104 protein-coding genes, 2 pseudogenes and 2 riboswitches (1 of these 108 only partly in view) are annotated in these 112568 nt (G+C 63.0%); of the genes and pseudogenes, 54 read left to right on the forward strand and 52 right to left on the reverse strand.

Annotated elements, in window-relative coordinates; genetic code table 11:
• The first annotated feature begins 109 nt into the window (after positions 1-109).
• Positions 110-919 carry a helix-turn-helix domain-containing protein gene (locus SAZ10_RS01565; protein ID WP_318607401.1) on the forward strand — a complete coding sequence of 270 codons (810 nt, stop codon included), beginning with the start codon at positions 110-112 and terminating at the stop codon, positions 917-919.
• Between the two features lie 98 nt (positions 920-1017).
• Here SAZ10_RS01565 and SAZ10_RS01570 read toward each other — a convergent pair whose 3' ends face one another.
• Together SAZ10_RS01570 and SAZ10_RS01575 are read right to left on the reverse strand one after the other, a co-directional pair.
• A complete protein-coding gene (locus SAZ10_RS01570; protein WP_318607402.1) occupies positions 1018-4053 on the reverse strand; it encodes an adenylate/guanylate cyclase domain-containing protein in 3036 nt (1011 codons plus the stop codon).
• Between the two features lie 75 nt (positions 4054-4128).
• Positions 4129-5301 carry an ABC transporter substrate-binding protein gene (locus SAZ10_RS01575; RefSeq protein WP_318607403.1) on the reverse strand — a complete coding sequence of 391 codons (1173 nt, stop codon included), beginning with the start codon at positions 5299-5301 and terminating at the stop codon, positions 4129-4131.
• A gap of 344 nt (positions 5302-5645) precedes the next feature.
• On the opposite strand from SAZ10_RS01575, the gene SAZ10_RS01580 reads away from it, so the two are divergent.
• On the forward strand, positions 5646-6071 hold the full coding sequence (locus SAZ10_RS01580; RefSeq protein WP_318607404.1) for a VOC family protein: 426 nt from the start codon (positions 5646-5648) through the stop codon (positions 6069-6071).
• Positions 6072-6073: 2 nt separating this feature from the next.
• On the opposite strand, the gene SAZ10_RS01585 is transcribed toward SAZ10_RS01580, so the two are convergent.
• Complete coding sequence (locus tag SAZ10_RS01585) at positions 6074-6676, reverse strand: dimethylsulfonioproprionate lyase family protein (protein WP_318607405.1); 603 nt, start codon at positions 6674-6676, stop codon at positions 6074-6076.
• 104 nt (positions 6677-6780) lie between these two features.
• On the opposite strand from SAZ10_RS01585, the gene SAZ10_RS01590 reads away from it, so the two are divergent.
• Both SAZ10_RS01590 and mmsB read left to right on the forward strand, forming a co-directional pair.
• On the forward strand, positions 6781-7950 hold the full coding sequence (locus SAZ10_RS01590) for an isobutyryl-CoA dehydrogenase (RefSeq protein WP_318607406.1): 1170 nt from the start codon (positions 6781-6783) through the stop codon (positions 7948-7950).
• Positions 7951-8084: 134 nt separating this feature from the next.
• Entirely contained in the window at positions 8085-8969 is an 885-nt protein-coding gene (gene mmsB / locus SAZ10_RS01595) for a 3-hydroxyisobutyrate dehydrogenase (RefSeq protein ID WP_318607407.1), read from the forward strand.
• 328 nt (positions 8970-9297) lie between these two features.
• On the opposite strand, the gene SAZ10_RS01600 is transcribed toward mmsB, so the two are convergent.
• From SAZ10_RS01600 to solA, 3 genes are all read right to left on the reverse strand, one after another.
• Positions 9298-10686, reverse strand: a complete 1389-nt coding sequence (locus SAZ10_RS01600) for an aspartate aminotransferase family protein (RefSeq protein ID WP_318607408.1) — start codon at positions 10684-10686, stop codon at positions 9298-9300.
• Between the two features lie 200 nt (positions 10687-10886).
• Entirely contained in the window at positions 10887-12062 is a 1176-nt protein-coding gene (locus SAZ10_RS01605; protein ID WP_318607409.1) for an MFS transporter, read from the reverse strand.
• Between the two features lie 30 nt (positions 12063-12092).
• On the reverse strand, positions 12093-13277 hold the full coding sequence (gene solA, locus SAZ10_RS01610; protein ID WP_318607410.1) for an N-methyl-L-tryptophan oxidase: 1185 nt from the start codon (positions 13275-13277) through the stop codon (positions 12093-12095).
• Positions 13278-13397: 120 nt separating this feature from the next.
• Here solA and SAZ10_RS01615 point away from each other — a divergent pair, with 120 nt between their 5' ends.
• The 4 genes from SAZ10_RS01615 (at position 13398) to SAZ10_RS01630 (ending at position 19811) form a co-directional block, all read left to right on the forward strand.
• Positions 13398-14975 (forward strand): trimethylamine methyltransferase family protein, encoded by a 1578-nt coding sequence (locus tag SAZ10_RS01615; RefSeq protein ID WP_318607411.1) that lies wholly within the window; start codon positions 13398-13400, stop codon positions 14973-14975.
• Positions 14976-15223: 248 nt separating this feature from the next.
• A complete protein-coding gene (locus SAZ10_RS33550) occupies positions 15224-15625 on the forward strand; it encodes an endonuclease domain-containing protein (protein ID WP_412535137.1) in 402 nt (133 codons plus the stop codon).
• Entirely contained in the window at positions 15622-18195 is a 2574-nt protein-coding gene (locus SAZ10_RS01625) for an FAD-dependent oxidoreductase (protein ID WP_318607413.1), read from the forward strand. Before SAZ10_RS33550 ends, SAZ10_RS01625 begins: the two co-directional genes overlap by 4 nt.
• A gap of 248 nt (positions 18196-18443) precedes the next feature.
• Complete coding sequence (locus SAZ10_RS01630) at positions 18444-19811, forward strand: Xaa-Pro peptidase family protein (RefSeq protein ID WP_318607414.1); 1368 nt, start codon at positions 18444-18446, stop codon at positions 19809-19811.
• On the opposite strand, the gene SAZ10_RS01635 is transcribed toward SAZ10_RS01630, so the two are convergent.
• Both SAZ10_RS01635 and SAZ10_RS01640 read right to left on the reverse strand, forming a co-directional pair.
• Positions 19747-20811 carry a phosphate/phosphite/phosphonate ABC transporter substrate-binding protein gene (locus tag SAZ10_RS01635; RefSeq protein ID WP_318607415.1) on the reverse strand — a complete coding sequence of 355 codons (1065 nt, stop codon included), beginning with the start codon at positions 20809-20811 and terminating at the stop codon, positions 19747-19749. The two genes, SAZ10_RS01630 and SAZ10_RS01635, sit on opposite strands and share 65 nt — an antisense overlap.
• Before the next feature lie 40 nt (positions 20812-20851).
• Positions 20852-21862, reverse strand: coding sequence for a fatty acid desaturase (locus tag SAZ10_RS01640; RefSeq protein ID WP_318607416.1), 1011 nt, complete (start codon positions 21860-21862; stop codon positions 20852-20854).
• 214 nt (positions 21863-22076) lie between these two features.
• Between SAZ10_RS01640 and SAZ10_RS01645 the strand changes: the two genes are divergently transcribed.
• A complete protein-coding gene (locus SAZ10_RS01645) occupies positions 22077-22934 on the forward strand; it encodes a helix-turn-helix transcriptional regulator (protein ID WP_318607417.1) in 858 nt (285 codons plus the stop codon).
• An 84-nt stretch (positions 22935-23018) separates the two neighbouring features.
• Positions 23019-24029, forward strand: a complete 1011-nt coding sequence (gene bmt, locus SAZ10_RS01650) for a betaine--homocysteine S-methyltransferase (protein ID WP_318607418.1) — start codon at positions 23019-23021, stop codon at positions 24027-24029.
• A gap of 2 nt (positions 24030-24031) precedes the next feature.
• On the opposite strand, the gene SAZ10_RS01655 is transcribed toward bmt, so the two are convergent.
• From SAZ10_RS01655 to SAZ10_RS01670, 4 genes and pseudogenes are all read right to left on the reverse strand, one after another.
• A complete protein-coding gene (locus SAZ10_RS01655) occupies positions 24032-24412 on the reverse strand; it encodes an XRE family transcriptional regulator (RefSeq protein ID WP_318607419.1) in 381 nt (126 codons plus the stop codon).
• Positions 24412-24708: pseudogene (locus tag SAZ10_RS01660) on the reverse strand (type II toxin-antitoxin system HigB family toxin). Before SAZ10_RS01660 ends, SAZ10_RS01655 begins: the two are co-directional and overlap by 1 nt.
• Before the next feature lie 165 nt (positions 24709-24873).
• Positions 24874-26946 (reverse strand): VWA domain-containing protein, encoded by a 2073-nt coding sequence (locus SAZ10_RS01665; RefSeq protein WP_318607420.1) that lies wholly within the window; start codon positions 26944-26946, stop codon positions 24874-24876.
• Between the two features lie 2 nt (positions 26947-26948).
• Positions 26949-27518 (reverse strand): RNA polymerase sigma factor, encoded by a 570-nt coding sequence (locus SAZ10_RS01670; protein ID WP_318607421.1) that lies wholly within the window; start codon positions 27516-27518, stop codon positions 26949-26951.
• A gap of 184 nt (positions 27519-27702) precedes the next feature.
• Between SAZ10_RS01670 and SAZ10_RS01675 the strand changes: the two genes are divergently transcribed.
• Positions 27703-28077 carry a hypothetical protein gene (locus SAZ10_RS01675; protein ID WP_318607422.1) on the forward strand — a complete coding sequence of 125 codons (375 nt, stop codon included), beginning with the start codon at positions 27703-27705 and terminating at the stop codon, positions 28075-28077.
• Between the two features lie 82 nt (positions 28078-28159).
• Here the strand turns inward: SAZ10_RS01675 and SAZ10_RS01680 are convergent, their stop codons facing one another.
• From SAZ10_RS01680 to SAZ10_RS01695, 4 genes are all read right to left on the reverse strand, one after another.
• Positions 28160-28567, reverse strand: a complete 408-nt coding sequence (locus SAZ10_RS01680) for a hypothetical protein (protein ID WP_318607423.1) — start codon at positions 28565-28567, stop codon at positions 28160-28162.
• Positions 28568-28726: 159 nt separating this feature from the next.
• Positions 28727-29452, reverse strand: a complete 726-nt coding sequence (locus tag SAZ10_RS01685) for a dienelactone hydrolase family protein (protein WP_318607424.1) — start codon at positions 29450-29452, stop codon at positions 28727-28729.
• A 108-nt stretch (positions 29453-29560) separates the two neighbouring features.
• Positions 29561-30235, reverse strand: a complete 675-nt coding sequence (locus tag SAZ10_RS01690; RefSeq protein ID WP_318607769.1) for a hypothetical protein — start codon at positions 30233-30235, stop codon at positions 29561-29563.
• 89 nt (positions 30236-30324) lie between these two features.
• Positions 30325-31899: a trimethylamine methyltransferase family protein gene (locus SAZ10_RS01695; protein ID WP_412535138.1), complete on the reverse strand. Its 1575-nt coding sequence runs from the start codon at positions 31897-31899 to the stop codon at positions 30325-30327.
• Between the two features lie 341 nt (positions 31900-32240).
• Here SAZ10_RS01695 and SAZ10_RS01700 point away from each other — a divergent pair, with 341 nt between their 5' ends.
• Positions 32241-32939, forward strand: coding sequence for a B12-binding domain-containing protein (locus tag SAZ10_RS01700; RefSeq protein WP_318607426.1), 699 nt, complete (start codon positions 32241-32243; stop codon positions 32937-32939).
• 41 nt (positions 32940-32980) lie between these two features.
• Here SAZ10_RS01700 and SAZ10_RS01705 read toward each other — a convergent pair whose 3' ends face one another.
• Positions 32981-33136, reverse strand: a complete 156-nt coding sequence (locus SAZ10_RS01705; protein ID WP_318607427.1) for an entericidin — start codon at positions 33134-33136, stop codon at positions 32981-32983.
• A 70-nt stretch (positions 33137-33206) separates the two neighbouring features.
• On the opposite strand from SAZ10_RS01705, the gene SAZ10_RS01710 reads away from it, so the two are divergent.
• Positions 33207-33836 (forward strand): DUF1638 domain-containing protein, encoded by a 630-nt coding sequence (locus SAZ10_RS01710; RefSeq protein WP_318607428.1) that lies wholly within the window; start codon positions 33207-33209, stop codon positions 33834-33836.
• A gap of 120 nt (positions 33837-33956) precedes the next feature.
• On the forward strand, positions 33957-34853 hold the full coding sequence (locus SAZ10_RS01715) for a ketopantoate reductase family protein (RefSeq protein ID WP_318607429.1): 897 nt from the start codon (positions 33957-33959) through the stop codon (positions 34851-34853).
• A gap of 23 nt (positions 34854-34876) precedes the next feature.
• Here the strand turns inward: SAZ10_RS01715 and SAZ10_RS01720 are convergent, their stop codons facing one another.
• Both SAZ10_RS01720 and SAZ10_RS01725 read right to left on the reverse strand, forming a co-directional pair.
• Entirely contained in the window at positions 34877-35362 is a 486-nt protein-coding gene (locus SAZ10_RS01720) for a hypothetical protein (protein ID WP_318607430.1), read from the reverse strand.
• Positions 35363-35516: 154 nt separating this feature from the next.
• A pseudogene (locus SAZ10_RS01725) lies at positions 35517-35798 on the reverse strand (NAD-dependent epimerase/dehydratase family protein); the annotation flags it as partial.
• A gap of 99 nt (positions 35799-35897) precedes the next feature.
• Between SAZ10_RS01725 and SAZ10_RS01730 the strand changes: the two are divergent.
• The 8 genes from SAZ10_RS01730 to SAZ10_RS01765 all read left to right on the forward strand — a co-directional run bounded on the left by SAZ10_RS01730 (position 35898) and on the right by SAZ10_RS01765 (position 43373).
• A complete protein-coding gene (locus tag SAZ10_RS01730; RefSeq protein WP_318607431.1) occupies positions 35898-36479 on the forward strand; it encodes a DUF4893 domain-containing protein in 582 nt (193 codons plus the stop codon).
• Positions 36480-36811: 332 nt separating this feature from the next.
• Positions 36812-37114, forward strand: a complete 303-nt coding sequence (locus SAZ10_RS01735) for a virulence factor (RefSeq protein ID WP_318607432.1) — start codon at positions 36812-36814, stop codon at positions 37112-37114.
• A complete protein-coding gene (locus SAZ10_RS01740; protein WP_318607433.1) occupies positions 37107-37691 on the forward strand; it encodes a methylenetetrahydrofolate reductase C-terminal domain-containing protein in 585 nt (194 codons plus the stop codon). The genes SAZ10_RS01735 and SAZ10_RS01740 overlap by 8 nt, the downstream gene beginning before the upstream one ends.
• The gene (locus tag SAZ10_RS01745; protein ID WP_412535139.1) at positions 37688-38788 is read left to right on the forward strand and encodes a methylenetetrahydrofolate reductase; all 1101 of its coding nucleotides are present in this window, start codon (positions 37688-37690) and stop codon (positions 38786-38788) included. The genes SAZ10_RS01740 and SAZ10_RS01745 overlap by 4 nt, the downstream gene beginning before the upstream one ends.
• Positions 38789-38861: 73 nt before the next feature.
• Positions 38862-39848, forward strand: coding sequence for a methyltetrahydrofolate cobalamin methyltransferase (locus tag SAZ10_RS01750; protein WP_318607434.1), 987 nt, complete (start codon positions 38862-38864; stop codon positions 39846-39848).
• Positions 39849-39901: 53 nt separating this feature from the next.
• The gene (locus SAZ10_RS01755) at positions 39902-41959 is read left to right on the forward strand and encodes an ASKHA domain-containing protein (protein WP_318607771.1); all 2058 of its coding nucleotides are present in this window, start codon (positions 39902-39904) and stop codon (positions 41957-41959) included.
• Between the two features lie 162 nt (positions 41960-42121).
• Entirely contained in the window at positions 42122-42268 is a 147-nt protein-coding gene (locus tag SAZ10_RS01760; RefSeq protein ID WP_318607435.1) for a hypothetical protein, read from the forward strand.
• 97 nt (positions 42269-42365) lie between these two features.
• Complete coding sequence (locus tag SAZ10_RS01765; protein WP_318607436.1) at positions 42366-43373, forward strand: alpha/beta hydrolase; 1008 nt, start codon at positions 42366-42368, stop codon at positions 43371-43373.
• Between the two features lie 110 nt (positions 43374-43483).
• Here the strand turns inward: SAZ10_RS01765 and SAZ10_RS01770 are convergent, their stop codons facing one another.
• Complete coding sequence (locus tag SAZ10_RS01770) at positions 43484-44383, reverse strand: LysR substrate-binding domain-containing protein (RefSeq protein ID WP_318607437.1); 900 nt, start codon at positions 44381-44383, stop codon at positions 43484-43486.
• A gap of 207 nt (positions 44384-44590) precedes the next feature.
• Here SAZ10_RS01770 and SAZ10_RS01775 point away from each other — a divergent pair, with 207 nt between their 5' ends.
• The 5 genes from SAZ10_RS01775 (at position 44591) to SAZ10_RS01795 (ending at position 49323) form a co-directional block, all read left to right on the forward strand.
• The gene (locus SAZ10_RS01775) at positions 44591-44776 is read left to right on the forward strand and encodes a hypothetical protein (protein ID WP_318607438.1); all 186 of its coding nucleotides are present in this window, start codon (positions 44591-44593) and stop codon (positions 44774-44776) included.
• A gap of 339 nt (positions 44777-45115) precedes the next feature.
• Positions 45116-45256, forward strand: a complete 141-nt coding sequence (locus SAZ10_RS01780; protein WP_318607439.1) for a hypothetical protein — start codon at positions 45116-45118, stop codon at positions 45254-45256.
• A 667-nt stretch (positions 45257-45923) separates the two neighbouring features.
• Entirely contained in the window at positions 45924-46382 is a 459-nt protein-coding gene (locus SAZ10_RS01785; RefSeq protein WP_318607440.1) for a MarR family winged helix-turn-helix transcriptional regulator, read from the forward strand.
• A gap of 15 nt (positions 46383-46397) precedes the next feature.
• Positions 46398-48245: an MFS transporter gene (locus SAZ10_RS01790; protein WP_318607441.1), complete on the forward strand. Its 1848-nt coding sequence runs from the start codon at positions 46398-46400 to the stop codon at positions 48243-48245.
• Positions 48246-48255: 10 nt separating this feature from the next.
• Positions 48256-49323, forward strand: a complete 1068-nt coding sequence (locus SAZ10_RS01795; RefSeq protein ID WP_318607442.1) for an HlyD family secretion protein — start codon at positions 48256-48258, stop codon at positions 49321-49323.
• 104 nt (positions 49324-49427) lie between these two features.
• Here the strand turns inward: SAZ10_RS01795 and SAZ10_RS01800 are convergent, their stop codons facing one another.
• Entirely contained in the window at positions 49428-50969 is a 1542-nt protein-coding gene (locus SAZ10_RS01800; RefSeq protein ID WP_318607443.1) for a flavin-containing monooxygenase, read from the reverse strand.
• A 132-nt stretch (positions 50970-51101) separates the two neighbouring features.
• On the opposite strand from SAZ10_RS01800, the gene SAZ10_RS01805 reads away from it, so the two are divergent.
• The 3 genes from SAZ10_RS01805 (at position 51102) to SAZ10_RS01815 (ending at position 53393) form a co-directional block, all read left to right on the forward strand.
• Positions 51102-51569 carry a pyridoxamine 5'-phosphate oxidase family protein gene (locus tag SAZ10_RS01805; protein ID WP_318607444.1) on the forward strand — a complete coding sequence of 156 codons (468 nt, stop codon included), beginning with the start codon at positions 51102-51104 and terminating at the stop codon, positions 51567-51569.
• Positions 51566-52903, forward strand: coding sequence for a GAF domain-containing protein (locus tag SAZ10_RS01810; protein ID WP_318607445.1), 1338 nt, complete (start codon positions 51566-51568; stop codon positions 52901-52903). Before SAZ10_RS01805 ends, SAZ10_RS01810 begins: the two co-directional genes overlap by 4 nt.
• Positions 52904-53003: 100 nt before the next feature.
• Complete coding sequence (locus SAZ10_RS01815; RefSeq protein ID WP_318607446.1) at positions 53004-53393, forward strand: GFA family protein; 390 nt, start codon at positions 53004-53006, stop codon at positions 53391-53393.
• Here SAZ10_RS01815 and SAZ10_RS01820 read toward each other — a convergent pair.
• Complete coding sequence (locus tag SAZ10_RS01820; RefSeq protein WP_318607447.1) at positions 53390-54784, reverse strand: FAD-binding oxidoreductase; 1395 nt, start codon at positions 54782-54784, stop codon at positions 53390-53392. The genes SAZ10_RS01815 and SAZ10_RS01820 overlap by 4 nt on opposite strands.
• A gap of 107 nt (positions 54785-54891) precedes the next feature.
• On the opposite strand from SAZ10_RS01820, the gene SAZ10_RS01825 reads away from it, so the two are divergent.
• From SAZ10_RS01825 to SAZ10_RS01835, 3 genes are all read left to right on the forward strand, one after another.
• Positions 54892-55797 (forward strand): LysR substrate-binding domain-containing protein, encoded by a 906-nt coding sequence (locus SAZ10_RS01825; protein ID WP_318607448.1) that lies wholly within the window; start codon positions 54892-54894, stop codon positions 55795-55797.
• Positions 55798-56033: 236 nt separating this feature from the next.
• Complete coding sequence (locus SAZ10_RS01830) at positions 56034-56972, forward strand: GlxA family transcriptional regulator (RefSeq protein ID WP_412535151.1); 939 nt, start codon at positions 56034-56036, stop codon at positions 56970-56972.
• A gap of 311 nt (positions 56973-57283) precedes the next feature.
• Positions 57284-58447 carry a Gfo/Idh/MocA family oxidoreductase gene (locus tag SAZ10_RS01835; RefSeq protein ID WP_318607772.1) on the forward strand — a complete coding sequence of 388 codons (1164 nt, stop codon included), beginning with the start codon at positions 57284-57286 and terminating at the stop codon, positions 58445-58447.
• Here SAZ10_RS01835 and SAZ10_RS01840 read toward each other — a convergent pair.
• The 3 genes from SAZ10_RS01840 to SAZ10_RS01850 form a co-directional block, all read right to left on the reverse strand.
• Entirely contained in the window at positions 58368-59432 is a 1065-nt protein-coding gene (locus SAZ10_RS01840) for a Gfo/Idh/MocA family oxidoreductase (RefSeq protein WP_318607450.1), read from the reverse strand. The genes SAZ10_RS01835 and SAZ10_RS01840 overlap by 80 nt on opposite strands.
• A gap of 270 nt (positions 59433-59702) precedes the next feature.
• Positions 59703-60491, reverse strand: a complete 789-nt coding sequence (locus tag SAZ10_RS01845; protein WP_318607451.1) for a DUF1194 domain-containing protein — start codon at positions 60489-60491, stop codon at positions 59703-59705.
• A gap of 203 nt (positions 60492-60694) precedes the next feature.
• Positions 60695-63256: an FAD-dependent oxidoreductase gene (locus tag SAZ10_RS01850; protein ID WP_318607452.1), complete on the reverse strand. Its 2562-nt coding sequence runs from the start codon at positions 63254-63256 to the stop codon at positions 60695-60697.
• Between the two features lie 230 nt (positions 63257-63486).
• Here SAZ10_RS01850 and SAZ10_RS01855 point away from each other — a divergent pair, with 230 nt between their 5' ends.
• From SAZ10_RS01855 to SAZ10_RS01865, 3 genes are read left to right on the forward strand one after another with little or no spacing between them, the layout of a single operon-like run.
• Positions 63487-65226 (forward strand): hypothetical protein, encoded by a 1740-nt coding sequence (locus tag SAZ10_RS01855; RefSeq protein ID WP_318607453.1) that lies wholly within the window; start codon positions 63487-63489, stop codon positions 65224-65226.
• 58 nt (positions 65227-65284) lie between these two features.
• Positions 65285-65551: an AbrB/MazE/SpoVT family DNA-binding domain-containing protein gene (locus SAZ10_RS01860; protein WP_318607454.1), complete on the forward strand. Its 267-nt coding sequence runs from the start codon at positions 65285-65287 to the stop codon at positions 65549-65551.
• Positions 65551-65913: a type II toxin-antitoxin system PemK/MazF family toxin gene (locus tag SAZ10_RS01865; RefSeq protein WP_318607455.1), complete on the forward strand. Its 363-nt coding sequence runs from the start codon at positions 65551-65553 to the stop codon at positions 65911-65913. The genes SAZ10_RS01860 and SAZ10_RS01865 overlap by 1 nt, the downstream gene beginning before the upstream one ends.
• A gap of 25 nt (positions 65914-65938) precedes the next feature.
• On the opposite strand, the gene SAZ10_RS01870 is transcribed toward SAZ10_RS01865, so the two are convergent.
• From SAZ10_RS01870 to SAZ10_RS01915, 10 genes are all read right to left on the reverse strand, one after another.
• Entirely contained in the window at positions 65939-66736 is a 798-nt protein-coding gene (locus tag SAZ10_RS01870) for a class I SAM-dependent methyltransferase (RefSeq protein ID WP_318607456.1), read from the reverse strand.
• Between the two features lie 122 nt (positions 66737-66858).
• Complete coding sequence (locus SAZ10_RS01875) at positions 66859-67263, reverse strand: type II toxin-antitoxin system VapC family toxin (RefSeq protein WP_318607457.1); 405 nt, start codon at positions 67261-67263, stop codon at positions 66859-66861.
• Positions 67263-67505 (reverse strand): type II toxin-antitoxin system VapB family antitoxin, encoded by a 243-nt coding sequence (locus SAZ10_RS01880; protein WP_318607458.1) that lies wholly within the window; start codon positions 67503-67505, stop codon positions 67263-67265. Before SAZ10_RS01880 ends, SAZ10_RS01875 begins: the two co-directional genes overlap by 1 nt.
• A 113-nt stretch (positions 67506-67618) precedes the next feature.
• Positions 67619-69091 (reverse strand): aspartate aminotransferase family protein, encoded by a 1473-nt coding sequence (locus SAZ10_RS01885; RefSeq protein WP_318607459.1) that lies wholly within the window; start codon positions 69089-69091, stop codon positions 67619-67621.
• 12 nt (positions 69092-69103) lie between these two features.
• Positions 69104-70114 carry an NAD(P)-dependent oxidoreductase gene (locus tag SAZ10_RS01890; protein WP_318607460.1) on the reverse strand — a complete coding sequence of 337 codons (1011 nt, stop codon included), beginning with the start codon at positions 70112-70114 and terminating at the stop codon, positions 69104-69106.
• Positions 70111-70566: a transporter gene (locus SAZ10_RS01895; RefSeq protein WP_318607773.1), complete on the reverse strand. Its 456-nt coding sequence runs from the start codon at positions 70564-70566 to the stop codon at positions 70111-70113. Before SAZ10_RS01895 ends, SAZ10_RS01890 begins: the two co-directional genes overlap by 4 nt.
• A gap of 124 nt (positions 70567-70690) precedes the next feature.
• Positions 70691-72049 (reverse strand): FAD-binding oxidoreductase, encoded by a 1359-nt coding sequence (locus SAZ10_RS01900; protein WP_318607461.1) that lies wholly within the window; start codon positions 72047-72049, stop codon positions 70691-70693.
• Positions 72049-73485 (reverse strand): UbiA family prenyltransferase, encoded by a 1437-nt coding sequence (locus SAZ10_RS01905; protein ID WP_318607462.1) that lies wholly within the window; start codon positions 73483-73485, stop codon positions 72049-72051. The genes SAZ10_RS01900 and SAZ10_RS01905 overlap by 1 nt, the downstream gene beginning before the upstream one ends.
• Positions 73486-73690: 205 nt before the next feature.
• Positions 73691-73954, reverse strand: coding sequence for a hypothetical protein (locus SAZ10_RS01910; protein WP_318607463.1), 264 nt, complete (start codon positions 73952-73954; stop codon positions 73691-73693).
• 247 nt (positions 73955-74201) lie between these two features.
• Positions 74202-76736 (reverse strand): mechanosensitive ion channel family protein, encoded by a 2535-nt coding sequence (locus tag SAZ10_RS01915; protein WP_318607464.1) that lies wholly within the window; start codon positions 76734-76736, stop codon positions 74202-74204.
• A 292-nt stretch (positions 76737-77028) separates the two neighbouring features.
• Here SAZ10_RS01915 and SAZ10_RS01920 point away from each other — a divergent pair, with 292 nt between their 5' ends.
• From SAZ10_RS01920 to SAZ10_RS01940, 5 genes are all read left to right on the forward strand, one after another.
• Entirely contained in the window at positions 77029-78288 is a 1260-nt protein-coding gene (locus tag SAZ10_RS01920; RefSeq protein WP_318607465.1) for a sarcosine oxidase subunit beta family protein, read from the forward strand.
• A 16-nt stretch (positions 78289-78304) separates the two neighbouring features.
• Positions 78305-78601: a sarcosine oxidase subunit delta family protein gene (locus tag SAZ10_RS01925; RefSeq protein WP_318607466.1), complete on the forward strand. Its 297-nt coding sequence runs from the start codon at positions 78305-78307 to the stop codon at positions 78599-78601.
• Positions 78598-81591: a sarcosine oxidase subunit alpha family protein gene (locus tag SAZ10_RS01930; protein ID WP_318607467.1), complete on the forward strand. Its 2994-nt coding sequence runs from the start codon at positions 78598-78600 to the stop codon at positions 81589-81591. Before SAZ10_RS01925 ends, SAZ10_RS01930 begins: the two co-directional genes overlap by 4 nt.
• Complete coding sequence (gene soxG, locus SAZ10_RS01935; protein WP_318607468.1) at positions 81584-82171, forward strand: sarcosine oxidase subunit gamma family protein; 588 nt, start codon at positions 81584-81586, stop codon at positions 82169-82171. The genes SAZ10_RS01930 and soxG overlap by 8 nt, the downstream gene beginning before the upstream one ends.
• A 103-nt stretch (positions 82172-82274) precedes the next feature.
• The gene (locus SAZ10_RS01940) at positions 82275-82796 is read left to right on the forward strand and encodes a ferritin-like domain-containing protein (protein ID WP_318607469.1); all 522 of its coding nucleotides are present in this window, start codon (positions 82275-82277) and stop codon (positions 82794-82796) included.
• 39 nt (positions 82797-82835) lie between these two features.
• Here SAZ10_RS01940 and SAZ10_RS01945 read toward each other — a convergent pair whose 3' ends face one another.
• Positions 82836-83171, reverse strand: coding sequence for a hypothetical protein (locus tag SAZ10_RS01945; RefSeq protein ID WP_318607470.1), 336 nt, complete (start codon positions 83169-83171; stop codon positions 82836-82838).
• Between the two features lie 136 nt (positions 83172-83307).
• Positions 83308-84048 (reverse strand): 3-oxoacyl-ACP reductase family protein, encoded by a 741-nt coding sequence (locus SAZ10_RS01950; RefSeq protein WP_318607471.1) that lies wholly within the window; start codon positions 84046-84048, stop codon positions 83308-83310.
• A 103-nt stretch (positions 84049-84151) separates the two neighbouring features.
• Here SAZ10_RS01950 and SAZ10_RS01955 point away from each other — a divergent pair, with 103 nt between their 5' ends.
• The 3 genes from SAZ10_RS01955 to map all read left to right on the forward strand — a co-directional run bounded on the left by SAZ10_RS01955 (position 84152) and on the right by map (position 85829).
• Positions 84152-84754: a TetR/AcrR family transcriptional regulator gene (locus SAZ10_RS01955; RefSeq protein ID WP_318607472.1), complete on the forward strand. Its 603-nt coding sequence runs from the start codon at positions 84152-84154 to the stop codon at positions 84752-84754.
• 87 nt (positions 84755-84841) lie between these two features.
• Positions 84842-85048, forward strand: a complete 207-nt coding sequence (locus SAZ10_RS01960) for a ParD-like family protein (RefSeq protein WP_318607473.1) — start codon at positions 84842-84844, stop codon at positions 85046-85048.
• A 1-nt stretch (position 85049) separates the two neighbouring features.
• Positions 85050-85829 carry a type I methionyl aminopeptidase gene (map, locus tag SAZ10_RS01965; RefSeq protein ID WP_318607474.1) on the forward strand — a complete coding sequence of 260 codons (780 nt, stop codon included), beginning with the start codon at positions 85050-85052 and terminating at the stop codon, positions 85827-85829.
• 12 nt (positions 85830-85841) lie between these two features.
• Here map and SAZ10_RS01970 read toward each other — a convergent pair whose 3' ends face one another.
• On the reverse strand, positions 85842-86552 hold the full coding sequence (locus SAZ10_RS01970) for a nitroreductase (protein WP_318607475.1): 711 nt from the start codon (positions 86550-86552) through the stop codon (positions 85842-85844).
• A 195-nt stretch (positions 86553-86747) separates the two neighbouring features.
• On the opposite strand from SAZ10_RS01970, the gene SAZ10_RS01975 reads away from it, so the two are divergent.
• From SAZ10_RS01975 to SAZ10_RS01990, 4 genes are read left to right on the forward strand one after another with little or no spacing between them, the layout of a single operon-like run.
• Positions 86748-87290, forward strand: coding sequence for an XRE family transcriptional regulator (locus SAZ10_RS01975; RefSeq protein WP_318607774.1), 543 nt, complete (start codon positions 86748-86750; stop codon positions 87288-87290).
• 15 nt (positions 87291-87305) lie between these two features.
• Positions 87306-89759 (forward strand): FAD-dependent oxidoreductase, encoded by a 2454-nt coding sequence (locus SAZ10_RS01980; protein WP_318607476.1) that lies wholly within the window; start codon positions 87306-87308, stop codon positions 89757-89759.
• A gap of 46 nt (positions 89760-89805) precedes the next feature.
• Positions 89806-90987 carry a pyridoxal phosphate-dependent aminotransferase gene (locus SAZ10_RS01985; RefSeq protein WP_318607477.1) on the forward strand — a complete coding sequence of 394 codons (1182 nt, stop codon included), beginning with the start codon at positions 89806-89808 and terminating at the stop codon, positions 90985-90987.
• Complete coding sequence (locus tag SAZ10_RS01990) at positions 90984-93428, forward strand: FAD-dependent oxidoreductase (RefSeq protein ID WP_318607478.1); 2445 nt, start codon at positions 90984-90986, stop codon at positions 93426-93428. Before SAZ10_RS01985 ends, SAZ10_RS01990 begins: the two co-directional genes overlap by 4 nt.
• Positions 93429-93576: 148 nt before the next feature.
• On the opposite strand, the gene SAZ10_RS01995 is transcribed toward SAZ10_RS01990, so the two are convergent.
• The 7 genes from SAZ10_RS01995 to SAZ10_RS02025 form a co-directional block, all read right to left on the reverse strand.
• Entirely contained in the window at positions 93577-94161 is a 585-nt protein-coding gene (locus SAZ10_RS01995) for an NAD(P)H-dependent oxidoreductase (RefSeq protein ID WP_318607479.1), read from the reverse strand.
• Positions 94161-94742 (reverse strand): NAD(P)H-dependent oxidoreductase, encoded by a 582-nt coding sequence (locus SAZ10_RS02000; RefSeq protein ID WP_318607480.1) that lies wholly within the window; start codon positions 94740-94742, stop codon positions 94161-94163. The genes SAZ10_RS01995 and SAZ10_RS02000 overlap by 1 nt, the downstream gene beginning before the upstream one ends.
• Before the next feature lie 52 nt (positions 94743-94794).
• On the reverse strand, positions 94795-96192 hold the full coding sequence (locus SAZ10_RS02005) for an FAD-binding oxidoreductase (RefSeq protein WP_318607775.1): 1398 nt from the start codon (positions 96190-96192) through the stop codon (positions 94795-94797).
• Positions 96193-96194: 2 nt separating this feature from the next.
• A complete protein-coding gene (locus tag SAZ10_RS02010) occupies positions 96195-97505 on the reverse strand; it encodes a cytosine deaminase (protein ID WP_318607481.1) in 1311 nt (436 codons plus the stop codon).
• Positions 97506-97746: 241 nt separating this feature from the next.
• A complete protein-coding gene (locus tag SAZ10_RS02015; protein ID WP_318607482.1) occupies positions 97747-98604 on the reverse strand; it encodes an ABC transporter permease in 858 nt (285 codons plus the stop codon).
• Positions 98591-99391, reverse strand: a complete 801-nt coding sequence (locus SAZ10_RS02020; protein WP_318607776.1) for an ABC transporter ATP-binding protein — start codon at positions 99389-99391, stop codon at positions 98591-98593. Before SAZ10_RS02020 ends, SAZ10_RS02015 begins: the two co-directional genes overlap by 14 nt.
• A gap of 36 nt (positions 99392-99427) precedes the next feature.
• The gene (locus SAZ10_RS02025) at positions 99428-100432 is read right to left on the reverse strand and encodes an ABC transporter substrate-binding protein (protein ID WP_318607483.1); all 1005 of its coding nucleotides are present in this window, start codon (positions 100430-100432) and stop codon (positions 99428-99430) included.
• Between the two features lie 370 nt (positions 100433-100802).
• Between SAZ10_RS02025 and SAZ10_RS02030 the strand changes: the two genes are divergently transcribed.
• Together SAZ10_RS02030 and SAZ10_RS02035 are read left to right on the forward strand one after the other, a co-directional pair.
• On the forward strand, positions 100803-101195 hold the full coding sequence (locus SAZ10_RS02030; protein WP_318607484.1) for a RidA family protein: 393 nt from the start codon (positions 100803-100805) through the stop codon (positions 101193-101195).
• Positions 101192-101989 carry a creatininase family protein gene (locus tag SAZ10_RS02035; protein ID WP_318607485.1) on the forward strand — a complete coding sequence of 266 codons (798 nt, stop codon included), beginning with the start codon at positions 101192-101194 and terminating at the stop codon, positions 101987-101989. The genes SAZ10_RS02030 and SAZ10_RS02035 overlap by 4 nt, the downstream gene beginning before the upstream one ends.
• A gap of 9 nt (positions 101990-101998) precedes the next feature.
• On the opposite strand, the gene SAZ10_RS02040 is transcribed toward SAZ10_RS02035, so the two are convergent.
• A complete protein-coding gene (locus SAZ10_RS02040) occupies positions 101999-102508 on the reverse strand; it encodes a tyrosine phosphatase family protein (RefSeq protein ID WP_318607486.1) in 510 nt (169 codons plus the stop codon).
• Positions 102505-103566 carry a threonine-phosphate decarboxylase CobD gene (gene cobD, locus SAZ10_RS02045; protein WP_318607487.1) on the reverse strand — a complete coding sequence of 354 codons (1062 nt, stop codon included), beginning with the start codon at positions 103564-103566 and terminating at the stop codon, positions 102505-102507. Before cobD ends, SAZ10_RS02040 begins: the two co-directional genes overlap by 4 nt.
• Between cobD and cbiB the strand changes: the two genes are divergently transcribed.
• Positions 103565-104539 (forward strand): adenosylcobinamide-phosphate synthase CbiB, encoded by a 975-nt coding sequence (gene cbiB / locus SAZ10_RS02050; RefSeq protein ID WP_318607488.1) that lies wholly within the window; start codon positions 103565-103567, stop codon positions 104537-104539. The two genes, cobD and cbiB, sit on opposite strands and share 2 nt — an antisense overlap.
• On the opposite strand, the gene SAZ10_RS02055 is transcribed toward cbiB, so the two are convergent.
• From SAZ10_RS02055 to SAZ10_RS02075, 5 genes are all read right to left on the reverse strand, one after another.
• Positions 104520-105983, reverse strand: coding sequence for a cobyric acid synthase (locus SAZ10_RS02055; protein ID WP_318607489.1), 1464 nt, complete (start codon positions 105981-105983; stop codon positions 104520-104522). The two genes, cbiB and SAZ10_RS02055, sit on opposite strands and share 20 nt — an antisense overlap.
• Positions 105984-106211: 228 nt before the next feature.
• The gene (cobO, locus tag SAZ10_RS02060) at positions 106212-106826 is read right to left on the reverse strand and encodes a cob(I)yrinic acid a,c-diamide adenosyltransferase (protein ID WP_318607490.1); all 615 of its coding nucleotides are present in this window, start codon (positions 106824-106826) and stop codon (positions 106212-106214) included.
• Position 106827: 1 nt separating this feature from the next.
• The gene (cobU, locus tag SAZ10_RS02065; protein ID WP_318607491.1) at positions 106828-107340 is read right to left on the reverse strand and encodes a bifunctional adenosylcobinamide kinase/adenosylcobinamide-phosphate guanylyltransferase; all 513 of its coding nucleotides are present in this window, start codon (positions 107338-107340) and stop codon (positions 106828-106830) included.
• Complete coding sequence (locus SAZ10_RS02070; RefSeq protein ID WP_318607492.1) at positions 107333-108115, reverse strand: CbtA family protein; 783 nt, start codon at positions 108113-108115, stop codon at positions 107333-107335. Before SAZ10_RS02070 ends, cobU begins: the two co-directional genes overlap by 8 nt.
• A 15-nt stretch (positions 108116-108130) precedes the next feature.
• Positions 108131-108310, reverse strand: a complete 180-nt coding sequence (locus tag SAZ10_RS02075; RefSeq protein WP_318607493.1) for a CbtB domain-containing protein — start codon at positions 108308-108310, stop codon at positions 108131-108133.
• Positions 108311-108345: 35 nt separating this feature from the next.
• Positions 108346-108542: riboswitch (cobalamin riboswitch) on the reverse strand.
• A 93-nt stretch (positions 108543-108635) separates the two neighbouring features.
• Positions 108636-108845: riboswitch (cobalamin riboswitch) on the forward strand.
• Positions 108846-108900: 55 nt separating this feature from the next.
• Here SAZ10_RS02075 and SAZ10_RS02080 point away from each other — a divergent pair.
• The 3 genes in view from SAZ10_RS02080 to cobN are tightly spaced (at most 2 nt apart) and all read left to right on the forward strand, a layout consistent with a single transcriptional unit that may run on beyond the window.
• Positions 108901-109320, forward strand: a complete 420-nt coding sequence (locus SAZ10_RS02080) for a DUF1636 family protein (RefSeq protein ID WP_318607777.1) — start codon at positions 108901-108903, stop codon at positions 109318-109320.
• Positions 109317-110354 carry a cobalamin biosynthesis protein CobW gene (gene cobW / locus SAZ10_RS02085; protein WP_318607494.1) on the forward strand — a complete coding sequence of 346 codons (1038 nt, stop codon included), beginning with the start codon at positions 109317-109319 and terminating at the stop codon, positions 110352-110354. The genes SAZ10_RS02080 and cobW overlap by 4 nt, the downstream gene beginning before the upstream one ends.
• Positions 110355-110356: 2 nt before the next feature.
• A protein-coding gene (cobN, locus tag SAZ10_RS02090) for a cobaltochelatase subunit CobN (protein WP_318607495.1) crosses the window boundary here: on the forward strand, positions 110357-112568 show its 5' portion. 1349 nt of this gene lie beyond the right edge of the window; only the first 2212 of its 3561 coding nucleotides appear in the window; its start codon is at positions 110357-110359; its stop codon lies beyond the right edge, outside the window.

Below are 112568 nucleotides of genomic sequence, written 5' to 3' on the forward strand. Positions count from 1 at the left end.
CTCAAGCCTAGCGAGAAAAGCGGCTCGCGCAAGCTGCTCCTCGTGCTTTCGGAGAAAGGCGTTTCGTCCTATCGTTGCACGACGCATCTGGATGACTGTGTAGCCGGCCATGAAATCGCCGATGGAACAAGGCAAGCCTTTCTGGCTGCAGCGGGCGCCGCGTCGCGAGCTGTCCGGCCTCGTCTCCCGCCTCAACGGCTATTGCGAGAACGGCTGGCGACTGAGCGAGGCGGTCGAGATGGCTGCGCTGGTCGTGCCGCTGGTGATCAGCTTTGGCGCGCCTTTCTCGATTGCGCTCGGGCGCAAGCCGCAATCGGCCGACGGTTTCGCAAGCTTCGCGGCCGGTCTCCACGCCGGGCATGTCGTCATGAATTCCGGCGGTGATAGTGCCTGCGTGCAGATCGACTTCACGCCGCTCGGCGCCTATCGCTTTTTCAGCCTGCCGATGCGCGAACTGTCGTCCTGCATGGTGACCCTCGACGATCTTGCCGATGGCGAGATCGATCTCTTGCGCCGCAAGCTGGAAGACATGAACGATTGGAGCGCGCGCCTCGATCTCGCCGAGGCCTTTGTCCTCGATCGAATTCGGCGCGGACCGGTCCTGAACCCGGCGATCGCTGCGGCCTATCGCGAGCTTGCCTTCTGCCACGGCAATGTGCGCATCGGCGCGATCGCCAGCAAGCTGGAGTGGAGCCGCAAGCATCTGGCGCAGCGCTTCCAGGATGAAATCGGTCTGCCGCCGAAGGCGGTGGCGCGGATGCTGCGTTTCAACCGCTTGCTCGACCTTGCGAAGCGTGAGGAAGCGCCGGACTGGGCCGGCCTTGCCGCCGAATGCGGCTATGCGGATCAGGCGCATCTGACCCGCGAATTCGCGGAGTTCGCCGGCACGAGCCCCGCACGCTGGCAGGCTGCCGCCTGAGCAGGTTCCGCAAACCTGTTCCGCGCTTTTCGCGCTAACTAAGCAAGTGGGCCCCCCCAGGCTTGCGACCTCCAAGACAAGCCTCGACGCGGGCGCGACTACTTTGCCTCGTGCGGCCCCGCCGTGGCTCGGTCGAGCGCAGATAGCCGATTCAAGGCCTCGCGCAACACCGCAGCCGCCTGGCCCCGATCCTGCGTGGACATCGCCACGAGGTTGAGGTCTAGTTTCAGGTTGGGGCGCTCCTCGTGAATAACCAGTTTGTCCGTGACGAGATTCTCGTAGGTGTCGACGACCTGATACGTCGCGACGGGATAGGCGATGCCCTTGACGGAGATGTGCCCGCGCTCCTCGCAGCCGATCCGGTCGCGAACATTCGCGAAGGTTTCATAGGAGATGAGGATCTCGCCCGGCGTGGCCGCAGCCTCCAGCCGCGACGCCAGATTCACTCCGCCGCCAATGATGGTGTAATCCATCCGATCCTCGCTCCCGAAGTTTCCAACGGTGCAAAAACCGGTGTTGATTCCAATCCGGCACTGAAGGGGCCTTTCGATGCCCGACGCTCGCCACACGTCCTGCAGCTCATGCATTTTCTTGCGCATCGCCAGGGCCATCTCGACGCAGGCGATGGCGTCTTCCTTCACACCACGCGTCTCCGGATCGCCGAAGAAGATGACGATGGCGTCGCCCACGTACTTGTCGATCGTCGCTCCGTATGAGAGCGCGATTTGAGACATCTCCGTCAGATAGTGATTGAGCAGCCGGGTCAGGTCTTCCGACTGCAGCCTCTCCGCCGTCTCGGTGAAACCCGCGATGTCCGAGAAGAAGACGGTCAGCTTCTTGCGGCGGCTCGCGATCTTGACCTCCTGCCGGCCGCTGAAAATGGACTCGTACACCTGAGGCGAGAGGTATTTCGCAAGTTGGTTCGAGAGTTGCTCCAAGGCCCTGGATTTGTCCGCCAGTTGGTTCTCACGCAGCTTCAGCTCCGTAATGTCCGAGTAGACGGCCACCGTACCGCCATCGTCGGTCTTGCGCTCGCTGACCAGGATCCAGCGGCCATCGCCGCGCTGCTGGATGTGCGGATCGGAAGGATTCCGATGTCGGGCGATCCGCTCCCGGACCCACTCGTCCACGCGGCCCTCGGCATCCTTGACGTAGCCGCGCTCCGCCGCACGTCGTACGATACTCTCAAACGCCATGCCTGGAGAGATCTCTGCGGCCATGTCGCCGGGATAGAGGAGCGTTCGATATTTGCTGTTGCACACGACCAGCCGATCTTCCGCATCATACAGCGACAACGCCTCGGAGATGCTCTCCATCGCGACCGCCAACCGCCTCCGGCCCTCGCGAATTTCCCGCTGATTCGACTTCTGGACCTCGATCGCCGTGTCCCGGAAGACGCCGAGCGCATCGGCCATGCGGCCGATTTCATCGCTGCGACCGCGACCCGGTACGTCGATCGAGGTGTCACCTGCGGCGAGGCCGCTCATAGCAGATGTGATGCTCTCGATCGGTCTTACAACCCCGGGCACCACATATAGAATGGCGATCACGACCGCTCCCGCCACGCTCAGAGCGGTAATCAGGAAAAGTAGGAGCCGGCCATTGGCGATCGCCCCGGCGCCGCGGATCGCCGCTGCATCACTGTTGTTCTGGGCGGTCACGACGAGGTCCGATACCTCTTTGCCGAGACTGAGCACGAGCGAGTTGTTGGCCTGCAAAGATGTTTGGGCAAGTTCGGCCTGGTGTAGCTCCTCGCTGCGCGCGTCGAATATGTTATCTGCGGCCGTGCCGAATGCGATCAGCTTCTCTGTGAGGCCCTTAAGCGCACTGCTGTCGACGGAGGAAGGAAGCTGCGAGAGCAGCTTCTCCGCGTGGCTTGCCGCCGCGACGAAGCGCTCGCGCAGAGGCTTCAGAGAAGCGGGATCGGTAATCCCGGCCGCCTGGTTCAGCAGCCCCGCTGCTAAGTTGCCCTCGGCGCGCAATGTGAGCAGGACCTGCAAGGCGTTGACCCCGCCCTCTACCAGGTTGGTGATCGCCTCCGTGCTCTTGGCCGCCACGCCTTCGCTGGCGGTCACAAGTTCGAAACCGGCGTCGTCCACCATCGGCGCAAGAGTGTCGAGCAGAGTACGGTGCGCCGCCTCCACCGCCGCTGCCATCCTCTGCCGCTTCGCCTGGACCGGCTGTCGCGTCTCCAAGGGGACACGGAGTTCTTGCAAGCGGACCTCGAAGACATTGTCCGCGCTGCCGCCGAGCACAACCAGCGCGTCGCTTGCCTCTCGCAATCGTCCGTTCTCGGACGACTGAGGCAACGCCTCGAGACTCTTCTGCATGGCCGCCACCGCCGCCGCGAATCTCTCGCGGAGAGGCTGGATCAAGGCCGGATCGTCGACGTGCGCCGCTTCCCCGAGCAGGCCCGCGGCCAGATTTCCTTCGGAACGCAGCGTCAGCAACGCCTGCAAGGTGTTGACGCCGCCCTCAACCAGCCCGGTGATGGCGTCCTTGCTCTTGGCAGTCACGTCCTGGCTGGTGATTACAAGGTTGAACCCGGCATCGTCCACCAGGGGCTCCAGGGCGTCTTGGAAGCTGGTCTGCACGACGGCAAGATCGGAGACCGCGGCCTCCCTTTGCGCGCTCAAACGCAGGCGCTTCGAGACAGCGCCGTTGAGCCTTTTGAGCTCGTCCGCGATCTTGCCCTCGATCTCTTTCAGATTGCTGACCCTTGCCAGGGCCATTCCCGTGGGCTTCAGCTCGTCGGTCACTGCGGAGATTTCATTCAGCCTCAGAACGAGCCTCTGCTGTTCCTGGAGCCGCTCCTCTTCGCTGCGGCTCGCGATGAGGGCTGGAGCCGTGGCCGTGATCTCGGCGCTCCGTTCTGCGAGGCGGAGCGAAGTTGCCATGCCGACCACGCTCTCCGCGGTGATCCGCGTCACTGACCTCTCGATGTCAGTGAAGGCGTACCAGGCAATCGCACTGGCGCCGACGGTCAGCATGGCCATCCCGCCGAGCGCCATGAACAATTTGGTCTTGATGCCAAAAGCCGCCTTGTCGTCCGGCTTACGGCCGAGACTAGACGGTTTCGAAGTGTGCGCTTCGACCGAAGTCGCCCTGCCAGGCTTTTGATCCCCCCCATTCATGACGACGCGCACGCGAGCGAAGCGAGCCTGCGTTGCTCGGGAGAAAGACGGCGCCCGGTCCGCCTTTTGACCACGTCAACGCTCCAGCCGGTCAACCGGTTTGAAGCTGCCATCCGCCTGGATCACGGTGAGGAACACCTTGTCCATGCCCTGATTGTGGTCCGGGCCGTACGACAGCGTGATGCCGCCCAGGTCAAACGTGCCGACCTCCTTGATGGTCGAAAGCAGCGCCGCCCGCGTCACCGGCCCCTTCAGCTTGCCCAATGCTTCGGTCAGCACCCGGCCGACCATATATCCTTCGAGCGAAACGAAACCGATCTGCGCGTCCGGATTGGTTGCTCTGAGCGCCTTTTGGTACCTCGCTACGAGCGGGAGGCTCGCGTCTCGGGGGAACGGTACGACCTGCGTTACCACCACTCCTTTCCCATCCTCGCCGAGTTCCTTTGCAAGTGCGTCGGGACCGACGAACGAGATGTTGACGAACACCACGTCCAGCTTGAGCCGGCGTGCCAGCTTGATGAATTCCGCGCAGGGCTTGTAGGCACCGACCATGACGACAGCCTGGGGATCCGCCTTGCGAATCGCCAGCAAGGCCATTTTCACGGCGGTCGTGTTGCGCTCGTAAGTGCCCTCGGCAACCAGCTTCATGCCGCGCTTTTCCATTGCCTTGGTCACTCCCGAAAGCCCGGCGCGACCGAAGCTATCATCCTGATACATGATGGCTATTCGCGAGAAGCCGAGGTCAGTGGTGAGGTGCTCGATCCAGGCCTCTGTCTCTTCATCATATGAGGCCCGAATATTGACCACGTTGCTGAGTGACGGGTCGCGCAAGAAGGCGGCACCCGTGAACGGGCCGACAAACGGCACCCCTGCTTCCATGGCGATCGGCTCCACCGCGTTCGAAGTAGGCGTGCCCACCTCGCCGACGAGTGCAAATACTCGGTTCTCATCGATCAGACGCTTGGTGTTGGCGATCGCCTTTTCGGGCTCGTACGCGTCGTCATAGGAGATCAGCTCAAGGCGGTGACCATTAACTCCGCCGGCGGCATTGGCCTCATTGAAAGCGGCGAGAATTCCCTCCCGCATGCCGAGACCCAGCGCCGCTGCGGGTCCCTCAAAGGCTGCCGATTGCCCGAACACAATCCGGTCGTCGAACACTCCCGGCTCGGCGCGGGCTGCGACGTTTCCAAGCGAGATCGCGCCGAAGCCCAACAAGGCCGCGACGGTAAATCCTCTGGGCCAGGACATGAGGTCACCCTCCCTCGGCGAGGGCGCGTTCCGAAGCGACACGGCTATCAGAAACTAGGGCCGGGCCACCCGCTGGGCGCCCACTATTGTGAACTCTACCACATTTGCGTCACCGGGTAACGCTCCAAACCGCCGTGCAATCGACGCAGCTAGTAGGACGCTAGACTGGATGTGTCTGAAAAGACCAAGCGCCGCTCGAGCTCGGCCGGGCTAGAACCTCGACAACGAAGGGATCCCGGCAGGCGTTCGTGTCCAGAATGCCAGCCCAGGTAACATTCCTTCAAGACGTCTGCGTGCGTTCAAACGAGTATGGCGCGACTGCAATCCCCACCTAGGAGGAAACCATGACTGCGACGACTGTGAATGAGGCTCCGCGCATCTACGCCACGTTCCGCTACCGCGATGCGGCGAAAATGATCGACTGGCTCTGTGAGGCCTTCGGCTTCACCGTGCGGGTGCGCTATGGCGAGGGTAACGACGTCCACCACGCCGAGCTTGCGCTCGGATCGTCGATGATCATGATCGGCCATACGCGCGACGACGCCTACGGCCGTATGGTGGGCGCCGCAGGAATCCCCGGCGGCAAGTCGACCTACGTCGCCGTCGACGATGCCGACGCCGCCTTCGCCCGGGCCAAGGCGGCCGGCGCGAAGATCCTGGAGGAGCCGGTCGACCGCGACTACGGCAGCCGCGATTTCATCTGCGCCGACCCGGAAGGCAATGTCTGGTCGTTCGGCACCTACTGGCCCAAGGTGGTTGATGAAACCTAGCTTCAGATGGCGGAGCCGGTGATCGTCGACTTCTGCGCAAGCGGGCCGCCGCGCCAGAGGTAGAACGCGACCAGCGGCTCCGCGCCTGTGCGCATGGCGTGGCTGATGTTCGACGGGTGATGTATCACCTCGCCGGCCGCGCGGAGGACGAAGGCGCCCTCGCCTTTGCGCCATTCCGTGCCGCCGGTGAATGGGACGTAGAGCTCCTCGGCAATGTGGTGGTGGTCGGGATAGACGATATCCGGTCCAAGCACGAGGACGCCGGCCGCGAGGCTGTCGTTCGCGAAGTGGCCGCGCGTGCCGATGAGCTCGACCCAGCCGTAGTTCTCGATGAAGCGCTCGCCGAAATCGGCAGCCGTATAGGTCTGGCCCCAGCGAAGCGCGTGGCCATGCTCGGCAAGGAGCGCCAGCGGCGGGCGCTCTGCCGGCCGGGCTATTTCAACGGCGCGATAGAGATGACGAACGCAGGCAAGGCTGTTGGGTTCAACCGCACGTTCCGGCATCTCCCAATCGATACCAGCGATGAAGCCTTGCACAATCTCGTCATCGATCGACTGAAGATAGGCGCGGAAAGCCGACAACAGCTGGGCGGGTGGCGCGGTCATGTGCCTCGACTTTCTTTGCAGAGCAAGTTCGACAAGTCCGATTTGCGCGAGTTCCGCGATGGTCTAGACTGCGGAATGGAACAAGAAAAGCGCTGGAGGACGCCATGGATGCGACGGTCGATGCCGATTCCGGCCAGTTCGAGCTGACGCAAGACCAGCGCGCCGTTCGAGATGTTGCCGAAACCTTCGCAAGAGAGCGGGTCGCGCCGGATGCCCTCGACTGGGACAAGCGACGTCATTTCCCCGTCGATGTTTTTCGCGAGGCTGGCCCGCTTGGCCTCGGCGGCATTTACGTGCGCGAGGATGTCGGCGGCTCGGCACTTGGCCGGCTGGAAGCCGCACTCGTTTTCGAGGCGCTGGCGAAGGCCTGTCCCGGATTCTCGGCCTTCCTGTCGATCCACAACATGGCGGCCTGGATGATCGACCGCTACGGTGACGAGGCCCAGCGGCAGCGGTTCCTGCCGAAGTTGACCTCGACGGAGTGGCTGGCGAGTTATTGCCTCACCGAGCCGGGCTCCGGGTCGGACGCAGCCGCATTGAAGACGCGGGCCGAACGCGACGGCCATCACTACGTGCTGAACGGCTCCAAGCAGTTCATCTCCGGCGCCGGCGCCACCGACATCTATATCGTGATGGTGCGCACCGGAGGAGAAGGGCCGAAAGGCATCTCGGCCCTGATTGTGCCCAAGGATGCGCCTGGCCTCTCCTTCGGAGCCGAGGAGCACAAGATGGGTTGGCACATGCAGCCGACGCGCCAGCTCATCCTCACCGATTGCCGCGTGCCTGTCGAAAACCGGCTGGCCGAAGAAGGTGCCGGGTTCTCCATCGCCATGGCCGGGCTCGACGGCGGCAGGCTGAACATCGCCGCCTGCTCCCTCGGCGGCGCCCAGGCTGCACTCGACAAGGCGGTTGCCTATACCGCCGATCGCAAGGCCTTCGGCCAGCCGATCAACCGCTTCCAGGCGCTGCAGTTCCGGCTAGCCGACATGGAGACCGAGCTCCAGGCGGCGCGCGTGCTCCTATATACCGCCGCCGCAAAACTCGACCGCAAGGCGCACGACGCAAGCAAGTGGTCGGCAATGGCGAAGCGCTTCGTGACCGACACCGGCTTCGAGGTTGCCAACGGCGCCCTGCAGCTCTTCGGCGGCTACGGCTATCTGCACGATTACGGCATGGAGAAGCTGGTACGCGACCTGCGGGTCCACCAGATCCTCGAAGGCACCAACGAGATCATGCGCGTGATCATCGCGAGGAATATGATCGGAAGGGATTAGGGGAGTAGGGGAACAAGGGAGTAGGGCAGTAGGTTACAAATCGGAAGGTCTCGGCGTGCACGAGCCGACCTTCTCATCCCCTATTCACTTACTCCCCTATTCCCCTAATCCCGTCATTAACGGGAGCAACCACCATGACCACCATCGCCTTCATCGGCCTCGGCAATATGGGCAACCCCATGGCCGCCAATCTCGTGAAGGCCGGACATCGCGTGCGGGGCTTCGATCTCGTGGCCGAGAACCTGACGAAGGCGCACAGCAACGGCGTCGAGATAGCCGCGGACGCCAGTACGGCCGTCGAGGCGGCCGAGGCGATCATCACCATGCTGCCGGCGGGCACGCATGTGCTTTCGGTCTATAATGACATCCTGCCGAACGTGGCTGAAGGGGCGCTGCTGATCGATTGTTCTACCATCGACGTGGACTCGGCACGCAAGGCGCATCAGCTTGCCGCAGAACGCGGCCTTCCCTCGATCGACGCGCCGGTATCCGGCGGCACGGCGGGTGCCGCCGCAGCCACCCTCACCTTTATGGCCGGCGGCAGCGCGGATGCCTTCGCCAGGGCCGAGCCGCTGCTCAAGCCCATGGCCGGCCGCATCGTCCATTGCGGCGAAGCGGGCGCCGGCCAAGCGGCGAAGATCTGTAACAACATGATCCTCGGCGTCTCGATGATCGCAGTCGGCGAGGCCTTCGTGCTTGCCGAGAAGCTCGGCCTTTCGCACCAGGCGCTGTTCGACGTGGCCTCGACCTCGTCCGGCCAATGCTGGTCGTTGACGACTTACTGCCCCGTTCCCGGGCCGGTGCCGACGTCACCGGCCAACCGCGACTACCAGCCCGGCTTCGCCTCAGCCTTGATGCTCAAGGATCTCAGGCTGTCGCAGGAAGCCGCGCAGGCCGCAGGCGCGGTCACGCCGCTTGGAGCGGAGGCTACCCAGCTCTATGCGCTTTTCAGCGCGCTGGGCAATGGCGGCAAGGATTTTTCCGGGATCATCGAGTTTCTGAGAGGGCGCTCCAACTGATCGCCGGCGGCGGGTTTATTAAAGACAAGTTAAATAAAAAAATTCTCGAATTTAGACTTGCTTAAGTTCTCGATAACCGTGCGGTAACGATGTCGACGTATAACGGTTCGCGTGACGGTCATTGAAATGCACCTCACCGCTCCGGATCAGGTCTCGCGTACCGGAGCCGTATTCTTCCAGGATGTATTGCGTCTCGGACGGCAAGCCGTGTTCCCTGCGGAGCACGGTGCTGCCGTTTCAGGCGTTTGCGGCGTCGCGGAACTGGCCATCGACGATGGCGCCGGTTTTGAGCTTCAGCTCGTCGAACTGCGCTTGCCAATCAGCGCAGCTATTGCTCCTGGCCATGTCGCAACTCCCGCTCGGCCATATCAAGCGCCATGACGATCCGCTCGCATGCGAGGTCGATCGTCTCGCGCGTCCAGATGAGCGGCGGCGAGAGGATCATGGTGTTGCCGGTTGCACGCATCATCAGGCCTTCGGCGACCGAATGGTCGCGCACGACGACAGCGGCCGTACCGTCCGAATCGAAGCGCTCCTTGGTCTCCTTGTCCCTGACGATCTCTATGGCAGCCAGGAGCCCGAACGATCTCACCTCGCCGACCAGTGCATGGCCGCTGACGCGCTCCCGCAATGCTTGCGCGAAATATGGGCCCGTATCGTCCCGAACGCGCTCGATCAGGCCTTCGCCTTCGATGATCTCCAGGTTCTTCAACGCTACCGCGCAGGCCACCGGATGGCCGGAATAGGTATAGCCGTGGAAGAATTCGCCGCCCTTCTCGACCAGCGTGGACGAGATGCGGTCACCCACGAGCAGCGCCGACAGCGGCTGGTAGCCAGAGGTCAGCGCCTTGGCGGTGGTGATCGTGTCGGCTTCGATGCCCATGGACTGCGCGGCGAACCATTCGCCGGTTCGGCCATAACCGGTAATCACCTCGTCGAGCATCAGGAGAATGTCGTATTTTCTGCAGATGCGCTGGATTTCCGGCCAGTAGCTCGGAGGCGGGATCTTGACGCCCCCGGCGCCCTGGATCGGTTCACCGATGAATGCGGCGACCGTCTCCGGTCCAGCTTCGACAATCGCATCCTCTACGGCCTTGGCGGCGCGCAGCCCGAATTCGTGATCGCTTTCGCCGGGCAGCGACAGCTCGAACGAATAGGGGGGCATGACATGAACGATGTTCGGCACCGCGCCGTTAAGTTGCCCATGCATCTGCGACATCCCGCCGAGCGAAGCTCCGGCGATCGTCGAGCCGTGATAGGCATAATTGCGTGAGATGATGCGGTTTTTCTCGGGCCTGCCTTCGAGGGCCCAATAGTGACGTACGAGGCGGAGCGCCGTGTCGTTCGCCTCTGAGCCCGACGAGCCGTAGAAGACCTGGCTGATATTGTCAGGCGCGATCTCGGCGATCTTCTGTGCAAGCAGCACCGGAGTCGGAGTCGAACAGCGGAAGAACGAATTGTAATAGGACAACTCTTTCATCTGCTTGTAAGCGGTCTCGGCGAGTTCGTCGCGGCCGTAGCCGATATTGACGCACCAGAGCCCCGCCATGCCGTCGAGGATCTCGTTGCCCCCGCTATCATAGATGAACGGTCCCTTCGCATGCGTGATGATGCGTGAGCCGGCCTCCCGCAATTCCTTGTGATCGGTGAAGGGATGAAGATGGTGCGCGGCATCGATCTGCTGAAGCTGCGCCAGCGAATAGTTCAGATAAGTCATGGGTTTGGCCTCTCGCGTTGAATCATTCCGGCAACAGCCGGGGCGGATTCAGCAAGCGGCTGGTGGCGAATAGCCGATGCGCGCGCAGAGCCTCAGCAGCTCGGCGTGCAGTGTGCGCCGCGACGGAGTCACGGCTATGTTGCGCGATGACATTGGGCCAGCATAGCGGAGACGCTGCACTGCCTTCAAGCTTCAGGCAATCACGGGCCTGCCGGTCTGCCGTCCCGACGCGCCACATGGAGGACGAACAGCAGCAAGGTGAGCATGCCCATCACCAGAGGCAGGCCCTGAACGCCGACGACATCCATGACCGCACCGGTGACCGGTGGCCCGATGATGCCGCCGACGCCCCAGACCAGCGCAAAGGCGGCGTTGCCCGCCACCAGCATGGCGCCCGAGAAGCGATCGCCGAGTTGGACCAGCGCCATGGTGTAGATGCCGAACGAGGCCGCGCCCCAGACGAATGCAAGCGGCCAGGCAGATGGCGTGCCAAAGCTGACAGGCAGGAGCATTGATCCCAGCATGAGCACAATCGCACAGGCGATCAGAACCTTGCGCGATCCGATCCGCTCGGCGATCAGCCCGAGCGGTATCTGCAGCACGACGTTGCCCAAGATGAACGTCGTGAGAAAGGCCGAGACGGCCTCGTCGCTACTGCCATAGGCGCGACCGTATACGGTGGTGAGCGAGAGCAGAGCATGCTCGAAGGCGGCAACGACGGCCACTGCAAACAGGAGCAGCGGCGCGACAGACAGAAAGCGCAGCACCGAAGGCTCGTCCTTGCCGTTATGGAGTTCCGGCAGTCGCGGCAGCACCGCGACCAGGACGCCGGCGCAGCCGATGAAAGCGATGATGCCGACCATGAATGGCGGCCAGCCTTCGCTGCCTGTCACGCTTAGGGCGAGCGGGCCGGCGCCAAATCCAGCCGAGATCAGCGATGTATAAGTACCCATGACCCTGCCGCGCCGGGCAGGCGGCGTCAGCGTCAGCATCCAGGTTTCGCTTAGTACATAAAGCGGGTTCACGACAAAGCCGAGAAGAAAGCGCAACGGGAACCATGGCCAGAGATTCTGCGTCCAGCCGATCAGGGCGAGCAACAGCGCCGCAAGCCCGGCACAGGTGAGAGCAGTCGTGCCGGCGCCGAAGCGGCGTGCGGAGATCGGTATGAAGGCTGACGAGGCGATGAAGCCGAGCGGCGTCATCGCCGCCGAGAGCCCGATAAGGCTGGAGGGCGTGCCTTGCCGCTGGAGAATGAAGGAAAGCAGCGGATAGGTGAGTCCTTGCGCAACCGAGAACACGGTCACCGTGGCGATGACGCCGCCGATCGCGGCCCATTGCGGGCTACCTGCGGCAGCTTCGGTTCCCTCGATCGCCATGCTTCCCCCTCCCTGAGCCGTGAGGGAGAGCTAGCCTCCTTCCCCGCGTGCGCCTAGAGCCGGCTGGCCGGAACCGCCTGCGCCAGAACCATCGAAGCGGCTCACGCGGAACCGGCTGATATCGTGGCGTGTCGCCCCCCCGGTCGAGAGGTCGGCCAGTATCTCGCCGATCACACTGGCGAACTTGAAGCCGTGGCCCGAACATGGCGACGCCACCACAATACGCGGATCGGATGGCAACAGATCGATGACGAAATCCTCGTCGGGAGTCATCGTATAGATGCAGGTTTTCATCGCCTTGAGCCGACCCGCCCCCTCCGGCAGATGCCGTTCAAGGAAGCGGCGCGTACGTGCCTCGTCCGTCGGGCCGGCGTCCTGGCGTGCGGCATCGGCTCTCGGGAGCCGGCCGCTGCTGTAGTGTGAAGCGCATTTGAGGCCGGTGCCGGCAAAATCCGGGAAACCGTAGACGAGGTCGTCCTCATCCTCGATGGCGAACACCGGCAGCCTGTCGAGCCCAAACAATTCCGGCCGCTTCGGTTCGTACCAGGTGAGCACCATCCTGTTCAGGGTGATGTAGCGCATCAAATCCGGCACCAATTCGGTGATCCACGGGCCAGCCGAGACGACGACTCTGCCGGCTTCGATCGTGCCGTCACCGGTGGCGATCCGAACGCCTTCGCGCTGGGGCTCGACCGCTGCGACCTTGGTATTCGTGAGAATGGTCGCGCCTGCTTGCCTCGCAAGCCGCAGATGCAGCGAATTGGCGAGATCGGCTCTTACAAATCCGCCCTGTGGCTGGAACATTGCGGAATAATCGTCCGGAAGCTCGATGGCAGGGAAGCGCCGCCTCACTTCGGCTGGACTGAGCAGCTCATGCTCGAGGCCGTGCAGCAGGCAGGCTTCGAGCGAGCCTGCAACCAGTTGGCTGCCCGGCCTTCCGGCTTCGACGATGCCGGTCGTGGTGAGCACCGTCTCGCCGGTCAGTTGCTCGACTTCGCGCCAGTTCTCGTAGGCGCTCCTTACCAGGGGCACATAAGACGGGTGCTCGAAATAGCCGAGCCGGATCGCCCGGCTCTCGCCATGCGAGGAGCCGCGGTCGTGGCCAGGCGTGAATTGCTCGATGCCGATCGCCTTCACACCGCGCCGCGCGAGATGGAAGAGCGCTGCGCTGCCCATTGCGCCAAGGCCGATGACCGCTACTTCAAAACTACTCAACTTTCGCCTCCGAAATCCATGTCGCTTCCCTCGCTCTAGTGGTCGTCACATCCGCACTGACCGCATTGACCGCGGTCCATTATGCCGCCCTATCGTCCGCCGCTACCGGGAATCTCTTACATGAACGCAGTATTGCAGCCCGCCGAACCAATGATCGCGACCGAACGGGCGCGCCGCGGCGGCCGTGCCGGAAAGCGCGCAAGCGGCGCAGCTGCCTTCGAGCAGCCTCCGTTCCGCCAGCTCAGGATTCCCTTCCCTCCCACCAGGCTGATCTCTGATGACGAATTGGAATCGATCCATCTCGCTTCGCTCAAGGTGCTGAAGGAGATCGGTGTCGATGTGCTGCATGACGGCGCGCGCAGGATCATGAAGGAACATGGCGCCGACATGCGCGCAGGCTCGGAGCGCGTCCGCTTCGACGCCGACATGATCCTCGAACTGATCGCTCACGCGCCGCCGGAATTCACCATCCACGCCCGCAATCCCGCGCACAACGTCCGCTTCGGCGGCGACAATCTCGTGATCTCGCAGATGGCCTCCGCGCCGAACTGCTCCGATATCGACAATGGCCGGCGAGCCGGCAATCAGGCCGATTACCGCAATTTCCTGCGGCTCGCGCAGATGCACAACATCCTTATGACGACCGGCGGCTATCCGGTCGAACCAGTCGACATCCATCCATCGATCCGCCATCTCGAATGCATACGTGATCTCGCGACGCTCACCGACAAGGTGTTCCACATCTATTCGCTGGGGCGGGAGCGCAATGTCGACGGCATAGAGATCGCCCGCATCGCCCGCGGCGTCAGCCATGAGCAGCTGCTCGAAGAGCCCTCCGTCTATACGATCATCAACACCAACTCGCCGCTGAAACTCGACATCCCGATGATGGAGGGCATCATCCAGATGTCCTCGCACGGCCAGGTGGTGATCGTCACGCCGTTTACGCTCTCGGGCGCAATGGCGCCGGTGACGATCGCCGGCGCGCTGGTCCAGCAGAATGCGGAGGCGTTGGCCGGCATCTCCTTCACCCAGATGGTGCGAAAGGGTGCACCCGTCGGCTATGGCGGCTTCACCTCCAATGTCGACATGAAGTCGGGCGCGCCTGCCTTCGGCACGCCTGAATACATGAAGGCGCAGCTCGTCGGCGGACAGCTCGCGCGGCGCTACAACATCCCCTATCGCACCTCCAATGTCTGCGCAGCCAATACAGTGGATGCGCAGGCGGCCTACGAAAGCGTGTTCTCTCTGTGGGGTGCGATCACCGGCGGCGGCAACTTCATACTGCACGGCGCCGGCTGGCTGGAAGGCGGACTGCGCTGCTCCTACGAGAAGATGATCCTCGACATCGACCTCCTGCAGATGGTGGCCGAGTTCCTGACGCCGCTCGACCTTTCGGAGGACGCGCTGGCCGTGGATGCGATCCGCGACGTCGGCCCGGGCGGCCATTTCTTCGGCACCCCGCACACGCAGTCGCGCTACAAGACGGCCTTCTACGCGCCAATCATCTCCGACTGGCGCAATTTCGAGACCTGGGCCGAGGCGGGTTCGCCGACCGCGATCGAGCGCGCGAACAAAGTCTGGAAACAGCGGCTGGCAAGCTACGAAGAACCCCATATGGATCCAGCCATCCGCGAGGAGCTCAACGCCTTCGTCGACAAGCGCAAGGCCGAAGGCGGCGCGCCTACTGACTTTTAATCCGTTGCTCCATGTTCAAAGCCCCCTCTCCGTCTCGGGCTAAAGCCCTCGACACCTCCCCCCCTAAGGGTGGGGAGGAAGGGCGCGAACTTGTCTCGGAAGGCGCCCTTCCTCGCCCCCTTCAGGGGGAGAGGTGCCGAGCGAAGCGAGGCGGAGAGGGGGAAGCCAAGAAGCGACCCGAGCATCGAAAGGCTGGAGCCACTGAAGGGGCACGTTCTCTCAGGCGGGCTGGCAACCAAGCTGAAGCCTTGCTTTGGCTGGAAGTTAAGGCCAAGCGGCTAGGCGGCTATCACTTCGTCCGCCAGCAGCCAATCGGCCCTTACTTCGCCGACTTCGCCTGTCGCGCCAAACGCCTCGTCGTCGAAATCGACGGCAGCCAACACGCAGACAGCGCCTATGACCGCCGACGCGACGAGTTCATGCGCTCCCAAGGCTACTCAGTCCTGCGTTTCTGGAACGTGGATGTCCTGAAAGAGCGGACCTCCGTCTGCGAAACAATTCTGGCCGCACTCGAAGGGCAGCTGGCTGAAGACACCGTCGCGACAGACCTTCGGTTCGTCTATGCGAAGCCGCGCATTAGCCCGACTGTCATTCAGCCTTCTTCCGATCGATCGAACTCATTTTCTGAAATCAAGAGACCAACTCAATGAAATCCCACGTCAAAGCGGTTGTCATCGGCGGCGGTGTCGTCGGCTGCTCGGTGCTCTACCATCTAGCCAAGGCGGGCTGGACCGACATCATGCTGATCGAGCGCGCGGAGCTCACCTCCGGCTCGTCCTGGCATGCAGCGGGCGGCTTCCATACGCTGAACGGCGACCCGAACGTCGCCAAGCTGCAGGCCTATACGGTGCAGCTCTACAAGGAGCTGGAGGAGATTTCCGGCCAGTCCTGCTCGCTGCACCTGACGGGCGGCGTGATGCTTGCCGACACCCAGGAGCGCATGGATTTCCTGCGGCTCGCCCATGCCAAGGGCCGTTACCTCGGCATGGATACCGAGCTCATCACACCGTCGGAAGCCAAGGCCATGTTCCCGCTGATGGACGAGAGCCATTTCGTCGGCGCCATGTGGGATCCGGTCGAAGGCCATCTCGACCCGTCCGGCACGACGCATGCCTATGCCAAGGCCGCCCGCAAGCTCGGCGCCGACATCGTGCTGCGCAACCGCGTTGTCGAGCTGACGCAGGATCCGGACGGCACCTGGAACGTCGTCACCGAGCAAGGCACGGTGAAGGCCGAGCACGTGGTGAATTGCGGCGGGCTGTGGGCGCGCGAGGTCGGCCGCATGGTCGGCGTCGAACTGCCGGTGCTTGCCATGGAACATATGTATCTTCTCACCGAGCCCATGCCGGAGGTCGAGGCATTCAACAAGGAGACCGGCCGCGAGATGATCGGCGTGCTCGACTTCAAGGGCGAGATCTACACGCGCCAGGAACGCAACGGCATCCTGCTCGGCACTTATGAGAAGGCCTGCAAGCCGTGGTCGCCGGTGAACACCCCATGGAATTTCGGCCATGAGCTGCTGCAGCCTGATCTGGACCGCATCGCGCCTTCGCTGGAGGTCGGCTTCAGGCATTTCCCCGGCATCGCCAATGCCGGCATCAAGCAGGTGATCAACGGTCCCTTCACCTTCGCGCCGGATGGGAACCCGCTGGTCGGCCCGGTGCAGGGCCTGACCAATTTCTGGTGCGCCTGCGCCGTCATGGCCGGCTTCAGCCAGGGCGGGGGTGTGGGGCTCGCGCTTTCCAACTGGATGGTGAACGGCGATCCTGGCTTCGATGTCTGGGGCATGGATGTCGCCCGCTTCGGCGAGTGGGCGACGCTGCGCTACACCAACGCCAAGGTGCGCGAGAACTATTCGCGCCGCTTCTCGATCCGCTTCCCGAACGAAGAGCTCCCGGCAGCCAGGCCGGCACAGACGACCCCGCTCTACGACACCATGGTCGCTGAGAACGCCGTGATGGGCGACAGCTGGGGGCTGGAGACGCCGCTCTGGTTCGCCCCGAAGGGCACCGAGCCGAAGGACATCGTCTCCTTCCACCGCTCCAATGACTTCGAGCATGTCGGCAACGAGGTGCGCGCGGTGCGCGAGAGCGTCGGCGTGACCGAGATCGCCAACTTCGCCAAATACGAGGTGACTGGTCCAGGAGCCGAGGATTTCCTAAACCGGCTGATGACCAACCGCATGCCGAAGACGGGTCGCATCGTCTTGACGCCGATGCTCAACGAATTCGGCAAGCTGATCGGCGACTTCACCATCGCCCATGCAGGCGACGAGCGCTTCATGATCTGGGGCTCGTCGGCCGCCCAGAAATATCACATGCGCTGGTTCGAGAAGCATCTGCCGAAGGACGGTTCCGTCCGCGTCCACCGCTTCGACATGACGCTCGTCGGCTTCTCGATCGCCGGGCCGAACAGCCAGGTGCTGCTGCAGAAGCTGGTCGACGAGGACGTGTCGACGAAGGCTTTCCGCTTCATGGATTTCCGCGAGATCGCGGTCGGCGGCGCGCCCTGCATGGTCAACCGCATCACCTACACCGGCGATCTCGGCTACGAGATCTGGATGCAGCCGGCTTATCAGCGCCTCGTCTACAAGGCGATCAAGGAAGCGGGCGAGGAATTCGGCATCGTCGATTTCGGCATGCGCGCGCTGCTCTCGATGCGGCTGGAGAAGAACTTCCCGACCTGGTTCCGCGAACTGCGTCCGATCTACGGTCCGTTCGAAGGCTCGATGGATCGCTTCATCCGGATGGAGAAGAACGACTTCATCGGCCGCGAGGCGGCAGCCAGGGAGCAGCAGGCCGGGCCGAAGCTCCGCCGCGTGTCTCTGGTGGTCGATGCGCTCGATGCAGATGTCATGGGCGACGAGCCGATCTGGGCGAGGGTCAACGGCCAGGACTACGGCACGGTCGAGAAGCCGCATGGCTATGGCGCACCGCGCTTCGACACGAGCGGCAAGGCGGTGCGCGGCTCCACGGCAGCCGAGGGCGCCTCGGCCGTGCGCGGCATCCACGACGGCGAATGGTCGGTGGTCGGCTGGGTGACGTCCGGGGGCTATGCCCATCATGTCGGCAGATCCCTGGCGCAAGGCTACGTGCCTGCCGCCCTTGCCGCGAATGAGGGTGAAGGCCTGTTCGAGATCGAGATCCTCGGCCACCGCCGCCCGGCGCGCATCAATGTCGAGCCGCTGTTCGATCCGAAGGGCGAAAGGATGCGGGGGTAGCGCGTCTGCTCCGCCGAGATATTGCTGCAGCGATGACGCTCTACGGCGCCCCCCTCAGTCCTGCCGGACATCTCCCCCGCGAGGGGGGAGATTGGACGGCCGTTTTGTTTTCGCCAATCGTCAGCGTTGCAGAACAGGCACCTTCAAAAATGAAGGCCAATCTCCCCCCTTGCGGGGGAGATGTCCGGCAGGACAGAGGGGGGCGCGAAGGGGCGCCGACCTCCCATCGTTATCTCTAGGATTGACGAATGGACGGCGTTTCCAGGGGACACTTCGGCCGCCACCGCAAGATCATGCCCTTCGAGCCCGACGCCGCGCCGACCTCGATCGACGAACTGCGCAACGCGGCCCGCGAGAAGGCCGCCTCCCTTAACCAGCATGTGCTGGGCTACGGCGCGACGGCCGAGCGCGAATGGGCGGCGGCCGGCATTTCCGCGCCCGACCTGCCGGCCATGCGGAAATATCGGCTGGAGCGCATCCGCGCCGAGCTGAAGCGTCGCGACTATGCCGGCGCCCTGCTCTATGATCCTGTCAACATCCGCTACGCGACCGACAGCACCAACATGCAGCTCTGGGTCGCGCATAATGCGACCCGCCATTGCTTCGTTGCGACCGAAGGCCCGGTCGTGCTGTTCGATTATTTCTCCTGCGAGCACCTGTCCGACCACTCCGGCGTCGTCGACGAAGTGCGTCCTGCTGTATCCTGGATATATCTCTATGGTGGAGAGTTGAGCGGAAAGCGGGTCGAGCGCTGGGCTGTCGGCATTGCCGACCTCGTCAGGGCACATGGCGGCGGCAATCGCCGCATCGCGGTCGACCATCTCGACCCGGAAGGCGTAGCCGCGCTCGGCCGCCTCGGCATCTCGGTCGACAATGGCGAAGCGGTGATGGAAAACGCCCGCCTCATCAAGTCGCCCGACGAAATCCTTGCCATGCGCCGCGCGATCGTTGCCTGCGAGGCAGCAATGGCAGAGATGGAGGCAAAGCTCACACCGGGGATTTCCGAGAACGAGCTCTGGGCCGAGCTGCACCGAAGCAATATCGCCCGAGGCGGCGAGTGGATCGAGACGCGGCTGCTCTCCTCCGGACCGCGAACGAACCCTTGGTTCCAGGAATCTTCAGCACGCATCATCGAGGCGGGCGACCTCGTTGCCTTCGATACTGATCTGATCGGTCCGTACAGCTTCTGCGCGGACCTGTCGCGCACATGGCTCTGCGGCGACGACAATCCGAGCGATGAGCAGCGCGACCTTTTCCGCATTGCCGCAGACCAGATCGGCGTGAACATCGAGCTGCTCAGGCCCGGCATCTCCTTCCGCGATCTCGTCGAGCGGGCAAAGAACCCGCCGCCGGATTGCTTTCCGGCGCGCTACGGCGTGCTCTACCACGGCGTTGGGCTCGCCGACGAATATCCGACGCTGCCGCATGCCTCGGACTGGACCGACGACACGCCGGACGGCGTGCTCACGCCCGGCATGGTGCTTTGTGCGGAGAGCTATATTGGCCGGCTTGGCGGCCGCGGGGGCGTGAAGCTCGAGGAACAGATCCTGATCACCGAGACGGGCTGCGAGAAGCTGTCGAGCTATCCGCTCGATGCCCGGCTGCTTGCGCGCTGATCTCCTGCAGGCTCCAAATGTCACGCAGCTTCTCGACGATTTCCGGCGGCGTGTGGCGCGAGGTGATCATCGGCAGGCCTTTGCGCATGCCGGTCCAGCCAACGACTTGAACCTCGGCCGCCTTGGGTTCGTGGCGCTTGGCCATGTGCCAGGACCGGCAGTCGATCGCGCACACATCCGCCTTGCCCTCGGTGACAGCGACGATCGAGGCACGGTGCGCACCGCTTTCGATGCGCTCGCTGAAGATGTCCAGCATTTGGCCCATGCCTTCGAGGTCGCGCGTGAGCGCCAGGATGCCGGACATGGAGTCGAGGCTGTTGTAGGCGAAGCGCCTGCCGCGCAGCAGGTCGAGAGGGATGATCGGGACGCCGTCCCGTGAGGGGGAGGCATCATTGCCACGATGACGTTCTACGTTGCCCCCCTCTGTCCTGCCGGACATCTCCCCCACAAGGGGGGAGATCGGACTGCCGCCTCGATTTCGCCAATCGTCAACGTTGGAGACTAGCGAAATCGTAGATGAAGGCCCAATCTCCCCGCTTGTGGGGGAGATGTCCGGCAGGACAGAGGGGGGCGCGACAGGGCTGCGGCCTACGTCATCTCGCTTCATTGCTCGCATCAATATCGCGCTCGAATAGAGACTCCCCTTCCCGCCCTCGAACCCGTCATAGCTCGGCTGGCCGACCACCTGGACGTGTTCCGCCAGCCCGAGTTCCATCGGCCCCCAGCAGGCTTGCGCGAGCAGAAGCATCGGATGGCGCCACAGCGTCTCGCGATAGAGCTCGTCGGGCGGCAGCGTCGCAGGATCGGGCGCGATGACTGCGCCGCCTTGATCGCGAATGCCTCCTGGCACCGCGGGCATGTCGGCGTTCCGCCGCACGATCATCTCGGGCGCATCAATTCCCGCGCGACGCAAGAGAGCGCGAAGACGCCGCCACTCCATATCGATTTCGGCCTGCGTTTCCGGCCAGTCATACATGGGCAAGGCGGCGATAAAGCTCATGCCGCCCTACTGATGTGAAAGTTGAGTGATTGACAAGAAGCTACTTCTTCGGCGGCTCCGCCGGCACCGGCGCGGTGCCAAGACCGCTGACGTTCCTCGCCCGCACGCGCGGGCGGAAGGAAGCGCCCAGTTCCGGAGCACGGCGCCATGAAGGGTGCACGACAGGTTCCTTGGCCTTGAAGGCATATTCCTTCAAAAGCGCGAAATAATTGGGAAAGACATAGCCATCGTTCATCTTTACCCATTCGTCGCGACGCTCGCGGAACATGCGCGGCAGCCTGTACCAGGCGGCCGCAGGGTTGCGATGGTGCACGAAATGCAGATTGTTGTTGAGGAAAAGGAAAGCGAGCGGCGACCGCTCGACAATGATCGTGCGCCCTTCCGGTTGTTCCGACCATTGATGCTCCGCGAATGTGCGGATCGAAATCAATCCGAGGCCCAGCCAGGTCGGGCCCAGAAGATAGATCCAGAGCGGAATGCAGAAGCCGTAAGTGATGATCGGCAGCACGATCGCAAGGGCGGCGAGATGCAGCGCCCAGGCAAGCCGCACCGCTCGATCGCCCTCCCGCACCAGCCTCCAGTCGTCCAGGAAGAAGCCGATTGCAGAGAGCCACGGTCCCAGGATCAAGCGGCCGACCATCGTATTGTTGAGCCGAAGCAGCGCCTTCATCGCCTCCGGAAGCTCCTCGTGCTTCCAAAGCGCCTGATAATAGCTCTCGGGATCGTCGAACGGGTCGGTCAGCCGCTCGTCCGCATGATGCCTCAGATGCAGGGCCTTGAAGCGTCGATAGGGCCACACGAGCCCGATCGGCAGAAAGACGAAGGCTTCATTGACAAGCGCGTTGCGTGTCGGATGGCCGTGCAGCACTTCGTGCACCAGCGAAGATTGCAGCGCGACCACGAAACCCAAAACGAGAAGTCCTATGCTTGGATAGCTGGGCCAGATCAGCAGGCCAGCAGCGCCCCAAAGTGCATAGCACCCGATTATCAGCCCAACCGTCGGCCACTCCACCGACGACAACCCGCGCCGTCTGACCTGCCTCTCTGCCATGCCTTGCCCCAGTCAGGAATCCCCTCAGTTCCTGACAATATGCTGTCAGTAGAATCGGCCTTCTTCAATGCGACAATGCGCAGAAAGCGTTTACATTGCGCATCTTGGGACGCATCTGTTGCACATTGTAAACGATCGGCGAGATTCATATACGCATTGAACGCCATGTTTGAATGAGTAGCGCAAAATCATTCCCCAGCGCCAGGAGCCACAAATGGATAAGCGCGACCTGTCAAGCGTCTTTCGCGAGCGGCTGAAAATGGTCATACGCCGTTCGGATCTGAACCAGTCGGCGTTCGCCCAGGCTGTCGGCATCGACCGTTCGGCGCTGTCGCAACTCCTCTCCGGGGCCACCACGCGGCTTCCCCGTGCGGAGACGCTGCTCAACATTGCCTCTGAGAACAAGGTGTCGCTCGATTGGCTTCTGGGCCTCAGCCAGGATGAAGGGCTGACAGGCGAGATCCGCGCAAGCTTTGAACTGGAGGAGGCGGTCGGCGGCTTCGATCGCACGCTGCTCGCCCGCTGGCACGCTGAAGCGGGAGGCACCAAGATCCGCTACGTACCGGCCGGCATTCCCGACCTGCTCAGGACCGACGAACTGATCGAGTACGAGGCCGGCATCACCAACAAGAGCCCCGAATCGCAGGCGGACGAGACACGCTACCGCATCGACTATTCGCGCCGGCCGGAGACCGACATGGAAGTGTGCATGCCGCTTCACGTGCTCGAGATTTTCGCACGCGGGCTCGGTATCTGGAGCGATTTCCCCGCAGCGGCGCGCGTCGAGCAGCTCACTCACATGGCACGCTTGCTCGACGATCTCTATCCGACGTTCCGTCTCTACCTATATGACGGCCGACTGCGCTATTCCCTGCCCTATACGATCTTCGGCTCTATCCGCGCAGCGATCTATGCCGGCGACATGTATCTGGTGCTGAACGCGACGCAGCCCGTCAGGGCCCTCACCCGCCATTTCGACAATTTGATCCGCGCAGCGGTCGTCAACGCGCATGAAAGCGCTGCCTTTGCGAGAGACCTCGTGACACTGCCGATCAGGAATAACGATAGCTAGAGGCCCCGCAACCCATCCCGCTCATTGACAGATATAAAGACTTCTTTATATCCTTATTCGATTGAACCCACGAGAGCCGTTGTCATGACCAATCCGATCGATGCCCTGATTGCTGAAAAGGGCGTGCTGCTTGCCGACGGTGCGACCGGGACAAACCTGTTTGCTATGGGACTTCCGGCCGGCGAAGCGCCGGAACTGCTCAACGAGACCGCGCCCGACACCATCCGTGAATTGCACCAACGCTTCGTTGATGCAGGCGCCGACATCATCCTGACAAACTCCTTCGGCGGCACCAGACACCGGCTGAAGCTGCACCATGCGCAGGACCGGGTTTTCGAGCTCAACAAGAAGGCCGCCGAGATCGGCCGCTCGGTTGCCGACAAGTCGGGCCGCAAGGTGATCGTCGCGGGCTCGGTCGGCCCGACCGGCGAGCTTCTAGTGCCGCTCGGCGCCCTCACCTACGAGGATGCGGTCGACGCCTTCGCCGAGCAGATCGAAGGACTGAAAGCCGGCGGCGCGGAGGTTGCCTGGATCGAGACCATGTCGGCGCCGGAGGAGATCCGTGCCGCCGCGGAAGCCGCGATCCGAGTCGGTCTCCCCTACACCTATACCGGCTCCTTCGACACGGCTGGCCGCACCATGATGGGGCTGTTGCCGAAGGACATACACGCCGTCGCCGACGGCTTGGCCGAGAAGCCGCTCGGCGTTGGCGCCAATTGTGGTGTCGGCGCATCCGACATCCTCGCCTCTCTGCTCGACATGACCGCGGCAAAGCCGGACGCGACCGTGATCGTCAAGGGCAATTGCGGCATCCCGGAATTCCGGGGCTCGGAGATCCACTATTCGGGCACGCCCGAGCTGATGGCGGACTATGTGCGACTGGCAGTCGACGCCGGAGCCAAGATCGTGGGCGGCTGCTGCGGCACGAGTTTCGGCCACTTAGCCGCCATGCGTAAGGCACTGGACGCGCACACCAAGGCTGAGCGGCCGACGGTCGAGACCATCGTCGAGCGTATCGGGCCGATGCGGAACAAGCTCGCCAGCCAGGGCGGAACGGAAGCTGAAGGCGGCAGGCGTCGGCGTGCCAGGGCATAAAGTCAGCGCGCAGCCAGACGATACGGCTGAATCAGCAACTCGGCGGGAATGCCCCATTTGCGGTTGAGCTTGTAGGCCATATCCAGAGTGATCGCACGCCTGCGTCGCAGGACTTCCGATGCCCGGGGCGACGATCCTAGAACCTCTGCAAGGTCCCTGCGTGTCAGACCCTTCATTTGCATGTGGGCAGCGATCGTCTCGACCGGATCGGGATCCGAGATCGGGTAGTGTGCGTCTTCGTAGGCTTCTATGAGTGTGGCAAGAACATCGAAACGGTCGCCCTCGGGTGTTCCCGGCTCCGGCTGATCTTCAAAATAAGCCGTGATTTCCTCGATTGCCCATTCATAGTCCGCCTCGGTTTTGATCGGTCGAATATTTTCCATCACACCGTCTCCGGATCTATTTTGTCGTAGTCCCTGTGGGTGCCGACAAATTTGATGAGCACGCGCTTGAAAGCATAGGCGACGTGAACCACGAGGCGGTACTTGTTGCCTCCGATGTCGAAGATCAGCCGATTGTCACCGACGAAGTCGACAGTTGGCCCAAACATTGCCTTCACATCAGCCGGTCAGTTCCAGTCTGCCTCGCTGACCAACACGTACCAGACGGACAGGGGTGTCTGGGCTTGGTTGTGTCTCTCCCAGAATTCCCTCAGTGCCCGCTTCGCAATGATCTGCATTCCTCGATATAGGCAATTCCCAAATTGGGAACAAGTGGTTTCAATTTTATGCAGATCAAGACTGGCAGACGAAGGACTGTCGCCTTCGCCGATGCCTCACTTCCCAGAACATTCGCCGTTTTGCTTACCGTGGAGGTAACGGCCGACCGCGCCCCGCAATCGCCATTACCGGTTCCTGCTATCCAGCGCGGCGGCGAGGCGTACCAGCGAAACGAACTCCGCCCTGTACCCGAACGGGTCGGAGCCCCGCGCAGCATTGGCGATCCCGATGATCCTGTCGTAGCCCAATGACGCGGTCTGACCTTCGTCGCGCAGCTTCTGGCCGAAGGCAGCAACCGCGACCGAGAAACGCTGATCGACGCTCGCCTGGTCGAAGGAGGACACCTCGTTCGCCTTCGTCACCGGCGTGGTGATCAGTTTCGACGTATCGCCGTCCGGCGCCTTGTAGCGGATCTTCACGAATGCATATTCTTCCGGGTTCTGCACGCCGCCATTGCCGGTCGAGGCCTGGCCGTAGCGCAGGCCATCGATCATTTGAGGAGCCCCCTTGGGCGTGATCTCGTAGATGGCAGTGACCGCATGGCCCGAGCCGATCTCGCCGGCGTCGGCACGGTCGTTGTTGAAGTCCTCGCGGTTGAGTGCCCGGGTTTCGTAGCCGATCAGCCGATATTCGGCGACCTTGGTCGGATTGAACTCGACCTGGATCTTCACGTCCTTGGCGATCGGGAAGAGTGTCGAGGAGGCATCCTCGACCAGCACCTTCTCGGCCTCGGCAAGCGTGTCGATATAGGCAGCCGTGCCGTTGCCGTTCTGGGCGATGGTCTGCATCATATGGTCGTTGAGATTGCCGCGACCGAAGCCAAGCACCGAGAGGAACACGCCCGAATTGCGGTTCTGTTCGATGAGCCGCTTGAGATCCTCGTCGTCGGTCTGGCCGACATTGAAATCGCCATCGGTGGCGAGCATAACGCGGTTCACGCCCCCCTGTACGAACGACTGTCCGGCGAGCTTGTAGGCTTCTCGGATGCTGGCCGCGCCGGCCGTCGAACCGCCGGGCGCCAGATTGTCTATTGCCGAAAGGATCTTCGCCTTTTCCGAGACTTTGGTGGGCATCAGGACGGTGCCGGCCTCGCCGGCATAGGTGACGATCGACACCGTGTCGTTCGGGCCCAGCCTGTCGACAAGCAGCTTGAAGGCGGATTTCAAGAGCGGCAGCTTGTCCGGCTCGTCCATGGACCCCGAGACATCGATGAGGAATACCAGGTTGACCTTCGGCTTCTCGGTGGGCGCGATGTCATAACCCTTGATCGCGACATGCATCAGCCTGGTCTCAGCGTTCCACGGCGTCGGCATGACGGTGACGGTTGCGTTGAACGGTGTGGCTGCCGAATCCGGCCCCTTCCAGTCATAGGGGAAGTAGTTGATCATCTCCTCGACGCGCACCGTGTCGGCTTGCGGCAGCAGCCCCTCTTTCAGCGAACGGCGCACGAAGGAGTAGGATGCGGTATCAACGTCGATCGAAAAGGTCGAAACGGGGTCGGTTGCAACGGACCTGACCGGATTGGCCTTGAATTCCTGAAGCCGGTCGCGATTCTCTGGCTGCTGCACCTCTTGATCGGCAGGCACCTGAACTGCCGATAATTGATCCTGCGCCGCAGGCCTCGGCGCCGCCGCTCCACCTGCGGCGCGACCGTCCTGTGGCTGGCTTGCAATCACGCGCGGCGCCATCGGCTCTGGGGGAAGAGGCGCGATTTGCTCGGAAGCGACGGTAGTTTGTGCGTCGGGCTTCGCTCCCCTCTCCAACGGGAGACCTGTGTCGACACCACGACCAAGCGGGCTCGGCGCGGCTTCGTTCTTCTTCGCCGCGTGAAGCGTCATCGGCTTTGCGACAGTCGTCTTTTCGGCGTGCCCCGGCTTCGCAGTCTCTCCGACCGTGTCCTGGGGCATGAAGCGGAACGGCTGCTCCAGCATCAGGTGATAGGCCGTGTAGCCCGCGATCGGCAGCGCCAGCAGTCCGGCGATCGCCGGCGTCGCATACATCTTCCTGTTCATCGTCTCTCTCCAGAGCTTCCTTGCCCGATCGATGAGACGAGTGCCCGCTTCCCTTCCTTGGGCGGCCGCGGAAGTATTTTCGAGATCATAGGCGGCGAAAGCCGCGTCAAGCGCGCGCGAGCGGGCCTCGTCCTGCGGAGCAGGCACGGCGCTGTTGCGCAGGATGTCGAGTTCGTCCTTTTCCATGGTCAGACTTCCCCGGCCGAAGCGATCATCCGCTTCAGCCGCTTCTTGGCTTCATGGACGTGCCAGGAGACAGTGGCTTCTGCCGAACCCATCACGTCGGCTGCGTCCGCATGGCTCAGGCCTTCGCCATAGACGAGCAGCACGGCTTCCCGCTGCTTGTCGGGAAGGGTCCTGACTGCCGCCCACAGCTCCTCGACCGGATCGTCGGCCAAAGGCTCATGGGCCTCGCCGCCCGATACCAGCGCGTGAATGCCGAACGCCTCCATCTTCGCGCTCTCCCGTGCGGACTTGCGCTTCAGGTCACGCGCGGCGTTTAGCGTCATGGCGTAGAGCCAGGTCGTGAAGGCGCTGCCACCCCGGTATGAGCGGATCGCCTTGCCGAGCCTCACGCAGACCTCCTGCGCGATGTCCTCGGCGTCGGCTCGGTTGCCGGCCCAGCGCCAGGCGACTCGATGGATGAAGTCGTAGTGCCTTTCGACCAGACGGCCGAAGGCCTCGCGATCCCCCTCGCGCGCCCGCCCGGCCAGCGCCAGATCGGAAGTTGCCTCTGTCTCCAGCACCATCACCGTCATTTGCGTGTGAGACGAACGCTTTGCGGCCTTCCTTGGGTAAGCGCAAAGAAAATTTTCAAAGGGCGGGGCTGAGGGCAGCAAATGCATATGAAACGAAACCTGTTCGTGGAATATTTGGCGCCGCCCAGCGTTCCTATGGCGGTATGGCAGACGCCGACGCGCCCGGCCAATGGGAGACACGCTCATGAAATCGATAGCTATTGGATTAGCCGCGCTGCTCGCGACGGCGGCGGCAGCTTACACGATGGAGCCCGCGAAACTTGTGCAGGGCAAGAGCGGCAAGGTCTGGACCGATGAGAAGGGCATGACCCTTTACACTTTCGACAAGGACAAGAAAGGCGAGTCCAGCTGCGACGACAAATGCGCGAAAGCGTGGCCGCCGCTAGCCGCCGGCGCGGATGCCAAGGCCACGGGCCAGTGGACTGTCGTCAATCGCAAGGACGGCACCAAGATGTGGGCCTATGAGGGCCATCCGCTCTACACTTACGCAGACGACAAGGCGCCCGGCGACATGAAGGGCGAAGGCAAAGGCGGCGTCTGGCACGTCGCTAAGCAATAGCGGCGAGCGCCTGGGAGCGCGCTACGGCATTCAGATCAGACAGCGCCGCCGGCCACCATTGCGAGCCGGCGGCGCCTGTGCGTCAGGCAAACCAGGCGCGGAGACCGCCCTGAGCAATGCGGCGCAGCCGCTGTGCCAGGCCAGCTCCGGTCATGCTGCCGTAGTAGTGGCAATCGCAGAATAGCCGATGCGCATCGCGACCGGAGAGCTCGAAGAACGCCATCGCGTCTCCGAGACGATCGCCCGCCAGCCCCTCTTCGCGAAGAACAGGGTCCTTGTAGGCGACCTCCAGCGGCGAATTGTCGGCCCGTGCCTCCAGGCGCTCCGCGAGCGGGAGATACTCGATGCGAGTAAGCGCGTTGAGCTTGCCGGGGTTCCTGTCAAGCAGGTCGGCCCAGCGCTCGAGCCGTTCACGGCGGCTCATTCTGCGGGTTGCGAAGGGTACGATTTCGGCGACGCCGCCGAGTTCGTCGATCTTCTGGTGTTTCATGCGAAGCTCCTATGACAAGCCCCCGCAGCAACACCCCTCCAACGGCATCATACCAGCTATCGTTCCCGATGCTATTGTCATTTGCTCCAAACCGACCGGTTTGGACGTCAATTGAGGTAAGGTGAGCAGCTTCGCTCGAAGGAATTGGGCCGATCGCAATCAGCCGAGCGTTTCGGAAAAGAACGTCGTGAGCCGCCGCCAATGGCGCTCGGCACCCGCGAAATCGAAAACGCCGTGATCCGGCACGCACCAGCCGTGCTGCATGCCGACATAATTCTCGATGATATGGTCGACTTCGGCTGTCCGCAGTGCCTCCGCGAGCTTGGCGGATTGATCCGGCGGGAAGCTGCGGTCGACGCCGGCGGTTCCGACATAGACCTTGGCCTTGATCTTGGCTGCCTGCCAGTGCGGGCTATCCGGCGCATCGCCCGCCAGGTTGCCGCCGTGGAAGCTCGCCGCGGCAACGATGCGATCGGGATAGGTTGCCGCCGCATTGAGCGACCGCGCTCCACCCATGCAGTAGCCAACCGTTCCGACTGGTCCTACGCCCGCCTCCGCAAGCGCATCAAGAAAACCGGCGGTGTCGCGCTTGGTCATCTCCTGGCTCGTCGAGCCGATCAGTTCCATCAGCTCCGCACGTGTCTTCTCGTTGCTGAAGGCGGTCTTGGCATCAAACGCATAAGGGCCGTTGCGATAGAAGAGATCCGGAACGAGCACGGCATAGCCCTGCCCTGCAATGCGCTCCGCCATCTGAAAGAGCGCGGGCCTTGGGCCGAACGCATCCATATAGAGAATGACACCGGCATTGGAGGCGCCCCCCTCAGCCCGAAATAGTCCCGCCCTCGCAACGCCATCCTGGGTGCGGATATCGAGATCCTGCTTCATCGTGCCACTCCATGCTGCCTCAGGGCCGCTACCATAGGAGGCATTCGGTGCAAGCGGACAAGGCTCTTATGCTACACATCGGCGTGAAGTCGCGCCCGAAAATCCGGCCTAACGCGCGAATGCCGCCATGTGGAACGCCTGCTCATCTGCGGGATAGCGATAATCGGTCCCGAAGGGGCAGGCGTTGCGATCGAGGCAACCGCGCTCACGGCACGCTCCGCCGAGCGCACCGCGGACATGCGTCAGGCAATCCTGATGGGCGAAGCCCGCCTCGGAATATGCATTGACCGGACAGGATTTCAGGCAAGGCTTCCCCTCGCATAGATCGCAAAGGTGCGTCCTTCCGCGAGACGGTTCGATCGCCAGCTCGATGTCGAATAGGAGCGCGCCGCGATAGGCATGCCAGAGCCCATATTCGGGATGCATCAGGATCCCAAGCGGCGACGGCCTCAAGCCTTCGGCTCGCATCGCCCATTGCTGGAACGGCAGATAGGGCCGGTCGGAGGGCGAGACGGCCCTCGCTCCGGATTTTTCGGCAACTGCGCCGATCACCTGACGTGCCCAGCTGTCGAGCGGATTCTCGCGTCCGCCTTGCCGGCTTGCGCGCCACTCCAGGAAATGCGGCCACGGGGCAGCACCGGCCTGACCGACAAGCAGCACGGATTTCGCCGGCCCGCCTGACGGCCCTGGCGGTGCCTTCTCGTCAGCACCGAAGGCAAAGCCGCCGCGCAGTATCAATCCATGAATGAAAAGATCGCTTGCGATCGCTTCGGGCGACAACATCATCTCTTGTCCGGTTCGGAGAAGGCACTCCGCCAGACTTCCTTGTGGATGATGTTGGCCACTTTAGCCCGGCCTGAATCGGGCTCCCTTCAAGTGAAGGCGTCAGGCATGGACGCCTTCTTCTTGGCCACGAAATCCTTGAGCCCTTCGTCGATACCGGGATCGATCGCCGGCGCCTCGTAGCTTTCGAGCCACCGCCGCGCCAGCTCGTTGGCGCGCTGGGCGGCAGTCTTTTCGCCTTCGGCCAGCCACTGCTCGTAGGAATTGTTGTCGGCAATCGTCGAGCGGTAGAAGGCGGTCTGGAAATTCGCCTGCGTGTGGTCGCAGCCGAGATAATGGCTGCCCGGCCCGACCTGGCGGATCGCATCCATCGCCTGGCCGTTCTCGGACAGATCGATGCCTTCGGCGAATCTTTGGGCCATGCCGAGCTGGTCGACATCCATCATGAACTTCTCGTAGCCCGAGACCAGCCCGCCTTCGAGCCAGCCGGCTGCGTGGAGCACAAAATTCGTGCCGGCCAGAAGCGTCGAGTTGAGCGTATTGGCGCTCTCATAGGCTGCCTGCGCATCGGCGATCTTGGAGGCGCAGAGCGACCCGCCGGTGCGGAACGGCAAGCCGAGCCGACGAGCAAGCTGCGCCGCGCCGTAGGAGACCAGCGATGGCTCCGGCGTGCCGAAGGTCGGTGCGCCCGACTGCATGGAAATCGACGAGGCGAATGTGCCGAACAGCACCGGCGCGCCAGGTCTCACGAGCTGTGTGAGAGCCGCGCCGGCCAGCACTTCGGCAAGGATTTGCGTCAGCGTGCCGGCAACCGTCACCGGGCTCATCGCGCCGGCGAGGATGAAGGGCGTCACGATCGTCGCCTGGTTGTGGCGCGCATAGACCTTGAGCGCGCCGAGCATGGTCTCGTCGAACACCATCGGTGAGTTGGCGTTGATCAGGCTGGTAGTCACCGTGTTGTTCTCGACGAACTCGTCGCCGAACACGATCTTGGCCATCGCAACCGTGTCCTCGGCCCGCTCGGGCGCCGTCACCGAGCCCATGAATGGCTTGTCGGAGTAGCGCAGGTGCGCATAGATCATGTCGAGGTGGCGCTTGTTGACCGGCACGTCGACCGGCTCGCAAACCGTTCCGCCCGAATGGTGCATCGACGGCGCCATATAGGAAAGCTTCACGAAATTGCGGAAATCCTCGATCGTGGCGTAGCGCCTCTTGCCATCGAGGTCGCGCACGAAGGGCGGTCCATAGACCGGCGCAAAGACGGTTGCATCGCCGCCGATCTCGACCGAGCGCTCCGGATTGCGCGCGTGCTGGGTGAACACCTTCGGTGCCGTCTTGAGCAGCGAGCGCGGCAGGCCGCGTGGGAAATGGACGCGCTCCCCCTTCACGTCCGCGCCCGCGCTCTTCCAGAGCTGCAGTGCTTCCGGATCGTCGCGAAAGATTATCCCGACTTCCTCGAGCACGGTGTCGGCATTCTTCTCGATCAGGGCAAGGCCCTCGTCGTCGAGCACTTCGTAGACCTTCACCTTGCGGCGAATATAAGTGAGCTGCTGCCCGGGACCGCCGCCCGAGCGTGCCGCACGTCGTGCAGCCGCTCCGCCGCGCTCACCACGACCGCGCCTGCCACCCGTCGGTTCCGCGTCGACCGCGACGTTTTCGCCCATAGCTGCCATCCCTGTAGAATAAACTCGTCGCCGCCCCTTTCGGCGGCAGGTCGCGAAATCGTAGTCCGTGAGGCTAGGCAAAACGGCCCGCGAGCGCCAATGCCTGTCGCAAAATCGACAAGGCGGCGTGAGGCCTCCTGCAGCCCCGACGGAAGCAGATGCTGAAGACTACTGCGTGTTCAAAAAGGCAAGCTATTTTCTGACTTCGCGGCCAGCCAGCTGCGATGGCACGCGCCCCCGTCGCTTTCCATGTCACCTAGGTCGCAATTGGCAATGGCTTTTATTTTTGCCAGCCCCTAGGTATTGGCGGGTATCGACATGATGCATGCAAGGGTTTGCCGATGTCTGACGACGAGATCATCCTCTCCGAACTTTCCGACGACGAGCTCGTCCAGCAGATGCATGACGACCTCTATGACGGGCTGAAGGAAGAGATCGAGGAAGGCACGAATATCCTCCTCGGGCGCGGCTGGGCGCCTTACGAGGTACTGACCGAGGCGCTCGTCGAGGGCATGCGTATCGTCGGCGAAGACTTCCGCGACGGCATTCTGTTCGTGCCTGAGGTCCTGCTGTCGGCCAATGCGATGAAGGCCGGCATGTTTATTCTGAGGCCGCTGCTTGCAGAGACCGGAGCCCCCAAGCAGGGCAAGTTGGTGATCGGCACCGTGAAGGGCGACATCCACGACATCGGCAAGAACCTGGTCGGCATGATGATGGAAGGCGCCGGCTTCGACGTGGTCGACCTCGGCATCAACAACCCGGTCGAGAAGTATCTGGCGGCGATCGAGGAGCATAAGCCCGACATCCTCGGCATGTCGGCGCTGCTGACCACCACCATGCCCTACATGAAGGTCGTCATCGACACCATGAAGGAAAAGGGCATTCGCGACGATCTCATCGTGCTGGTTGGCGGCGCGCCGCTAAACGAGGAGTTCGGCAAGGCCGTGGGTGCTGACGCCTACTGCCGTGACGCGGCAGTAGCCGTCGAGACTGCGAAGGAATTTATCAAGCGTAAGCACAACGTCCGCGCATCGGCCTGAGGCTCGGACGTCGCTTGCCGGGAGCCGCCGGAGGTTCCTGGCTACTGTGCGGCGTGGGCTACTCTTTTGCCGGCATGTTGGGTCGCACTGACGGTGTTTGCCGTGTCTTGCCCGATGCCGCGAATTGTATTGGCGCAACCGGCGACCGCCAAGATGCCGAGAACGACAGCAATTGTCGTAACTTGCCTGAGTACCATGGATCTGGCTCCCTCGTTAGAATAACTGGAGTAGATGCCGAAAAGAACGTGATTTGTTCGAACTGGTTCCATGACTCGCTCCAAGAACACGATACCTGTTTCCGAGCGGCTGCTGGTGATTGCCTGCGGTATGATTGCGCGCGAGGTGCTTGCAGTTAAGGAACTGAATGGGCTCGACCATCTGGAGCTCACCTGCCTGCCCGCCGAGTTCCACTACTACCCCGACCGTATTGCTCCTGCGATGGATGCCGCGATCGTAGAGGCGAAGGAAAAGGGCTACCGCCAGATCTTTGCCGGCTATGCTGATTGCGGTACAGGCGGAATGCTTAACCGAGTTTTGGAAAAACATGGGGTGGAGCGCGTCGCCGGCCCGCATTGCTTCGCCTTCTATCAAGGACAAGCTGTCTTCGATGTAGTGGGCGATGCCGATATGACGTCCTTCTACATGACCGATTTCCTGTGTCGTCAATTCGACGCCTTCTTCATGAAGCCGCTCGGGCTCGACCGGCACCCTGAGCTCATCAAGGATTTCTTCGGCAATTACGAGAAGCTGATCTATCTGGCGCAGACCGACGATCCGGAACTGGAACGCGTCGCCGAGAACGCAGCCAGGCTACTCGGCCTTGTCTATGAACGTCGCTTCACCGGCTACGGCGATCTTACCGGCGTATTGGTCGATGCCGCTGCCAGGTCCAGCTAGCTTCGACGTCAGGGTGAGATTGCGCAAGGCTAAGAACAGTCGCTGTGCCGCCGTGCGCTGCCGGAGCGTATTCATTCAGGATTGGCCAGCATTTGCTGACATCCCTCGGAGGCAGAAGTCATGAATGTTGCGGTTATGGGAGCGGGCGCAGTCGGCTGCTATTACGGCGCCATGCTGGCACGGGCGGGGCATCCAGTCACACTGATCGGCAGACAGCAGCATGTCGATGCCGTAACCGATCGGGGCTTGTTTCTCGAAACGGGCAGGTTTGAGGAATATGTTCCGATGCGGGCAACCACCGAGCCATCCGGGGTTGCCGACGCAGAGCTGGTGCTGTTCTGCGTCAAGTCCGGCGATACCGAAACGGCGGGTCGGGAAATCGTGGGCTACCTCAAGGAGAGCGCCGTCATTCTCAGCCTCCAGAACGGGGTGGATAATGCGGAGCGCCTTGAAGCCTCAATCGAAAGGGCTGTTGTTCCGGCTGCCGTCTATGTTGCTACCGAGATGACCGGGCCGGGTCATGTCAAACATCATGGCCGGGGCGAACTGGAAATCGGCCTAGCGTCAAAGAGCGCAGCCATTGCCGCGTCTTTCACAGCCGCCGGTATTCCTACGACCGTGTCCGAAAACGTCGCAGGCGCGCTCTGGAGCAAATTGATCGTGAACTGCGCCTATAATGCCCTCTCCGCTGTCTCCCAGCTTCCCTACGGGCGGCTGATCGAAGTCGACGGCGTCAAGGCGGTCATGGCTGACATTGTCGGGGAGTGCCTGTCCGTTGCTCGCGGGTCCGGCATCACCATTCCCCAGAACATCCTGGACTCCGTGCTGGCTCTCGCCAGCACAATGCCTGACCAGTATTCGTCGACAGCACAGGATGTTGCCCGGGGCAAGAAAAGCGAGATCGATTTCCTGAACGGATTTGTGGTCCGGAAGGGCAAGGATCTCGGCATCCCCACGCCGGCGAACCAGGCGCTCTACACCATGGTCAAGCTGGTGGAGGAAAAGACGAAGCAGTGAATTTCCGGCGGCAACACGGCATTTCAACGGGCCTCTTCCGCCGCCAGTTCCGCAAGCACCTCGGCAAACCCCGTGCGGCAGACGAAACCCAATCTCTCGCTGATACGCGCCGGATCGTAGACGCGGTCTATCGAGCGGAACATGGACCAGCCTTTTCGCGCATAGAGGCGCGGATAGTCCGGGAAATAGCGGGCAACCACCCTCGGCGCATCGACGATCAGCTCATCGCAGTCGGCCGCAGAGAAGGGTGTCGGCGCCGAAACCATGAACGTATCGAAACCCACCTCCGGTGCTTTCTCAAGCGCGATCGCATGGGCCTCGGCGGCATCCTCGACGGTGAGGCGACGGAAAAGGAACTCGTTGGCTTTGGTGTTCTCGTCCGACTGCTCGATCGAATGCGCCATGTCGTCTTCTTCGGGGAAGAAGCGCGCCGTACGCAGAATGATCACGGGCAGGCCGAATTGCAGATTGTAGAGACGGCATAGATGCTCTGCCGACAGCTTGGTCACGCCGTAGATGTTGCGCGGCTCGGGAACGATGTCCTCCGTGAGCCACGTCGCCCGTGCAGCGCCGCCCGCAGCACCCGTCGCGGATCGTCTGCGAGATCATCAGGGAGGTCGTCGACGTGAACACGAAACGGCTGACGCCGTTTGCCGCCGCCTCCTCCAGCAGATTGAAAGTACCGCGGACGTTGACTTCGATGAAATCCTCGCGTCGACGGCGTTCAATATCCGGCTTGTGCAGCGCGCCGCTATGAACGATCGCCTCTATCTCGTTTTCCATGATGGCGCGGCGCACGAGGTCGCGATCGGCAACCGAGCCGACCAGCTGTGTCCGCTCGGAGCCGACCGGATCGAGGCCGACCACAACATGGCCGAGCGCGCGCAATCGCGGAGCCAGTGTCTGGCCGAGCCAGCCCGATGCGCCGGTAAGCAGGATTCGCATTCAACTTCACCCAATGCCGTGATTTCGAAGCTTGCTTAACTTGATATCAAGCTCCGAAAGTATCTAGATCTGACGTCTTACTTCGCTTCAAGGTCGACCATGCGCCTGCGCACACTCCTCTCCGCATTGCTTCTGTTGTCCGCGAATGGCCTGCCGGCCCTCGCTGATGGCGAGTTCGACGAGATCATTACCGCGGCCGACCGCGTGCGCATGGAGAACTATGAGGCGACGCGCGCGCAAGCGATCGAAGAAGCCAAGGCCGGCGCTTTAGCGGGCGACCTCGCCGTCCTCGATGCCGTCATAGGCAAGGAACCGCAATCCTGGTCTGATTTCGATATGACCGGCAAGTGGGAGTGCCGCACCATCAAGGCCGGCGGCCCCGTTCCGCTCGTGGTTTATGATTGGTTCAAATGCAAGGTGACCGATGACGGCTCGGGATGGATGCTGGAGAAGATGACCGGCTCCCAGCGCACCAAAGGCCGCTTCTACAGCGACGGCGACAAGCGGCTCGACTATCTCGGGTCGTCCTTTGTCGCCGGTGAGAACCCTGCGCCTTATGGCAGCGGCCCAGAGAGCGACCAGTTCGGTTTTGCCTTCCGCACGGGCGCAAAGGAATTCCGCATCGAATTCCCTGCCCCGCACTATGAATCGAAGTTCGATATTCTCGAGTTCCGGCGGTAGTGCTGCCTGTTCCGATCCAAGAATGGTCACGAGCTGAAGGTCGGCGAGGCATGAGGCCGCTGACATTTCGGATAAGGCCGTGCATTGCAGCGATTGCCGCTATCATTGTTTTGTCGTCGGCGCGGCGGATCTGGCAGCACATGCCGTGCGCGGCTGGATGATTTAGGTCATCGCGCCACTGCAATCAGATCGCTCCGCCCGGTCGACGCCCTTCATTTTCCTTTTTGCGACATACTTGCGCGTCGCTTTTGATGGTACCCGCGTCGCCTCCCAACAAGCGGCTTTCCGGCCGTTCCGGCAATGCTCCAATGGTCAACGAGGCGCTTGGGCACATGGCCGATCTCATTATCGTCTACTGGCGCGATATTCCCGCGCAGGTCATCGTCCGGAAGGGCCGGCAGAACGCCAAGCGCGAGCTGCCGCTGCGCTTCACCGAGGCGATCGACATGTGCGCAATGCGCACCGGCGCCGGCGAGACCGACGCGTATCTCGCCGAATGGCGCAAGGCGGATCCCGTGCCGGTCGGCGATGAACTCGAAGCCGAAGCCGAGAAGGCATTGCAGGATATTGACTCGCGTTACCCGAAGGAGCGGCTCGTCGCTCTCGTGAAGGCAGGCGGCAAGGAAAATGGCTGAGCATCAGGCGGTGACCCAGGCGACCTTGGTCAGAAAGGCAGCGCCGAAGAGCGACTACAAGCCGGCGGATGTCTCGCCCCAGCGCCGCGTTCAGCGCCGCTACACGGTGCGCCTATGGTCGGTGCGCCATTCCCGCTTCCTCGAATGGGTTTACGGTCGCTTCGCCGACATGTTCCTGCTGCTCCACCCACTCTGGAGAAGCATCGGCTATGCGCGTGTGGAAGGGCCGGTGAAGTTTGTCGAGAAGCGGGTCAAGGGCTTCATGTTCGACTGCCGTATGTGCGGCCAGTGCGTCCTTTCCTCGACCGGCATGTCCTGCCCAATGAACTGCCCGAAGCAGCTCCGCAACGGCCCGTGCGGCGGCGTGCGCGCCAACGGCAATTGCGAGGTCGAGCCCGACATGCCTTGCGTGTGGGTGAAGGCCTGGGAAGGCTCGCGCAACATGGTCAAGGGCGATGCGATCCTTAACGTGCAGAAGCCGGTCGACCAATCTTTGAGGGAGACCTCTGCATGGCTGCGGGTGACCGCGCTCGCCGCCGCCGAACGAGAGAAGGCCAAGACCGGAGAGCCGGCATGAACGAGATACGGCCACGCCAGCGCGACGAGAACCCGGCCGGCATTCACTTGCCGCTCGAACCGCTACCCGGCCATTCCTCGCGCGGCCGATTGGAGCGCGTGCTGCGCCGCGGCGAGTTCGCAGTGACGGCCGAGCTCAACCCTCCGGACAGCGCCAATCCCGAGGACGTCTACGACCGCGCCCGCGTCTTCGACGGCTGGGTCGACGGCATCAACGCGGTCGACGCGTCCGGCGCCAACTGCCACATGTCGTCGGTCGGCATCTGTGCGTTGCTGACGCGCATGGGCTATGCCCCGATCATGCAGATTGCGTGCCGCGACAAGAACCGCATCGCGATACAGGGCGACGTGCTGGGCGCCGCGGCAATGGGGGTGGCCAACATCCTGTGCCTCACCGGAGACGGTGTACAGGCCGGCGACCAGCCGGGCGCCAAGCCGGTCTTCGATCTCGATTCCAGTTCGCTGCTCGAGACAATCCGCGTCATGCGCGATAACGGGAAGTTCCTCTCGGGCCGCAAGCTCACCACGCCGCCGGAGGTTTTCCTGGGCGCGGCGATCAACCCTTTCGCACCGCCATTCGATTTCCGGCCGGTCCACCTCGGAAAGAAGATCGCGGCGGGCGCGCAGTTCGTGCAAAGCCAGTATTGCTTCGACGTGCCGATGTTTCGCACCTTCATGCAGCGGGCCCGCGACCTGGGCCTTACCGACAAGGTGTTCATCCTGTGTGGCGTCGGCCCCCTCGCTTCGGCCAGGACCGCGCGCTGGATGCGCACCAACGTGCCGGGCGTGCACATTCCCGATGCCGTCATCAAGCGGCTGGAAGGCGCTGAAGATCAGAAGAAGGAAGGCAAGAAGCTCTGCATCGACATTATCAACGAAGTAAAGGAGATCTCCGGTGTCTCGGGCATCCATGTGATGGCCTATCGCCAGGAGGAATATGTCGCCGAGATCGTCGATGAATCGGGCGTGCTCAAGGGCCGACAGCCTTGGAAGCGCGAGGCAAGGCGGGACGACCAGCTGGTAGCGGACCGGCTCGAGCATCTACTGCACGACGATATCACTGAAGCCCAGAGCGAGATGGTGAAGACGGCGCATTGAACGCGCTTTCCAAGCCGGTTGAAACAACAGAGATAACGATATAAAGAAATCTTTATATCCTACGGAGAACGGAATGACCCGCACGATCGTCGCTTCGGCGACCAGGGAAATCGTCATTGGCTTCGATCAGCCCTTCTGCGTGATCGGTGAACGCATCAATCCGACCGGCCGCAAGAAGCTGGCCGCCGAGATGATCGAAGGCAACTTCGAGACGGTCAAGAAGGACGCGCTGGAGCAGGCGGCAGCAGGCGCGACCATGCTCGACGTGAATGCAGGCGTGACAGCCGTCGACCCCAACGCAACGGAGCCCGGCCTGCTCGTGCAGACCCTCGAGATCGTGCAGGGGCTGGTCGACCTGCCGCTCTCGATCGATTCCTCCGTGACTGCGGCAATCGAGGCCGGCCTCAAAGTCGCCAAGGGCCGGCCGCTGGTGAATTCGGTCACCGGCGAGGAGGAGAAGCTCGAAGCGATCCTGCCGCTGGTCAAGAAGTATGACGTCCCCGTGGTCGCGATCTCCAATGACGAAACCGGCATCTCGATGGATCCGGATGTGCGCTTCGCCGTTGCCAAGAAGATCGTTGAACGCGCCATGGACCATGGCATCAAGCCGCATGACGTAGTCGTCGATCCGCTGGTGATGCCGATCGGTGCCCTGGGCGATGCCGGCAGGCAGGTCTTTGCGCTGCTGAGACGCCTGCGCGAAGAGCTGAAGGTCAACACCACTTGCGGCCTCTCGAATATTTCGTTCGGCCTGCCGCACCGCCATGGCATCAACGCGGCCTTTATTCCGATGGTGATCGGCGCCGGCATGACCAGCGCGATAATGAATCCCTGCCGCCCACAGGAGATGGAAGCCGTACGCGGCGCCAACGTCCTGGCCGGCACCGACAAGGACTGCATGACCTGGATCAGGACTTACAAGGATTATAAGCCCGCGGAGGGCGGCAATGCCGCCGCGGCGCCGGTCGCCGCCAACAATGGCGAGGCTTCTACCGCTGCCGCACCGGCCAATGGTCGCCGTCGCGGCGGACGGGAAGCCAGGCTGGCGGCGCGCGGATAGGCGATAAGGTTGTGAACGCTCCGCATGACATAAAGGACCCGCTTGTCCTCTTCATGCCCTCCGGCAAACGAGGGCGTTTTCCGATCGGCACGCCGGTGCTCGACGCAGCGCGCTCGCTCGGCGTCTATGTCGAGAGCGTGTGCGGCGGTCGCGCAACCTGCGGGCGCTGCCAGGTTTCCGTCCAGGAAGGCAATTTCGCCAAGCACAAGATCGTCTCTTCGCTCGACCACATCTCCGTCAAGGGTCCGAAGGAGGACCGCTACGAGCGGGTGCGCGGCCTGCCGGAAGGCCGCCGCCTCTCCTGCTCCGCGACCGTGCAGGGCGACCTCGTCATCGACGTCCCGCAGGATACCGTCATCAACGCCCAGGTTGTCCGCAAGGCCGCTACCGACCGTGTCATCGAGCGTAACCCGGCAGTGCAGCTTTGCTATGTTGAGGTCGAAGAACCCGACATGCACAAGCCGCTCGGCGACCTCGACCGGCTCAAGGCCGCTTTGGAGAAGGAGTGGGGCTGGAAGGATCTTCTGGTTGTCCCTCATCTTATCCCTCAGATCCAGAAGATTCTGCGCACCAGGCTGCCCGATCAGCCGGAAGTGAGTGAAGGCAAATGGGGCGTGACCGCCGTCGTGCATCGCGACACGGAATCGGCGCGCCCCTTCATCGTGGCACTGTATCCCGGCCTCAAGAACGAAGCCTACGGCATTGCCTGCGACATCGGCTCCACCACGATCGCAATGCATCTCGTGTCACTGCTGTCGGGCCGTATTGCGGCATCGTCGGGCGCGGCGAACCCGCAGATCCGGTTCGGCGAGGATCTGATGAGCCGCGTCTCCTACGTGATGATGAATCCGGATGGGCGCGAGGCCATGACCAAGGCCGTGCGCGAAGCCGTCAACGAATTGATCGGCAAGGTCTGCGCGGAAGGGAACGTCAACCGCGAGGACATTTTCGACAGCGTCTTCGTCTGCAACCCGATCATGCATCACCTCTTCCTCGGCATCGACCCGACGGAGCTCGGCCAGGCGCCCTTTGCGCTTGCCGTGTCAGGCGCGCTGCAGTTCTGGGCGCATGAGATCGGGATCGAAGTGAGCCGCGGCGCCCGGCTTTACATGCTGCCTTGCATCGCCGGCCATGTCGGCGCGGATGCCGCTGGCGCCACGCTTTCGGAAGGTCCCCACCGCCAGGACCGCATGATGCTTCTGGTCGACGTCGGCACCAACGCGGAGATCGTGCTCGGCAACAAGGAGCGCGTCGTGGCCGCATCCTCGCCGACCGGCCCGGCGTTCGAGGGAGCCGAAATCTCCTCGGGCCAGCGAGCGGCGCCTGGCGCGATCGAGCGCGTCCGCATCGATCCGGTCACGCTCGAGCCGAAATACCGCGTGATCGGCGTCGATAAATGGTCCGATGAGCCCGGCTTCGAAGAGGCGGCCAAGTTGACCGGCGTTACCGGTATTTGCGGCTCGGCCATCATCGAGGTCGTGGCGGAGATGTATCTCAGCGGCATCATCTCCGAAGACGGTGTCGTCGACGGCTCGCTCGCGGAGCGCTCGCCGCGCATCGTTCAGAACGGCCGTACCTTCTCCTATCTGTTGCGCGACGGCGAACCGCGCATCACGGTGACGCAGAACGATGTGCGAGCGATCCAGCTCGCCAAGGCTGCGCTCTATGCCGGGGTGAAGCTGCTCATGGAGAAGCAGGGCATCGATCATGTCCACACGATCCGCTTCGCCGGCGCATTCGGCTCCTTCATCGATCCGAAATATGCGATGGTGCTGGGCCTCATCCCAGACTGCGACCTGTCGGAAGTGAAGGCAGTCGGCAACGCTGCGGGCACCGGCGCGCTGATGGCTCTGCTCAACCGTGATCACCGCCGCGAAATCGAGCAGACGGTAAGGAAGATCGAGAAGATCGAGACCGCGCTCGAGCCGCATTTCCAGCAGCTATTCGTCAACGCGATGGCATTGCCGAACAAGGTCGATCCCTTCCCGAAGCTCGCCGCAGCCGTGCCCCTGCCACCGCGCAAGGCCGATGACGCGGGCGCGACTCCTGGAGAGGCCAGCCCTCGCCGCCGCTCCCGTGAGGAACGCGCGGCAAGGCGCGCCAGAAGCTGAAGCGGGGCGAATTTCGGCCCGAACTTTGTTTGCATGCAAATGTTTCCTTCTGAAACATTTGCATGCCCTGCGCGTGATTGCACGGAAACAAACCTCACCTATTTCGAGCGCCTTCGCAGCATCCGCACGTCTCGGATGCCCGCAGCACTTATGGAGGCGCAGATGTCTTTCGTGCACGATTTGAAAAAATTCGCCATTACCAGACTTAAGGAGTATCGGCATCGGCGGACGCTGGTTCTGCTCGATGCGCTTCCGGACGAGCTGAAGAAGGACATCGGCTGGACCGGGCCGAACCGTCGGTACGAATAGCCAATTTACGCCAGTTTGACTTGGCGAGGGCGATACCCATTTGATGTGTTGAGGGGGCAGTGAGTTGAGGCGCGGGCCGCGCCGGAGATTCATGTGAATGCCGAGCCTGAAAAGTCATTTCATCGCCTTCATCGTCGGACACTGGCACAGAACCGCTTTCACCAGCGCCGAAGGTCTGCATGAATGGATCAACTGGGCGCGGCAGCGCGAAAGCGATTTGCCGCCCCTATCGTTTTCCGTCCGGTTTGATGTGTCGACCCGCGAAGTCGATGGCTTCCCGGTCCATGAGGTCCGTCCAAAGCAGGTCAGGAGCCGCCTGAGACTGCTCTATCTGCATGGCGGCGCCTATGTCTTCCAGATCAGCCGTTATCACTGGAGGCTCATCGGCGAGCTTGCCGAACGGCTCGGCGTCGCTGTAACCGTGCCGGTCTATCCTTTGGCGCCGGAGCATGACTTCCACGCCGTGTTCGGCATGACGATGCAGGTCTATCGCGGGCTGCTGAACGACATGCCGGCTTCCGACGTCGCCTTCGTCGGCGACTCGGCCGGCGGCAACATGGCGGTGGTGATGACGATGCTCGCGGCCGAAGAAGGCCTCCCCTCGCCCGCCGCGCATGTGCTGATCTCGCCGGGTCTCGACATGTCGCTCGCCAATCCGGAAATCTTCGAATTCGCAAAGTTCGATCCCTGGCTTGCTATTCCCGGCGGCCTGGAAGCGATCCGCCTCTATGCGCCCGGAATCGAGCGGACCGATTGGCGCATCAGTCCGCTATATGGCGACCTCTCTGTGGTGCCGAAAACGCTTCTGCTCACCGGCACGCGCGACATCTTGCATCCCGACTGCCTGGTTTACGTGACGAAGGCACGCGAGGCCGGCGTTGACGTTGAGCTGGTCGCCGAGCCAGGCATGATTCATGTCTGGCCCCTTATCGCCATGCCCGAGGCGCTTCGCGCCCGCGATCGAATTGTCACGTTCTTGCGTGAAGTCGACGGCAAGGGCAATGACGCCGTGCCCCGGCCTGCCGCCGAGTTTGCCGGTTCCTTCGTCGCTGCGCTCCGGAACGGCTCGCGGGTTCTGCTGGCTTCGCTTCCCTGGCCAATCTGACCGTCATTCCAGAGCTGCGTGCATTCAAACTGAACTGGCACGCCGCTCTATCGCTCTGTTTAAGCGTTGGATTCGACCGAAAACCGTTACGCACTTTTCGGTCGGCTGCTCTAGAACTTACCAGTCTCGCGGAACAGCTCGAACGCAGCGCGGATATGGTCGGCGACGGCCTTGACCGGCGCGGCAGCCTCGGGTGTAACCAGCATTGCAAGGCTGTAGGTACCCATTTCTGGCATGCCGTCCTTTTCGGTAAGCTCCACCAGATCGCTGGCGATGAAGGACTTCGGCATCGGCGCCACCGCGAGGTCGGCAGTGATCGCCGAGCGCTGGCCTGCCGTGTGGGCGCTCATATAAGCGACGCGGTAGTTGCGGCCCTGCTTGCCGAGCGCATCGAGAGCGCTGGCGCGCCAGGCGCAGCCCTCTTCCCAAAGCGAGATCGGCAGCGGATCACGCAGATGCGCTGAGCCGCCCTTGGCGCCGGCCCAGACGATCGGCTCGGTCAGCAGCACCTCGGCGCCGGCCATGCTCGCCTTGAACGAATTGGTGATGAGGGTGATATCGAGCGTACGCTCGTCGAGGCGGCGGCGCAGATTACCGCTATCGTCGATCACCACGTCGACCGCGATCGAGGGATGAGACTGCGCGAAGCGCTTGAGCACATGCGGCAGCACGCGCTCCCCATAATCATCCGGCGAGCCGAGACGCACCAGGCCGACGATATCCGGCACTATGAATTTCGAAACCGCTTCACGGTTCATCGCAAGCATGCGCCGCGCATAGCCGAGCAGTATCTCGCCGTCGGTCGTCAGCGAGACCGACCGGGCGTCGCGCGAGAAGACGGCGCGCCCGAGAATTTCCTCGAGCTTCTTGATTTGCATCGAAACTGCCGAGGGCGTTCGGAAAACGGCATTTGCAGCGGTCGTGAAGCTGCCGGTCTCGGCGATGGCCACGAATGTGCGCAGCACATCGAGCTCGAGCAGGGGCATGGGGTGATTGAGCGGGGCAGTCATCAGTCTCTCGCTTCAATTTCCTTGATCAAGACGATCATTTGATTTCGTTTGATTGAATGCCTTTTCTTCCCCATAGTCAAGTGCATCGAAGGCGGCACACCAGGGTCAGCATCAATTCAAGCCTGAATCGCGACCGCAGTCGAAAGCAAAAAAAGCCTGCAAATGAAGAGTTTAAGCGCCTGTCATAACCTGAGAAAGGAAAGTGCCATGTCGATACTGTCGACGATCAGCCGCCTCGCTCATGAATATAGCGAGGCCCGCGCCCGCTACCTGACGGAGCGGTCGATCAACGCCCTGCCAATCGAGCTTCAGAAGGATATTGGCTGGCCGGATGTGCATGAGAGCCGTCGCAGCCCGAACTTTTCCATCGGCTCATGGGCAGGCGGAAAGTAATGACGATGAAGCTGGATAGCGCCTGCCGGCTCTGCAAAGACCACTGACCGGCAGGCACCCGTCGATCCCAGACTGAGGGACCGGAGCTATGCAGGCGACGCATGACGCTCCTGAGCAAGACGCATAGCGGCGCCTCGCGAGAGTTAACTAACTCTAATTATTCGACAAATCGGATATCAGGTCGTAAATTTGACGGCTGGCATGTCGCTTTTCGAATGAACCCGTTCGCTTTTCGCGCTCAAAATAAAAGCAACACTGCATATATCCGCATCACCAACGGCCTGCCCCACTCCATCAAGCGAAGGCATCCCGTGTGGCTCGACTGCATGGAGATGTGTTATGAAATTTTTTTCGCGCCTTTTCGCGCCACGCCGCGAATCCAACCTGATCACTGCCCTTGAGCGTCAGCGCCTCGGCAAGACGATGCCCGGCCAGACCGGGGCGATCGCAGCCTCGCGCCTCGGCGGCATCGTGATGTGAGCTCAAAGTAGAAGCTGCCCGCCACTCCCCGGGTAGGAATTGAACCGCTGTCCGTATCAACCCCGGGCGGCGGTTTTTCTTTGCCTTGGCAACAGCAAGCATCCTTTCCGTCGAGCTCAGGTTCGGATCAGGCGGCGCACCCTAGGGTGCCTCTCAACCCACTCCTGTGACAAATGACTCGGGATTGTAACCGGTCCCGCGACACCGTCGCCATACTCCGGATACGCAGCCGCGTGAGCATCGCCAGGCCAGGATGCTGCCGATCTCGTGGCAGTGTCGTGAAGCATGGCGCCGGCTCGCCGCCTGGGACCGCGGTGCGGCGGGCCGGTCGCCAGCTTCTGGACAAATGGCGGCGACTGGGCCTCTTGCCCGATCAGCGCCAGCCCGCCGCTAGAAGATCGCGCTGGCGGCGGGCCTTTTCTGGGCTGCTCCGCTTTCCTTTAGTTGCTCGACACTGCACTGTCGCAGGGGCATTAGTCGGGTCCGACTGACGGCGCCGGCTTTCACCAACCGCGCCTTGACGGGTCCGTTCGCGTAGGGCCACGGTCCGCCTCCCGAATTTCGCTGCTGGTCCAATCGAACGTCCCGGACGGCTCTTGTGAGCCGCTCAGAGACCACTAATTAATGTGCTAATGATTAGCTACCTACTTATATGGAGGCTTAGGAAATGGCAGTTCGCCCGCGGGCACAGCGCTCCGAGATTCTCGAGGAGATGGCGAAAGTCAGCCGAAAAATTCGCACTGTGTTCGATGCCAGGGTGCGGGAAAAGGGGCTGACGCTCGCTCGCGCGCGCACCCTCCTCAGGATCGCTCGATGCGAAGCGGCCAACCAGAAAGAGCTGGCCGACGAGCTGGAAATCGAGACGGCGACGCTGGTGCGCTTGATCGACGGGCTGGAAGCACAGGGACTGATTGCTCGCCGCGAGGTCGAAGGCGACAGGCGTGCCAAGCAGGTGGTCCTTACGCGAGCAGGCGAAGCGCTCGCCGAACTCGTCGACGACATGGTCGCAGAGATCGGGCGCGAGGTGCTGAGCGGCATCGACGAGCGGGAAGTTGCGGCAGCGCTCACGATCATCCGCAAGATGGCGGGAAATCTCGAAGCAATTGCCCTGGAGCCGGCCGAGTAGCCGGAGGAAACCGCTGTGACTACCTCGGATTACATCCAACCTCCCGCACGACGGCCCGATCGCAGTTCAGGCCGCCCGGCGGGCGCGAACGACAATCGTCTGGGAGAAGCCGTCGAGGAGAGCCGGGCCGCTTCGGAGCCGGTTCGTGACACGCAGATCGCCGCGACCGATGAGGTCGCCCATGTGGAAAATGCCAGGCCGATCCGCCCCCAGCGCGGGCTCTTCCGCCGCCTGCTTGCTAATCCGGACGAGCCGCCGCCCTCGCTGCCGGCGCCCGCCCCCTATGTTCCCAAACACCCGCTGCTCGCGCTCTGCTACGCCCTGACCTCGGTGATGATAGCGATCACCTATGGGCTCGGCCTGAATTTCGTCAACGCCAATCTGCAGCAGGTCTCGGGTGAATTCTCGGCGACGACAAACGAGGCCGTGTGGCTGACAGCCGCATACATGGCCCCGAACGTCAGCCTTTCGCTGCTTCTCGTGAAGATCCGGGCGCAATACGGCCTGCGCCGCTTCGCCGAGATCGCCATTGTCGTCTTCATGGTCGTCAACGGCCTGCACCTTTTCGCGAACGAGCTTGGCACGGCGATCGTGGCGCGCTTTTTCGCCGGGATCGCCGCCGCGCCCATGTCGACGCTGAGCTTCCTCTACCTCCTCGAGTGCTTCCCGCCGCAGCACAAGATGACGGTCGGTATGCCGCTTGTGATGGTCAACACCACGATAGGGGCGCCGATCGCGCGTCTGATCTCGCCGGCTCTGCTCGACCTCGGGGGCTGGCAGCCGATCTATCTGCTCGAAGTCGGACTGGCCCTTGTCAGTTTCGCGCTCATCTACACCTTGCCGCTCACCTCACCGCCCAAGGTCAAGGTGCTCGGTTTCATGGACGTGGTCAGCTATCTTTTCCTCGCCCTGGGCTTCGGCGCGCTCGCCGTCGCATTGTCTGTGGGGCGCTATTACTGGTGGCTCGATGCACCATGGCTCGGCTGGGTGATCGCGCTTTCGGTCGCCTCTCTCGCCTGTGTTGCGGTCATAGAGCTCAACCGAAAATACCCTCTGCTCGACATCAAATGGCTGTTCTCGCCAGAGATCCTACATTTCGCTGGCGTGCTCATCCTGTTCCGGATGCTGCTTACCGAACAGTCGAGCGGTGTCAGCGGCTTCTTCCAGCAACTCGGGCTGCAGAACGATCAGCAGGTCACACTGAACGCCGTCATCCTGGCTGCCAGCATAGGCGGCGGCCTCATCTGCGCCGCGGTACTGAAACCTGGTCGTGAGGGCGCCATCCACGCCGTGTCGCTGGCGCTGCTCGCCGTCGGCGCCTTCATGGATTCGGAGCTGACTGTGCTCACCCGCCCCGAGCAGATGTATGTCAGCCAGACGTTGATTGCCGTTGCCAACTCGCTCTTCCTGGCCCCGGCCATGGCAATGGGTTTCGTCAACGCGCTCAAGAAGGGCATGAACTACATTCTGAGCTTCGTGTGCGTCTTCCTGTTCACCCAGAGCGTAGGTGGCCTGATCGGTTCGGCCCTGTTCGGCACCTTCGTCATCGTTCGCGAGAAATTCCATTCCGCCGCGATCGTCGAGCACCTGGCGTTGACGAACCCATTCGTCGCCGAGCGCGTGGCGCAACTGGGCGGAGCGTACTCCAAGGTACTTACGGACCCGGTTCTGCGCCAGGCCGAAGGCGTGGCGTTGCTTGCGCAGCAGGCGAGCCAGCAGGCCTATGCGCTGGCCTATGCGGACGCTTTCCGCTTCATCGCCCTGGCAGCGGCATTGTCGCTCTGCGTGCTGCTTCTCCATCTGGGCTGGAAACGCCTTGCAGGCATTTTCCACCCCGCGCCCCTCCCCGCTGTTCAATCCTGAATGTTCACCCATGTCTCGCTTGTTGAAATCCCTATCCACCTATGTCGCGCTCGTTGCTGCCATCGCCGGCGTCATGCTGATCCTCTATGCGTGGCGGCTGCCGCCGTTCCAGACCACGGTCGAGCAGACCGACAATGCCTATGTGCGCGGGAACGTCACGCTGCTCAGCCCGCAAGTGGCAGGCTATGTCGTCGAGGTGCCGCTTACCGACTATGCGAAGGTCAAGAAGGGCGACCTGGTCGTTCGCATCGATGACAGGCCGTTCCGTCAGAAGCTCGAGCAGGCCAAGGCGACGCTCGCCGGAAAGAAGGCGGCGCTCTCCGCCTCCGAGCAGCAGGAGGCATCGGGCAAGGCGCAGATTGCGCTCGCCGAGGCCCGCGTCACAAGCGCCCAGTCCGCGGCCGGTCTTGCGCGCACCAGTCTGGAGCGCAGCGAAACGCTGGTGAGCAGGGGCTTCTCCACGCAGAGCGAGATCGATGCCCTCCGCAATGCCGAGCGTCAGGCAGAAGCGGCGTTGCGCGAGGCGCAGGCACAGGTCGAAGTTGCCAAGCAGGCCCTTCAGCAGGTGCTTGTCTCACGCCAGTCATTGCAGGCTGATGTCGACCTGTCCGAGGCAGCTGTACGGCTTGCCGAGATTGACCTCGCCAATACGCGCATCGTCGCCCCGCAGGACGGCACGCTTGGCACGATCGGCACTTCGGTTGGCGCCTATGTGACGGCGGGTACGCAACTCGCCGGCCTGGTGCCGGACCACAAATGGGTGATCGCCAATTTCAAGGAGACGCAGATTGCCGGCATGCAGGTCGGCCAGCCGGCACGGTTCAGCGTCGACGCGTTGGGCCATTCGGTGATCAACGGCCATATCGTCCGTTTCTCGCCCGCGGCCGGTTCGGAATTCGCCGTCATCAAGGCCGATAACGCCAGCGGCAATTTCACGAAGGCGGCGCAGCGCATCCCCGTGCGCATCGAAATCGACGCGGATCAGCCGCTTGCCAATCGCCTGGCGCCGGGCATGTCGGTGGTGGTCAGCGTCGATACGAAAACCGCGCCGGACGGCGCGCAGGCTGCCGAGCGATAGGCGGCCGGTATCACTCCAACCTCTTCAGAGGTCGCCAATGCCTCGTCCACTTCGACCCCAACTTCTGGGGCCGAAGCGGATCAGCGTCACTTCCTTCTCGTCGGTCAGGCCGCGACGGGTACCGCGGATGACCGCACCATCTGGCGGAGGCCGGCTTCCTCGGCTGTGAATGTCGGACTGGAGATTGCGCCGAACGCGGCAGCGGCAGCCCTCACCCGCTCCGAGGCGTTGCCCATGCTGTCGGGCCCATTCAGTCGGAAGGAAACCGCTGACAATGGCCCGAACAGCAGTGCCCGCTCGAGTTCGGGCCAGCAGTCGAGGTCTGGTTCCACTGCGGCGTGCCTTGCAAGCGCAATAGCGAGTTCATGGAGTACGGTTGGTTGGCCGCGCTCACGCATGGCGCGGCAAGCCGCTACGCCAGCGGCCATCTCGTCCTTCGGGGCAATAGGAACGAGACCGGCGAGCGCATACGCAATCCAGCGCGCCTGCAGTTCCAGCACAGGCAGGTAGGGTCCAACCAGATTGTAGAGTCCGACGAAAGCCAGTCCGGGCAAATCCGGATGGAAGGTGTGAAGATGGAGGTCCAGGCTCTCGCCACCGGTGTTCAGGATAGCCCCGACGTCCGGCGCCAGCCAGGGCAGAGAGATCTGGTAACCTGTCCCGAGCAGGATCGCATCCGGCTCCATGCTGCTGCCGTCGTTGAAATACACACGGCTTTTCTCGACGCGATCAATCCAGGGACGGACCGTGATGCGCCCTTCGGCCACGGCAGGCAGATAGTGCTGTGCCTGGGTGATGCCTGCGACGAATATGTTGGCATCAGGCGCCGGCGCACCGAACTGCTCCGGGCTGCCACCCGCCCTGAGGACCGCAGCCTTGAGATGTCCGGCCAGCGCCTCCGGCGATGCGACTTCTGCCGCGAGGGCAGCAGCCCGATTGAACATCACATGATCGGTTGGCACGCCGGCGATGAGCTTGGGCAGGACATAGCGTTGACGCCGGTAGGTGGTGATAACCTCACGGGCCCCTGCAAACGCCAGATCGGAGGCAATCTCCAGTGCGCTGATCGAGCAGCCAGCCACAAGCACCGAGCGGCCGCGATAGCGCTCCGCCCCGTCGTACTGGGCCGTATGCCTTGTTCCGAGTATGCCGGTGAAACCATCCAGGCCCGGAACATCCGGCACCGCCGGTGCAGCCTGGGGTCCGGTCGCCACGACAACATTTGCGAAACTCTGCTCTTCCACGCCTTCAGCTGAAACGTGGCGCACTAGCCAACGGCCGGCGGATGTCCGCTCGAGCCGCTCGATGCGTGTGCCGAAGCGGATGCGGCGCACAAGATCGAAGGAGAGAGCATAGCGCTCGAGATAATCGAGCATCTGGTCCTGGCGCGGGTAGACGCCAACCTCGGGAGCATGGTCCAGGTCGGAAAAGGCCGACATCACGCGGCTGGTGTTGGTGCGCATGCCATTCCAGATTCCACTTGCGGGATGACGGCGGTTCCATTGTCCCCCGAGCTTGTCCGCGGCTTCGAACAAGATCGGTTCGAAGCCGTGCTGGGCGAGCCAACGCGCCGTCACAAGTCCGCCGGGACCGGCACCGATAATTGCGACAGTGTTTTCGCTCTTGTTGCCTGATGGCCTTTGCATGGGAAATCTCCTCAGTGAACGGGAGCTCCCCAATAGTCGATGCTTCCAATTTGCATCGCTAAATGGTTCCTAAGGGGTGCGGCTTCCTTGCTAAAATTTTCCTAAGGCGTTGGTCGACGCGGCGGAGGGCGGATGCGGATTGAAGATGAAGTCGCACGGTTCGTCGTCAGCCCGGTGATGATCATCATCGGGACGCGGGATGCCGCAAACCGGCCGAACATCGGGCGCGGCATGGGCGCTTGCGTTGCAGACGGCGAAATTGTGGAGGTCGTCGTGTCATCCTGGCAGTGGCCAGAAACGGTGGCAAACCTGCGTGACAATGGCCGTCTGGCGGTGACGTTTGCCCGGCCCTCCGACTACGTTTCCTACCAGTTGAAGGGGCGCGCCACTTTGCGCAATGCCGATCCCTCGGATCTCGATCGAGCCCAGGTTTACGCGAGCGATATCCGCGCCGTGCTCGAAGGCCTCGGTCTTTCGCAGGAACTCCTGCTGCCCTGGTTCTCTGATCGGGAGGCTGTCGTAGCGCAGCTCAAGGTCGAGGAAGTCTATGTGCAGACCCCCGGTCCGAAGGCCGGAACGGCAGTTCGGGCGGCGACATGACGCTGCATTTGCGCGACCTCAAGGCGTGTTTCGAAGGGGTCATCCCCTCGATCATCTCGACCGCGGCTTCGGACGGCACACCGAACATCTCCTATCTCTCGCATGTCGTCATGGTGGACGACGAACATGTTGCGCTGTCCAATCAGTTCTTTGCCAAGACAACCGCGAACATCAGAGCCAATCCGAATGCCGCCCTGCTGCTGGTGGATGCTCGCGACGGCATGCAGTTCCGTCTCGACGTGACATGGGCTCGTTCGCTCGACGATGGCCCGCTTTTCGAGCAAGTCGCGACAGCGCTTCGCGCAAGCAGCGCGCAAGTCGGCATGCTGGGGATCATGCGCCTCAAGGGCGTCGATATCTTCCGCGTAAATTCGGTCGCAAGCATTGCCAGCATGGCGCCGCTCGAATCGACCGTCCGGCCTGTTTCGCCGGCCCCGGACTTGCTGGCCATCGCGAGGCTCACGAGAGGGTTGGGCGCTCAGACCGATGCGGAAGGCATTGTCAGCACACTTCTTACGGGCGTCTCAGACGAACTCGGTTTCGGTGCGGCGGTCGTGCTGCTCGTTGATGAAAACCGAAAGCTGCTCACGACCATCGCAAGCCGTGGCTACGAACGGACAGGCGTAGGATCGGAGATACCGATCAGCGAGGGTCTGATCGGCGCGGCGGCTGCCACCATGCGCACGGTCAAGATCAATGATCTTAGCCGGATCCGGCGGCTCGGCGCAGCCATAGAAGCATCTTCGCTGGACGAGAACCGCACCCGCACGATCCTCCTCCCCGGCCTGCCGGATGCGCTGAGCCAGATTGCGGTGCCAATGTCGGCGCACGGCTCGGTCCGCGGCGTGCTGTTCGTGGAAAGCCGGGAGCGGCTCGCCTTCAGCGAAATCCACGCAGCAGCGCTCGAAACGATCGCCGGCCAGGCAGCGGCCTCGCTTGCGATCAGCGAATTGCTGGCCTCCGAGGCTCCGTCGATCAGCCCTGCGCTCATGCCAGCCCGGCCTCTCAGCCGAACCGTTCAGATCACTCATCACCGTTTCGACGACAGCGTCTTCATCGACAACGTCTACGTCATCAAGGGAGTGGCCGGGCGGCTTTTGCTCTTCATGCTGCAAGCGTATGTGAGCGAGGGCCGCAGCGAGTTCACGAACCGCGAAATGCGCCTTTCGCAAGGTCTCCGCCTGCCGGACATCAAGGACAATCTGGAGACGCGTCTACTGCTGTTGCGCCGCCGCCTCGAGGAAAAGTCGCTCGCGGTGAAGCTGATCCACACGGGCCGCGGCAGGATCGGGCTCGAGCTCGACGGCACGCCAGTTATCGACAGCACGGGCTAGGCTCTCACATGATCGACAGCAGAGCAGTCAGGCCAATGCCCGGCCTCACAGGACTCAGAATGTTTGCCGAGCAACAGTCGGTTGAGCGAGGAGCGAGCAGATGGCGGTGGACATTGTCCGAACGGGCGGATGCCTATGTGGAGCGGTGAAGTACGAAGTCCGGGGAGAGCCTTTCCAGTCGGGCCTCTGTCACTGCACGACCTGCCGGAAGCTGACCGGCTCATCCTTCTCGGCGACGGCGAACTGGCGTTCAGACCAGTTCAGCATGACGGGCGAGTTGCGCACTTATGAACGTCGATCGTTTTGCCCGCGCTGCGGTTCACGCCTCTTCTACCTGTACGACGACGGAGTGGAGGTCTTCCTTGGCACCCTGGACCAGGCACCGAACGACATCAAGCCGATGGTCGAGGTCTGGACGGTTCGCCGGGAGCACTGGCTCCCTCCCATTGCCGGGGTGACCACTGATAGCGAAAATCCAGCGAAAGCCTAGACCGTCGGCCTGATATTCTGGTTCAGGGAGAACACGTTCGCCGGATCGTATTTGTCCTTCAGCTCGACAAGTCGCCTGTAGTTCGGGCCGTAAGCTGCCTTCACGCGATCCTGGCCCTCATCTCCGAGATTATTCACGTAGACCGCACCAGTCGAGTAAGGCCGTATTGCCGCCCAGACATCGCGGACCCAGCTCATATTCTGCTCATCCAAGGCCGGATCGTCCCATATGGCGATCGGAAAGCAGTCGAATTCGGCGCTTCGGCACGCATAGGCCGTTTCCGAAACAGGGACACGCGAAATTGCGCCTCCGACCTGCTGGAGCACAAGCAGTGCGTTATCGCTCGGTGCCTTCCTGTAGACATCGAGCAGCACGTCGACCGCATCATGGCTCAGCTCGCGCATAAACTGCGCCTTCCACGAATAGCGACGTCCGCGCGGAAACACGGCGTCGCCGGCGGACTGTACCTGAAGATAGGGTACTCGCCCGAGCTGCTCGCCAACTGCCTTGCCCCGTGCATAGGCGAGCAGGGGCGCGATCGCTTGCTCGGCCTGCCCGGGCGAACCTGAATGGAAGACGGAGATGGAGAACATCTGCTCTCCAGCAGATGTGACCAGCGCGGCATCGAGGCTGAGTTCGTCGGGAGCCGTCCGCGCGAACTCGTCGTAGAGTCTGAGCGCATCGCGTGCCTCCCTTTCCGGGAAGGTGATGCCGCCGGCGAATACCTCTGTTCCGATCGGATGCAGCAGGTACTCGAAGCTGGTGACGATGCCGAAATTTCCACCGCCGCCGCGCAGCCCCCAGAAGAGGTCCTGGTTTTCCTCGGCGCTCGCACGAAGCGTCCTGCCGTCAGCGGTGACCACTTCGGCAGAAAGGAGATTGTCGCAGGCAAGCCCGAAGCGCCGCCCAAGCTTGCCGAAACCGCCACCCAGCGTCAGGCCGGCAATGCCGGTATCGCCATTCACGCCCATGGTCGTTGCAAGTCCACAGACCTGTGTGGCGCCGTCGAACTCGGCGAGCGTCAGTCCGGCTTCGGCCCAGGCGACACGTCGCTCAGTGTCCACCGCCCTGTTCTTCATCCGCGACAGATCGATAACGAGCCCGTCCTCGCACACGGAATTTCCCGCCACATTGTGGCCGCCGCTGCGTACCGATAGCGGCATCCCATTTTCCCGCGCGAAGGAAAGTGCCGCGACCACATCGTTCGTGCCGGCACAATAGGCGATCGCCGCCGGCTGCTTGTCGATGAGGCCGTTCCACACCCGGCGCGCCTGCTCGAAGCCGCGATCGCCGCGCAGCACGAGCTCTCCCCGAAGGGCTCTGCGCAGTTCGCCCGGATTCCGCAACCTGCTCTCCGCGGTTGCCTCAAGCGTAGTGGTTTGCACCTGCATCTCGTTCCTCCTTTCGAGGCCTGTGACAGCTTCTCACAAGAAAAGAGGAATCCGCAAAATCGAAGAAATCAGGTGCTCGGTGAAATCAATTCATCTACGGTTGAGCTATGAGGAAGTTGCCGCCGCTCAAAGCCTTGCGAGCATTTGAGAGTGCTGCCAGGCATATGAGCTTTCGGCTCGCCGCGGCGGAACTCGGTGTCACTCCGACGGCAATAAGCCATCAGATCAGCCTGCTGGAGGAGAGCTGCGGCCAATCGCTTTTTCGCCGGCGGCCGCGCCCCCTTCGCCTGACCGCCGCCGGAGAGCAGCTGTTTCCGGTCCTGAGCAACGGCTTCGATTCTTTCGCAGCGGCGCTTGCGAGCCTTTCCGGCGGCGCGGCCGGCGAGACACTGCGTGTCACCACGCCCAACGCCTTCGCCAGCCGCTGGCTGGTGCCGCGTCTTCCGAAATGGCGAGACATCCAGCCCCGGATCGCGCTCGAGGTAATCGGCACGGACCGCACTTTGAATCTCGCAACTGGAGAGGCGGACCTGGCGATCCGATATGCGCGCCGGATGCCGGCCGAGCACGTAGCGCAGGAGCTGTTTCGCGATAGTTACTTTCCGATCTGCCGGCCCGAACTGCTCCCTGGTGGGAGACCTCTCGACGAATTGGCCGACATGTGCCGGCTACCACGTATCCACTACGACTGGATGAAAACGGATGCCGAGAATCCCACCTGGCGCCGCTGGTGGCGGGCGGCGCGTGAGCTGGACCATCGGGTGCCGCGCGATGCCGAGGACTGCCAGCTCCGCTTCCGCGAGGAGGCACATGCGATCGACGCCGTGCTGGCTGGGCAAGGGGTGGCGATCTGCAGCGACATCGTTCTGGCGCCGGAGCTCGATCGGGGCGAGCTGATAAAGGCACACGAACTTTCTCTGCCGGGCTTGGGTTATTACCTGCTCCACCTGCCCGAACATCGCCATATGCCGGTGATCATGCAATTTGCCGACTGGCTGCGCTCCTTGGCCTGAGGATACGCAGCGCTTCCGAACCCAGGTCGGTACGGCTTTTCTAAAAACGGCACGTGTCGCAAATTTTGTGTCAGCCGGAGCCTTCAGCCGATTGACAACGCAAGCTTTTCCTGATGGCTTTGCTGATCGCGACATTCTGTTCGCGTCATGACTGCGTTCAATGGGAGCTGAGGGTGAACGCTATAAAGCATCCGATCAAACGATCGTTCGTCTTCTTTCTCGTGCCCGACTTCACAATGGTCGCCTTTGCGACGGCGCTCGACCCGCTGAGGCTCGCCAACCGCATGCTCGGCTACCCGGCCTATAGCTGGCGGCTCGCAAGCCATGACGGCCGGCCCGTGCGCGCCTCGAACGGCGTCGAATGCGCGGTCAACACCTCGCTCGACGAGGAGCGCCGGAAGATGGCGGGGCCGGACCGCCCGTCGATGGTGGTCGTCTGCACCGGCGTCAATGTCGAGACCTATCACAACAAGTCGGTCTTCGCCTGGCTGCGCGAGGAGTACAACCGCGGCGTCGCCGTCGGGGGCCTCTGCACCGGCGCCTATGTGCTTGCGAATGCAGGGCTGCTCTCCAACAAGCGCTGCGCAATCCACTGGGAGAACCTGCCGGGCTTCTCCGAGGCGTTCCCCAAGGCCAATGTCTTCGCCGACCTCTTCGAGGTCGACCAGAACGTCTACACTTGCGCCGGCGGTACCGCCGCGCTCGACATGATGCTGAAGCTGATCGGCGACGACTTCGACGAGAACCTCGTCAACCGCGTCTGCGAGCAGGTGCTGACCGATCGGGTACGGAGTCCGACCGACCGCCAGCGCTTGCCGCTGCGCGCCCGGCTCGGCGTGCAGAACTCCAAGGTGCTGTCGATTATCGAATTGATGGAGGCCAATCTTTCCGAGCCGCTGTCGCTGGTCGAGATCGCCGACATGGTCGGCCTCTCGCGCCGTCAGATCGAGCGGCTGTTCCGCCAGGAGATGGGCCGCTCGCCGGCGCGCTACTACCTCGAGATCAGGCTCGACCGCGCGCGCCACCTGCTCATCCAGTCGTCCATGCCCGTCGTCGAGGTGGCGGTAGCCTGCGGCTTCGTCTCGGCCTCGCATTTCTCGAAGTGCTACCGTGAGCTCTACGCGCGCTCGCCGCAGCAGGAGCGGGTCGACAGGAAGCAATTGCTGGCGGCGTGACGGCTTCCTTCTCCACGTGAGCCGTAGGCAATCGCAGATGGCGTGGCGCCCCCGGCCGCTCGGCACCTCTTCCTCTCAGAACACAGGCAAAATTGCCTAGGGCGCAGCGCCGGTGCCCCCCTCCCCCTTCTGGGGTGGGGGACACCAGCGTTGCGCCTCCATACGCAATCGTCCTGGTTGTAAACGGGGAGACGGAAGAAGGCCTGATTCACCAAGGGTAAAGTGCTGCCGTGTTACTTCGGCTTCCAAGATAGGAGGCCTTCTTGACCGGCATCGCCTTCGTCGGCACCGGCTTCGTTGCCGACTACTACATGACCACGCTCGCCAACCATGCGCGGCTCCGTCTCGTCGGAGCCTATGACCGCTCGGCAGAGCAGCTCCAGCGCTTCAGGCGCTACTACAGCGTGCGGGCCTATGCGAGCCTCGAAGAGGTCTTCGCCGATCCGGATGTGAGGATCGTCGTCAACCTCACTGACCCAGAGAGTCATTATGAGGTTTCCCGTGCGGCGCTCGAGGCAGGCAAGCATGTCTACAGCGAGAAGCCACTCGCTGTGCGCCTCGATGAGGCCGAAACGCTGGTGAAACTGGCAGCCCGGCTCGGACTTACGATAGCCGGCGCTCCCGCCAATGCACTGAGCGCCGCGCATGCGGCTGTTGCGGATGCGCTCGCGGCGAATGCCATCGGCACGCCGCGCCTGATCTATGCGGAGATGGAGGACGGCCCGGTCTTCCGCCAGAACTGGCGCGGCTGGCGGTCCGTATCCGGCGCGCCATGGCCTGGCGAGCACGAATTCGAGATCGGCTGCACGCTCGAGCATGCAGGCTATGCACTCTCCTGGCTCTTGTCGCTGTTCGGCCCGGTCGAGAGTCTCACGGCCTTCTCGGCGCTTGCTTTTCCGGAGAAGGGCCAAAGCAAGACCGCCAGGCTCGGGCCCGATTTCTCGGTCGGCTGCCTCTATTTCAGGAGCGGCGCAGTCGCGCGGCTTACGTCGGGGCTCGCCGCGCCCCGGGATCGCTCGCTCACCATCCTGGGCGAGAAGGGCACGATCACCGTGCGCGACCTTTGGGATCACGATTCGCATATCAGGATCGAACAGGCAGGACAGCCGAGGCGGTTGCTTGAAAGGCTGGCACCCCGCGTCGAGGAGTGGGTCGGTGCCGTCCTGCCCGCGCGGCCCGCCCCCGGCAGACGACTGAAGCTGGACCGGGCACGGCCGAAGAGCCTGCCGAAATTTCCATCGCGCATCGATTTCAGCGGCGGGATCGCCGCGCAGGCGGCAGCGATCTCATCAGGCAGAGCGCCCTTTTTCGCCGGCGACGTCGAGCTACATGTCACGGAGATCGCGCTTGCGCTCTCCGCGGCCGGGACCGAGGCCGGGCTCTATCGGATGCGCTCTAGCTTCGATTTTCCGGCGGCCGGCCAAGGACCTTCTCGATCATTCGCAGCACCGCGACGCTCTGAGCAAGCGGCATGACGTCCGACTGAACGGCGCCGCTCCGCACGGCTTCCATGACGGCCTTCGCCTCGAACTGCAGGCCGCCTCCGGGAAAGGCGAAGCGCTTCACCCGTCGGCCGGGAACAGGCAGGCGAGAGAGCACCTTTCCAGCATGACCGGTGACATCAGCCGCTGAACCGACCAGCGGCAAATCGCGAAGCGCCCCGCTATAGACGCTGAAGCTTTGCGCCTTGATGAACGGCGCATTGAGGCGAATGGCGCCCTTAGTGCCGTAGACGGTAAGCGCGTTTCGGCCGTTCCTGTCGAAGCCGCAGAACAGTGCGGCTTTCGCCGTGCCGAATTCGACATGATATTCAGCCCGCATGTCGACGCCGGTACCCACGGCCCGCCAGCGGCCGCTAATGGCGGTCGGAGAATCGCCAAGAAGATCCGTGGCGAGCGAGAGCAGATAGACACCGAGGTCGAGCGAAGCCCCTCCCCCAAGCGCCGGATCGAAAAACCTGCTGCGAAGCTGTTCATCCTGCCTGTAGGCAAGCTCGCCCTCGATGCCGGTCACGTCGCCGATCGCGCCTTCTCGCAGAAGCGCCCGCGCTGCCTGCACCGCCGGCAGAAAGCGGCTCCACATCGCCTCCATTGCGAAGCAGCGGGACCGCTCTGCGGCGTCGGCGATTGCCTGCGCATCGCGGCTGGACGTCGCGACCGGCTTTTCGATCAGGACGGCCTTACCGGCCTTGAGCGCAGCAACGGCTTGCGTGGCGTGCAGCGCGTTCGGCGTCGCGATGTAGACCGCCTCGATCGCAGGGTCTGTCAGGAATGCGTCGAGGTCGACATAGGATTTGGCGCCGCCGGTCTTCTCAGCGAAGGTGCCGCCGGTTTTTGGCGAGCGAGAACAGACTGCTGCGATGCGCGCCTGGGGCAGCTCGCGCAGATCCGCAGCGAACTGGCGCGCGATCGTGCCGGTGCCGATGATCCCCCACGAGAATGAACGCTTCTTGGACGCCAATCCTGTCCCCTCACCTCGAAGATGTCCCCATGAGGACATGGCCTCTTAGCCCCAACAGCGGTGACGGCAAAACTGGCGACCCAGTCCGCTTCGAGCTTGACGGCAGCGTTTGGCCGGATGCCACGAGAAGAGGCGCAGGTCCGCATCTCGAACGCGCCTGCCCCACCACCCAGCATTGCGCTCGGAGTCAAAAGGAGGCCAACGGCCGCATGCATGTGAACGAATAAGGGTTAGAGCAGGATGAACAACTTCGTTTCAATTCATCCTTCTTCAGCGATTGTCCCAGATCCAATTGCGGTCGCGCCACATCTTCTCGCCGACCTGGCAGTCATAGGCGGGTTGCGTGGCGGCGGCCTTGACGATCGAAATCGATTGCTCGGCTGGCCCGGCCTCTTCGGTCGGCGAGCCGGCAAGCTCCAGCACCAGCTTGCGGCGGATTGCCTCCGGAAACTGCGACCAGTCGTTGACAGGAACCATGAAGGCTCCCGATCCGCCGATCACACAGTTGGCGTAGTAGACGTCGAGATGGTCGATGTCGAAGGCGCTCGGCATGCCGCCATTTGTCATCAGTGGCAGGCCGTTCACGACAATGCCCTGCGCGATGACCCCGTCGCGGACGGCATTGACCGGCGGCCCCTGGTTGTTGGCCCCGTCTCCAGAGACGTCGATGACGCGCTTCGTGCCGCGATAGCCGCTTTCAGCCAGGAGATCGCTTGCGAAAACCAGCGCGCCGGAGATTGAGGTGCGGCGCGCGCTGTTCGGCGGATTGGCGCTGAGCTTGTCGACGAATGCCTGCGCCTCCTTGCGCGAGGAGATGAGCGTCCAGGGCACGACGATGTGCTGCGTATTCTGGCCGGCCCACTCGACATAGGTGGCGGCTATACGGCCATAAGCGCCGTCCTTGATCGCCTCGATCACCTTGTCGTCGACGAGCGCGGTGGCGTAGCCCCTGCGCTGGATCTCCAGCTCCTCCGGCGACATGGAAAGCGATACGTCGACAGCAATCACCAGCTCGACGTCGACCGGTTCGGCGGCGGACGCGGGCAGCCATGTCGCCATGCCGGAACCCAATAACAAACCGCAGATCAGCCCCCGCCGCAGGAAAGCCGGAAGCACCATGCCGCAACGATATTTGTATGCCGCGGCCTGGCAAGCGCAGGGTGGCCAATCGCCAAATTTCGGCAATCACATTTCAGCGAGCGAATATCGGATAGCGAGTAGCGAGTAGCGAACAGGGCCCCTACTCGCTATTCCCTATTCGCTTACGAACGCGGCTTCAGATTCTCCGGGTCGTAGAGCGGCTTGTACCCGACTGCTGCGACTTCCACCGGATAGGTCTCGCTGAAATATTCGACGGCGAGCTTGCGCCCCTCCTGCGCATAGGCCCAGGGCAGATAGGCGAGCGCGATATTCTTGCCTATGGTCGGGCCGTAGGCGACCGAGGTCGTGAAGGACCGGCGACCAAGCTCGTCGACAAGCGTCTCGCCCGTTTCCGGATCCATCACCGGCATCGTGCCCACGGGGTAGCGGGCAACGCCTTTGGAATCGGTATTGCTGGTCATTACCAGCGTGCAGAGCATTGCCGGCTGGTGTTCGCGAGCGCGATATTCCAGATGCTTGGCCTTGCCGCGGAAATCCGCTTCCTTGACCTTCGGACGGGCAAGATCCGCCTCGATGAGGTTGTACTCGGTGAGCAGGTCGGCGTTCTGCAGGCGCAGACTCTTCTCCATGCGGCGGCTGTTGGCATAGGTCTCGACACCGAAGGCCATCACGCCGGTCGAGCGCAGCGCGTCCCAGACGGCGAGGCCGTCCTCATAGCGCATGTGCAGTTCCCAGCCCTGCTCGCCGACATAGGAGATGCGGAAGGCGGTGACGTCCTTGCCGGCGATCCTGATCGGCTTGATCGCGGCAAAGGGGAAGTTTTCGGCAGTGAGGCCTGCGGGATCCTCCACGACCTTTTGCAGCGCGGTGCGCGCATTCGGACCCCATATGCCGACCGTCACGTATTTTTCCGTCACATCGGTGACCGTAACCTTGAAGCCCTTCTCCTCGGCGACCCGGCGCATGTAGTGGAAGTCGCGCGGGCCGGCGTCCGCACCGTCGATCACGCGGCAGCGATCGGCCATGCGGATCACGGTCAGATCGGCACGCACCATGCCCTCGTCATCAAGGAAGTGCGTGTAGATGCCTTTGCCGATATTGGCGTCGCCGCCGATTCTGGCCGCGCACAGCCATTCCATCAGCGCGACGTGGTCCGGCCCTTCGACGTCGAACATCGCGAAATGCGACAGGTTCACGATGCCGCAATCCTCGCTCATGGCGAGATGCTCGGCGTTCGACACGCGCCAGAAATGTCGGTTGTCCCACTCGTTCTCGCGCACTGGAACGCGGTTGCCGTATTTCTCGAGCAGATGCTCATTGGCGGCGTAGCCATGGGCGCGCTCCCAGCCGCCCAGCTCCATGAAATAGCCGCCCAGCTCCTTCTCGCGCTCGTAGAAGGGCGAACGGCGAATATTGCGGCCGGTCGCATAGGGTTCACGCGGATGGACGGCGGGATTGTAGACCTTCTGCGCAGCCTCGCCGCAGCGCCCCGCAATGAAGTTCTCGTCCATCTGGTGCGGATAGAAACGGGAATAGTCGATCCGCGCATGATCGAATTTCGTGCGCCCGTCGGTCATCCAGTCGGCGACGAGCTTGCCCATGCCCGGGCCGTCCTTCACCCAAATCGCGACGGCATACCACAATCCCCTCACCTTCTGGCTCTCACCGATCGACGGGCCGCCATCCGCCGTCACCTGCAGGAGGCCGTTGAATGAGCGCCGCTCGTCATAGCCGAGCTCGCCGAGGATCGGGGTCAACTCGATTGCGCGCTCCAGCGGCTCGAGGATCTGGTCCATCTCCAGGTCGCGCTGCGAAGGCGAGAGCCGCGCCTGGTCCTTTTCGAGAAGCTCGCGCGGGTGAACGAGGCGCGGATTCTTCTCCTCGTAATAGCCCCACTCGATCATTCCGCCTTCAGAGGTCTTCGGATCGCCCGTGTCGCGCATATAGGCCGAATTGCCCTGGTCGCGCAGCAGCGGCCAGCCGATCTCCTTGCCGCTGCCGGCGAACTCCGTGTAGGGCCCGAAGAAGGTGAGTGGATGGTCGACAGGCATCACCGGCAGGTCTTCGCCCGCCATCTCCGCGATCAGCCGGCCCCACAGCCCCGCGCTGACCACGACATAATCGGCTTCGATAGTGCCCCGATCGGTCACCACGCCCTTGATGCGCCCGTTCTCGATGACGAGCGACCGCGCCGGCGTGTTGGCAAATGCCTTGAGCTTGCCGGCCGCCACTGCCTGGTCGACGAGCTTGCCGGCGACCGCCTGGCTGCGTGGAATCACCAGGCCAGCATCAGGGTCCCACAGGCCGCCTTGCACCATGCTCTCTTCGATAAGCGGGAACTTCTCCTTGATTTCTGCAGGGCCGATCAGGCGGGCGCGCGTCCCGAAGGCCTTCGCCGAGGCGATCTTGCGCTTGATCTCGTCCATGCGGGCATCGTCGCCGACGCGGGCGACCTCAAGTCCGCCGATACGCTCGTAATGGCCGAGCTTCTCGTAGAAATCGATGGAATACAGCGTCGTCCAGCAGGACAGGAAATCGTGGCTGGTCGTGTAGCAGAAATCGGAGGCGTGCGCCGTCGAGCCGACATCCGTCGGAATGCCGGATTTGTCGATGCCGACGATGTCGTCCCAGCCGCGCTCGATCAGGTGATGAGCGATCGACGCACCCACGATACCGCCCAGCCCGATGATGACGACCTTCGCCCTGCTCGGAAACTCTGCCATTGCCCGCGACTCCGAATTGCTATTGCGGGCAGACTATAAGGCGGCACCCCGAAAGGGTTGCAGCCTGTTTGCGACAGGCAGCGAACGCAGCGCGACCAAGGCTGCCGCGGGAGCCTCGAATTGACGTTAACCCAGGGTTAGCCGAGGCGCTTAACGCTCTGCCTTCCTTTGGCTGATAGGACGATGGAGGGCGGACAACGCCCGATCCATCCTGGCGGGGAGGCACGCACATGACGATCGCGGTGGACAGGCAGCACACGGGCGCCATCCTCGGCAGCCTGCGATCGCCGCTCGCCCTACTGGCTGCAGCAGTCATGGCAGTGCTTGTGCTGCTCTCGCTGCCGCTCAGCGTCCCGATCGGGCCAATGTATTGGGACAGCTACATCTATTACGACGGGGCAAGCCGGATCTTCAACGGCCAGATCCCGAACGTCGACTATTTCGCACCTGTCGGTCCGCTCGGCTACTATCTCTTCGCCGGCTGGCTCGCGCTGTTCCCCGACGCACAGCCGACACTGATCACGCACTGGGCGCTGCTCGCCATAACCGCGCCGCTGATGGGTTTGGTGCTCTGGCAGGTCGACGCGCGTTCGCGGGCGACCGCCTGGGCACTGCTGATCCCTTTCCTTATCTTTTCGCTGCTGCCCTTCAACGGCCGTGAGTTCTATCCCTTCCCAAGCTCTGACGGCTTCGGCATCTACAACCGGCAGGTCTGCCAGATGCTCTATGTGCTGATCGCAGCGCTCCTTTATGTGCGCAACCAGCGCATCCTTGCTTTAATCGTTGCAGTTGCCGTTACCGCGCTGTTCTTCCTGAAGATCACTGGCTTCATTGCGGCAGGACTGATCTGCCTGTTCGCGTTCCTGGCCGGCCGCATTTGCTTCCGCTATGCGCTAGCAGCCACCGTAGTGTTTCCAGCGCTGCTCGGCGCGAGCGAGTTCGCCTGCGGCATGGTGACAGCTTACGTTGCCGATATCGAGGCGTTGGTGAAAATCAACAGCCAAACCCTGCTGCCGCGGATTCTCCAGTCCATCTCGATCAATTTCGGCATCATCGGCACATCAGCTGCTCTCTCGATCGTGCTGCTGCTTGCTGCCCGGAAGCGGCTGGCAGGTCAGCTGAAGGCGCTCTCGAGCAAGCCGAGCTTTGCCGCGGCCGCCATATTCCTCGACAATGACGTATTCTGGCTTGCGGTCGTGGTGATTGCGGGCATCATCTTCGAGGCCCAGAATACCGGAAGCCAGGCCTTCATCTTCCTTTGGCCTGTGCTCTGGAACATTCTCGCCAGGCTGCCGGCCGGCCTGGCGCGCCCCAAGCTCGCGATCGGGACGGCAGTGCTGGTAGCTGCCGTCTATCTGCCGATGACCGTCGCCACCATCGAGCGGGCGGTGCGCACCTATGCGGGCGCCAGCCAGGCCGTTCCCGTGCCGACCCGCAACCTCAAGGCGCTGGGCAGCGTGACGACACGCTACGACGTGCTTCACCGTGCGGAAACGATGCTCGCGCTCTACCCGAAGCACCAGCAGGAGCTCGCCGACATCGCCGAGCACAGGGAGCTGCCGTCGCCGCTGCTCTATTCCGATCTCGATTTTCAGGTCACCAATCTCATGGCCATCGACCGGACGGTGGACGCCATCCGGGCGCTGGAGGCAAAGGACGGGATCCATTTCGACACGATCATGACATTCGCGTTGGCGAACCCGCTTCCTTACCTGATGGATCGCGGGGCACCACGCCTGATCGCGATCGGCGCAGACCCGTTCCGCGCGGTGCCAGAGCCGGACCAGGACGTGCTGAAGGCCGTGGCCGATGTCGACCTCGCGCTCTACCCGAAATGCCCAGGCACCTGGGCCACCGTGCGGCTTTGGGAGATCTACGGCCCGGCGCTGAAGGACCACCGCAAAATAGAGCTCGACCCCTGCTTTATGGCCTATGTCAGCCCGCGGCTCGCGCAGAAGATCGGAGGATAGCTGCCGCTTGCACAGCGCCGAGATGTGCTACATATATAGCACCCTCAAAGGAGGCAGCATGTCTGTAACGTCCAGAATCCGTCGGCAGGGCGGTGCGGCGGTGATGACAATCCCGCCTGCGCTCCTAAAGCTCATGAACATAGGAGTGGGAACCGAGGTTTCGCTCCGCGTCGAGCACGGTCAGCTTATCGCTGAGCCTGTGAAAGGGCCACGCATGCGATATTCATTGGATGAGCTCCTGAAAGGAGCCGATGCGATGGCCGAACTCAACGCCGAGACGGCTTGGGCACATGAAGGCAATCCTGTTGGCCGCGAAATCTCCTGATGGTGCGCAGCAATGTGCCGCGCCGCGGAGATGTGTATTGGATTGACCCCAATCCTGTCGCAGGACGGGAGATGAAGGATCGGCATCGTTTTGTCGTTATCACACCGCGCGAAATTAATGCACTCGGCGTAAGCATGACTGTGCCGGTGACCACAGGCGGAAGATTTTCACGCAACGTTGGTCTGGCCGTACCGATCACAGGACACCAAACAACCGGCGTTGCCGTATGCAATCAGGTGCGCAGCTTCGATATCGAGGCGCGTGTTCTGGCGGGTTCAGCGCGATTTATCGAGGCTCTGGACAAAGCCACGACAGACGAGATCGTCGCGCGCGTCGTGAGCGCCATTGATCCCGAGGTCTAAAAGGCGACCTTTGCGGATCGCCCGATCACTGAGGGCGTTCCGCGACGATCAGCATCCCGATCAGCCTGCCCTCCTCTCGGGAGCGGATTGCATTGGCGCTGCGCAAAGGCATGTCGGGTCCCATGACGACCTGCGAACCGAGGCCCTCAGGAGGAGGCTTGGCGGAGCTGCTCGCCCCCTGTCGCACCACGATGTTAGTGAAGCCCGCACCCTTCAGCAGCTCCAGCATCTCTTCCGGCGTCTCTATGAAACTGTACGACGGCTCCCTGGCCCACGGCAGCGGATAGTACGGCTCGCCAGCTTTTCCTCTCGCCACATGGCTCAGCGTATATCGGTCGCCCGGCGCGAGCACGCGAAACGCCTCCGCAAGCATGCGTGGCTTGTCTTCGACGTTCATCGAGACGTTCTGGCACCATACCAGATCGAAGGCGCCACCCTCGTATGGCAGGTCGGTGACGCTTCCTTGGCGGACGGAAATCACGTCCTCCAACCCGCAAAGCCTGTTGAGACGTTCTGCCGTTTCCACAAACTGCGGCGTCAGGTCGATCGCTTCGACACGGCATCCATAGGTTTGTGCGAGATAGCGGCTCGAGCCGCCTATGCCGCAGCCGGCGTCGAGGACTTTCATGCCTCGCGAAATTCCGGCCAGCTCCGCCTGGGCTTTCGTGGAATCGAGGCCGCCGCCATGCAGCTGATCGACCAGACTCAGCATCTCGACAGTGGGACGGTCCGCATCATATCCCGCCCCGCGCAAGGCGGTCATGATGCGTTCGACCAGATCGTCAGCGCCGTAATGCGCTTCTATCGACGAATGGAGGTCCATGTCGCTCTCCCTGCAATCCATGCACGCTATCAGCAGGAGACGGATGCAACAATCGCGGCAGTAGAATGTGACGATGCCAGTCCTTCCATGAACAGGTCGACATGTTCGGCGGGGAAGGCCTCCTAGCCTGGAGAGCTGGCCAAATCGGTCTGTGCGAAGTCGTTGCCCTTGTAGAGAATTGGGAGGCCTCGGCTCTTGGCGCAGGCATAGGATAGGCAATCGGCGAGATTGAGCTGGGCCGGATGGCCTCGACCCTTGCCATAGATGGCGAAAGCCTGAACGGCGAGAAGGGCGTGCGTGGCATCCAGTACCATGATGTCGATTTCTGCCTCCACCATCAGCTGCTGGATGGCTTCGAGCATATGCTCAGGCTCCGCCTTCTGCTTGCTGCTGAGGCGCATAGCCGATTCCAGGATCACCAGGGGTGACGTCACACAGCCCTTAGTCACCTGAAGTCTCTGCGCCAATGCAGCCGCGTCGCTCTCTTCCGAAATGATCGCCACTATTGCCGACGAGTCGACGAACACTACTCGTGGCCCCACATGGCGTCGATTTCGTCCTTGGTAAGATCGCGCCCTCCAGGCTGGCTGCGACTTCGCACCCGCTCAAGGATTGGCTGGATACGCTCCCACAGCGGCTTTTCTCCGGCCTCGCTCTTCAGCTTGTCCTCGAGTGCCTCGATGACCGCATCAGTCATGGTTGTATTGTGCTTTTCAGCGAGTTTCTTGGCCAGTTCGTAGGCACGAGGATTGCGGATCTGGAGATTCATGGCGTCAGCTCCTGTCATGACAGCATAGCGATCGCGTCATGACGAATCTAGCCGAACGAATCAAAACAGCCGGCCTTGCCCGGCTGTTTCCTTGTTTCACGAGCGCAAACGCGTCAGGACACTTGGCTCTTCACGAAATCCTTCACGATCGAGACCATGCCGCGCGAAAGCAGGCTGTCGAGCGACTCGATGAACTGGTCGACATGCTCGCGCCGGCAGATGAGCGGTGGCTCGAGGCGGATCACGTTCCGATTGTATTCGGTGAATGCGACCAGCACACCGTAATCGCGCAGGAGCAGCGATCCGACGAAGCCGGAGAGCGAGCCCTTCAGCTTGTCGTCCAGCATGGCCACCATGGGCCTGAGCACCATCGGCAGTGTCTGGCTGAAATCGTGGAACTCCAGCCCGACCATCAGGCCCTCGCCGCGCACGTCCTTGACGATGTTCGGATATTTCGCCTGAACGGCTTTCAGTTGCTCGAGCAGATACTCGCCGGTGACGGCGGCGTTTTCGATCAGCCCCTCGTCGAAGAGCACGTTGAGCCCCTCGATCGCCGTGACGCAGGCCTCGCCGATGCCGCCGAAGGTCGCCATGGCATGGATCAGCGCGGTCTTCGGCGTGCCGTAAGCCTTCATGTAGACGTCGCGGCTCGCGATCATCGCGCCGACCGCGGCCTTGCCGCCGCCAAGCGACTTGGCGAGCGCAGTCACGTCAGGCACGACGCCGTAGTGCTCGAAAGCGTAGAAGCGACCTGTGCGGCCGTAGCCGCACTGCACTTCGTCGGCCACCCAGATGACGCCGTATTTGTCGCAAAGCTTACGCAGCTTCTGCCAGAACTCCGCCGGCGCCTGGATGATGCCGCCGCCGCCTTGGACCGTCTCGAGCACGATCGTGCCGATCGCCGGATCGGCACGGAAGGCGTTCTCGATAGCCTGGATGTCGCCGAACGGCATGCGCACCGTATTGTCGGTGAGCTTGAACTCGCCGCGATAGAGCTGCCCGTCGGTGACCGACAGCACCCCCTTGGTCTTGCCGTGGAAGGAATTCTCGGCATAAACGATCTTCGGCCGCTTGGGACCGGCGGCGCGCTCCGCGACCTTGATCGCTGCCTCCATGGCCTCGGAGCCGGACGAGCCCAAGAACACCATGTCGAGGTCGCCCGGCGAGCAGGCGGCGATGTTCGCCGCCAGCGCCGTCGCGTATTGCGACATGAAGGCGATGCCGATCTCGTGCCGCTTCTCGTCCTGGAATCTCTTGCGCGCCTCGATGATGCGCGGATGGTTATGGCCGAAGGCCAGCGAGCCGAAGCCGCCGAAGAAGTCGAGAATCCTGCGGCCGTTCTGGTCGAAATAGAACATGCCCTCTGCACGCTCGACCTTGATCCTGTTGAAGCCGAGCAGCTTCATGAAGTGCAGCTGGCCGGGATTGATGTGTGCCTTGAAGAGGTCGGTCATGCGCGCGACATCGAGCGCCTTGGCGTCCTCGACCGAAAGCAGGTTCGGTTTGGCGATCGTCGCCGGGGCGAGTTTCGGCGCTGAAACGACGGCGCGAGACTCGGCCTCCACCGGCTTGGTCATGACAGTCATCGAAGAGCTCCCCTATTCGGCCGGAACATGCGAGGAGGCCGTGAGAGCACGGCCTTCCTTCTTCAGCCGATATTCCTTGTAGGCCGCAATCAGCATGTCCTCGTCGCGGTATTGCGGTATCCAGCCGAGCTCGCGCTCGCCCTTGGAGACGTCGACCACACAGTCCTCGTCGGCGATCAGATACTGCTCGGGGTCCATGATCGGCATGTTCATGAGGTCGAGCAGATCGAGCGTGCGCTTCACCGCCCAGCCAGGCGTGGGCAGCAGGATCGACTTCGAGCCAGCATAGCGGATCAGGTCGCCGAGCAGCTTGCGCACCGGCGGCGGGTTGAGCGAGCCGAGATTATAGGCCTCGTTCGGCACGCCGGCCTTGAAGGCGAGCCGCGCGGCCTCGGCGCAGTCGAACACCGAGATGAACTGGTATGGGTTACGGCCCGATCCGATCATCGGCACCGGCAGGTTCCAGTCGATGAGCTTGAACAGCTTTTCCAAAATGCCGAGACGGCCGGGTCCGATGATGAGGCGTGGCCTGAACAGCGAGATGTTCATCCCGCGCCCACGCCAGACGGCCGCGATCTCCTCCGTCCGCAGCTTGGAGGCGCCGTACTCGCCAAGCGGCGCGACGGGGTGATCCTCCGTCATCGGCCAGGTCACTGTGTGGCCATAGATCATGTCCGTCGTGAAATGGACGAGCTTCGGCGCGCCGGCCTTATCCATGGCGTCGAAGATGTTCTCCGTGCCGTGCACGTTGACCGGCCAGAAGAAGTCATGGCGCTTGGCGCGCACCTGGATAGGCGACAGCATCTTGGCCGAGAGGTTGTAGATCATGTCGTCGGCCTTGATGCCGAGCGAGGCGACCGAGTCGGGATCGGTCACGTCGATGCGCTCGAAACGCACGTTTCGATAATGCGCAAGGTCGCTCCGCACGATGTCGGCCACGATCACCTCGTGACCATCGGCCAGCAGCTTCGGCGCGAGGTGGCGGCCGACGAAGCCGTCGCCGCCAAAAATGATGTGTCTCATTGGACGAGCTCGCTGGTTCGGGAAAGTTGCTGGGAAATGGATGCAGTCGTTTCCTCGTGCGGGCTTGCGCTCTCCTCGCGCGAGCGGCCGCTCTGCGCGATGAGCACCGTGCCGACGCAAATGAAGGTCAGTCCGGCGATGCGCCACGCGTTCACGTCCTCGTGGAAGACGAAGAACGCGAAGAGCGTCACCATCACATAGGCGAGGCTGAGGAACGGATACGCAAAGGACAGCTCGACCTTGGAGAGCACGTAGAGATGCGACAGGGTCGAGACGACGAACATCAGGAGCCCGGCGAAGACCCAAGGGCTGAAGATGATTTGCAGGACCTTGAGCGGCAGGCTACCGCCCACGAAAGAGACTTGGCCATAGGCGGTCATGCCGTGCTTCAGCATGAGCTGAGCGGCCGCATTCGTGGTCACCGTGAAGAGGATGAACGGAATATATCTCAGCATGTGCTCGTAACCTGAGTTCGTTCGGCCATATGCCCGCGATCCGACCCGAAAAATGTCTTGAGGCAATTTATCGGAGAAGACGCTTTATACAGTAGTTGCTGGCATTGTACTTTATGTTCATTCATTCCGCGGCTCTCACTTCCGTTCCGTGAGTTGCGTGCCCGAACATCTCGCCCGCAGTTCGCTGCCAGAAGCGGGAGATGAAGGCGGGGTCGCGCAGCGCCTCGAGGTCGCGCCAGTTCGGGAAGGACGCCGCGAAAGTCTCGGCATCCATCCGCGCATCCTTGTAGGGATTGACGGCGCCGCCTGCCTCGATCGTCAGCGCGTCGAGCTCTTTCAGAACGGCCAGCGTCTTGGCCCCGCGGTTCGGGAAATCCAGCGTGAGCGTGTATCCAGCTCTCGGGAACGAGATCAGGCCCGGCGAGCGCACGGAACCGAAGCGTTTCAGCACCGTGAGGAAAGAGCCCTGCCCTGCCTTCTTGGCCGTCGCCAGGAGTTCCGGAATGGCGTCGCGCGCGCTTTCCTCCGGCAGCACGCTCTGATGCTGGAAAAGGCCGCTCGGTCCGTACAGCCGGTTCCAATCGCCGACGCCGTCGAGCTGGAAAAAGAAGCGCTGATATGGCGCACCGTGCGGTTTCTGCGAGAAGCCCCTGAGGACGCGGTAGGCCCGGTTGAACACCTTCAGCACCGGCCGATTGAGCAGATTGACCGGCGGCTGGAAGGGAACCGAGAGTGATTGCCCCGGTCGCGTCGCCGAAACCGAACCGTGTTCGGCATGGTTGCCGGTCATCAGCAGTCCTCGTCCAGCGGAGCGCATACGTGCGAGCTGATCGATCCAGGCGACCGCGTATTCGTTGGCGAAATCGGCCTCCTCGACAAGGTCGAAGAACTCGCCCAGATCCCGGAAGGGCACGACCCGCTCCAGCACGTCGAGGGAGGATACCCGCATCAGTCGGATCGTGGCCGTCAGGATCAGCCCGGTCAGGCCGAGGCCGCCAATCGTTGCTGAATAGAGCTGCGGGTTGGTGTCGGGCGAGCAGCGGTAGGTCTTGCCGTCCGATCTGAGCAGCGTGAAAGCTTCGACATGGCAGCCGAAGGTACCGCGGCGGTGATGGTTCTTGCCATGCACGTCGTTGGCGATGGCACCGCCCAGCGTCACGAACTGCGTACCCGGCACGACCTGCGGAAAAAACCCATGCGGCGCGACGAAGGCGATGATGTCGGAGAGCAGCGCTCCCGCCTCTGCCTCTATGAGGCCGCTCAGAGGATCGAAGGCAATGACGCGGTTCATGGACCGCATGTCGATCAGGGTGCCCGCCGGGTTGAGGCACGAATCCCCATAGCTGCGTCCATTGCCATAGGCCAGCAGGCTGTCGGGACAGGCCTCACCCGCTCTGAGGCGCCTGACAGCTTCCGCCGCATCGATCGCGTCGGAAACTGGCGGGAAGACCCGTCCGAAGCTTTCCAGCCCTGCAGCCATCAGAACGTCGCCGCCACGAGCAGGATCGCGCCGATCAGGATCACGAGCTGACTGCGCCAGTCGCTGATGATGAAGACAACCGGGTCGTCATGCATCTCGTCGCGCCGGGCAAGGATCCAGATGCGCATGGTGAGGTAGAGGATGATCGGGGCGACGGGCCACATCATCCATGGATTTGCGTAGAGTTCCCTGACCGCCTTGCTGTCGATATAGAGCGCGAGCACCAGGGCCGATGAGAAGGCGGAGGCCATGCCGGCCTGTGCGATGATCTCCTGGTCCTCGACACGATAGCCGCGGCCGGCGATCCGTTGGCCCACGACGAGGTCGGGCGTGTGCCGAAGCTCGACGAAGCGCTTCACCAGCGCCAGCGACAGGAAGAAGAAGATCGAGAAGGCGAGCAGCCAGAACGAAACCGTCGTGCCGGTCGCCGCAGCGCCTGCAAGGATGCGCACCGTATAGAGCCCGGCAAGCGTCAGCACGTCGAGGAGAAGCCAGCGCTTGACCGACAGCGAATAGGCCGTCGTCATGACGAGATAGCCAGCGAGCGCCGCCCAGAACAACGGCGCCAGGAACGATGCCGTGACGGCGCTGAGGGCAACCAGAGCCGCGGCCGCCTTGAGGCCGAACGGGATCGAGAGCAGGCCGCTCGCAAAGGGCCGGTTGCGCTTGCTCTTGTGCCTGCGGTCGAGCGCGAGGTCGAAGAAGTCGTTGATGATGTAGACGGCCGAGGCAGCGGCACTAAAGGAAATGAAGGCGAGCAGGCAGGCGAAGACCATGCCGATGTTGAAATATTCGTGCGAAAGCACCATCGGCACGGCGATGAGCGTGTTTTTAGCCCATTGATGCGCGCGCAGCATCTTGAGATAGGTCTTCAAGGACGGCTTCGCGGTCTCGAACAGCTCAGCGTCGTGGGCCGCCTGCCAGCGCGCCGCCTGACGGTCGGGCGCCACGACGATCGACCGGCGTGCCACGTCGAAGCATTTGAGATCATGACGGCTGTTGCCGATATAGTCGAAGCCGCCATCGCCATAGGTCTGGACCAGGGCTGAGCATTTGCGCTGCGCGGTGAAGTTGTGCCTTCCCTCCGTCGCATGCACGGCGTCGAAAAGGCCAAGATGCGCCGCGATCGCCTCGGCGAACTTGCGCGGCGTGCCGGTGGCCAGCACGATGCGGCGGCCCGCGCGGCGTTCTTCCCGAAGCCTTCCGACGAGCGTGTCGCGATAGGGAAGGCTGGCTGGGTCAAGGTCGATACGGGCGGCGATTTCCTGCTTGAGCCGCGCCGGGCCGGACAGCAGCCAGGCCGGGATCAGGAAGAGGTACAGCGGGTTCTTGCGCAGGAGGAGGAAGACGCCTTCCCACAGGAGGTCGGTCGCGATCAGCGTGCCATCGAGATCGACTGCAAGCGGAATTGCGTTCTTGTCGGACCGCGCGTCCATCTCGTCTTCCACCCTCGCCCATATGGCGCCGCTTCAGGCCTCTTGCTGGGGCATATAGCGGGAAGAGAACGACGGATGGTTAAGCGCCACGCACCGGCAATTTGCTTAACTTGCTTTTCGAGATTCAACCTTAACGAGTGCTTATCTGAAAACATAAAAGGCCGGACAGGTCGTCCGGCCTTCAACAGGAGCGGAATGGCTCGGATTACTTGATCTTCGCCTTGCCGCCGGAAATTTCGACGGTTTCCGAGCCCGTCAGCGCCTCGCGGTCGCCATTGGGCAGCGTCACGAAGCAACCCGACGGACAGAATTCGACGGTCTCTCCGGCGCCGACCGCGAGCTCGGTCTGCGTACCGCCCTCTGTCACCAACAACGTGCGCGGTTCCGAATCGTGATTGGTCGCGCTCGCGGCGAACGCCTGGCCGCCAATGGCAACGAGCAACGCGGCCGCGGCACAGAGTTTCAGCATTTCGGTTCCGGTGTTTCCACCGCCCTCTTGTTGAGTCGGAAGAGCACTCCGCTCTCCGTTACGGCGACCTTATAGGAGAATGAAGCTGAACAGCAACTGAACGGGCTGTTCAGCAACATCTGTTCTTCCAGGCGCGAGTGCTGAACGGATTTGCGCTTGAACGGAACTTTTGCGACGAGAGCGTTTATGGCTCGACGATACCGGCCCGTCACCGATGCCTCGCCGGGACGAGGCGCGGTTTCCGCTCCTACGGTGCGTCTTCCAGACTGACATCGCTGGTATCCGGATCGGGCCGTCGAGCCCTCTTGCGCGGCGCGGGCTTGTCCGGCGCCGAGGGCGAACGCAGCACGGCCACCTCCGCCGGCGCGTCTCCCTTCGACGATGGAACCGTTTCGGGCGCGGCGGACGCTGCCGGGGGCGTTGCATAACGCGGATCGACAGCACGCGCAGCGGACGGGATTTCGATCCGTTCGCGGTGGAACGTTTCGAGGATCGCGAAGCGGATGTCGTTCTGAACCGAGATGCTGCTGAGGATGTCGGCGAGGAAGAAGCGCAGCTCGAACTCCAGCGCAGCCGGCCCGAAATTGAGGAAGACCACTGCCGGCTCCGGGTTTTTCAGCACCATCGGATGGCTCCGCACGATGCCATCGAGCACCTCGGCAGCGTGGCGCGCATCCGTGCCGTAGGCGACGCCGACTTTCAGGTCGATCCGGCCGAGCTTGTTGCGATGCGTCCAATTGCCGACCGACGAATTGATGAACTGCGAATTGGGGACGATGACGGTCTGGCGCTGGAAGGTCTCGATCTCGGTCGCGCGCACGCTGATCTTCTTGACGGTGCCGGATATGTCGCCGGCGACCACCCAGTCGCCGACCTTGAACGGCCGCTCCACGAGCAGGATCAGGCCCGATACGAAGTTGGACACGACGTTCTGCAGGCCGAAGCCGATGCCGAGCGAGAGCGCGCCGGCGACGAGCGCGATGTTGGAGAGGTCGATGCCGGCGGCGGAGATGCCGAGCAGGCCGGCAAGCAGTATCCCGGCATAGCCGACTGCCGTGCGGATCGAATTGCGCACGCCAGCATCGACACGCCCGCGTGCCATCACCGATTCGTCAAGCCAGCCCTTGAACCAGCGCGTCAGGAAATAGCAGACAAGGAATACGACTACGCCGGCAAATATGCCGATCACCGAGATCGTGACGTTGCCGATCCTTGTGCCGGTCGCCAGCGAATAGGCCCAGCTTCGGATATCACCCCACTGGAACCCCCATTGGAGGAGGATGAGCGGTACGCCGATCAATACGACGAGGACGTAAAGAACGATGCTCGCGGCAAGCGCGAGCTGGTCGAGCGTCGCGTCATCGAGCCCGAAGCGCTTCTGGATGCGCCGGCCCACCGCGCCGCTGGCCAGCGCACCTTCCTCGGCCACGGCACCGGCGGTAAGGAAGCCCACATACATCATCGACAGGATCGCGCCGGTGATGACGACCTGCTGCGACAGGAACTTGGCGAAGCCGACGTAACCGAGCAGCGCTGAGACTGCCATCACGGCACCTAGCGCTACGAACGCATATTTGGCGGGGCGCGGCCAGCCGCGCGGCGTGCCGTCGTCATTGCGGAACGGCCGCGCGAAACCGAACAGCATGACGAGAACGCCAACGAGTACCGTTGCGATCAGGCTTTCGGCCACGGTAAGCGAGAGCGGCGATCCCATCACGTCGTAGACGGAACTGAACAGGTAGTCGATCCCGGTGATGATCGCCATCGCCGCGACCAGCCAGAAGAGCCAGCGCGCGGCACCCGACTCGACCGCCACCAGCCGCCAATTGGGTAGAGCGGGCGCAAGCACGGCGCGCGCCAGATTCGTCACGAACGAGACGAGAGCGATCGTATAGAATAGCGCGATCACCATCTTGCTGATGTCGCCGCGCAGGACGTTGTAGAAATTGAGGGAGAAGTACGTGGCGCCCAGGAAGGCGACGACCGAGATCGAAGGCAACAGAGTCGACCAGAACGCGACCGAAAGCCGGCTGAGATAAGAGGGCGAATCCTGCGACGGGTCGGCTTTGATCACCCTGCCGAACAGCCTCCGCCCGCCGACAAGGGGAACCGCGGCACATAGAGCGAAGAAGGCGGCAGCCAGCAGCGAATTGAGCTTGAACTGCAGCACGAACCGCAACCAGGACCAGATCGTCCTCCTGAGCGCGCCGCTCTCGGTGGAATAGGCATCGAGGACCTCGCCGGCCAGCACATAGTCCAGGTCGTAGCGATGGGTCAGCAGCCGCGCGAACAAGTCACGCCTGAACACCGCGATTCGGTTCACCAGGTCGTTGACCCGCACGGAGAGGCCTTCGGCCACACCGAGCACAGCATTGATCTCGGCCTTTTCGGCAGTAAGCGCCGACCGCTCCTTGGCGACGATGTCCGGCTCGGCCGGCTGGCCGTCGCCCGGCGGCGGACCGAGCTGCTCGAGCCTGTTGTTGATCTCGGAGAGCCTCGGCCGGAACGCGAGGCCGCTCTGCAGGACGGCATGGCTGAAATCGTCGAGCTGGAGCTTGATCTCCACGAGCTTCGCATCGTCATCACGCTCGGCCGTTATCTTGGCCTCGATGTCGTCGAGCTGCTTCTTCAGCCCGTCGACGACCGTCCTTTGCTTGGCGACGACGCCGTCCGTCGCGGCAGCCTGATCGGCGGACTGCGCGAAGGCAGGCGCCACCAAGCCGGCGACAAGCAGGATCAAGATCAGGGCTAGGCGCCGCAGGACAGTGTCAAATCTGGTCACGAGCTCATTCTTGCACTGGCAAAACGGCCGAAAAACGGGCCCTTGATAAAGACAGGCATTTCGGGCGGCAATACCGATGACTCCGAGAAAGCTCCGCAAAGCTGTCCGACGGTTTGCGATAACCACCTACGGCAAACAAAGGAATCAAGCAGGCATTTGTGGGACGACTCGCTAATGCCTGCCCGGCCACCCACGCGTCGGTCTGTCGAAAAGCCATGGCGAAATATTGGCTTTGCCGTCCGAGACTGCTCTATAGTGTCGCGCATCTCTCGCAACGGACTTCCCCCGGCGCATGGCGGAATACTCGGCTTTCTCGCTTCTCAGAAACGCGCTTACCGGCAACCGCGACTGGCGGCCGGCCTGGCGCAAGGCAACACCAAAGCCTTCCTACGACGTCGTCATCATCGGCGGCGGCGGACACGGGCTTTCAACGGCCTATTACCTCGCCAAGGAACACGGCATTTCCAATGTCGCTGTGCTGGAGAAAGGCTGGCTCGGCTCCGGCAATATCGGCCGCAACACGACAATGGTCCGCTCAAACTACCTGCTGCCGAAGAACACGCATTTCTACGAGCATTCGATGAAATTGTGGGAAGGTCTCTCGCAGGACCTCAACTACAATGTGATGTTTTCGCAGCGCGGCGTGCTCAACCTCGCTCATACTCCCGCCCAGCTCGACGATTTCGCCCGGCGCGGCAACGCCATGCGACATTGCGGGGTCGATGCCGAACTGATGACGCGAGACGAGATCGCGAGGTTCGTCCCTGCCCTCGACATCAATGTCGGAGGCCGGTTTCCCGTTGCCGGGGGCCTGATCCAGCGGCGCGCAGGGACTGCGCGTCACGATGCGGTTGCCTGGGGTTATGCGCGCGGCGCCGACCGCCGAGGTGTGGACATTGTCGAAAATTGTGAGGTCGTTGGATTCTTGCTTGAGGGCGACCGGATCGTCGGCGTCAACACCTCGCGCGGCGAGATCAGGGCCAAGAAGGTGGCCGTTGCGGTCGCGGGCTCGACCGGCCGCGTCATGAAGCTCGCCGGTATCGAGCGGCTGCCGATCGAAAGCCACGTGCTGCAGGCTTTCGTGTCGGAATCGATCAAGCCGTTCATGGACACCGTGGTCACCTTCGGCGCCGGACACCTTTACGTGACGCAGTCGGACAAGGGCGGCATGGTCTTCGGCGGCGACATCGACGGCTACAACACCTATGCGCAGCGCGGCAATCTGCCGATTGTCGAGGACGTGATGAGCGAGATCGTGGCGCTGTTCCCTGGGCTCGCCCGGGTGCGGCTGTTGAGATCGTGGGGCGGCATCATGGACATGTCCATGGACGGCTCGCCCATCATCACCAAGGGGCCGCGGCCGGGAATGTATCTCAATTGCGGCTGGTGCTACGGCGGCTTCAAGGCCACGCCGGCCTCGGGCTGGGCCTTCGCCTGGACGATCGCCAAGGACGAACCGCATGCGATCAACGCGCATTACACGCTCGACCGCTTCCACCGCGGCATTCTGATCGACGAGAAGGGCCAGGGCTCGACGCCCCGCCTGCATTGATGCGGACCGCCGAAACATGCTGATCACCTGCCCCTATTGCGGTCCGCGCGACCTTGCCGAGTTCTCCTACCAGGGCGACGGCAACCGCCAGCGTCCCGACCCAGGCTCGACCGACCACGAGGCGTGGAATGCCTATGTCTATGACCGGCTGAACACCGCCGGCGATCATCGCGAGGTGTGGCAGCATTCCGGCGGCTGCCGTGCGCATCTTGCCGTCACACGCAACACTCTGACACACAGGATTTCCAGCGTGGCGTTTGCCCGCGAAGCCGGTCATCGCCCCCACGAGCGCAAGCACGGAGGTGAATCGTGAGTGCCCGCCGCGCCGCGTCCGGCGGGTTGATCGACCGCGACAAGACCGTCCGCTTCACTTTCGACGGGAGACCATATGTCGGCTTCGCCGGCGACACACTCGCTTCGGCCCTGCTCGCCAACGGCGTCACGCTGTTCGGCCGCTCGTTCAAGTACCATCGTCCGCGCGGGTTGCTTTCGGCAGGCATCGACGAGCCGAATGCGCTGGTGACGGTGCTGAAGGGCGACGTCCGCGAGCCGAACATTCCGGCGACGCTGCTGGAGATCCATGACGGGCTGGCTGTCGTCAGCCAGAATCGCTTTCCCTCGCTTGCCTTCGATGTCGGCGCCGCGAGCCAGCTCGCCGGCAAGCTGATCTCGGCCGGCTTCTACTACAAGACTTTCATGGGACCGGCGATCGGGCCCTTGAGGGGCACCCGCTTCTGGATGTTCTGCGAGCATTTCATCCGTCGCTCCGCCGGGCTCGGCCGCGCCGGCTTCGCGAAGGACCCGGCGCGCTATGAACGCATGAACGCGTTTTGCGACGTGCTCGTCGTCGGCTCCGGGCCGGCCGGACTGATGGCGGCCAAGGCGGCCGCGGAGCGTGGTGGACGGGTTATCCTTGCTGAACTTGACCAGCGTTTCGGCGGCTCGGCCAACTGGTCGGATGAGACGATCGACGGCATGCCGGCCTCGTCCTGGGCCGATCGCATGATCGACGAGCTTTCCGAGCGCGGAAATGTCCGCCTGCTCAATCGTGCGACCGTCTGGGGCTATTACGACGGCAATACGCTTGCCGCTCTCGAGCGCGTCACCGACCATAAGAGCGTCGGCGGCGTCGGCGAGCCGCGCCATCGCCATTGGGTGATCCGTGCCGGAGCAGTCGTGCTGGCGACGGGAGCCCTGGAGCGGCCGCTCGTTTTCCCGGGGAACGACCGGCCGGGCGTGATGCTGGCGAGCGCTGCCGAACGGTTCGCAAACGAGTTCGGCGTGCTGCCGGGTGAGAAGAGCGTGCTCTTCACCAACAATGACGGCGCTTACCGGGCAGCTGCGGCGCTGGCCAAGGCAGGTAGCGTCATCGCCGCGATCGTCGACGTGCGTGCTCAAATCTCGCCTGCCGCGAAAGGCCTGGCCGCCGAGGCGGGCGCTGAGCTGCTCGCCGGGCACGCCATCGCCGGCACTGAGGGCGGCCGAGCTGTCTCCGCGGTCAAGGTCCAGCCTTTCGATGCGACGAACGGCAAGCCTTTCGGCGACACCCGCACCATCCAGGCGGACAGCCTGCTCGTCTCCGGCGGCTGGTCGCCCGCGATCCACCTTGCCAGCCAGGCCGGCGGCAAGCCGCAATGGAGCGCCGAGCTGCAGGCTTTCCTGCTGCCCGATGCGACGCAGAACTGGATCGGCGCTGGTGCCGTCACCGGACGCTTCTCGACATCCGAGGCTCTGGCTCAGGGGCATGCCGCAGGCATTGCAGCGACCGGCGGACCGGAAATGCCGGTGTCCCTGCCCGACGTTGCGGCCCACGGTCTCGACCTGCGCCCCGCTCCGGTCCTGGAGGTGAGGGGCGAGGGCAAGGCTTTCGTCGATTTTCAGCACGACGTGACGGCCGATGACGTGCGGCTCGCGCATCGGGAGGGCTTCGTCTCGGTCGAGCATCTGAAGCGCTACACCACCCTCGGCATGGCGACCGACCAGGGAAAGACCTCCAATATTCCCGGCCTCGCCATCATGGCCGAGGCGCAAGGGGTGGCGATCGAGGATGTAGGCACGACGCGCTTCCGCCCGCCCTTTGCGCCGGTGTCGATCGGCGCGCTTGCTGCGGAACGGTTTGGCGACGTGAAGCCCGAACGGCTGACGCCGATGCATGATTGGCACGTCGAGCACGGTGCGACCATGTATGCCGCCGGCCTCTGGTTCCGGCCGATGATCTACGGAGAGCCTGGCGAGACGATCGAGCAGGCCTATGTGCGAGAGGCGCGCGCGGTGCGGAGCGCCGTCGGCATCGTCGACGTTTCGACGCTGGGCAAGATTGCCGTACAGGGTCCCGACGCTGCAACATTCCTGGACCGCGTCTACACCAACATGTTCTCCACGCTGCCTGTCGGCAAGGCACGCTATGGGCTGATGCTGCGCGAGGACGGTATTGCCTTCGATGACGGCACGACCTGGCGGCTCGACGAGAACGAGTTCCTGATGACGACGACCACGGCGAATGCCGGCAAGGTCATGCAGCATCTCGAATATTTCCTCGACGTGGTGTGGCCGGACCTCAAGGTGCACCTGACGTCCGTGACCGACGAATGGGCCGGCGCGGCGGTGGCCGGGCCGAAGTCGCGCGATGTGCTGGCCGCTTGCGTAACCGGGACGGCGGTGGACAACGCCGCCCTTCCCTTCATGGGCATCGTGCGCGGCGAGATCGCCGGCGCGCCGGTGATGATCTGCCGGCTGTCTTTCTCCGGCGAAATGGCATTCGAGGTCTATTGCGGAGCCGGGCATGGCACCCATGTCTGGAACGCACTGATGCAGGCCGGCAAACCGTTGGGAATGGTGCCCTATGGGCTCGAGGCGCTCGGCACGCTGCGTATCGAGAAGGGACACGTGACCGGCGCGGAGATCGACGGCCGCACTACGGCGCGCGATCTTCATCTCGACTGGATGCTCTCGAAGAAGAAGCCCTTCATCGGCTCCATGATGATGGACCGTGAAGGCCTGGCAGCGCCGGAACGTATTTCGCTGGTCGGCCTGGTGTCGCTCGACAATCGCCCGCTGAATGGTGGCGCCCATATCGTCGAAGAACTTGACGAATTGAGCCCGCATGACTCGATCGGCCATGTCACGGCAACCTGCTATTCGCCGGCGCTCGGCCGCTACATCGGGCTTGCTTTGGTGAAAGGCGGCAAGGCGCGGCACGGTACGCGCGCCTTCATCTCCGATCCGCTCAGGAAACGCTTCGGCCCGGTCGAGATTGTCAGCCACCATTTCTATGACCCGGAGGGGAGCCGGATGCATGGTTGAGCAGCAGTCACCGCTGGGGCCGGTCTGGAAGCCTGGAGCACACGGCAAGGTGCTCGGCGGGCCGGGTGTCGTGCTCGAGGAAACGCGACCCGGCTCGATCGTGCAGCTTGCCGCCTTCCCGGGCGAGGAGAAGGCGGTGATGGCCATCATCGCCGATGCGACCGGCCTAAGGCTGCCGGATGGCGCCGGCGCAGGCATGGCCTCTGGCGGCAAAGCTGCTTTCGGTTTCGCGCCCGGGCGTTTTCTGGTGATCGATCAGGAGGAAGGCCTGGCCGAGCGGCTGAAGCCGGTCGTTCCGGTCGCGGTCGGCACCGTCACCGACCTCTCGCATGGGCGCACGGCGATCCGGATTTCCGGCCCGAAGGCCGAATGGGTCCTGTCGAAACTATTCGCGATCGACTTCGCGCTGCCCGCTTTTCCTGAAGGCGCGGGCCGCTCGACAGTGCATCACGACATCTTCACGCAGGTGCAGCGCACGGGACCGGACGGTTTCGACCTCTACGTCTTCCGCTCCTTCGCCCGCTCATTCTGGACGACGCTCTGCCATGCGAGCGAGGACGTCGGATACGATATACGCTAAGGTTGGCAGCAAGCAATCATCTCTGGAACCCTCTGACCCTCTGCCGGTTCGGGCCGAGCGCGCGACTGCGGGCGCGGCCATCAACCGGACCAAGGAGGTCTCCATGGAAAATCATATTACGGAAGAAGCCAGAAACATATTCGTGGTTGGATTACGCAACGCCCACGCCATGGAGAATCAGGCACTGTCGATCATGAAGCCGCAGGTCGACAGCGTCGAGAACTACCCAGAGGTCGCTCAGCGTCTCGAGCAGCATGTCAGCGAGACCGAGGGGCAGATCAGGCGGATCGAGACCGTTCTGGACGATCTCGGCGAAGACAGCTCCTCGCTCAAGGACACAGCGCTTTCGGCAGTAGGGAGCCTGACTGCCATGGGCCATTCGATGGCAGGCGACGAGATCCTCAAGAACTCTTTTGCCAACTTCGCCTTCGAGAATTACGAGATCGCCGCGTATCGTTCCCTGATCACCTTGGCCCAAGATGCGGGGTTCGAGAATTCGGTGGGTCCGCTCAACGAGAATCTCGCCGAGGAAGAAGCGATGGCAAAATGGCTGGAGGACAATCTGCCGACTGTCACACATCGCTACCTCGAACTGTCCGAGGCAGGGCACATCGCCAAGGCCTGACGGAATCAGACGTCGAACGCTCGATACGCGGACGGACCTTCACGCAGTCCGTCCGTGGCTTTTCTCAAGCCTGAGGATCTGCACGCCTTGCGGCAGTTCGATCAGGAACTCCTCGTCCCTAGGCAAATGGTGAATGTTCGTCGGGTCGCCGCCGGTGAAGCGCGCCATCGCCTCGACGCTCTCCCAGTATGAGATCGTCACGAATTCGCTTTCCGTGTCGCGATCCTCGCGGAAGCTCTGAACGCCCAGTGCCTTCTCGATCAGTGGCTTGATGCCGACCTCGTAGTTGTAGGCCTCATACTCGTCGGCCTGCTCCCGCCTCGTACGGCCCCGCCAGATGCGGGCGATCGTCGGCTCCTTCTGTTGCTCTGCCATCGTCTCCTCTCCTCTGATGACCTAACCTCATATGGTCAGGCAGAACGCCGGAGGGACGGCATGGCTCCGCCGTTGCTGACACCCTCATGTCAGCAGCGGCAAGAGGCAGTGCTGCCGCCCCTGAGCGATGCCAGGATCATGCATTCGCGCCGCGGTCCGTCGTGAACTCGGCCCCGGTGACGCTGCCGGCTTCCGGGCCGGCCAGCCAGGCCACCAGCGACGCGACATCTTCGGGATCGCTGAAGCGCGGCATCGCCATCAAGGCGCGCTGTCCCTCCGCGTGCGGCCCGGTGGCCGGATTCATCTCGGTGTCGGTCGAACCAGGATGGACGACATTGACGGTGATCCCTTTCGGACCAAGGTCGCGGGCAAGGCCCTTGGTCATGCCGATCAGCGCAGCCTTGCTCAGCGAATAGAGGCTGAGGCCCTGGCCGGGCACGCGCACGGCCAGATTGGAGCCGATCGACAGGATGCGCCCGCCCTCGCCCATGTGGCCCGCGGCGACCTTCGAGGCGATGAACGGCGCCCGCACATTGATCGCGATCGTCTTCTCGAAATCCTCGTAGGTGAGTTGCTCGACCGGCGCCGCATGAAAAATCCCGGCATTGTTCACGAGGATGTCCAGCCGGCCGAAATGCTCGACAGCGATCTTCACGGCCTTTTCCACTGCTTCAGCGTCGAGGTTATCGGCCTGGATGGCGAACGCCTTCCGGCCCATCGCCTCGATATCCCGCACGACCTCCCCTGCCCGGCTCGCCGAAGCCGCATAGGTGATCGCGACGTCGGCGCCGTCGCCAGCGAGCCGCCTTGCGATCGCGGCGCCGATGCCGCGGCTGCCGCCCGTCACCAGCGCAACTTTGCCATCCAGTCGAGACATCTCATTCTCCGTTTATGTAGTGATCGATACATAAACCATGGCCGGCTTGCCGAAAGCAGTCAAGAGATTTATGTGTTGGTCGATACAAAAAAAGGAGCAGCGGATGGCGGAAAGGGGCCGGCCGCGCGCATTCGACCGCGATCTGGCGCTGCGGCGTGCAATGGAAGTGTTCTGGACAAAGGGCTACGACAACGCCTCGCTGGCGGACCTGACCTCGGCCATGGGCATCAATTCGCCCAGTCTCTACGCGGCTTTCGGGTCAAAGGAGGCATTGTTCAACGAAGCAATCGTGCTTTACGGCAAGGTCGAAGGTCCACAGATCTGGGATTCGCTCACGAGCGCACCAACCGCCAAAGAAGCGATTTCGGGCTATCTCCGCGCGACAGCCGCCACTTTTACACAGCCCGGCAAGCCGGCCGGCTGCATGGTCATACTGGGCGTCCTGAACATCAACGACGCCAATGAAGGCGTGTCACGCGCGCTGCGAGCCATTCGTGCGGAAAACCGCGAGGTGCTGAAGCAGCGGCTCGACGAAGGGATAGCGGCAGGCGAATTGGCCGCCGATCTCGACACCGCCAAGGTGGCCGCGTTCTATGTGACGGTCCAGCAAGGCATGTCGATCCAGGCGCGCGACGGGGCGAACCGCGAGACGCTGCTTGCCATCGCCGACAGCGCGATGGCGGCCTGGGAGCAGCTTGTCGGGTAGGACGGTTCACTAGTTCCCCGCATCGGGTTGACCGAGCGATATACGATCCATATACGGTTCGCATATTCGTTACTTCGAGAGGCGTCCATGGGCATCGTAAAAATCGACGACGACCTGCATGAGGAGGCCCGTCGAGCCAGCACAGTCATGTGCCGGTCCATCAATGCGCAGGCCGAGTTCTGGATGAAGATAGGCATGTTGGCTGAAGCCAATCCGACCCTGTCCTTCAACGAGATCGTGAAGATGCAGTTCGAGGCGTCACATCTGCGCCTCAAGGATTTGGCGATCGCCTGACATGGTAAAAACCCCGGACGAACTGGCGCTCATGCGCGTATCCGGCAAGATGCTGGCGTCCGTCTTCGAGATGCTGGACGGGCAGGAACTCTCCGGCAAGTCGACATTGCAGGTCAACGATCTGGTCGACCGCTTCATCACCGTGGATCTCGCCGCGCGTCCGGCCAGCAAGGGACAATATGGCTTCAAATACGTCCTGAATTGCTCGATCAATCACGTCGTGTGCCACGGCGTGCCCGATCCAAACGAGATCATTCGTGACGGTGATATCGTCAACTTCGACATCACACTCGAAAAGAACGGCTTCATCGCCGATTCGAGCAAGACGTATCTGGTCGGCAATGCCCCGCCCGCCGCGAGGCGGCTGGTTCGGGTCGCCCAGCAGGCGATGTGGAAAGGCATAAAACAGGTCCGGCCCGGAGCACATTTGGGGGACATCGGCTTCGCGATCGAACGGCATGCCAAAAGAAGTGGCTATTCGATTGTGCGGGAATACTGCGGGCATGGCATCGGCCGCGAGATGCACGAGGAACCGCAGGTGCTCAACTTTGGACGGCCGGGAACGGGCTTAAAGCTGCGTGAAGGCATGGTCTTCACCATCGAGCCGATGGTCAACCAGGGCACCCGTAAGGTCTCGACCGGCAGCGACGGCTGGACGGTCGTGACCAACGACCAGAAGCTCTCCGCCCAATTCGAGCATACGGTCGCCGTCACGAAGACGGGTGTCGAAGTCTTGACCCTGCGACGCGACGAGAGGCCGATGCTGGAAAGCAGATTGTGATTTCACCACCAGCTAGGGCGAGAACCTCACCCACTCCTCGAGCGGCGCGCGCTCGGTTTTGAGCGCATTCTCCGGCTTGGTGGCGTCCTCATAGCCGAGCGCCATGCCGCATACCACGATCTCCTCGTCGGGAATGCCGAGTATGGGGCGGATCTGACGATGATAGGGCGCAAACGCCGCCTGCGGACAGGTATGCAGTCCCCTCGCCCGCGCCGCGATCATGATGTTCTCGAGGAACATGCCGTAGTCGATCCAGGAGCCCTTGTTGAGGCGGCGGTCGATCGTGAAAAGCATGCCGACTGGCGCGTCGAAGAAGACGAAGTTGCGGTCGTGCTGCTCGCGCATGCGGTCGACGTCGCGCCGGCCGATCCCGAGCAGACCATAGAGGTCGAAGCCGACCTTGCGTCGGCGCATCAGATAGGGCTCGAAGAACTGGTCGGGGTAGTATTTGTATTCGTCCCAGACCGCCTTCTCGGCGCGTATCCCGGAGTTCAGGATCGCATCGGCGATCCTGCTCTTCGTCTCGCCCGAGGTCACATAGACCTTCCATGGCTGCATGTTGGTGCCTGAGGGGGCGCGCGAGGCGATCTGCAGGATCTCGCGGATCATCGCTTCGTCGACCGGATCAGGCAGGAAGGCGCGCACGGAACGGCGTGATGTGATCGCCTCGTCGACAATCGCCGTTTCGTCAATCTCGTCGAACTTGCTTTCGGGTGCGAGCATGGCGGCGCGGGTCCGTTTTCGGCCTGCCTTTGCACAACGGCCCGCAACACCGCAAGTAAATCTTGGCCGGCTGAAAAACCGCTTGAAAATTTCACAGATACCGTGCCAAATGAAATTCTACCAGATTATTTCACGAGGCCGATTTTGCCGGCAACAGCGGCTGAAACGATTGAAAACCATCCAAACACAGATCGCATGCTGGCGGCCGACATACGCGCGCTGCGCAAGGCGCGCGGCCTGACACTGGCTGAGACGGCAACAAGGCTCGGCCGCTCGATCGGCTGGCTTAGCCAGGTCGAGCGAGGCATTTCCGCTCCCTCGATCGAAGATATGCGGCGCTTCGCGGAGTTGTTGGATGTGCCGATCAGCCTCTTCTTCGCGCATGACGTGCCGAACGAGGCCGAGCGAGGAGTCGTGGTCCGTGCGGGCCGCCGCCGCTCTCTCGGCACCAGCGAATCGGGTCTGGTCGAGGAGCTCCTGTCGCCGGACCTCGGCGGCAGTTTCGAACTGCTTCGTTCGGTTTTCGCGCCGGGGGCAGAGCTCGGGAAGCCGGCACTGCGCGAGACGGAGGAAGCGGGCTACGTCGTTTCAGGCCGCTTCGACCTGGAGGTCGACGGCATCTGGCACAATCTCGGTGTGGGCGACAGCTTCCGCTTCAAGGCGAAGCCGTTCCGCTGGAGGAATTCGGGTGCTGAGCCTGCGGTCGTCATCTGGGCGGTCTCGCCGCCGGTTTATTGAGTTCGGGAGGAAGTCATGGCCGAATTTCCAACGACGGCCCGCGTGGTCATCATCGGCGGCGGCGCAGTCGGCGTCTCCGCGCTCTACCATCTCGCCAAGGCTGGCTGGACCGACTGTGTGCTCGTCGAGAAGAACGAGCTGACCTCCGGCTCGACCTGGCATGCCGCCGGCAACGTGCCGACCTTCTCGTCGTCTTGGTCGCTGATGAACATGCAGCGCTATTCGGCCGAGCTCTATCGCGGGCTGGCGAAGGCGGTCGACTACCCCATGAACTACCACGTCACCGGCTCGGTCCGGCTCGCCCACAGCAAGGAGCGGATGCGGGAGTTCCAGCGCGCCAGGGGCATGGGTCGTTACCAGGGCATGGCGATCGACGTGATCGGCCCGAACGAGATCAGGTCCCGCTATCCCTTCCTCGAGCTCGATGATCTCGAAGGTGCGCTCTATGACCTGAATGACGGGGACATCGATCCGGCACAGCTGACGCAGGCTCTCGCCAAGGGCGCACGCGACCTGGGCGCGACGATCCTGCGCTTCTGCCCGGTTACGACCGTGCGCCGTGACAAGGGCGAATGGATCGTCTCCACACCGCAGGACGACATACGCTGCGAAAATGTCGTCAACGCTGCCGGCTACCGGGCGAAGGAAGTGGGCAAGCTCTTCGGCCGCGACATCCCAATGATGGTGATGAGCCACCAATATATCTTGTTCGACGAGGTCCCCGAACTGAAGGCGTGGTCGACAGAAGTCGGCCACAAGCTGCCGCTGCTCCGCGATGTCGATACGTCCTGGTATCTGCGCCAGGAGAAATACGGCATGAATCTCGGGCCATATGAGAAGACCTGCCGCGCGCATTGGGCGAGCGACGACGACCCTATGCCGGAGGACTTCGCCTTCCAGCTCTTCCCGGACGACCTCGAGCGGCTCGAATGGTATCTGAACGACGCGATCGCACGCGTGCCGATCCTCGGCACGGCCGGCATGTCCAAGGTCATCAACGGCCCGATCCCCTATGCGCCGGACGGCAATCCGCTGATCGGGCCGATGCCCGGCGTGCCGAACGCCTTCGAGGCATGCGTCTTCACCTTTGGCATCGCCCAGGCCGGCGGCGCCGGCAAGGTGCTGGCCGAATGGGTGACCGAAGGCCGGACGGAATGGGACATGTGGTCGTGCGACCCGCGCCGCTTCACGAGCTTCGCTGCGGCACCGGACTATGCTGTTGCCAAAGGGCTCGAAGTCTACGGCAACGAATATGCGATCCACTTCCCGCGCCATGCATGGCCGGCAGCGCGCAATCGCAAACTCTCGCCGATCCACGACCGCGTCGCCGCGCTCGGTGCTGAGTTCAACGCCTACAATGGCTGGGAGCGCGCGACCTGGTTCGCAAAACCTGGCGACGATGTCTCGGAAGGGCCCACCCAGACCTTTCGCCGCGATGGACCCTGGCAAAAACGGATCCGCGAGGAGTGCCTTGCCGTGCGTGACGCGGCGGGCATCCTCGATCTCCCCGGCTTCTCGCGGTTCCGCCTGCACGGCGAAGGCGCGCGCGAATGGCTTTCGTCGCTGATCACCGGCATTGTCCCGAAACCCGGCCGGATCGGGCTCGGCTACTTTGCCGACGACGGGGGACGCATCGTCACCGAAATGTCGATCATGGCGCTGGAAGAGAACCTCTTCTTCCTGATCACGGCCGCGGTCGCCGAGTGGCACGACTTCGAGTGGCTGCAGAAGCATCTGCCGCAAGGCGCGAAAATCACGCTGGAAAATGCCACCGAGCGTTTCACCTGCCAGATCCTCTCCGGCCCCAAGTCGCGAGAGATCCTCGCCGAAGTCACCGATGCCGACCTGACGCTGCCCTGGCTCTCACACCAGTCCTGCAAGGTCGCCGATCGCTGGCTGCAACTGGTGCGCGTTTCCTTCGCGGGCGAGCTCGGCTGGGAGCTTCATACCAAGGTTGAAGACACCGCAACGGTTTTCGATGCCGTCTGGGCCGCCGGCCAGAAGCACGGCCTGAAGCCCTTCGGCATGTTCGCCTTGGATTCGCTGCGCCTAGAAAAGGGCTACCGCGCCTGGAAGCAGGACCTCTCAACCGACTACACGGTCTTGCAGGGCGGTCTCGAGCGCTTCGTCAAATGGGACAAGCCCGACTTCAGGGGTAAGCGTGCGCTCCTCAACGAGAAGCAGCAGGGCGTGACAAAGCGCTTCGTCACGCTGGTGATCGAGGATCCGGGCGAGTGCGACGCGCCGTACATGTCGACCTTGTGGCGCGACGGCGCGATCGTCGGCGAAACCTTGTCAGGAGGCTGGGGCCATCGTGTGGACAAATCGATCGCGCTCGGCATGCTGCGCGCCGATCTGGCAATCCCCGGCGAGCGCGTCGAGGTCGAGATTTTCGGCGAGCGCTTTACCGCCACCGTGCAGCCCGACAAGCCGTTGTGGGATCCGGACAACGCAAGGCTGAGGAGCTGACCAACTCCGCCTGGTATCAACGAACCCGATTTTCAGAGAACTCCATATGCCTTTCCCCTCTTCCCGCATTTCCGGCATCGTGCCTTCAGGCAAGGATGGCTGGGAGATCCATTTCGCCGCCTGGAACCGCAAGCAGGCCGGTGAAGACATCATCATGCTCTCGGTCGGCGACCATGATTTCGACACGCCGAGCGAGACGGTCGAGGCCTGCGTCAGGGCCGTGCGCGGCGGCCATCACCACTACACCCAGCTTCCCGGAATTCCAGCGCTTCGTGAGGCGATGGCGAAGGTCTCGACGCGCACGACAGGCGTGCCGACATCGGCAGATCAGGTGCTTGCGACGCCAGGCGGCCAGGCGGCGCTCTATGCCGCGGTGCAAGGCACGCTCGACCCCGGCGACCACGCCGTGGTGGTCGCGCCTTACTACGCGACCTATCCCGGCACCTTCCGGGCGGCCGGTGCCGATTTCACCGTGGTCGAGGCTGCTGCCGAGGACGGCTTCCAGCCGCGCGCCTCGGAGATCGAGAAGGCGCTGATGAAGAACTCGAAGGCGATCCTCCTCAATACGCCGAACAATCCGACCGGCGCCGTCTATTCGCGCGCATCGCTGGAGGCTATCGCCGACCTCTGCCGCCGCCGCGACCTCTGGCTGATGTCGGATGAAGTCTACTGGACGCTGGGCGGCGGCGAGCACATTTCGCCGCGCGCCTTGGAAGGCATGGCCGAGCGCACGCTCGTCATCAACTCGATGTCGAAGAGCCACGGCATGACCGGCTGGCGCATCGGCTGGCTGACCGGCCCGGTCGATTTCATCACGCTGCTCATCAGCCTCAACCTCGTCTCGACTTACGGCATCAACGATTTCATCAGCCACGCTGCGGCCGAAGCGCTCAATAGCGATTTCGGAGTGGAGCGGATCGCGGCTCTGTATGCGGGCCGGCGCAAGGTCTTCCTCGAGGCTATCCGCGGCATCAACAACATCGTCGTGCGCGGCTCGGAGGGCGGCATGTATGCCATGCTCGACGTGCGCGCGATCGAGCCGGACAGCGAGAAATTCGCCTGGAGCCTGCTTGCCGCCGAGAATGTGGCGGTGATGCCGGGCGCAAGCTTCGGCGACGCAGCCGAGGGGCATATCCGCATCAGTCTCTGCCAGCCGGACGACGTCCTGAAAGACGCCGCGAACCGGCTGCGCCGCTTCGCCTCGAGCTATGGGAGCAAGGCCGCTTGACCACCCTTCCGACCAAGGCCCGCGCCGTCATCATCGGCGGCGGCGTCTCCGGCTGCTCCGTCGCGTATCACCTGGCGAAACTCGGCTGGACCGACATCGTGCTGCTCGAGCGCAAGCAGCTCACCTGCGGCACGACATGGCACGCGGCCGGACTGGTCGGACAGCTGCGCGGTTCGAAGAACATGACGCGGCTCGCCAAATACTCGGCCGACCTCTACGTGAATCTCGAAGCCGAGACCGGCGTGGCGACCGGCATGCGCCAGGTCGGCTCGATCACCGTCGCGCTCACTGAGGAGCGCAAGCACGAGATCTACCGGCAGGCTTCTCTCGCTCGCGCCTTCGATGTCGACGTGCGCGAAATCTCCCCGGCCGAAGTCAAGGAGATGTATCCGCATCTCGAAGTCAGCGATGTTGTCGGGGCGGTGCATCTACCCCTCGACGGCCAGTGCGATCCGGCAAACATTGCAATGGCTCTTGCCAAAGGTGCCCGCCAGCGCGGCGCCCAGATCTTCGAAGGCGTGAAGGTCAGTGACGTTCACACCAGGGATGGCCGCGTGACCGGCGTTTCGTGGGTCAAGGAAGGCGAGCAAGGCAGAATTGACACAGACATCGTCATCAACTGCGGCGGCATGTGGGCGCGCGAGCTTGGGCAGCGGAACGGCGTCTCGATCCCGCTGCATGCCTGCGAGCATTTCTATCTGATCACCGAACCCATCCCGGGCCTCACGCGACTGCCGGTGCTGCGGGTACCCGACGAATGCGCCTACTACAAGGAAGACGCCGGCAAGATGATGCTCGGCGCTTTCGAGCCCAAGGCCAAGCCGTGGGGCATGGACGGCATCCCCGAGGATTTCTGCTTCGACCAGCTGCCGGAGGACATGGATCATTTCGTGCCTATCCTCGAAATGGGCGTGAAGCGTATGCCGATGCTCGCGACCGCCGGCATCCACACCTTCTTCAACGGTCCGGAGAGCTTCACTCCGGACGACCGCTACTATCTCGGCGAAGCTCCAGAGCAGCGCGGCTATTGGGTGGCCGCCGGCTACAACTCGATCGGGATCGTCTCCTCCGGCGGCGCGGGAATGGCTCTCGCGCAATGGATCAATGACGGGGAGCCGCCTTTCGATCTCTGGGAGGTCGATATCCGCCGCATGCAGCCTTTCCAGAAGAACCGCCGCTATCTCAAAGAGCGCGTGACGGAAACGCTCGGCCTGCTCTATGCCGACCACTTCCCCTATCGCCAGGTGGCGACGGCACGCGGCGTGCGGCGCTCGCCACTGCACGAGCACCTGAAGGGACGCGGCGCGGTGTTCGGCGAAGTGGCCGGATGGGAACGCGCGAACTGGTTCGCACGCGAAGGACAGGAGCGCGAATACCGCTATTCCTGGAAGCGCCAGAACTGGTTCGAGAACCAGCGCGATGAGCACCTGGCGGTCCGGAGCGGCGTCGGCATGTTCGACATGACCTCTTTCGGCAAGATCAGGGTCGAGGGCCGCGACGCCTGCTCGTTCCTGCAAAGGCTCTGTGCAAACGATGTCGACGTGCCAGCCGGCCGCATCGTCTACACGCAGATGCTGAACGAACGCGGCGGAATAGAAAGCGACCTCACCGTGACGCGGCTATCGGAGACCGCGTTCTTCCTGGTCGTGCCCGGCGCAACGCTGCAGCGCGACCTGGCGTGGCTGAGAAAGCATGTCGCCGATGAGTTCGTGGTCATCACCGACGTGACGGCCGCCGAAGCCGTGCTCTGCCTGATGGGGCCTAAGTCACGCGATGTGATCCGGCGTGTCAGCCCGAACGATTTCTCCAATGAAAATAATCCGTTCGGAACATTCCAGAATATCGAGATCGGCTATGGCATCGCGCGAGCCCATCGGGTCACCTATGTCGGCGAGCTCGGCTGGGAGCTTTATGTTTCGACAGACCAGGCAGCCCATGTCTTCGAGGCGATCGAGGATGCCGGCGGAGATTTCGGCTTGAAGCTCTGCGGCCTGCATACGCTCGATTCCTGCCGCATAGAGAAGGCGTTCCGCCATTTCGGCCACGACATCACCGACGAGGATCATGTGCTGGAGGCCGGCCTCGGCTTCGCCGTGAAGACAGCAAAGGGCGGTTTCATCGGCCGCGACGCGGTGCTCAGGAAACGCGACGAAGGGTTGAAGGCACGGCTCGTGCAGTTTCGGCTGAAGCAGCCCGAGCCCCTGCTCTTCCACAACGAAGCGATCGTGCGCGACGGCAGGATCGTCGGCACGATCACCTCGGGCAATTACGGCCACCAGCTCGGCGGCGCGATCGGCCTCGGCTACGTACCATGCCACGGCGAGAGCGAGACTGAGGTGCTCGGCTCATCCTACGCGATCGAGATCGCCGGCGAGCGCTATCCGGCGGAGGCATCGCTCAGACCGATGTATGATCCGAAGGCAGAACGGGTGAGGATGTAGGCTCCTTCCCTTCTCCCCGTTCTATGGGGAGAAGGTGGCCCGAAGGGTCGGATGAGGGGCGGCGCCGACGTCTGACAGATTGGCGCTGCCCCTCATCTGCCTGCCGGCATCTTCTCCCCGTAAACGGGGAGAAGAGGGCTAATCACGATCAAAACGCCCCCACCATCCTGCGCACCTTCTCCAGAAACGCCGCCCTGCTCTCGGGCGTCGAGGTGTCCATCAGGTAATGCGCGACGAACAGCGTCTTGCAGCGCTTGGCGCAATTGGCGCGGATGCCGCGCAGGATGGTCTTGCGGCCGGGATGGCCCATGAGGAACAAGAGCCACCATGGCGCGCCGCAAGTCGTGATGGCGCCGACCTTCCTGATGTGCCTCATGAGCGGCGTGATCATGCCGCCCTTGCCGAGCGTGAAGGCAATATCCGTTGCCCAGACCCGGTCGAACCAGCCCTTCAGCATCGCCGGCAGGCCGTACCACCAGGTGGGGTACACGAACAGGATCGCCTCGGCCCATTTGAGGCGCTCGATATGCGGCGCGAGATTTGGATCTGCAGGCGCCTTCTGGTTGTAGCTGCGCCGCTCGTCGGCGGGCATGACGGGATCGAAGCGCTCGGCGTAGAGGTCGATCAGCCGCGTCTCATCGCCTCTTGCACGGAGAGCCTCGATGACCGTGTCGCGTATCGCTGCACAAAAGCTCTCAGGCACTGGATGGCAATAGACGACCAGAACACGCATCAAAAGGCGTCCATCGCCGCCTTCACCTTGGCCATGAAAGCCGTTCGCTTCCGGTCCGTCGAACGGTTCATATCATAATGCGCGAGATATTTTACCGGTGCCCCGGGCTTCACCGTCGCGCGGAGCATGCGATTGATGATCATGCGTGGCGGATCGCCCATTATGACGGCCCGAAGGCGGCTGCCGCCATAGGTGGTCACGGCAGCGACTTTGACCACGTTGTGAAGCATCGGGCGTGACTTGCCGTTGACCATCTTAAACGAAACGCCAGGCAGGAACACGCGGTCGAAATAGCCCTTGAGAATGGCCGGAAAGCCGTAATTCCAGACCGGATAGGAAAGCACCAGCGCATCGGCTCTGCGCACGCGCTCGACATATGCTCCGACACAACCGACATTGTCGGGGACGTCATGATAGGCGAGCCGCTCGGCCCGCGTCAGGCGCGGATCGAAATCCTCGGCATAGAGATCGCAGTCATCGACTGTGTGGCCCCTGGCCGTCAGACGTTCGACGATCAGCTGGTGCAGCCTGCCGTTGAAGCTCGATTCGACAGGATGGGCGTAGAGGACCAGGACGTTCACGGAACGCCCCGAAGGGACATAGCCCTTTGCAGAATGAGCAGCGCAGCCATCCTCAGCTCGCCCTCTGCAGCCCTTTGAACAGGAAGGGCTTGCTCGTCCGGTAGTCGTAGTCCGGATTCTCCCAGGCGATCATCTTGCCGGGGTTAAGCAGTCCTCGCGGGTCGACCTCGCGCTTGAAGGCGAGCTGCACCTCGTCAGTCTGCTTCATGCCGCCTTCTTCGAGCGTGTAGCGGTGCGGGTTGAAGATCCAGCAGCCATTGTCCTCATGAATACGGATGATCTCGTCGAGCCGCTCCTCGGTCGTGTAACGCACCAGCGGCAGGCCGGCTGTGCCGATCGCTCCGTCGAATCGGATATATTCGACATGCCCCGGCAGCTCATCGCCGAAGCGCTTCGCCATCGCCATGATGTAGTCGACGTGATCGGGAGACGGATAGCGCACCTGCAGATAGGTAATGGTCGGGTCGACGCGCAGTGCACGAAGTGTCGTGTGGTTCCAGGCGAGCTCGTACGCCGGCGGCAGCCCCTTCAGATCGGGTTCCTTATCGGCGCGGAAGACGATCTCGCCTTTGCTTCGCGAGGTGAAGGCGAGGAAGGCGTCGATCGCGTGCGGGGCGATCATGCACACCACGATGCTCTGCTCGCGGCGGAAATACTTCTGGTGCCGCTTGAAATAGTCGTAAGGAATCGGCGCGGCGATAGGTGTGATGAGCTTGGCGAGGATGCCGTCCTGGACGGCCAGGTCGTTTCCGAAACGAACGGCTTCCTCGAAACCATCGAAGCCGACAATGACATCGACCCAGTCATAGGAGGCCGTCAGCGGCATTTCGACTTCGGTGATGATGCCGTTGGTGCCGTAGGCGTGCATGACCTTCAGCACGTCCTCGCCGGTAAGCTCCATCACCTTGGGCTCGGCTTCCATAGTGACGATCCTGAGCCGAATGACGTTGCCAAGGTCGCGCAGGCCACCCCAGCGGATCGAGCCCACACCGCCCGAACCGCCGGCGACGAAGCCGCCGATCGAGGCAGTGTTATAGGTCGAGGGCGACATCCTGAGCTCCTGGCCCGAATGCGCGCGCGTCTCGCGGTCAATCTGGGCAAGCACTGCCCCGGCCTGCGCAACGACCCGGCCCGGCCTGATCGACTTGACGGCGTTCATCTCGGCGAGCGACAGCACCACGCCGCCAGACAGCGGCATCGCCTGGCCGTAATTTCCCGTTCCCGTGCCGCGCGGTGTCACCGGCACGCCGTGCCGGTGACACGCAGCGAGCACGCGGATCACTTCCTCGTCGCTCTTCGGAGAGACGATCGCATCACCCTTCACATGGTCGAGCTGGCGCTTCAGGATCGGGCTGTACCAATAGAAGTCGCGGCTCTTCTGCTGAACGATCGCCGGATGGTCCTCGAGCTTGATTCCGTCCAGGTCGCGCTTCAGGCCGGAAATATCCATCATTACCCCATCAAATCATCAAGTTCGGCGTAGTCCGGGATTGCCCGTTCGATCGCCTTGCCGTCGCGCACCACGATCCGGTCCTGTTCCGGACGCGACAGCAGTTCGGTCCAGCTCCGGCCTTTGAAAATCACCAGGTCGGCAGAACCGCCGGCGACCAATCTTCCGGCGTCCTGTAACCGAATGATGTCGGCGGGTGTTGCGGCAACCGCCTTCGGCCATTCGCCGACCGGATGGTCGAAATGCAGGATGCGCGTCGCCATGCGGTAGACTTCCAGCATGTCGAGGTCGCCGTAGGCGTAGAACGGGTCGCGAGTATTATCGGAGGCCACCGCGACCGGAATGCCGCGCGCCTGCATCTCGTGCACCAGTGTGACACCGCGCCAGCGCGGGGTCGTGCCGTCGTGACGCCGGTCCTGCAGGTAAAGGTTGCACATCGGCAGAGAGACGACCGCAAGGCCGGCGCGCGCGACCAGATCGAGCGTCTGCAGCACCTCGCTGTCGGGCTGGCGGGCAAGCGAGCAGCAGTGGCCGACGAGGATCTTGCCCTGGAATCTGTGGCGAAGCGCAGCCTCGGCGATCTTTCTGAGCGACATCGCGCCAATGTCGGCCGTCTCGTCGGCATGAAAGTCGAGATCGAGGCCGAGCTCGACGGCATGCACGAACAGGCCGTCGAGGAGCTCGTCGAGATCCGGCACCATATAGGTGACGGCGCCAAGCACGCCGCCCGCGTCAGCGACGCGTCTCACAAGCGATTCGAGCCAGACCGCATCGCGTCCGGCGTCGATGCCGTACAGGCAGGCGGCCTGCAATTCGATGCGCCCCTGCCAGCGGGCCCGCATCTCCTGGAATACGGGCCAGGAGGTCGCCTCTTGCGGGGCAACGGAGTCGAGATGCGTCCTGATCGCCTTGGTGCCATGGGCGTAAGCCGAGCGCAGCGCGAAATCCATGCGGCGGGCAACGTCGACGGCGTTCCAATTATGCACGCGGTCTTCGCCCGTGGCGGCGAGCGCGCCCGGGAACGAGCCGTCCGGATTGCGTTTGCGCGGCCAGATATGCCCCTTGTCGATATGCGTATGGCAATCGACGAAGGCCGGCAACACGATGCGACCGGCAAGGTCCAGGGCGTCGGATGGCCGTGGGCCGTGGCGCCGGGCAATCGCCGTGATCTTGCCGTCCGCGATCGCGATATCGGCGAGCGTGAAGCCATCCTCGTCGAAACCGTCGGCAAGGTCCGGGGTCAGCGATCGATGTACGCGGGCGTTGGCGAGGGTGTAGGGGCCGGAGGGGGGGATGACGATGTTTGTGGTCATGCGCGTCGCCCAAAAGCGGATATGTCGCGTTCCTTCGCGCCCCCCTCTGTCCTGCCGGACATCTCCCCCACAAGGGGGGAGATTGGACGGCCGCTTGGGTTTCGCCAATCGCCAACGTGGGAGACTGGCGAAACCCAAGGTGACAGCCAATCTCCCCCCTTGTGGGGGAGATGTCCGGCAGGACAGAGGGGGGCAACGAAGGGCACCGCCCTCGCGGCAATATTCGTCGAGCTCTTCGCCACTACCGCTCCTGCTTCAGCGCGCTCTCATGCCAGCGCCTCAGGATCAGATGCGAGATCAGGCTCAGCACCAGAAAGATCACGATGCCGGTGATGGAGATCAGGATCAGTGCCGCAAAAAGCCGTGGCGCATTGAGCCGATAGCCGGCCTCGATGATGCGCGAAGCCAGGCCTGACGACTGCCCTTGCGCGCCGGCGACGAACTCAGCGACCACTGCGCCGATCAGCGAGAGCCCGCCCGCGATCTTCAGTCCGCCCAGGAAGTAGGGCATCGCCGCGGGCAGCCTCAGATGCCAGAGCTGCTGCCAGCGGCTTGCCTTATTGAGTTTGAAGAGATCCAGCAGGTTGCGGTCGACGGAATTCAGGCCGAGCGTCGTGTTGGAGAGGATCGGAAAGAAGGCGACGATCCACGCGCACAGCAGAAGCTTCGCCGTCTGGTTGTTCACATAGATGTTGATCAGCGGGAAGATTGCGACGATCGGCGTGACCTGCAGCACGATCGCGAAGGGAAAGAACGACATCTCCACCCATTTCGACTGGGCAAACAGCACGGCCAGCCCCACCCCGCCGATCACGGCAAGCAGCAAGCCGAGGAAGGTGATGCGTAGCGTGAAGAGCAGCGAGCCGAAGAGCAGCGCCGCGTCAGTCCAAAGCGTTTGCAGCACGACGCCCGGCCGCGGCAATATGTATTGCGGGATCTCGTTCCAGACGCAGACGCGATCCCATAGTCCGATCGCCGCGATCATGATCAGCATCGGCAATACCCATTTGCCGATGCGCTCGATCCGCTCGGCCCGCATGCGGCGGGCTTCTTCCGGGTCGAGTATGGCTGCCGGAGCCCTTTCCTCAACGGCTGCCATTGCTTACGCCCGAAGTTGCGCTGATTGCATGCATCAGCACGTCCGATGTCTTGCGGCAGAGCGCGGCATATTCCGGCGAAGTGCGGAAGGCCTCGTCGCGCGGATAGGACGCATCGACCACGACCTCTTCATAAACCCGGCCGGGTCGTGCGGCCATGACGACGATGCGGTTCGACAGGAACACGCTCTCGAACACGCTGTGCGTGACGAAGATCACGGTGAAGCGCTGTTCCTGCCAGAGCTCGAGAAGATCGTCGTTGAGCTTGAAGCGGGTGATCTCGTCGAGCGCGGCGAAGGGCTCGTCCATCAGGAGCACACGCGGCCTGGTTACCAGTCCCCGGGCGATCGAAACGCGCATCTTCATGCCGCCCGACAGCTCGCGCGGCACGGCGTTTTCGAAGCCGGTGAGATGAACACGCTCGAGGAGCTCGCTCACCGCGGCCGCCGCCTCCTTGCGAGAGATACCTCTGAGCCTGAGCGGCAGCCAGACATTGTCGAACACGCTCGCCCAGGGCAGCAGCGTCGGCTCCTGGAACACAAAGCCGATGTGGTCGTCTCCGAGCGGCCTGTTCCATTCGAGCATGCCCAAAGTCGGTATCGACAGGCCGGCGATCAATCTCAATGCCGTCGATTTACCGCAACCAGACGGCCCAAGAAGGCTGACGAAATCGCCTTGCCGGATCGTCATGTTGACGCGATCGAGCGCGGTGACGCCGTTGGAGAACGTCTTGCCGACATCGCGCAGCCTCAGGAGAGCCTGCCCGACCCCGTCGTTCCGCTCCGGCATCAGCGTGTTGGTCTGCTGAAGCACGGACAAACTATCTTATTTCTTCAGCTCCAGCCCGACGCCTTTGTTCACGAAGTCGAGCGTATAGGCTTTCTTGATGTCGATGCCGGCCGGCACCACCTTGGCCCTCACCATCTTGTCGTAGAAATCCTGGATGCGCGCGTCGGTCATGGCGCCGATGCCCAGCTTCTCCGTGTCGCCGGAATCGGCGATCCCATAATCCTTGAGCTGCTTGATCGAGAAGGCAATCTGCTCGTCGGTCATGTCGGGATTGTCCTTCTTGATCAGCTCGTTGGCGGCCTTGTTGTCGCCGTAGAGGTAATTGTACCAGCCCTTGGCCGAGCCTTCGACGAAGCACTTCACCACCTCGGGCCGCTTGTCGATCGTGTCCTGCATGGTCTCGATCGTCGTCGCATAGGTGCTGAAGCCGTTATCGGCGAGCAGGAACACGTTCGGCTTGAAGCCGCCCTGCTTCTCGACGGCAAAGGGCTCCGACGTGACATAGCCCTGCTGGATCGACTTCTTGTTCGCAATGAAAGGAGCCGGGTTGAACGTATAGGGCACGCGCTTGGAGACGTCGAAGCCGTGGTCGGCAGCGAGCCACAGCAGAAAGGTCTGCGCGCCCTCGTCGCCGACGATGTATTGCTCCGCATTCTTCAAATCCTCGAACTTGTCGAGCCCCTCGCCGGGGTGAGACAAGAGCACCTGCGGCTCCTTCTGGAAATCGGCAGCGACGACCTTCATCGGGATATTCTGCTGCACGGCGTCGAAGGCAGAGAGCAGATTGCCGCCCATGTAGAAGTCGATCTTACCGGCAAGCAGCATTGGCCGGCCGGATACCTGCGGGCCGCCCTGCATGATGGTGACGTCGAGGCCGCAGGCGGCATAGGTGCCGTCAGCCACCGCCTGATAGTAGCCGCCGTGCTCCGGCTCGGCGAGCCAGTTGGTTCCGAACGTGACCTTCTCATTGGCCGAAGCCACCGAGGCCGTGCCCGCGATGAGTGCCGCGACGGCCGCAGAAATGCTGAATTGCCTGATCATGACCACCACCCTCTTTTTGCCGGGCACATCGTACCTCGGGCGTCCGAAACCAAGAGGACGAGAAGCAAGACGCGTGCCATGGGCCTACACGCCTTTCGCCTCATCTCGCTCGTCATTCAGCTGCGGATCGGCTACCCGGCCCTGCCGCTACCTGCCGCATCGTGCCTATTTTTTAAACGCAAGTCCATCGTGATTGGAATCGGCGCACAGCGGTCATGAAGAGACCGCTAGCGAGCAATTAAGCAGGTTCCGCAAAAGTGTCCCACGGTTTTGCGTTGAGTACCTGCGGCAAGCAGAGGACCCTAAGCAGGCATTCGTTGGACAGCGCACGAATGCCTGCTTAGGGTGCTGCGGCAAGATGGAGAATACGGTGCTCAACTATCTAACGCCGAAGTCGATCAAGCCGCCTTTTGCGCGCTACAGCCACGGGGTCGAGGTGCCGCCAGGCAAGCGGCTAGTGTTGTGCTCTGGCCAGCTCGGCATCGGGTCCGACGACGTCGTGCCGGAGGACGCCGGCGCGCAGGCCGAGCTGTGCTTCAGGAATATTGCCGTCATCCTCGGCGAGGCAGGCCTGGGGCTTCAGGACATCATTCGGATCAATGCATACGTCACGGACCGAGCCTATCTAAGGGCCTATATGGATGTGCGCGATCGGCTGTTCTCCGAACCGGCTCCTGCCTCAACCCTGATGATCGTCTCGGGCTTTGCCCGGCCGGAGTTCAAGGTCGAAGTGGAAGTGACGGCCGCGGGAGAGACAGCATGACGGCAAGACGCGTCTGGTGGGGCGACTACAAGACCACCGAATATGCCTCGATCGACCCTGAGGCGACGATCGCCGTGCTGCCGATTGCCGCGATCGAACAGCATGGACCGCATCTACCCGTCTCGACCGACACGTCGATCATGCAAGGCATGCTGAACGAAGTGACCGAGATCCTCCCCAACGATCTTGATATCCGCATCCTGCCGGTTCAATCGGTCGGCAAATCCAACGAGCACCTGCATGCGCCGGGCACCATCACTCTCCCCGCGGCGACTCTGATCGAAGCCTGGACAGAACTGGGCGCCTCGGTGGCGCGCGCCGGTCTGCGCAAGATCGTCTTCGTCAATTCGCATGGCGGCAACGAGGAGATCATGGGCATCGTCACGCGCGAGCTGCGTGTCCGTCACGGAATGCTGGCGGTGAAGACGAGCTGGCAGCGCTTCGGTCGGCCGGCCGGCATGTATACGGAGCTGGAGGATCGCCACGGCATCCATGGCGGCGATGTCGAGACATCGCTGATGCTGCATTTCCGTCCGGACCTTGTCGACATGACGAAGGCCCGGAATTTCGTCTCGGCCGTGGCGCGCGCCGAAAAGGATTTCGAGCTGCTTCGCCATACCGGCACACATGCCTTCGCCTGGATCGCAAGCGATCTCAACCCGCAAGGTGTAGTTGGCGATGCGAGCATTGCGACCGCCGAGAAAGGCCGCCTCACCGCGCGCCTTCAGGCGGAAGGCTTCATCAAGCTGCTTAGGGACGTGCGAAAGGCGCAGCTCGCGGATTATCTGAGCTAACTTTTTCCGTCAGCCGTCGATCTGCAGCGCGAACGGAACGCCTTCGGCGGCTTCCACGCCCCGGCCGATCGACTCGATTGCCGCAATCATGCGGCCCTGTCGCCCGAGCAGCCGATCGGCAATCGACACGAGCCTGATGTTCGGGGTCGCCGACGGCGAAACCCGGCGCAAGGTCGCAGCAAGCTCGGCCTCGTCGCGCTGCGGAGCAAGCGCGGCGGCGACCGTGTAGGCCGCGGCGGTCGAGCGGCTGATGCCGGCAAAGCAGTGAATCAGAAGCGGTGCCCTGCGGTTCCAGTTATGCGCGAAGTCGAGCAGCGCTTCGACATGCGCATCGCCCGGCGGCGTCATGTCAGGCAGCTCCTCGATGATGTCGTGCATTGCGAGGAACAGGTGGTCCGCTTCGGCAAGCCCTGTCGGCCGCAGCACCTGCGTGCCGGCGGTGATCAGTGTCACCATTCGGTTCGCGCCGGTTCTCGCGGCTGTTTCCTCGATTTTCGAAAGCGGGCAAACATAGATCATGGCGCCTCATCCCGCTTTTCGCGCCATTCCGTCAAGGCCTTATCAAGGCGTCCCCGTTCGACCTCTCCAGCCGGAAGGCCGAAACGCAGGCAGTTCGGCAAGCGCTCGAATCGCCTGACGAGGATGCCCTCGGCCCCAAGTCGGTGGAAAATGAGTGCGGCATCCTGGTGCTCGACGAATCGGAAGAGCGGCGTGCCGCCGTTGACGGTGATTCCGTGGCGGGCGAGCAGCGCATCGAGCAGCGCTGCTTCCTGTTCCAGGAGTTTCTGCATAGCCGAGCGCCAACCCTGATCGGCAAGCGCCTTGAGGCCATATTCGAGCGCGGGACCCGATACCGCCCATGGCCCAAGCTCCCCTTCGAGCCTTTGAACGATCGGCCATGATGCCAGGGCGAAGCCCAGCCTGAGGCCGGCGAGACCGAAGAACTTGCCGAAGGATTTCAGAACGATGAGTCCGTCCTGGTCGGCGTCGCCGGCCAGGCTGGCGCCGGCCGGTCCGACATCCATGAAGGCCTCGTCGACGACGAGCAGCCCGTCTCTCCCCCGCAGGGTTGCGGCAAGCTCCAGAAGGAGGCCGGGTTCGAGAACGCGGCCGTCGGGATTGTTCGGATTGACGACGACCGCGAGATCGGCAGCCGAGAGATCCTCGATGCGGCTGGTCTCAACAACCTGGTGCCCGGCGAGCGCGGCCGCACGCGCATGCTCGGCATAGGTGGGGCCGAGGATCACGGCCCGGCCGGGATCCGCCAGCCGCATCGCGAGGGGTAGCAGGATCTGCGTCCCCGGCGCCGCGACTATATTTGCGCCAGAAGGCGCGCCATAGGCCTGCGCCGCGACGGCGCAGAGCTCGGCGATACGTGACCGCTCGGGCAGCAGCGTCAACGCCGCTTGCGGCAAATCGAAAAACGGATAGGAGTGCGGGTTGATCCCGGTCGAAAGATCGATCCACGGCTCCGGCGCGCCGGGAAACAGCTGGCGCGCGTTCGCAAGGCTGCCGCCGTGATCGAGCACTGGCTGATCTAATATTGTTCGACGGAGCCTCGCTTCAGGGCGCGCCATGGCCTTTCCTCTCGCTTTCCTGTCGCTTCTGCTGGAACTCGCGTTCGGCTATCCAGACCGGCTGTTCAAGGCGATTGGTCATCCCGTCACGTGGATCGGCAGTCTGATCTCGCTGCTCGACCGGAGGCTGAATAGCCAATTCGATTCGCCGAGGCTGCGACAAACAATGGGCATGCTCGCATTGGCGATCCTGCTCGTTGCGGCGATTGTACCTGCATTGCTTATCGAGAGCATTTTCAGCCTGATCCCCTTCGGCATCATCGCAACGGCCATCCCGGCGAGCAGCCTGCTTGCCCAAAAGAGCCTCGCCGAGCATGTCGGAAGGGTCGCTACGGGGCTTGAGACCGGCGGACTTGCGCAAGGCCGCAAGGCGGTTTCGATGATCGTCGGCCGCGATCCGGAACGTCTCGACGAAGCCGGCGTTTCGCGCGCGGCGATCGAAAGCCTTGCCGAGAACTTCTCCGATGGCGTGGTGGCGCCAGCCTTCTGGCTGGCGATCGGCGGCCTCGCCGGGGGCGTGGCCTACAAGGCCGTGAATACGGCCGACTCCATGATCGGCCACAAAACGCCTCGCCACCAGGCCTTCGGTTGGGCCGCAGCCCGCCTCGACGACCTGATCAACCTTCCCGCCTCGCGGCTTGCCGCACTGCTCATCATTGCAGCGGCTTTCATCGTGCCCGGCGCCTCTCCGGGCAGAGCCTGGAAATCGGTCCTGCGCGATGCGTCGAAGCACCGGTCGCCTAATGCCGGCTGGCCGGAGGCGGCGATGGCCGGCGCGCTCGGCCTGTCGCTCGCAGGCCCGCGCTATTACGGCGGCGTGCTCGTGGGCGATGCCGAGATGGGCGCCGGAGGTCGGCGCGCAGCGACTGCAGCGGACATCCGCAGGGCGCTGAAACTCTATCATGCGGCCGACCTGCTGCTGGGTGCCGTGATCGGGATTGTCGCTGCGGCCGTCATTCTGCAAGGGCAATGATCCGGTCGAGATCGACATATTTCTCAAGATGCACCGCCAGCTTGTCGAGCGTCTCATCCACGCCTGCCTCGTAGTCGAAGCCGCCGCTCATAGCACCTAGCCGCTCGAGCCATGCCGCACGCTGGCGGTCGTCGGCGAACAGGCCGTGCACATAGGTGCCGGCAACCTTCCCGTCCGCTGAAACTGCGCCCTCCGGCGTGCCGTCCGCGAGTTCCGCGAAGGGCCGCGCCCGGTCAGGTCCGTCGGTCGCACCCATATGCATTTCGTAGCCCAGAAAGGGCGTGCCGTCGGCGGTGGTTCCGGTCACCGCAACGAGGCGCTTCTCCGCGGTCAGCCGCGTCTCGACATCGAGCAGCGCCAGCCCGTCCACACTCCCGGCCGGTCCCTCGATCCCGTCCGGATCGTTCAGCCGCCGCCCGAGCATCTGATAGCCGCCACAGAGCCCCAGAACGAGCCCGCCGCGTCGACGATGCGCGGCGATATCGATGTCCAGGCCCGTCTTGCGTAGCGCCGAAAGGTCGGCGATCGTCGATTTCGAGCCGAGCAGGATGACGAGGTCCGCGTCGCCGGGAATGACCGAGCCCGGCATTACTTTGACGACCTCCACCTCGGGCTCCGCTTCGAGCGGATCGAGGTCGTCGAAATTCGAGACATGCGGCAGGATCGGTACCGCGACTTTGACCTTCGCTTCCTTTGGCCGTCGCTTGTCCTTCGCCATCAGGCCGAGCGCATCTTCGGCGGGCAGGCTGTGTGCCTCCGCAAAATGCGGAACCAGCCCGAGCGTCTCCCAACCCGTCGCCTTGGCGATCATCGCCATGCCGTCTTGAAACAGCGCGGGGTCGCCGCGGAATTTGTTGACGAGAAAGCCGCGCACCATGCCCGCATCATCGGAGGTGAGCACGGCCTTGGTGCCGACGAGACTCGCGATCACGCCGCCGCGGTCGATGTCGCCGATGACGACGACCGGAACCTGTGCTGCTCGGGCAAATCCCATATTGGCGATGTCGTTCTCGCGCAGATTGACCTCCGAGGCACTGCCTGCCCCTTCGACCAGCACGAGGTCGGCCTCGCGCCTGAGCGCCGCGAAACTGTCGAGCACGGCCGGCATCAGCGTCGCCTTGATGGACTGATACTCGGCGGCCCGGGCCGCACCGAAAACCCTCCCCTGCACCACGACCTGCGCGCCGACCTCACTCTGTGGCTTCAGTAGGACGGGATTCATATGGACGCTCGGCGCCACGCGCGCAGCGCGCGCCTGCAAGGCCTGCGCACGGCCGATCTCGCCGCCGTCGATGGTGACCGCAGCATTGTTCGACATGTTCTGCGGCTTGAAGGGCCGTACCTTGAGCCCGCGATTGGTGAGCGCCCGCACCAGCCCTGCGACGATCAGCGACTTGCCGACATCCGAGCCGGTGCCCTGGAACATGATGGCGCGGGCGGTCATGGGAGGGGTACCGCAACGTTAGGTTCGGAACGGTCGGCGCCCTGTCGCGCCCCCCTCTGTCCTGCCGGACATCTCCCCCACAAGGGGGGAGATTGGCCTTCATATTTGACAGCATCTAGTTCTGTGTTGGCGATTGGCGAAACCAAGGCGGCCGTCCAATCTCCCCCCTTGCGGGGGAGATGTCCGGCAGGACAGAGGGGGGCAAGGTAGAGCGCCAACATCACAGGCTCAGAACTCTATCCCCTTCTGCGCCTTCACGCCCGCAGCGAAGTGATGCTTCACAAGCGCCATCTCCGTAACCAGATCCGCAGCCTCGATCAGCTGCGGTTTGGCGTTGCGGCCGGTGACGACGACGTGCAGGTCCTCACGCCGGGCCTGCAGCGCCGCTACGACTTCGGCAAGGTCGAGATAATCATAGCGGAGCGCGATGTTGAGCTCGTCGAGGATCACGAGCCCGATCGACGGATCGGCCATCAGTTCCCTGGCCTTCGCCCAGGCACGCTCCGCAGCGGCAATGTCGCGCGCCTTGTCCTGCGTCTCCCAGGTGAAGCCTTCTCCCATCGCATGCCATTCGATGCGGTCGCCGAAGACGGCGAAGGCATCTTTCTCCCCGGTATGCCAGGCGCCCTTGACGAACTGGACGACGCCCACTCGGCGGCCATGGCCGAGCATCCTCAATGCCAGGCCGAAGGCAGCGGTCGACTTGCCCTTGCCCGGCCCGGTGTTGACGATCAACAGTCCCTTCTCGATCGTCTTCGAGGCCACCTCGGCATCCTGCACGGCTTTGCGCTTTTCCATCTTGGCGCGATGCCGCTCGGCTTCCTTCCGATCAATTTCAGCCATCTCATTTCACCTGCATCGGAAGTCCGGCGACCGTGAGGATCACGTGATCCGCCACCGCCGCTACCCGCTGGTTGAGCCGACCCGCCTCGTCGCGGAAGCGGCGCGCCAGCGCATTGTCGGGGACGATGCCCAAGCCGACCTCGTTGGAAACCACGAACCACGCTCCCCTGGGCTTCGTCAGCACCTCGAGGAGCCGCCGGCACTCGGCTTCGAGATCATGGCCTGCCAGCATATGGTTCGTCAGCCATAACGTCAGGCAGTCGACCAGCACAGGCGCTCCCTCGGTAATGCCTTCGAGTGCCCCGGCCAGGTCGAGCGGCGCATCCAGCGTCCGCCACCGTTCATCGCGACGGGTCTGATGCATGGCGATCCGCTCGCGCATCTCGTCGTCATAGGCCTCGGCCGTCGCGATATAGGTCCACGGCGGCTCAAGCTCGGCGACCAGCCTTTCGGCATGCGCGCTCTTACCCGAGCGCGCACCGCCGATGATGAGCGTCAGGCCAGGCTCAGGCAAAGCTCGAGCGCAGGTCCTCGCCGCTCATGAAGCGTGAGCGCAACGCCCCTGCTGCCATGCCGAGAACGACCCAGAACACCAGGTTGGTGACCGTCACTGCCACCACGAACTGATGGTGCAGCCCCTCCGGGATCGGCGTCTCGAAATCGGCCGGCTGCGGCGCGCCGATGATATGCGGGACGACAATCAACGCGACGCCTAGAGCCGCGAGGGGCAGCGCGCGCCGGAACGCGATCAGCGTCAGCCCGGCCGCCGTTGCCGCAGCGGTTCCCCACCACCAGACCTGGCGTGCGGCGAGATCCGCGGCGGGCATTGCGGGCAGTTCAGGTGGCAGGCCAAGCCCCGGCGCCAGCGTAAAGACGGCAAAACCGGCAAGGCCCCAGAGCAGCCCCTGACGCCAGCTGGCGAGCCCGCCGGCGAACTCAGAGGCGACGACCAGGATCAGCGCGAAGCCGATTCCCGTGACGATGTTGGCAAGCGCTGTGAAGGAATAGCGCTCGAAGCCGTCAGCCGGCTCCCAGGCGCCTTCCCCATGTTCGTGCGCGGGCGCGGCGGCTTCCGACGCCATAGCCGTGGTGGACATGTCGGCGGCACCGGCATGCTGATCAGCCGGGAACGCGGCATGGTCATGGCCGCTCACATCTGCGGCCTGCTCATAATCCTCAGCCTGGAGGATGAGCGGCACAGTCGAGAACATCTGCAGCGCGGTCATCACGACCGCAGCCACAAGCCCCGCCAGCGCCGCCACGAAGACGACGTTGCGAAAGACAGACATGGTTTCAGGCTTTCGTCAGTGGCAGGGGAATGACATCGAATGGCGATAGTCGTGCGCCGCATTGTGAACGGCGTCGATATGCGAGAAGCCGACGAAGCCGACCACGAACAGGCCGAGCAGTCCGGCGAGCGCCAGCTGCATAAGACGCGATTGCCGGCTGACCGATGCGCCGAGGGAAGCAGAAGCAGTAGTCATTGTCCCATCCTTTTCGCCCTCCACCCGAGGGCTCTCGAGAGAAGCATGCCGGCGGCAGGTCTCCTGGCTCGCGACTCGATGCTCGCCTTTACCTTCCCAGGCCAAAAGGCCCAGTGGCATTCGGGGCGAACTTGTCGCTCACAGTTGCGGGGGCAGCCGCGGCTTCAGGCGAAAAACCCTCACCGCATTCCCTCTTGGCTCCCTTACGGGAACCGCCGACGACGAGACCATAGACGAATTTGCCTCGACGGCAAATCGAATTTCGGACATGGACGGTCGCAAAAGGAGCAGACGCCCGCGTCGTTGACAGCGATCATCGCGGCAGCATAAATGCCAAAGTGACGGTCCCTCCCTTGCAAGGGGAAGGGCTAAGAGGGAATGCGGTGCGGGGCGAAAAGGCCCCAACTCCGCGGCTGTCCCCGCAACTGTAAGCGGTGAGCCGAGCGCCGATGGCCACTGGGCGGCAAGCCCGGGAAGGCGGCGCAAGGGCAATGACCTGCGAGCCAGGAGACCTGCCGTCGCGAACGTCTTCCTCGAAGCCTGGCGGGTGTTCCCGGGCGTGGAGATCAGGGTTGGAATTCGAGCGCGATATCCCCGATCAGAGCGCGGCACCTGATGCCTTTCGACCGGCCAAACCGTCGGGCGAAGTCGCTATCCTGATCTGTCGCACCTGCCGCGATTCGTCGGGGTCCGACGCATCGCCCCGCCCCGGCCAAATCCTCGCTGCCGCCACGCAGCGGGCGGCGGCCCAACATGATATCCCGGTCGTTGAGATCGAATGCCTGGGCAACTGCAAGCGCCGCCTTTCAGCAGCGCTGATAAAGGAAGGCGCCTGGAGCTATGTCTTCGGCGACCTCACCGTCGACTGCGCCGCCGACCTCGTCGAGGGCGCCCGCCTCTTCGCTACCTCGACTGACGGCCTGCTGCCCTGGCGCGGCCGGCCGGAAAGCCTGAAGCGCGGGCTGGTTGCCCGCATCCCTCCCCTCAGCATCATCGGAACCAATTCATGACAGCATCGCTCGAACGCGTCCCCTGCACCGTCGTCACCGGCTTTCTCGGCGCCGGCAAGACGACGCTGATCCGCAACATCCTCGAGAACGCAGGCGGCAAGAGGCTGGCGATCATCGTCAATGAGTTCGGCGATGTCGGGATCGACGGCGAGATCCTGAAGGGCTGCGGCGTCGATGCCTGTCCGGAGGAGAATGTGGTGGAGCTGGCGAATGGCTGCATCTGCTGCACCGTGGCCGACGATTTCGTGCCGGCGCTCGACACCATCCTGTCACGGGCGCCGAAGGTGGACCACATCCTCATCGAGACCTCGGGCCTCGCCCTGCCGAAGCCTCTCGTGCAGGCCTTCCAGTGGCCGTCGGTAAAGGGCCGCGTGACAGTCGACGGCGTCATCGCCGTGGTCGACGGCGCGGCGCTGGCCGACGGTAAGGTCGCCTCCGATCTGGACGCGCTTGCGGCGCAGCGCATCGACGATTCCTCGCTCGACCATGACGATCCGGTCGAAGAGGTGTTCGAGGACCAGGTCGCCTGCGCCGATCTCGTGATTCTGTCGAAGAGCGACCTGATCGACGCCGAAGGCGCTGCACGCGCCAATGCCATCGTCGGCGAGCACCTGGCGCGCGCCGTGAAAATCGTGCCATCCACGCATGGCAAGGTCGATCCATCGATCCTGCTCGGCCTGGGCCTGGCGGTCGAGGACGAGATCGACGCGCGCAAGACGCATCATGACGACGAACTCGACCACGAGCATGACGAGTTCGACAGCTTCGTCGTGGAGATCCCGGCGGTTCCCGACCCGGCAAAGCTCGCCGAGCGCGTCCGCGAAGCGGCCGAAAGAGAGAACGTGCTGCGGGTCAAAGGCTTCGTCGAGGTCGGCGGCAAGCCGATGCGACTGCTCGTGCAGGCCGTCGGCCCACGCGTCAGCCACTATTACGACCGCGCCTGGACTGCCGCCGACGAACGTCGCAGCCGGCTGGTCGTGATCGGCCTCAAAGGCATCGACCGCAGCGCGATCGAAAAGATACTGGCGGGCTGACGATGCACCTTCTCGCCACCACGTCGGCGTCTCTGGAAGATCTGGCCGAGCCGGTCGATCTGAACCAGACGCCTGCCGACATGGTGGCGCTGTCCTTCACCGACAGCGACCTTGCAGCGCTCGCCGCTGCCTGGAAGGCGGAAGCCGGCGCGGTGCCCGAAATGCGGCTCGCGTCACTGCGCGACCTGCGGCATCCGATGTCGGTGGACCTTTGGATCGACAAGGTCGCCCGGCATGCACGGGTGGTCCTGGTCCGCATCCTCGGTGGCTATGAATGGTGGCGTTACGGCTGCGACCAACTCGCGGCGGCAGCGCGCGAACACGATTTCGCGCTGGCGCTGTTGCCCGGCGAGAGCCATGAGCGAGACGGGCGATTGATCGAGCTCTCGACGCTCTGCGAGACGGAACTCGATGCGCTGCTCGCCTGCTTCCGCGAGGGCGGGCCTGCGAATATGCGGCTCGCCATACGGCGCATGGCGCGCCTTACCGGCTGTGACGTCTATGTCAGCAAAGCCGAGCCGCTGCCGAAAGTCGGTTTTTATGATCCGTCGACCGGCAAAACGCGAGCGCACTACGCTGATCCGGCAAGCATCCCCGGCGCCGCGCCCGTCGTTCCCATTCTCTTCTACCGCTCGATGCTGCTCGCCGCCGATGTGGCACCGATCGACGCTTTGGCCGAGGCGCTCGGTCACTATGGCATTGCTGCGGCGCCAGTCTTCGTGTCGAGTCTCAAGGACGCGGCCGTTGTCACCTTCGTTGAGGAGGCGGCAGCGGCGCTGTCGCCTGCCGCAATCGTGACGGCCACTGCCTTTGCGAGCGGGGCCGAGCCTGGCGCCGATACGTTGTTCGACCGTATCGGGGTGCCGGTATTCCAGGCCTTCGCGGCGACGACCCGGCATGAGGCATGGCAGGATGGCCAGCGCGGTCTCGCACCTGCTGATCTTGCCATGCATGTCGTGCTGCCGGAGCTCGACGGCCGCATCCAGGCCGGCGCGCTGGGCTTCAAAGCCGAGCGCGAAGCTGACGACGCGCTCGCCTTCCGCGGCTTCCTCAATCGCCCGGAGCCGGACCGGATCGCGCAGGTCGCCGCCCGAATCGCGGCGATGATCCGCTTACAACGCACGCCGCCGGCAGGGCGCCGCATCGCGATCCTGATGCCGGACTATCCCGGCGCTGCGGGCCGCACCGGCTATGCCGTCGGCCTCGATGTACCCACGAGCGTGCTTGCCATGCTGCATGACCTGAAGGACGCCGGCTATGCCGTTGAAGGGATTCCGGATTCGCCGCGGGCGTTGCTGGATCTGCTGGAGCGCGCGGGAGAAGGGCTGGGCGTCGAGGAATATGTGGGACTGGCTCAGACGCTGCCGGTCGAGGCTATGGCTGCGGTTGAGGCGGCGTGGGGGGCGGGTTCAGATTGCGTCGAGGAAATGCCTGAGGCGCGGCGCTCTACGTTGCCCCCCTCTGTCCTGCCGGACATCTCCCCCACAAGGGGGGAGATTGGCAGCTTCGAGGAAACCGCCTCTCCTGCTACGTCGAAGATTGGCGAAACCAACGCGGCCGTCGCAATCTCCCCCCTCGTGGGGGAGATGTCCGGCAGGACAGAGGGGGGCGCCGAAGGGCGGCAGCTTCACCGAAAAATCGCCTTCCGAGCCGCGCACTTCGGCAACATCACCGTCGCCCTCGCCCCCGACCGCGGCCGCACCGAGGATCGCCGCGCCGACTATCACGACCCCAAGCTGCCGCCCCGCCATGAGTTGATCGCCTTCGGCCTCTGGCTGCGCGAAACGCTGGGCTGTCATGCGCTGGTCCATGTCGGCGCGCATGGCACGCTGGAATGGCTGCCCGGCAAGACGGTGGCGTTGAGCCAAAACTGCTTCCCGGAGATCGTCACCGGGCCGCTGCCGGTTGTCTACCCCTTCATCGTCAGCAATCCCGGTGAGGCCGCGCAAGCCAAACGCCGCATTGCCGCAGCTACGATCGGTCACCTGCCTCCGCCGCTCACCGGCGCAGGACTCGACGAAAACCAGCAGAAGCTCGAGCGGCTGGTCGACGAGTATGCGCAGGCGGATGGCCTCGACCGCCGCCGTCGTGACCGGCTCGCGAAACTGATCGTCGAGACGGCCCACGAGACGGGACTCGCTGGCGAGGCTGGCGTCGACAGCGATGACGACCCTGATTCCGCCTTGCTCAGCATCGACGCCTGGCTCTGCGACC

The organism is Mesorhizobium sp. BAC0120, from assembly GCF_033542235.1.
Lineage (GTDB): Bacteria > Pseudomonadota > Alphaproteobacteria > Rhizobiales > Rhizobiaceae > JAWRCU01.

Excerpts from the sequence above, each read along its gene's own strand:
- SAZ10_RS01565 (WP_318607401.1), top strand. The coding sequence starts at position 110 with ATGAAATCGCCGATGGAACAAGGCAAGCCTTTCTGGCTGCAGCGGGCG.
- SAZ10_RS01570 (WP_318607402.1), bottom strand. The coding sequence starts at position 4,053 with ATGAATGGGGGGGATCAAAAGCCTGGCAGGGCGACTTCGGTCGAAGCG.
- SAZ10_RS01575 (WP_318607403.1), bottom strand. The coding sequence starts at position 5,301 with ATGTCCTGGCCCAGAGGATTTACCGTCGCGGCCTTGTTGGGCTTCGGC.
- SAZ10_RS01580 (WP_318607404.1), top strand. The coding sequence starts at position 5,646 with ATGACTGCGACGACTGTGAATGAGGCTCCGCGCATCTACGCCACGTTC.
- SAZ10_RS01585 (WP_318607405.1), bottom strand. The coding sequence starts at position 6,676 with ATGACCGCGCCACCCGCCCAGCTGTTGTCGGCTTTCCGCGCCTATCTT.
- SAZ10_RS01590 (WP_318607406.1), top strand. The coding sequence starts at position 6,781 with ATGGATGCGACGGTCGATGCCGATTCCGGCCAGTTCGAGCTGACGCAA.
- mmsB (WP_318607407.1), top strand. The coding sequence starts at position 8,085 with ATGACCACCATCGCCTTCATCGGCCTCGGCAATATGGGCAACCCCATG.
- SAZ10_RS01600 (WP_318607408.1), bottom strand. The coding sequence starts at position 10,686 with ATGACTTATCTGAACTATTCGCTGGCGCAGCTTCAGCAGATCGATGCC.
- SAZ10_RS01605 (WP_318607409.1), bottom strand. The coding sequence starts at position 12,062 with ATGGCGATCGAGGGAACCGAAGCTGCCGCAGGTAGCCCGCAATGGGCC.
- SAZ10_RS01615 (WP_318607411.1), top strand. The coding sequence starts at position 13,398 with ATGAACGCAGTATTGCAGCCCGCCGAACCAATGATCGCGACCGAACGG.
- SAZ10_RS01625 (WP_318607413.1), top strand. The coding sequence starts at position 15,622 with ATGAAATCCCACGTCAAAGCGGTTGTCATCGGCGGCGGTGTCGTCGGC.
- SAZ10_RS01630 (WP_318607414.1), top strand. The coding sequence starts at position 18,444 with ATGGACGGCGTTTCCAGGGGACACTTCGGCCGCCACCGCAAGATCATG.
- SAZ10_RS01635 (WP_318607415.1), bottom strand. The coding sequence starts at position 20,811 with ATGAGCTTTATCGCCGCCTTGCCCATGTATGACTGGCCGGAAACGCAG.
- SAZ10_RS01640 (WP_318607416.1), bottom strand. The coding sequence starts at position 21,862 with ATGGCAGAGAGGCAGGTCAGACGGCGCGGGTTGTCGTCGGTGGAGTGG.
- SAZ10_RS01645 (WP_318607417.1), top strand. The coding sequence starts at position 22,077 with ATGGATAAGCGCGACCTGTCAAGCGTCTTTCGCGAGCGGCTGAAAATG.
- bmt (WP_318607418.1), top strand. The coding sequence starts at position 23,019 with ATGACCAATCCGATCGATGCCCTGATTGCTGAAAAGGGCGTGCTGCTT.
- SAZ10_RS01655 (WP_318607419.1), bottom strand. The coding sequence starts at position 24,412 with ATGGAAAATATTCGACCGATCAAAACCGAGGCGGACTATGAATGGGCA.
- SAZ10_RS01665 (WP_318607420.1), bottom strand. The coding sequence starts at position 26,946 with ATGGAAAAGGACGAACTCGACATCCTGCGCAACAGCGCCGTGCCTGCT.
- SAZ10_RS01670 (WP_318607421.1), bottom strand. The coding sequence starts at position 27,518 with ATGACGGTGATGGTGCTGGAGACAGAGGCAACTTCCGATCTGGCGCTG.
- SAZ10_RS01675 (WP_318607422.1), top strand. The coding sequence starts at position 27,703 with ATGAAATCGATAGCTATTGGATTAGCCGCGCTGCTCGCGACGGCGGCG.
- SAZ10_RS01680 (WP_318607423.1), bottom strand. The coding sequence starts at position 28,567 with ATGAAACACCAGAAGATCGACGAACTCGGCGGCGTCGCCGAAATCGTA.
- SAZ10_RS01685 (WP_318607424.1), bottom strand. The coding sequence starts at position 29,452 with ATGAAGCAGGATCTCGATATCCGCACCCAGGATGGCGTTGCGAGGGCG.
- SAZ10_RS01690 (WP_318607769.1), bottom strand. The coding sequence starts at position 30,235 with ATGTTGTCGCCCGAAGCGATCGCAAGCGATCTTTTCATTCATGGATTG.
- SAZ10_RS01695 (WP_412535138.1), bottom strand. The coding sequence starts at position 31,899 with ATGGGCGAAAACGTCGCGGTCGACGCGGAACCGACGGGTGGCAGGCGC.
- SAZ10_RS01700 (WP_318607426.1), top strand. The coding sequence starts at position 32,241 with ATGTCTGACGACGAGATCATCCTCTCCGAACTTTCCGACGACGAGCTC.
- SAZ10_RS01705 (WP_318607427.1), bottom strand. The coding sequence starts at position 33,136 with ATGGTACTCAGGCAAGTTACGACAATTGCTGTCGTTCTCGGCATCTTG.
- SAZ10_RS01710 (WP_318607428.1), top strand. The coding sequence starts at position 33,207 with ATGACTCGCTCCAAGAACACGATACCTGTTTCCGAGCGGCTGCTGGTG.
- SAZ10_RS01715 (WP_318607429.1), top strand. The coding sequence starts at position 33,957 with ATGAATGTTGCGGTTATGGGAGCGGGCGCAGTCGGCTGCTATTACGGC.
- SAZ10_RS01730 (WP_318607431.1), top strand. The coding sequence starts at position 35,898 with ATGCGCCTGCGCACACTCCTCTCCGCATTGCTTCTGTTGTCCGCGAAT.
- SAZ10_RS01735 (WP_318607432.1), top strand. The coding sequence starts at position 36,812 with ATGGCCGATCTCATTATCGTCTACTGGCGCGATATTCCCGCGCAGGTC.
- SAZ10_RS01740 (WP_318607433.1), top strand. The coding sequence starts at position 37,107 with ATGGCTGAGCATCAGGCGGTGACCCAGGCGACCTTGGTCAGAAAGGCA.
- SAZ10_RS01745 (WP_412535139.1), top strand. The coding sequence starts at position 37,688 with ATGAACGAGATACGGCCACGCCAGCGCGACGAGAACCCGGCCGGCATT.
- SAZ10_RS01750 (WP_318607434.1), top strand. The coding sequence starts at position 38,862 with ATGACCCGCACGATCGTCGCTTCGGCGACCAGGGAAATCGTCATTGGC.
- SAZ10_RS01755 (WP_318607771.1), top strand. The coding sequence starts at position 39,902 with ATGCCCTCCGGCAAACGAGGGCGTTTTCCGATCGGCACGCCGGTGCTC.
- SAZ10_RS01760 (WP_318607435.1), top strand. The coding sequence starts at position 42,122 with ATGTCTTTCGTGCACGATTTGAAAAAATTCGCCATTACCAGACTTAAG.
- SAZ10_RS01765 (WP_318607436.1), top strand. The coding sequence starts at position 42,366 with ATGCCGAGCCTGAAAAGTCATTTCATCGCCTTCATCGTCGGACACTGG.
- SAZ10_RS01770 (WP_318607437.1), bottom strand. The coding sequence starts at position 44,383 with ATGACTGCCCCGCTCAATCACCCCATGCCCCTGCTCGAGCTCGATGTG.
- SAZ10_RS01775 (WP_318607438.1), top strand. The coding sequence starts at position 44,591 with ATGTCGATACTGTCGACGATCAGCCGCCTCGCTCATGAATATAGCGAG.
- SAZ10_RS01780 (WP_318607439.1), top strand. The coding sequence starts at position 45,116 with ATGAAATTTTTTTCGCGCCTTTTCGCGCCACGCCGCGAATCCAACCTG.
- SAZ10_RS01785 (WP_318607440.1), top strand. The coding sequence starts at position 45,924 with ATGGCAGTTCGCCCGCGGGCACAGCGCTCCGAGATTCTCGAGGAGATG.
- SAZ10_RS01795 (WP_318607442.1), top strand. The coding sequence starts at position 48,256 with ATGTCTCGCTTGTTGAAATCCCTATCCACCTATGTCGCGCTCGTTGCT.
- SAZ10_RS01800 (WP_318607443.1), bottom strand. The coding sequence starts at position 50,969 with ATGCAAAGGCCATCAGGCAACAAGAGCGAAAACACTGTCGCAATTATC.
- SAZ10_RS01805 (WP_318607444.1), top strand. The coding sequence starts at position 51,102 with ATGCGGATTGAAGATGAAGTCGCACGGTTCGTCGTCAGCCCGGTGATG.
- SAZ10_RS01810 (WP_318607445.1), top strand. The coding sequence starts at position 51,566 with ATGACGCTGCATTTGCGCGACCTCAAGGCGTGTTTCGAAGGGGTCATC.
- SAZ10_RS01815 (WP_318607446.1), top strand. The coding sequence starts at position 53,004 with ATGGCGGTGGACATTGTCCGAACGGGCGGATGCCTATGTGGAGCGGTG.
- SAZ10_RS01820 (WP_318607447.1), bottom strand. The coding sequence starts at position 54,784 with ATGCAGGTGCAAACCACTACGCTTGAGGCAACCGCGGAGAGCAGGTTG.
- SAZ10_RS01825 (WP_318607448.1), top strand. The coding sequence starts at position 54,892 with ATGAGGAAGTTGCCGCCGCTCAAAGCCTTGCGAGCATTTGAGAGTGCT.
- SAZ10_RS01830 (WP_412535151.1), top strand. The coding sequence starts at position 56,034 with ATGGTCGCCTTTGCGACGGCGCTCGACCCGCTGAGGCTCGCCAACCGC.
- SAZ10_RS01835 (WP_318607772.1), top strand. The coding sequence starts at position 57,284 with ATGACCACGCTCGCCAACCATGCGCGGCTCCGTCTCGTCGGAGCCTAT.
- SAZ10_RS01845 (WP_318607451.1), bottom strand. The coding sequence starts at position 60,491 with ATGGCGACATGGCTGCCCGCGTCCGCCGCCGAACCGGTCGACGTCGAG.
- SAZ10_RS01850 (WP_318607452.1), bottom strand. The coding sequence starts at position 63,256 with ATGGCAGAGTTTCCGAGCAGGGCGAAGGTCGTCATCATCGGGCTGGGC.
- SAZ10_RS01855 (WP_318607453.1), top strand. The coding sequence starts at position 63,487 with ATGACGATCGCGGTGGACAGGCAGCACACGGGCGCCATCCTCGGCAGC.
- SAZ10_RS01860 (WP_318607454.1), top strand. The coding sequence starts at position 65,285 with ATGTCTGTAACGTCCAGAATCCGTCGGCAGGGCGGTGCGGCGGTGATG.
- SAZ10_RS01865 (WP_318607455.1), top strand. The coding sequence starts at position 65,551 with ATGGTGCGCAGCAATGTGCCGCGCCGCGGAGATGTGTATTGGATTGAC.
- SAZ10_RS01870 (WP_318607456.1), bottom strand. The coding sequence starts at position 66,736 with ATGGACCTCCATTCGTCGATAGAAGCGCATTACGGCGCTGACGATCTG.
- SAZ10_RS01880 (WP_318607458.1), bottom strand. The coding sequence starts at position 67,505 with ATGAATCTCCAGATCCGCAATCCTCGTGCCTACGAACTGGCCAAGAAA.
- SAZ10_RS01885 (WP_318607459.1), bottom strand. The coding sequence starts at position 69,091 with ATGACTGTCATGACCAAGCCGGTGGAGGCCGAGTCTCGCGCCGTCGTT.
- SAZ10_RS01890 (WP_318607460.1), bottom strand. The coding sequence starts at position 70,114 with ATGAGACACATCATTTTTGGCGGCGACGGCTTCGTCGGCCGCCACCTC.
- SAZ10_RS01900 (WP_318607461.1), bottom strand. The coding sequence starts at position 72,049 with ATGGCTGCAGGGCTGGAAAGCTTCGGACGGGTCTTCCCGCCAGTTTCC.
- SAZ10_RS01905 (WP_318607462.1), bottom strand. The coding sequence starts at position 73,485 with ATGGACGCGCGGTCCGACAAGAACGCAATTCCGCTTGCAGTCGATCTC.
- SAZ10_RS01910 (WP_318607463.1), bottom strand. The coding sequence starts at position 73,954 with ATGCTGAAACTCTGTGCCGCGGCCGCGTTGCTCGTTGCCATTGGCGGC.
- SAZ10_RS01920 (WP_318607465.1), top strand. The coding sequence starts at position 77,029 with ATGGCGGAATACTCGGCTTTCTCGCTTCTCAGAAACGCGCTTACCGGC.
- SAZ10_RS01925 (WP_318607466.1), top strand. The coding sequence starts at position 78,305 with ATGCTGATCACCTGCCCCTATTGCGGTCCGCGCGACCTTGCCGAGTTC.
- soxG (WP_318607468.1), top strand. The coding sequence starts at position 81,584 with ATGGTTGAGCAGCAGTCACCGCTGGGGCCGGTCTGGAAGCCTGGAGCA.
- SAZ10_RS01940 (WP_318607469.1), top strand. The coding sequence starts at position 82,275 with ATGGAAAATCATATTACGGAAGAAGCCAGAAACATATTCGTGGTTGGA.
- SAZ10_RS01945 (WP_318607470.1), bottom strand. The coding sequence starts at position 83,171 with ATGGCAGAGCAACAGAAGGAGCCGACGATCGCCCGCATCTGGCGGGGC.
- SAZ10_RS01950 (WP_318607471.1), bottom strand. The coding sequence starts at position 84,048 with ATGTCTCGACTGGATGGCAAAGTTGCGCTGGTGACGGGCGGCAGCCGC.
- SAZ10_RS01955 (WP_318607472.1), top strand. The coding sequence starts at position 84,152 with ATGGCGGAAAGGGGCCGGCCGCGCGCATTCGACCGCGATCTGGCGCTG.
- SAZ10_RS01960 (WP_318607473.1), top strand. The coding sequence starts at position 84,842 with ATGGGCATCGTAAAAATCGACGACGACCTGCATGAGGAGGCCCGTCGA.
- map (WP_318607474.1), top strand. The coding sequence starts at position 85,050 with ATGGTAAAAACCCCGGACGAACTGGCGCTCATGCGCGTATCCGGCAAG.
- SAZ10_RS01970 (WP_318607475.1), bottom strand. The coding sequence starts at position 86,552 with ATGCTCGCACCCGAAAGCAAGTTCGACGAGATTGACGAAACGGCGATT.
- SAZ10_RS01975 (WP_318607774.1), top strand. The coding sequence starts at position 86,748 with ATGCTGGCGGCCGACATACGCGCGCTGCGCAAGGCGCGCGGCCTGACA.
- SAZ10_RS01980 (WP_318607476.1), top strand. The coding sequence starts at position 87,306 with ATGGCCGAATTTCCAACGACGGCCCGCGTGGTCATCATCGGCGGCGGC.
- SAZ10_RS01985 (WP_318607477.1), top strand. The coding sequence starts at position 89,806 with ATGCCTTTCCCCTCTTCCCGCATTTCCGGCATCGTGCCTTCAGGCAAG.
- SAZ10_RS01995 (WP_318607479.1), bottom strand. The coding sequence starts at position 94,161 with ATGCGTGTTCTGGTCGTCTATTGCCATCCAGTGCCTGAGAGCTTTTGT.
- SAZ10_RS02005 (WP_318607775.1), bottom strand. The coding sequence starts at position 96,192 with ATGGATATTTCCGGCCTGAAGCGCGACCTGGACGGAATCAAGCTCGAG.
- SAZ10_RS02010 (WP_318607481.1), bottom strand. The coding sequence starts at position 97,505 with ATGACCACAAACATCGTCATCCCCCCCTCCGGCCCCTACACCCTCGCC.
- SAZ10_RS02015 (WP_318607482.1), bottom strand. The coding sequence starts at position 98,604 with ATGGCAGCCGTTGAGGAAAGGGCTCCGGCAGCCATACTCGACCCGGAA.
- SAZ10_RS02020 (WP_318607776.1), bottom strand. The coding sequence starts at position 99,391 with ATGCCGGAGCGGAACGACGGGGTCGGGCAGGCTCTCCTGAGGCTGCGC.
- SAZ10_RS02025 (WP_318607483.1), bottom strand. The coding sequence starts at position 100,432 with ATGATCAGGCAATTCAGCATTTCTGCGGCCGTCGCGGCACTCATCGCG.
- SAZ10_RS02035 (WP_318607485.1), top strand. The coding sequence starts at position 101,192 with ATGACGGCAAGACGCGTCTGGTGGGGCGACTACAAGACCACCGAATAT.
- SAZ10_RS02040 (WP_318607486.1), bottom strand. The coding sequence starts at position 102,508 with ATGATCTATGTTTGCCCGCTTTCGAAAATCGAGGAAACAGCCGCGAGA.
- cbiB (WP_318607488.1), top strand. The coding sequence starts at position 103,565 with ATGGCCTTTCCTCTCGCTTTCCTGTCGCTTCTGCTGGAACTCGCGTTC.
- cobD (WP_318607487.1), bottom strand. The coding sequence starts at position 103,566 with ATGGCGCGCCCTGAAGCGAGGCTCCGTCGAACAATATTAGATCAGCCA.
- SAZ10_RS02055 (WP_318607489.1), bottom strand. The coding sequence starts at position 105,983 with ATGACCGCCCGCGCCATCATGTTCCAGGGCACCGGCTCGGATGTCGGC.
- cobO (WP_318607490.1), bottom strand. The coding sequence starts at position 106,826 with ATGGCTGAAATTGATCGGAAGGAAGCCGAGCGGCATCGCGCCAAGATG.
- SAZ10_RS02070 (WP_318607492.1), bottom strand. The coding sequence starts at position 108,115 with ATGTCTGTCTTTCGCAACGTCGTCTTCGTGGCGGCGCTGGCGGGGCTT.
- SAZ10_RS02075 (WP_318607493.1), bottom strand. The coding sequence starts at position 108,310 with ATGACTACTGCTTCTGCTTCCCTCGGCGCATCGGTCAGCCGGCAATCG.
- cobW (WP_318607494.1), top strand. The coding sequence starts at position 109,317 with ATGACAGCATCGCTCGAACGCGTCCCCTGCACCGTCGTCACCGGCTTT.